The sequence below is a fragment of the Paraburkholderia sp. BGA-UO-ETr-F12 genome (assembly GCF_059567945.1).
Genome location: NZ_JCAQOZ010000029.1, coordinates 1 through 115,343 on the forward strand (window position 1 = coordinate 1; position 115,343 = coordinate 115,343).

The 115,343-nt window shown below is 61.1% G+C and carries 90 protein-coding genes, 8 pseudogenes and 1 other annotated feature; of the genes and pseudogenes, 19 read left to right on the forward strand and 79 right to left on the reverse strand.

What is annotated here, in order from left to right; genetic code table 11:
• Positions 1 to 223 precede the first annotated feature (223 nt).
• Complete coding sequence (locus AC57B6_RS12715; protein ID WP_496421459.1) at positions 224 to 514, forward strand: hypothetical protein; 291 nt, start codon at positions 224 to 226, stop codon at positions 512 to 514.
• Between the two features lie 737 nt (positions 515 to 1,251).
• Here the strand turns inward: AC57B6_RS12715 and AC57B6_RS12720 are convergent.
• From AC57B6_RS12720 to AC57B6_RS12755, 8 genes and pseudogenes are all read right to left on the reverse strand, one after another.
• A complete protein-coding gene (locus AC57B6_RS12720; RefSeq protein ID WP_496421460.1) occupies positions 1,252 to 2,439 on the reverse strand; it encodes a DUF4382 domain-containing protein in 1,188 nt (395 codons plus the stop codon).
• 94 nt (positions 2,440 to 2,533) lie between these two features.
• Complete coding sequence (locus tag AC57B6_RS12725; RefSeq protein ID WP_496421461.1) at positions 2,534 to 3,826, reverse strand: DUF3443 domain-containing protein; 1,293 nt, start codon at positions 3,824 to 3,826, stop codon at positions 2,534 to 2,536.
• Entirely contained in the window at positions 3,823 to 4,284 is a 462-nt protein-coding gene (locus AC57B6_RS12730; RefSeq protein ID WP_496421462.1) for a DUF2844 domain-containing protein, read from the reverse strand. Before AC57B6_RS12730 ends, AC57B6_RS12725 begins: the two co-directional genes overlap by 4 nt.
• A gap of 277 nt (positions 4,285 to 4,561) precedes the next feature.
• The gene (locus AC57B6_RS12735; RefSeq protein WP_496421463.1) at positions 4,562 to 6,523 is read right to left on the reverse strand and encodes a putative bifunctional diguanylate cyclase/phosphodiesterase; all 1,962 of its coding nucleotides are present in this window, start codon (positions 6,521 to 6,523) and stop codon (positions 4,562 to 4,564) included.
• A gap of 7 nt (positions 6,524 to 6,530) precedes the next feature.
• Positions 6,531 to 7,088: a YfiR family protein gene (locus tag AC57B6_RS12740; RefSeq protein ID WP_496421464.1), complete on the reverse strand. Its 558-nt coding sequence runs from the start codon at positions 7,086 to 7,088 to the stop codon at positions 6,531 to 6,533.
• Positions 7,088 to 9,193: a TonB-dependent receptor plug domain-containing protein gene (locus AC57B6_RS12745; protein WP_496421465.1), complete on the reverse strand. Its 2,106-nt coding sequence runs from the start codon at positions 9,191 to 9,193 to the stop codon at positions 7,088 to 7,090. Before AC57B6_RS12745 ends, AC57B6_RS12740 begins: the two co-directional genes overlap by 1 nt.
• Positions 9,194 to 9,707: 514 nt before the next feature.
• Positions 9,708 to 9,923 (reverse strand): annotated as a pseudogene (locus AC57B6_RS12750) (IS3 family transposase); the annotation flags it as partial.
• A 60-nt stretch (positions 9,924 to 9,983) separates the two neighbouring features.
• Positions 9,984 to 10,463, reverse strand: a pseudogene (locus AC57B6_RS12755) (GGDEF domain-containing protein).
• A 285-nt stretch (positions 10,464 to 10,748) separates the two neighbouring features.
• Between AC57B6_RS12755 and AC57B6_RS12760 the strand changes: the two are divergent.
• Complete coding sequence (locus tag AC57B6_RS12760) at positions 10,749 to 11,045, forward strand: hypothetical protein (RefSeq protein ID WP_496421466.1); 297 nt, start codon at positions 10,749 to 10,751, stop codon at positions 11,043 to 11,045.
• Positions 11,046 to 11,172: 127 nt separating this feature from the next.
• On the opposite strand, the gene AC57B6_RS12765 is transcribed toward AC57B6_RS12760, so the two are convergent.
• Positions 11,173 to 11,508 carry a PDC sensor domain-containing protein gene (locus AC57B6_RS12765; protein ID WP_496421467.1) on the reverse strand — a complete coding sequence of 112 codons (336 nt, stop codon included), beginning with the start codon at positions 11,506 to 11,508 and terminating at the stop codon, positions 11,173 to 11,175.
• A 606-nt stretch (positions 11,509 to 12,114) separates the two neighbouring features.
• Here AC57B6_RS12765 and AC57B6_RS12770 point away from each other — a divergent pair.
• The 4 genes from AC57B6_RS12770 (at position 12,115) to AC57B6_RS12785 (ending at position 18,777) form a co-directional block, all read left to right on the forward strand.
• Entirely contained in the window at positions 12,115 to 15,789 is a 3,675-nt protein-coding gene (locus AC57B6_RS12770) for a PAS domain S-box protein (protein ID WP_496421468.1), read from the forward strand.
• 124 nt (positions 15,790 to 15,913) lie between these two features.
• Entirely contained in the window at positions 15,914 to 17,086 is a 1,173-nt protein-coding gene (locus AC57B6_RS12775) for a response regulator (protein WP_496421469.1), read from the forward strand.
• Between the two features lie 22 nt (positions 17,087 to 17,108).
• Positions 17,109 to 18,362, forward strand: a complete 1,254-nt coding sequence (locus tag AC57B6_RS12780) for an EAL domain-containing response regulator (protein WP_496421470.1) — start codon at positions 17,109 to 17,111, stop codon at positions 18,360 to 18,362.
• Positions 18,363 to 18,600: 238 nt separating this feature from the next.
• A complete protein-coding gene (locus tag AC57B6_RS12785; protein ID WP_496421471.1) occupies positions 18,601 to 18,777 on the forward strand; it encodes a hypothetical protein in 177 nt (58 codons plus the stop codon).
• Positions 18,778 to 18,923: 146 nt separating this feature from the next.
• On the opposite strand, the gene AC57B6_RS12790 is transcribed toward AC57B6_RS12785, so the two are convergent.
• The 9 genes from AC57B6_RS12790 to AC57B6_RS12830 form a co-directional block, all read right to left on the reverse strand.
• Positions 18,924 to 19,106 carry a transposase gene (locus tag AC57B6_RS12790; RefSeq protein ID WP_496421472.1) on the reverse strand — a complete coding sequence of 61 codons (183 nt, stop codon included), beginning with the start codon at positions 19,104 to 19,106 and terminating at the stop codon, positions 18,924 to 18,926.
• Between the two features lie 105 nt (positions 19,107 to 19,211).
• The gene (locus AC57B6_RS12795) at positions 19,212 to 20,642 is read right to left on the reverse strand and encodes a mannose-1-phosphate guanylyltransferase/mannose-6-phosphate isomerase (RefSeq protein WP_496421473.1); all 1,431 of its coding nucleotides are present in this window, start codon (positions 20,640 to 20,642) and stop codon (positions 19,212 to 19,214) included.
• 157 nt (positions 20,643 to 20,799) lie between these two features.
• Positions 20,800 to 21,483, reverse strand: a complete 684-nt coding sequence (locus AC57B6_RS12800) for a GNAT family N-acetyltransferase (protein ID WP_496421474.1) — start codon at positions 21,481 to 21,483, stop codon at positions 20,800 to 20,802.
• 16 nt (positions 21,484 to 21,499) lie between these two features.
• Positions 21,500 to 22,837, reverse strand: a complete 1,338-nt coding sequence (locus AC57B6_RS12805; protein WP_496421475.1) for an aminotransferase class I/II-fold pyridoxal phosphate-dependent enzyme — start codon at positions 22,835 to 22,837, stop codon at positions 21,500 to 21,502.
• 31 nt (positions 22,838 to 22,868) lie between these two features.
• Entirely contained in the window at positions 22,869 to 23,795 is a 927-nt protein-coding gene (locus tag AC57B6_RS12810; RefSeq protein ID WP_496421476.1) for a UDP-3-O-acyl N-acetylglycosamine deacetylase, read from the reverse strand.
• A complete protein-coding gene (locus tag AC57B6_RS12815; protein WP_496421477.1) occupies positions 23,795 to 31,456 on the reverse strand; it encodes an SDR family NAD(P)-dependent oxidoreductase in 7,662 nt (2,553 codons plus the stop codon). The genes AC57B6_RS12810 and AC57B6_RS12815 overlap by 1 nt, the downstream gene beginning before the upstream one ends.
• A complete protein-coding gene (locus AC57B6_RS12820) occupies positions 31,453 to 32,988 on the reverse strand; it encodes an LTA synthase family protein (RefSeq protein ID WP_496421478.1) in 1,536 nt (511 codons plus the stop codon). The genes AC57B6_RS12815 and AC57B6_RS12820 overlap by 4 nt, the downstream gene beginning before the upstream one ends.
• On the reverse strand, positions 32,989 to 33,774 hold the full coding sequence (locus AC57B6_RS12825) for an SDR family NAD(P)-dependent oxidoreductase (RefSeq protein ID WP_496421479.1): 786 nt from the start codon (positions 33,772 to 33,774) through the stop codon (positions 32,989 to 32,991).
• The gene (locus tag AC57B6_RS12830; RefSeq protein WP_496421547.1) at positions 33,767 to 34,975 is read right to left on the reverse strand and encodes a capsule polysaccharide biogenesis protein; all 1,209 of its coding nucleotides are present in this window, start codon (positions 34,973 to 34,975) and stop codon (positions 33,767 to 33,769) included. Before AC57B6_RS12830 ends, AC57B6_RS12825 begins: the two co-directional genes overlap by 8 nt.
• 458 nt (positions 34,976 to 35,433) lie before the next feature.
• Between AC57B6_RS12830 and AC57B6_RS12835 the strand changes: the two genes are divergently transcribed.
• From AC57B6_RS12835 to AC57B6_RS12850, 4 genes are all read left to right on the forward strand, one after another.
• Positions 35,434 to 36,588: a KpsE/RkpR family capsule polysaccharide export protein gene (locus AC57B6_RS12835; protein ID WP_496421548.1), complete on the forward strand. Its 1,155-nt coding sequence runs from the start codon at positions 35,434 to 35,436 to the stop codon at positions 36,586 to 36,588.
• Positions 36,589 to 36,642: 54 nt separating this feature from the next.
• The gene (locus AC57B6_RS12840; RefSeq protein WP_496421549.1) at positions 36,643 to 37,392 is read left to right on the forward strand and encodes an ABC transporter permease; all 750 of its coding nucleotides are present in this window, start codon (positions 36,643 to 36,645) and stop codon (positions 37,390 to 37,392) included.
• The gene (locus tag AC57B6_RS12845; RefSeq protein ID WP_496421480.1) at positions 37,389 to 38,042 is read left to right on the forward strand and encodes an ABC transporter ATP-binding protein; all 654 of its coding nucleotides are present in this window, start codon (positions 37,389 to 37,391) and stop codon (positions 38,040 to 38,042) included. Before AC57B6_RS12840 ends, AC57B6_RS12845 begins: the two co-directional genes overlap by 4 nt.
• A gap of 118 nt (positions 38,043 to 38,160) precedes the next feature.
• A complete protein-coding gene (locus tag AC57B6_RS12850; protein ID WP_496421481.1) occupies positions 38,161 to 39,354 on the forward strand; it encodes a glycosyltransferase family 4 protein in 1,194 nt (397 codons plus the stop codon).
• 1 nt (position 39,355) lies between these two features.
• Here AC57B6_RS12850 and AC57B6_RS12855 read toward each other — a convergent pair whose 3' ends face one another.
• From AC57B6_RS12855 to AC57B6_RS12885, 7 genes are all read right to left on the reverse strand, one after another.
• A complete protein-coding gene (locus AC57B6_RS12855; protein WP_496421550.1) occupies positions 39,356 to 40,477 on the reverse strand; it encodes a glycosyltransferase family 4 protein in 1,122 nt (373 codons plus the stop codon).
• A gap of 529 nt (positions 40,478 to 41,006) precedes the next feature.
• Complete coding sequence (gmd, locus tag AC57B6_RS12860) at positions 41,007 to 42,041, reverse strand: GDP-mannose 4,6-dehydratase (protein WP_496421482.1); 1,035 nt, start codon at positions 42,039 to 42,041, stop codon at positions 41,007 to 41,009.
• A gap of 143 nt (positions 42,042 to 42,184) precedes the next feature.
• Positions 42,185 to 43,483: a Wzt carbohydrate-binding domain-containing protein gene (locus AC57B6_RS12865; RefSeq protein ID WP_496421483.1), complete on the reverse strand. Its 1,299-nt coding sequence runs from the start codon at positions 43,481 to 43,483 to the stop codon at positions 42,185 to 42,187.
• Positions 43,455 to 47,633, reverse strand: coding sequence for a glycosyltransferase (locus tag AC57B6_RS12870; protein WP_496421484.1), 4,179 nt, complete (start codon positions 47,631 to 47,633; stop codon positions 43,455 to 43,457). Before AC57B6_RS12870 ends, AC57B6_RS12865 begins: the two co-directional genes overlap by 29 nt.
• Positions 47,621 to 50,449 (reverse strand): FkbM family methyltransferase, encoded by a 2,829-nt coding sequence (locus tag AC57B6_RS12875; protein ID WP_496421485.1) that lies wholly within the window; start codon positions 50,447 to 50,449, stop codon positions 47,621 to 47,623. The genes AC57B6_RS12870 and AC57B6_RS12875 overlap by 13 nt, the downstream gene beginning before the upstream one ends.
• A 127-nt stretch (positions 50,450 to 50,576) precedes the next feature.
• Entirely contained in the window at positions 50,577 to 51,743 is a 1,167-nt protein-coding gene (locus AC57B6_RS12880; RefSeq protein WP_496421486.1) for a polysaccharide biosynthesis/export family protein, read from the reverse strand.
• Positions 51,744 to 52,217: 474 nt separating this feature from the next.
• A complete protein-coding gene (locus AC57B6_RS12885; RefSeq protein ID WP_496421487.1) occupies positions 52,218 to 52,607 on the reverse strand; it encodes an adenylyl-sulfate kinase in 390 nt (129 codons plus the stop codon).
• On the opposite strand from AC57B6_RS12885, the gene AC57B6_RS12890 reads away from it, so the two are divergent.
• Positions 52,546 to 53,744, forward strand: a protein-coding gene (locus AC57B6_RS12890) for an IS3 family transposase (protein ID WP_085952698.1) whose coding sequence is annotated in 2 segments (ribosomal slippage) — positions 52,546 to 52,861 and positions 52,861 to 53,744 — 1,200 coding nt in all. Because the reading frame shifts where the segments join, the coding sequence is not laid out codon by codon here. The genes AC57B6_RS12885 and AC57B6_RS12890 overlap by 62 nt on opposite strands.
• An 18-nt stretch (positions 53,745 to 53,762) precedes the next feature.
• Here the strand turns inward: AC57B6_RS12890 and AC57B6_RS12895 are convergent.
• Positions 53,763 to 54,014, reverse strand: a pseudogene (locus AC57B6_RS12895) (adenylyl-sulfate kinase); the annotation flags it as partial.
• Between the two features lie 573 nt (positions 54,015 to 54,587).
• Between AC57B6_RS12895 and AC57B6_RS12900 the strand changes: the two are divergent.
• From AC57B6_RS12900 to AC57B6_RS12910, 3 genes and pseudogenes are all read left to right on the forward strand, one after another.
• Positions 54,588 to 55,739 (forward strand): glycosyltransferase family 4 protein, encoded by a 1,152-nt coding sequence (locus AC57B6_RS12900; RefSeq protein WP_496421488.1) that lies wholly within the window; start codon positions 54,588 to 54,590, stop codon positions 55,737 to 55,739.
• Complete coding sequence (locus tag AC57B6_RS12905) at positions 55,740 to 57,788, forward strand: capsular polysaccharide export protein, LipB/KpsS family (protein WP_496421489.1); 2,049 nt, start codon at positions 55,740 to 55,742, stop codon at positions 57,786 to 57,788. It begins immediately after the preceding gene.
• Between the two features lie 95 nt (positions 57,789 to 57,883).
• A pseudogene (locus AC57B6_RS12910) lies at positions 57,884 to 58,136 on the forward strand (HAD family hydrolase); the annotation flags it as partial.
• Between the two features lie 519 nt (positions 58,137 to 58,655).
• Here AC57B6_RS12910 and AC57B6_RS12915 read toward each other — a convergent pair.
• The 18 genes from AC57B6_RS12915 to AC57B6_RS13000 form a co-directional block, all read right to left on the reverse strand.
• Complete coding sequence (locus AC57B6_RS12915) at positions 58,656 to 58,961, reverse strand: IS66 family transposase zinc-finger binding domain-containing protein (RefSeq protein WP_496421490.1); 306 nt, start codon at positions 58,959 to 58,961, stop codon at positions 58,656 to 58,658.
• A gap of 35 nt (positions 58,962 to 58,996) precedes the next feature.
• Positions 58,997 to 59,308 (reverse strand): hypothetical protein, encoded by a 312-nt coding sequence (locus AC57B6_RS12920; protein ID WP_496421491.1) that lies wholly within the window; start codon positions 59,306 to 59,308, stop codon positions 58,997 to 58,999.
• Between the two features lie 57 nt (positions 59,309 to 59,365).
• Positions 59,366 to 60,100 (reverse strand): IS66 family insertion sequence element accessory protein TnpB, encoded by a 735-nt coding sequence (gene tnpB / locus AC57B6_RS12925; RefSeq protein ID WP_496421492.1) that lies wholly within the window; start codon positions 60,098 to 60,100, stop codon positions 59,366 to 59,368.
• Between the two features lie 67 nt (positions 60,101 to 60,167).
• Positions 60,168 to 60,971 (reverse strand): phytanoyl-CoA dioxygenase family protein, encoded by an 804-nt coding sequence (locus AC57B6_RS12930; protein WP_496421493.1) that lies wholly within the window; start codon positions 60,969 to 60,971, stop codon positions 60,168 to 60,170.
• A gap of 8 nt (positions 60,972 to 60,979) precedes the next feature.
• Positions 60,980 to 61,558: a class I SAM-dependent methyltransferase gene (locus tag AC57B6_RS12935; RefSeq protein WP_496421494.1), complete on the reverse strand. Its 579-nt coding sequence runs from the start codon at positions 61,556 to 61,558 to the stop codon at positions 60,980 to 60,982.
• A 27-nt stretch (positions 61,559 to 61,585) separates the two neighbouring features.
• Positions 61,586 to 62,677: an aromatic ring-hydroxylating oxygenase subunit alpha gene (locus tag AC57B6_RS12940; RefSeq protein WP_496421495.1), complete on the reverse strand. Its 1,092-nt coding sequence runs from the start codon at positions 62,675 to 62,677 to the stop codon at positions 61,586 to 61,588.
• Position 62,678: 1 nt separating this feature from the next.
• Positions 62,679 to 63,311 carry an acetyltransferase gene (locus tag AC57B6_RS12945; protein ID WP_496421551.1) on the reverse strand — a complete coding sequence of 211 codons (633 nt, stop codon included), beginning with the start codon at positions 63,309 to 63,311 and terminating at the stop codon, positions 62,679 to 62,681.
• 41 nt (positions 63,312 to 63,352) lie between these two features.
• Entirely contained in the window at positions 63,353 to 64,117 is a 765-nt protein-coding gene (locus tag AC57B6_RS12950) for an SDR family NAD(P)-dependent oxidoreductase (RefSeq protein WP_496421496.1), read from the reverse strand.
• On the reverse strand, positions 64,114 to 65,178 hold the full coding sequence (locus AC57B6_RS12955; protein ID WP_496421497.1) for a ketoacyl-ACP synthase III: 1,065 nt from the start codon (positions 65,176 to 65,178) through the stop codon (positions 64,114 to 64,116). The genes AC57B6_RS12950 and AC57B6_RS12955 overlap by 4 nt, the downstream gene beginning before the upstream one ends.
• Before the next feature lie 10 nt (positions 65,179 to 65,188).
• The gene (locus AC57B6_RS12960; protein WP_496421498.1) at positions 65,189 to 65,416 is read right to left on the reverse strand and encodes an acyl carrier protein; all 228 of its coding nucleotides are present in this window, start codon (positions 65,414 to 65,416) and stop codon (positions 65,189 to 65,191) included.
• A gap of 15 nt (positions 65,417 to 65,431) precedes the next feature.
• Positions 65,432 to 66,475 carry a ketoacyl-ACP synthase III gene (locus AC57B6_RS12965; protein WP_496421499.1) on the reverse strand — a complete coding sequence of 348 codons (1,044 nt, stop codon included), beginning with the start codon at positions 66,473 to 66,475 and terminating at the stop codon, positions 65,432 to 65,434.
• Positions 66,476 to 66,477: 2 nt separating this feature from the next.
• Positions 66,478 to 67,623, reverse strand: coding sequence for a DegT/DnrJ/EryC1/StrS family aminotransferase (locus AC57B6_RS12970; protein ID WP_496421500.1), 1,146 nt, complete (start codon positions 67,621 to 67,623; stop codon positions 66,478 to 66,480).
• Positions 67,620 to 69,992: a tetratricopeptide repeat protein gene (locus tag AC57B6_RS12975; RefSeq protein WP_496421501.1), complete on the reverse strand. Its 2,373-nt coding sequence runs from the start codon at positions 69,990 to 69,992 to the stop codon at positions 67,620 to 67,622. The genes AC57B6_RS12970 and AC57B6_RS12975 overlap by 4 nt, the downstream gene beginning before the upstream one ends.
• Before the next feature lie 279 nt (positions 69,993 to 70,271).
• Positions 70,272 to 70,571, reverse strand: coding sequence for a flagellar protein FliT (gene fliT / locus AC57B6_RS12980; RefSeq protein ID WP_496421502.1), 300 nt, complete (start codon positions 70,569 to 70,571; stop codon positions 70,272 to 70,274).
• An 18-nt stretch (positions 70,572 to 70,589) separates the two neighbouring features.
• On the reverse strand, positions 70,590 to 72,095 hold the full coding sequence (gene fliD, locus AC57B6_RS12985; protein ID WP_496421503.1) for a flagellar filament capping protein FliD: 1,506 nt from the start codon (positions 72,093 to 72,095) through the stop codon (positions 70,590 to 70,592).
• Positions 72,096 to 72,252: 157 nt separating this feature from the next.
• Positions 72,253 to 73,398, reverse strand: a complete 1,146-nt coding sequence (locus tag AC57B6_RS12990) for a flagellin (protein WP_496421504.1) — start codon at positions 73,396 to 73,398, stop codon at positions 72,253 to 72,255.
• Positions 73,399 to 74,600: 1,202 nt separating this feature from the next.
• Positions 74,601 to 75,878: an RNA-guided endonuclease IscB gene (gene iscB / locus AC57B6_RS12995; protein ID WP_496421505.1), complete on the reverse strand. Its 1,278-nt coding sequence runs from the start codon at positions 75,876 to 75,878 to the stop codon at positions 74,601 to 74,603.
• Positions 75,879 to 76,290: 412 nt separating this feature from the next.
• On the reverse strand, positions 76,291 to 76,611 hold the full coding sequence (locus tag AC57B6_RS13000) for a transposase (protein ID WP_496421506.1): 321 nt from the start codon (positions 76,609 to 76,611) through the stop codon (positions 76,291 to 76,293).
• 377 nt (positions 76,612 to 76,988) lie between these two features.
• On the opposite strand from AC57B6_RS13000, the pseudogene AC57B6_RS13005 reads away from it, so the two are divergent.
• Positions 76,989 to 77,543 (forward strand): annotated as a pseudogene (locus AC57B6_RS13005) (cache domain-containing protein); the annotation flags it as partial.
• A 402-nt stretch (positions 77,544 to 77,945) separates the two neighbouring features.
• Here the strand turns inward: AC57B6_RS13005 and AC57B6_RS13010 are convergent.
• The 27 genes and pseudogenes from AC57B6_RS13010 to AC57B6_RS13140 form a co-directional block, all read right to left on the reverse strand.
• Positions 77,946 to 78,266 (reverse strand): annotated as a pseudogene (locus AC57B6_RS13010) (IS21 family transposase); the annotation flags it as partial.
• Between the two features lie 2 nt (positions 78,267 to 78,268).
• Positions 78,269 to 78,622, reverse strand: a complete 354-nt coding sequence (locus AC57B6_RS13015; protein WP_496421553.1) for a hypothetical protein — start codon at positions 78,620 to 78,622, stop codon at positions 78,269 to 78,271.
• 7 nt (positions 78,623 to 78,629) lie between these two features.
• Positions 78,630 to 80,000: an IS30 family transposase gene (locus AC57B6_RS13020; protein WP_315696626.1), complete on the reverse strand. Its 1,371-nt coding sequence runs from the start codon at positions 79,998 to 80,000 to the stop codon at positions 78,630 to 78,632.
• 46 nt (positions 80,001 to 80,046) lie between these two features.
• Positions 80,047 to 80,987, reverse strand: a pseudogene (locus AC57B6_RS13025) (IS3 family transposase); the annotation flags it as partial.
• Positions 80,581 to 80,697: a sequence feature (AL1L pseudoknot), on the reverse strand. Its footprint overlaps the pseudogene before it by 117 nt.
• Before the next feature lie 347 nt (positions 80,988 to 81,334).
• Positions 81,335 to 82,348 carry an IS110 family RNA-guided transposase gene (locus tag AC57B6_RS13030; protein ID WP_315696627.1) on the reverse strand — a complete coding sequence of 338 codons (1,014 nt, stop codon included), beginning with the start codon at positions 82,346 to 82,348 and terminating at the stop codon, positions 81,335 to 81,337.
• A 251-nt stretch (positions 82,349 to 82,599) separates the two neighbouring features.
• Positions 82,600 to 83,637, reverse strand: coding sequence for an IS110 family RNA-guided transposase (locus AC57B6_RS13035; protein WP_315696628.1), 1,038 nt, complete (start codon positions 83,635 to 83,637; stop codon positions 82,600 to 82,602).
• A gap of 157 nt (positions 83,638 to 83,794) precedes the next feature.
• Positions 83,795 to 84,453, reverse strand: a pseudogene (locus tag AC57B6_RS13040) (DNA adenine methylase); the annotation flags it as partial.
• A gap of 15 nt (positions 84,454 to 84,468) precedes the next feature.
• Entirely contained in the window at positions 84,469 to 85,518 is a 1,050-nt protein-coding gene (locus AC57B6_RS13045; protein WP_315696629.1) for a relaxase/mobilization nuclease domain-containing protein, read from the reverse strand.
• 1 nt (position 85,519) lies between these two features.
• Complete coding sequence (locus AC57B6_RS13050; RefSeq protein ID WP_315696630.1) at positions 85,520 to 86,041, reverse strand: plasmid stabilization protein; 522 nt, start codon at positions 86,039 to 86,041, stop codon at positions 85,520 to 85,522.
• Positions 86,042 to 86,051: 10 nt separating this feature from the next.
• The gene (locus tag AC57B6_RS13055; RefSeq protein WP_315696631.1) at positions 86,052 to 87,611 is read right to left on the reverse strand and encodes an LPD7 domain-containing protein; all 1,560 of its coding nucleotides are present in this window, start codon (positions 87,609 to 87,611) and stop codon (positions 86,052 to 86,054) included.
• Positions 87,612 to 87,656: 45 nt separating this feature from the next.
• Positions 87,657 to 89,570 (reverse strand): PriCT-2 domain-containing protein, encoded by a 1,914-nt coding sequence (locus AC57B6_RS13060; RefSeq protein ID WP_315696632.1) that lies wholly within the window; start codon positions 89,568 to 89,570, stop codon positions 87,657 to 87,659.
• Positions 89,567 to 91,348, reverse strand: a complete 1,782-nt coding sequence (locus AC57B6_RS13065; protein WP_315696633.1) for a type IV secretory system conjugative DNA transfer family protein — start codon at positions 91,346 to 91,348, stop codon at positions 89,567 to 89,569. Before AC57B6_RS13065 ends, AC57B6_RS13060 begins: the two co-directional genes overlap by 4 nt.
• Positions 91,345 to 91,746 carry a hypothetical protein gene (locus AC57B6_RS13070; RefSeq protein ID WP_315696634.1) on the reverse strand — a complete coding sequence of 134 codons (402 nt, stop codon included), beginning with the start codon at positions 91,744 to 91,746 and terminating at the stop codon, positions 91,345 to 91,347. Before AC57B6_RS13070 ends, AC57B6_RS13065 begins: the two co-directional genes overlap by 4 nt.
• 14 nt (positions 91,747 to 91,760) lie before the next feature.
• Positions 91,761 to 92,888 (reverse strand): P-type DNA transfer ATPase VirB11, encoded by a 1,128-nt coding sequence (gene virB11 / locus AC57B6_RS13075; protein WP_315696635.1) that lies wholly within the window; start codon positions 92,886 to 92,888, stop codon positions 91,761 to 91,763.
• Positions 92,885 to 94,087: a type IV secretion system protein VirB10 gene (gene virB10 / locus AC57B6_RS13080; protein WP_496421507.1), complete on the reverse strand. Its 1,203-nt coding sequence runs from the start codon at positions 94,085 to 94,087 to the stop codon at positions 92,885 to 92,887. Before virB10 ends, virB11 begins: the two co-directional genes overlap by 4 nt.
• Positions 94,080 to 94,916 (reverse strand): TrbG/VirB9 family P-type conjugative transfer protein, encoded by an 837-nt coding sequence (locus AC57B6_RS13085; protein WP_315696637.1) that lies wholly within the window; start codon positions 94,914 to 94,916, stop codon positions 94,080 to 94,082. Before AC57B6_RS13085 ends, virB10 begins: the two co-directional genes overlap by 8 nt.
• Positions 94,913 to 95,659, reverse strand: a complete 747-nt coding sequence (locus AC57B6_RS13090; RefSeq protein WP_315696638.1) for a VirB8 family type IV secretion system protein — start codon at positions 95,657 to 95,659, stop codon at positions 94,913 to 94,915. Before AC57B6_RS13090 ends, AC57B6_RS13085 begins: the two co-directional genes overlap by 4 nt.
• Before the next feature lie 177 nt (positions 95,660 to 95,836).
• Positions 95,837 to 96,481, reverse strand: coding sequence for a TrbJ/VirB5 family protein (locus AC57B6_RS13095; RefSeq protein WP_390953798.1), 645 nt, complete (start codon positions 96,479 to 96,481; stop codon positions 95,837 to 95,839).
• A gap of 62 nt (positions 96,482 to 96,543) precedes the next feature.
• Positions 96,544 to 97,701 carry a TrbL/VirB6 family protein gene (locus AC57B6_RS13100; protein ID WP_315696640.1) on the reverse strand — a complete coding sequence of 386 codons (1,158 nt, stop codon included), beginning with the start codon at positions 97,699 to 97,701 and terminating at the stop codon, positions 96,544 to 96,546.
• Positions 97,698 to 100,169: a VirB4 family type IV secretion/conjugal transfer ATPase gene (locus tag AC57B6_RS13105; RefSeq protein WP_315696641.1), complete on the reverse strand. Its 2,472-nt coding sequence runs from the start codon at positions 100,167 to 100,169 to the stop codon at positions 97,698 to 97,700. Before AC57B6_RS13105 ends, AC57B6_RS13100 begins: the two co-directional genes overlap by 4 nt.
• Position 100,170: 1 nt before the next feature.
• Positions 100,171 to 100,503, reverse strand: a complete 333-nt coding sequence (locus AC57B6_RS13110; RefSeq protein WP_025496129.1) for a VirB3 family type IV secretion system protein — start codon at positions 100,501 to 100,503, stop codon at positions 100,171 to 100,173.
• A 13-nt stretch (positions 100,504 to 100,516) separates the two neighbouring features.
• Positions 100,517 to 100,858, reverse strand: a complete 342-nt coding sequence (locus AC57B6_RS13115; protein ID WP_025496128.1) for a TrbC/VirB2 family protein — start codon at positions 100,856 to 100,858, stop codon at positions 100,517 to 100,519.
• 35 nt (positions 100,859 to 100,893) lie between these two features.
• The gene (locus AC57B6_RS13120; protein WP_315696642.1) at positions 100,894 to 101,565 is read right to left on the reverse strand and encodes a lytic transglycosylase domain-containing protein; all 672 of its coding nucleotides are present in this window, start codon (positions 101,563 to 101,565) and stop codon (positions 100,894 to 100,896) included.
• Positions 101,562 to 102,140 carry a hypothetical protein gene (locus tag AC57B6_RS13125; protein ID WP_025496126.1) on the reverse strand — a complete coding sequence of 193 codons (579 nt, stop codon included), beginning with the start codon at positions 102,138 to 102,140 and terminating at the stop codon, positions 101,562 to 101,564. The genes AC57B6_RS13120 and AC57B6_RS13125 overlap by 4 nt, the downstream gene beginning before the upstream one ends.
• Positions 102,133 to 102,981: a ParA family protein gene (locus AC57B6_RS13130; protein WP_315696643.1), complete on the reverse strand. Its 849-nt coding sequence runs from the start codon at positions 102,979 to 102,981 to the stop codon at positions 102,133 to 102,135. The genes AC57B6_RS13125 and AC57B6_RS13130 overlap by 8 nt, the downstream gene beginning before the upstream one ends.
• A 457-nt stretch (positions 102,982 to 103,438) precedes the next feature.
• Positions 103,439 to 103,750 carry a hypothetical protein gene (locus tag AC57B6_RS13135; protein ID WP_025496123.1) on the reverse strand — a complete coding sequence of 104 codons (312 nt, stop codon included), beginning with the start codon at positions 103,748 to 103,750 and terminating at the stop codon, positions 103,439 to 103,441.
• Positions 103,747 to 103,977: a helix-turn-helix transcriptional regulator gene (locus AC57B6_RS13140; protein ID WP_025496122.1), complete on the reverse strand. Its 231-nt coding sequence runs from the start codon at positions 103,975 to 103,977 to the stop codon at positions 103,747 to 103,749. The genes AC57B6_RS13135 and AC57B6_RS13140 overlap by 4 nt, the downstream gene beginning before the upstream one ends.
• A 275-nt stretch (positions 103,978 to 104,252) precedes the next feature.
• Here AC57B6_RS13140 and AC57B6_RS13145 point away from each other — a divergent pair, with 275 nt between their 5' ends.
• Positions 104,253 to 104,471, forward strand: coding sequence for a hypothetical protein (locus AC57B6_RS13145; RefSeq protein WP_025496121.1), 219 nt, complete (start codon positions 104,253 to 104,255; stop codon positions 104,469 to 104,471).
• Positions 104,472 to 104,859: 388 nt separating this feature from the next.
• On the opposite strand, the gene AC57B6_RS13150 is transcribed toward AC57B6_RS13145, so the two are convergent.
• From AC57B6_RS13150 to urtB, 8 genes are all read right to left on the reverse strand, one after another.
• The gene (locus AC57B6_RS13150; protein WP_025496120.1) at positions 104,860 to 105,894 is read right to left on the reverse strand and encodes a porin; all 1,035 of its coding nucleotides are present in this window, start codon (positions 105,892 to 105,894) and stop codon (positions 104,860 to 104,862) included.
• 81 nt (positions 105,895 to 105,975) lie between these two features.
• Positions 105,976 to 106,521 (reverse strand): amino acid synthesis family protein, encoded by a 546-nt coding sequence (locus AC57B6_RS13155; RefSeq protein ID WP_315696644.1) that lies wholly within the window; start codon positions 106,519 to 106,521, stop codon positions 105,976 to 105,978.
• On the reverse strand, positions 106,518 to 107,933 hold the full coding sequence (locus AC57B6_RS13160; protein WP_025496118.1) for an amidase family protein: 1,416 nt from the start codon (positions 107,931 to 107,933) through the stop codon (positions 106,518 to 106,520). The genes AC57B6_RS13155 and AC57B6_RS13160 overlap by 4 nt, the downstream gene beginning before the upstream one ends.
• Before the next feature lie 54 nt (positions 107,934 to 107,987).
• Positions 107,988 to 109,166 carry an ABC transporter substrate-binding protein gene (locus tag AC57B6_RS13165; RefSeq protein WP_315696645.1) on the reverse strand — a complete coding sequence of 393 codons (1,179 nt, stop codon included), beginning with the start codon at positions 109,164 to 109,166 and terminating at the stop codon, positions 107,988 to 107,990.
• A 28-nt stretch (positions 109,167 to 109,194) separates the two neighbouring features.
• Positions 109,195 to 109,938, reverse strand: coding sequence for an ABC transporter ATP-binding protein (locus tag AC57B6_RS13170; protein WP_315696646.1), 744 nt, complete (start codon positions 109,936 to 109,938; stop codon positions 109,195 to 109,197).
• Positions 109,925 to 110,659, reverse strand: coding sequence for an ABC transporter ATP-binding protein (locus AC57B6_RS13175; RefSeq protein WP_315696647.1), 735 nt, complete (start codon positions 110,657 to 110,659; stop codon positions 109,925 to 109,927). The genes AC57B6_RS13170 and AC57B6_RS13175 overlap by 14 nt, the downstream gene beginning before the upstream one ends.
• The gene (locus tag AC57B6_RS13180; protein ID WP_315696648.1) at positions 110,659 to 111,732 is read right to left on the reverse strand and encodes a branched-chain amino acid ABC transporter permease; all 1,074 of its coding nucleotides are present in this window, start codon (positions 111,730 to 111,732) and stop codon (positions 110,659 to 110,661) included. Before AC57B6_RS13180 ends, AC57B6_RS13175 begins: the two co-directional genes overlap by 1 nt.
• 5 nt (positions 111,733 to 111,737) lie before the next feature.
• Complete coding sequence (gene urtB, locus AC57B6_RS13185; RefSeq protein ID WP_315696649.1) at positions 111,738 to 112,613, reverse strand: urea ABC transporter permease subunit UrtB; 876 nt, start codon at positions 112,611 to 112,613, stop codon at positions 111,738 to 111,740.
• Between the two features lie 165 nt (positions 112,614 to 112,778).
• Between urtB and AC57B6_RS13190 the strand changes: the two genes are divergently transcribed.
• The 3 genes from AC57B6_RS13190 (at position 112,779) to AC57B6_RS13200 (ending at position 115,292) form a co-directional block, all read left to right on the forward strand.
• The gene (locus tag AC57B6_RS13190; RefSeq protein WP_315696650.1) at positions 112,779 to 113,138 is read left to right on the forward strand and encodes a helix-turn-helix transcriptional regulator; all 360 of its coding nucleotides are present in this window, start codon (positions 112,779 to 112,781) and stop codon (positions 113,136 to 113,138) included.
• Between the two features lie 57 nt (positions 113,139 to 113,195).
• The gene (locus AC57B6_RS13195; RefSeq protein ID WP_025496111.1) at positions 113,196 to 113,525 is read left to right on the forward strand and encodes a helix-turn-helix domain-containing protein; all 330 of its coding nucleotides are present in this window, start codon (positions 113,196 to 113,198) and stop codon (positions 113,523 to 113,525) included.
• 342 nt (positions 113,526 to 113,867) lie between these two features.
• Positions 113,868 to 115,292 (forward strand): amidase family protein, encoded by a 1,425-nt coding sequence (locus AC57B6_RS13200; RefSeq protein ID WP_315696651.1) that lies wholly within the window; start codon positions 113,868 to 113,870, stop codon positions 115,290 to 115,292.
• Positions 115,293 to 115,343: the final 51 nt, after the last annotated feature.

Here is a 115,343-nt window from a genome sequence, read left to right on the forward strand (position 1 = left end):
GCCACCTATAACCTGGCGGCAAGCAGTCAATCAGTTCGCCATCCTGTTCGGCGAGCGATTCACCGCCGCCATCAGCTGAGATTTTTAACCGACCTCAGCACACGAAATTCCTGACACCTCCTCGGGGCCTGCAACACAGCGGACTGCACCAAGGCTCAAATGTAGAGCGGCAGCCCATTCCGTTCGTCGCGCCCCTGAAAACCTCGCGAAAGAGGCCTTTTTTATGTCTCGTCACTTGAAACCGTTCGGCATGCTGGTGTTCCTGATGTTCGTATCAGCTTCCCATGGCACGCCCCTGGAAACTGCTGTCATCCGTGTCAGTCTGGTAGTCCAGGAAACTTGTGTGATCCAGTCCGCCCCAGATTCAGCATTGACCACGGGTGCTGACGTGTTGTGTCTGCATGGCGCGCCCTACAGTGTCACGCTCGCATCTCGCGATCCTGAGCAGCCGGTCCCCGCGCCGCGGGTCGCCACTCCCGCCGCTCAGCCGTTGGTCTGGACCGTGACATTCTGAGGTCCGGCTGTCATCCGTTAGCATAAACGACGCAGAAAACGTCACCGTGTCGACAGCCATTGGGTCACCCCTTGAAGAAGGGTGCGCTAAAACCTTCGGTCAGCAAACTTCGTCGACTTGAAAGGGGAACTGTTGGTGATGGCGACGATGTGCAGCGTCCCGGTTTGCGTGCCGCTGCCGCCTCCACTCGCAACCTGAGAGCGCGACTGGTACGAATAAGGCGCAGATGGAAGCCTTCCAGAAGGTGTTCATGGCATCCACCTTGATATTTTGGCATGCGAGGCACAACGACGGCGGGAGTAAATCTATTTTTGGCTCGAAACAAAGCGTAACGCGGCGCGAGCCTCAAAGGCCTAAGCGTACGAGAACGGTATGGAATAGATACTGTGAGAGTTATAATACGTTTTTTCTTGAACCACCGCATCGGGTTGGTCCAATTTCAACCGACTTTTATCAGCGTTTTGCACAACGCAAAAATATTGCATAGGCAGCGAGGCTGTTATTAGCTTTGTGTAAACGGTCAGTTGGCAGGAAACTGCCAGTGGGAGATCGTCGACGCGGCCGTGGCCGTCGGCACCGACGCGGCGACTGGCGACTGGCGACTGGCGCCTGCATCTCACCATCGTCATGGCGGACGTCGCGTCACCATATCGCCCCCCTGCCAATAATATCTCCGTAAGCCCCTCCGCCCCCGCACCGTCAGCCGATAACCGTCAGTACCGGCTGACACGCAACTATCAGAACGAAAAGTTGACGTTGACCGCGCTGCTTGCGCTTACGTCCACCTGCGACGATTTCGGCGAGCCAAGCTCCGGATCGGCCTCAATTGCGTACTTGCCAGCACTGGAACTCACTGCAGCGAGGACAATGGGAAGCGTGCTGCTATACACGCCGTCGTACGCCGGGCTAGACGCAAGCGTCGTTGAATACGCCCCGGAGTCGCCGTTGGCATTCACGGATGTGACTTCGAAGGTGCCGCCGCCCAGCGTCAGCAACGCGCGGATGGTGGCATTGGCCGTCGCGGGTGTCACCGTGCCGCTGACAGTCTGGTCTGCGGAAGCGGGTAGGGAAATCGGTGCAGACGAGTTGGAGATGGCGGTGACCGCGTTTGCGCTGACGGGAACCGACTGGATGACCCCGGTCGCAAAGCCATTTTGTGCAATTACGATGTCATAGTTGCTGCCGGCGCTGCTCTGCGGGAGTGGCGTCAGCGTGAAATTGCCTTTCGAGTCCGCGACGGTGCCGCGAACGACCACCCCGTTCTGCTCTGCCAGCACGGTGGCGCCCGCCTCGGTGGGCGCCACAACACCCGAAATGGACCCGCTTGTCACGGTCGGCGTTGCCGTCACGACCGGCTTGAGGCTATACGTGCCGTTACCGCGTTGAACGATCGATCTGCATGCATTGAAGTCGAGTACCACGTCGGCCAGCGTCGACGGCTGGATAGCGAACTGACCGACCACCTTGTATCCGCTTTGCGTCGCGCTTGGCGTTGAAAGCGCGGTTTCGACGCCGCCGGTCGGAACAACCGAATTCGCCAGTTGTGTACCCGAATTTGCCGCGAGCATCAGACGGATCTGCTGGTAACTGCCTGCAGCCAGCGTCGTCTGTCCCAACTGCTGCAGCGCGCCGTTCGTCAACGACAGCAGGTCGATTTTCTGCGGCGACGCCAGCGTGATGGTGCTCCATCCGGCGTCGCTATCGGCCGCCTGGGCACTTGCGTTGATCCGGACGGCATCGACAGTGACATAGACGTGATCGAAGCCGCATGCGGGGGCATCGGTCATGGTCATGTTGACCGTTCCGCTCGAACTGGTGCTGCCACTGCTTGTGCTGCTGGTGCCACTACCGCCGCCTCCTCCGCAAGCTGCAAGTAGTGCGAGCGCGGGTAAGACTGCCGCTAGGGGTTTCTGCAATCTGATCATTGGAAGCTCCTCCTTGATGTACTAAAAATGCGCGGCAGCTGCGGTCACGTCCTGCTGCCCAGCTCACCGCCCTCGCGGTCACGAACAGAGGGGGTTAGAAGGCGAAATAGGGACCCGGTCCGGCCGGCGTCGCCTTTCCCACGATCGCGGTGTAGACGTTACGTCCATAGAAGAACGGCAGCCCGAGGTCAAACGTGCTCGCCTGCTGCGCGGCGTAGTCGTTCATCGCACTCGCACCAGATCCGACCAGGGCGCCCGCATTGCCGACCTGAAATCCCACCGACGCGCTGGTGCCGTTAAGTCCTTGCACGACCGCCGACAATGAAAGCGCGGTGGCCGGGCAGAAAAACAACGATCCGCCGGAGCATTGTGTGATCGATGTATCGTCAAAAAACAGCGCGTTCGAACCGCTATCGATGAACGCGTAGCTGTATGTCGTTCCCTTGTACTGCGCGGAAAACGTGTTCTGGGTCGGGTCAGTGGTATAGACGGCGGCAGTGCCTAATCCGTTGTTATTCTGTGTGCCGATGCCGAAGACGAGCGAGCCCGCCGTGCTGGCGAGACCACTGGCCGGAACGGCTGGCAACTGCACGATCACGCCGTTGTTATCGGTAGCGAAGTTGCTGACAGGATTGGTCACCTGGGCGCTCAAGGGGGCTTTCGCGGCGCTGCAGCCAGAAGTCGAACAGGCATAGTAGACGTTGTACGCGTGGGTTACGCACGCCGGACAGTCCGCAGACTGCAGGCCAACGCCCAGAATGCCATTCGCGCCTAGGACTGACGGTGAGTTGAGACTCTGGAAACCCTGGCTGGAGCATGACGTAGGCACGCTCGGGTAGGCCGGATCAGAGATGAGCTGGATCGATGTGCCCGGCGCGACTTCGCCAGCCAGCCTGATATCGGCTGTCCTGACCGTGCCCCATGTTGTCCCGGAACCGAACGCGGCACACGTGGCCAGGGCGCTCGTTCCGGAGGCGACCTGCGGCAACGGAATGGAAAGCGCCGACGCGAACAGCCGCAAACCATAGGAGCCGGTGTCGACCAGGACGTTATCTACCGTCTGACAGGCGGTTGAGCCTGGCACACAGACGGTGACGCTTGCCGTCAGCAGGTTAGCAAAACCGTAGGCGTTCGCGCCGACCGAGATCGCCTGCACGTTCTCAACGGCAGACACCGTGGCGGGTGGCGAGGAAGTCGTCGGGGTTGTGGACGTGGATGTGGATGTCGTCGCCGAGCCTCCTGCAGCAGGCGCAGAGGCGGGCGCCGGCGAACTGGTGGTGCCAGTATTTGTGCTACTCCCACCACCCCCGCCGCAGCCGGCGAGGACCAAAGCTGCGACGACCGCTACAAACAGGATGACCTGATTGATACCGTCTTTGCGCGTCATTTAATGTCCTTCAAGTTAACACCAGACGGCACGGCGCCCGGGACGTAAGCGCGACCGGTGTAAGCCCCCATATGTCCTCCGGACTGAACCACAAGAGCAGATGAGGCGACGCCTACCGGTCCGGTACCGCCGTGTGCAGCTCTGAATGCTGCGGTGCCATCTGCCGCGGTTTGCGCATAGTTGCCGAGTAGCGCCTGAACATCCGGCATCAAGGGTCCTTGCCAGGAAACTGCAAAGACGGTCCCGGCTACTGACATGTATTCTCTTACGACCGTGCCGGTGTCGAGCACCATTTGCTGAACCGTATAGTTCCCGCGGGACGACACGCCCCGGCTCGCCATCATCCTCGCCTGGTCCATCTGCACCGATGAAACGCCACCTCCAAGTGCAGCGTGCGCAAGTATGGGCGAGACAAGGGCGGCCGCAATGACCACCCTGCCTGTCCTGAATTCTTTCATATCAATCCCACAAACGATGCCAGATAAAACACATGCTGGCAGGTCAAAGTTGCCGGCGTGCTAACAGCCATCGATATCGCCCGGACGCTGATGAAGGCGCCGACTCGACGCTTTGCGTGTATATCGTCAAATGTTACGGGGACTTTAGAGCCGCCGGGAAGCGACGGACATCTCCCTGCCGCCTGCTGGCTTGACGGATCAGATCGCTGCGCGGGACGACTGGATCCGGTATTTTTTTGGCAAATGAAAGCTGCCGCAGGCCTGCCTGCGCGGGCGCCTACCGTGTAGATACGGGCGCGTGCCGGTGCACATTCTCCGGTCCCTCCGCGATTGCACCAGCGGATGTCAGCAACCCGGTGGCCTGTTCAGCATCTAGAGGACGACTGAACCAGAAGCCTTGCGCCAGGTCGCATCCCGTGCGCATCAGGAACGCCGCCTGGCCGGCGGTCTCGATTCCTTCAGCCACGACCCGCAGGCACAGCGTATGGCCCATGGCGACAATCGCGGACGCAAGCGGTTCGCCATTACCGGGTATCCCCTGCATGAAGCTCCGGTCGATCTTCAGATAGTCGACCGGAAGATTTTTTAGATAAGACAGCGAGGAATAGCCGGTTCCGAAGTCGTCGATGGCAACGTGTACGCCTGCGTGTCGCAGCGTCGCCAGTTGTTGCACAGCGGGGGAAGACGGCTCCATCAACAGCGACTCCGTTACCTCGATTGTCAGCATTGAAGCGGGAACCCCGCACGTAGCAAGCAGCGCGAGCACATCGTCTGTGAATGACAGATCGCGCAACTGACGTGCGGAGACGTTGACCGCGATTTTCAGATCCAGGTAGCCGAGCTCGCGCCATGTCTGGGCCTGACGGACCGCTTTGCGTAACACCACCTTACCGAGCTGCACGATCAGGCCGGTGTCCTCGGCAATGGGGATGAATTCAAGTGGCGGCACCGCGCCGCGCGCGCCATCATGCCAGCGCGCGAGCGCCTCGAATCCGGTAATCAGGCCGCTCGATGGAATAACGAGCGGCTGGTAATGAACGGACAGTTCGTCCCGCTCAAGCGCGCTACGCAAATTCCTCTCAAGAGCATGCCGTGCCAGTGCTCCCCGGTTCATCAACCGGTCGAACACGGCGACCGTATTCTTGCCCTCGCTCTTGGCGTGGTACATGGCAGTATCAGCATGACGCATAAGCTCTGCAGCCGAAGCACCGTCTTCTGGCCATACGCTCACGCCAATGCTCGGCGTGGCGTAGAGTTCCTGGCCGCCGGCGGAGAACGGCGCGTCGAACGCTGACAGAAGTCGCCGTGAGGCCGTCCGCGCATCACGCTGGCCATTCAGTCTCAGGATGATGGCGAACTCGTCGCCGCCAAGCCGGCATACAACGTCATCCGCTTCAGCCACGTGCAACAGGCGGCCTGCGACCTGCGCGAGGAGTTCATCGCCAACGCCATGTCCGAAAGTATCGTTGATCCGCTTGAAGTCGTCGATATCGAGCAGCGCAAGGCCGATTGGGCGATGTCGGGCCAGTCTGCCGCCCAGCGCGAGAGCGAAGCGCTCGTTAAACGCGTGGCGGTTGGGCAACCCGGTTACGGGATCGGTATGCGCCAGGTAATCGAGGCGCGATTCGGCCTCTGCAGCGCGAGCGGCAGTTTTCCTCAGCAGGGGGATCGCCAGGGACAAAGCCGCCAGCGCGACCAGTAACGTCGTAACCGCGTACGTCGCGATGCCGTTAAATACCGAGCCGAGTGTTGCCAGGATCACCACGGTGCCTAGAACGGCCCCCCTGTATTCAACCGGCTGGATCACCTCGATACCCGACATGTCAACGCGATAACTGCTGCTTGTGATTCCGGGGGCGATCCCGACAGGCGGGATCGTGCGCAACCCGCGCCGGCCGGCGCCCTCGTAGGCGCCGACGCGTCGCCCCCTCAGATCGTAAAGCCCTGCTGCGGTTAGCGATGGCGACGACGCCAATGCGTCCAGAACATGGTTGGCTTCATTGATGTCCCCGAATGCGAGCGCGGCCGACGAATTGGCGGCAATAATTCTTGCCTGTACCTCGACGCTGCTGACGAGGCCGCCCAGAAGGAATATCGCCTGTGCCGCAATCAGGGCTACCGCGAAGAATCCAAGAACTACGCCTGCGACAGTATAGGTGGCCCGGGTGGCGTAGCGTGAGCGCCGATCACTGCTGCGCGGTTCAGGAAGTAGCCCGTTCGATTCCGGTTGATTGTCCATGACTGCCTCACTTGTAACGTCTGGCAAGATGCAATAACTGCGAACTGAGGGACAGCCGCGCGCGTCTGATCGCATCCGCGTCGACATCGAAGCGCATCGTGTCGTTGTCCAGCGCGAGCGTGATCTCCGCACCCTCAGCCAGGTGGTCGTCGCCATCGGCGACCACCAGCACTGGCGCGTCGCTAACCGACATCAGCTGTAGGCGCCGACGTCCAGGGTCAGTCGCGTCGATAACCAGCACATCGCACCCGGCTGTTGTCGCAGCAGCATCGAGCCCGCGCACGTGAGCGCGATTCTGGTGGTCGAGTCTGCTTTTGACCGCGAGAAACGGACCACGAATCGGACTGCCCGCGTCGAAACATACGCGTACACTGCCGGACGCCGCAGGACTGTCGGGCGGCCACGTTGTAAAAAGGATGAAGTTGTAGATGAACGCGGCCTTCAGATCCTCCGGGCGCGCCTGCGCAGGTAGCAGTTGCGCATGCAACGTCCCGCCCAGAAAGGACGCGACGACCAGGCATTGCAATGCCCGGCGAACGCCTGCGCAGACCTGACGCACGGCCATCAGTATTGAACCGTCAACCTCAACAGGAACGCGCGACCGTCCTGCTGCAGCGCGTTCTGCACAAATTCGGGACCAGCCGGATCCGCATAGCGCTTGTTGAAAATGTTGTACGCACTCCCCGACAGTGCGGTGTGCGGGGCGACGCGCGGAAGCGCGACCGTCAGGTTCGCAATGCAGAAGCCTCCGACGGATCCGCCCGAGGCTTTCCGCGAACTGGTGCATAGCGCCTCGGTACCAACCCGCACCGCATCGTGAATCAGGGGTTGAAACCAGTTGAGCTTCACCAGATGGCGCGGGGAGTCCTGAAGCGTCAACCCCGTGTCCCTGTCGCGCGCGAGCTGCCACGAGTAACTTGCTCGCAACGTCGCGCCGCTCGCGAATGCCTGCTCGTAAGCCAGCTCGACTCCGCGCGACTCCACGCGGTCGAGGTTTTGGAATACGAGCAGTTGAGAGGCCGGATCAACAGTCTGGGTAATCAGGTTGTCAATATTCGACCGGAATACTGTTACCGTCGCACGCGCATCGTTCGACAGCCGCTGCTCAAGTGCGAACTGCAGCGTATGAATTTTTTCGGATTTCAGCCGGGGATTAGCTTCCTGGCCGCCGGGGCCGGCCTCCTGGTAGTAAAGTTCGTAAGCATTCGGCGCACGAAAGGCGGACCCAAATGAAAGTTTCGCGGTCGCGGCGTCCGTTGCCTTCCAGATCAGCGTAGTTCGCGGGCTGAGCGCCCCGCCTGACGGCGTCACGAAGTCATACCGCAGGCCTACGTTGAGCAGCCACCTCGGCGTAATCGAGAATTCGTCTTCACCATAGAGCCCGGTACGATTGCCGGTCCGGTGATCGTTGAGATACGGGACGAACGGCTCAATGTCGTAGTTCCACTGGTCACGGTGCGCATCACGTGTGAAGTCCGCACCGATCACCATCTTGTGACCGGCAATCGCCTGCGTCACAATCTGCGTATCGACGCCGTACCACTCGGCGTAGCTACCATCGCGATTGACGACGACAGGCGGATAGTCGTACACATAGGACCCCGAGTAATCATAACGCCCCCAGAATACATGGCCGCCGATTTTGGTGGCGCCGGTGATCCAGTGGTCGAAGCCAAGGGTCGCGTAACTCTGCGCGTCGGTAGTCTGCGAGCGAGGGTCGCTGAACACCTGGGCGAATGACGCAGTGGGAATGCCCTTGGTGCGATTCGAATGCGCGAGTGAGACCGTGAAGTCTTCGTAGGAGAATTTGCCGAAGAACTTCTGCGCGTGATCAAAGTCCAGTCCGTCGGCAACGCCGTCATTCTGGTCTGGTGTGTCGAACTCGGGGAAATGGAGATTTTGTCCGGGACTGTCGAGCGCGCTTGCCGCTACAAACAGTTGCGCGCCCTGGTCCCCCTTCCAGCCATAGGTTGCACTTGCGCGCTTTTCACCGAAAGAGCCCGTCTCAACGGTCGCACGCGCGCCCGACGCATCGCGCCCGCTTTTGGTGATCACGTTGATCACGCCAAGGAATGCGTTTGAGCCATAGACCGATGACCCAGCCCCCGGCATATATTCGATCCGAGCAATCGTATCGATATCAAGCAGAAACTCGCTGCCAATCGCGGCCTCGCCGTACACTGCATCGTTGGTCCGGTAACCGTCGATCAGCAGCAGGAAACGCGTATCGTAGTTTCCGGGCCGCAGGATCCCGCGTGCACCCAGATAGGCATAGTTGCGGTCGTACCCGACATAGAGGCCCGGCAACGTGCGCAACGCGTCGGCCAGCGTGCGCCAGCCAAACCGCGCGAAGTCCTTGCCGCTTAATACATAGACGGTCGACGGCGCGTCAGCCAGCGGCTGGTCGAACCGCGAAGCAGTCGTTACATGAACGTCGAGCAACTGCTCAAGTGGCAGCGCGGCCAGGTCGCCCGGTTTCAATGTCGGGCGCTCGGCGTCGTCCGGGGCGTCCGACCCAGGTTCGGGGGCCGTCTCGTCAGCGACACGTTGTAGTGCCGCTAACGAGGCCATCGTCCCATCACCGGCAAAGGCGCGGGCGTGAAAGGCGAGCAGCGCAATGAAACAAAGTGTGGGGCCAGCGTACCGACCGCCAACCCCAGAGACCGTCATGGCATGTCCAGTGTTCGTTCAGGTTTGCATCAGACGGTTCCATCGATAAGGTTCGACGTGAAATACCGGTCTCTGATACGCGTTATGAACTTTAACGGCATACAGAAAGATTTCTTTAGTCATTACCTCGTGCTGCATAAACACATGTAAAGGCAACGGCAGCTTCCGGTAACGCCGACGCTCCAACACTGCGTGCTCGGTATTGCGAGGCCCATAATGTTGGATCTGATCGCAACGTTGTCGGGCAACTGGGGCGGCCGTTCAAGTGCTTCAGGTTCCGGGACCGGGAGTATTGACCGAATTATGAGGACGTTGCGATCCCATTCAGACGGCGTTATCGCTTTTGTGCCCGGGTTCGTTGGGAATGAGGTCGTTTCCGTTACTTCGACGCGGCATCGGGGAGTGAGGCGCCCACGGCTTTGAAAGTCATGCCCTGGATCAAGATACCCTCGACGTCTGCTGGATTGTGAGACGGAGCGCTTGAGGTCGGTCAGAACGCGTGGACGCCAACGGGTTAAGCAGCGACCTGATTCAGATAATATCGCTGCGTGAATGCTACAGGTGACAGGTAATCAAGACGAGCCCGCGTGCGTTGCCGGTTATAGAACGCCTCGATGTATTCGCTGATGGCTCGCCTAGCCTCTTCGCGTGTGGCGAAGCGTCGATGATAGACCAGCTCGCTTTTCAGCGTACCCCAAAACGATTCAATCGGCGCGTTGTCAAAGCAGTCAGGCGCCTGGAGGTAACGCTGACCTTGAAAAGGCTTCGATTACCAGTCCTCAGGCGCTCGTCACTGTTTATCCATCGCCAGCAGTTCACGGCCTGGTTCGCACCCAAAGGACAATAGGAATGAGGTGGTGTCGACCTCGTCGAAGCATACGACCTGGTTTCGCTCGCCACCTTTGGCCTGATATAGCGCAGCATCGACTGCGGCGAAAAGATCCCTGAAATCGCCACGATCGGGCGCGCCCGAAGCGGCAACGCCAATGCTGATGGTCAGCACGCCGAGCGGAGCTGACATCTGCGGAACGGCGAGTTCCAGCACCGCCCCACGGATGTCTTCCACGATCAGAGCTGCGCTTTTCCCGTCGGTGTCGGGCAAGAGGACCACAAACTCCTCACCACCGTAGCGCGCAGCGCTATCGCCTGGCGACCGGATCGTCGACTTAATGCAGCGCGCAACGACCGCCAGCGCTTCGTCGCCCGCAGCGTGGCCCTACAGATCGTTGAATTCCTTGAAATGGTCGATATCGATTAACAGAACGGACAATGGCTGGCCGAGCTGTTTTGCCCACCGCCATTCGGGTTGCGCAACTCGTCAAATCCGCGCCGGTTAGCGATCCCGGTCAGACCGTCCGTTCTGGCCAATGCGCCAAGTTCCTGTTCCGCAGCGAGCCGGCGCTTCAACTGGTGAGAGAACATTAATGTCAGCCCCAAGGAACATCAACGCGAGTGCACTCATCGTCGAGCCGATGACCCATGCGCGTTGTCGCCTGTCAGCATCGATGTTTTCCATAGCCGGAGCGATGTCAAGAATCAAAGGAAATTGGCCGATATGCCTGAAACTGTACCTGCGCTCGATGCCATCGATCGCGGCGGTCCCCCGGAATTGTCCGGCCGGCGACTGCGCGAAGCGGGTATAGTTGGTGGTACCGGTCAGGCTTCTGCCGATGATTTCTTAGTCGTAGGGGTACCGCGTGAGCATCGTGCCGTCGGCCAGCATCAGGGCCATCGTATCGCCGGAACGAAGACTCATTCCGCTGAGCAGGCACCAGGAGTAATCCAGCGGCAGGGTCCCGACGACGACACCGTCAAAACCGCCGTGCTGATCCGTCAGCCTGCGGCTAAGTAGTGTAGGCTCCGTTCGAGAGTTGCGAGCGGTATGGATGGCTGATATAAAGGCCCACGCTCGTCGAGCGCAGATGGACCAGGAAATAGTCCCTGTCAGCGAATTTACCGTGCCGGGGAGGCGTTCCCATTCAATCGAGCACGACATTGCCCTCCCGATCGAGCACGAGGAACGAACCGATTCCCGCCGCCATGGCAGTCCGGCCGAGCAGCAGAGTCTGCTGAATCTGCGGCGCAAGCTTTCTGACCTCTGGGTATTGCAGGGCCTCGATGAGGCTTTTCAGGACAAAGTCGTATGTTTCCAGATGGTGGAAAGTTTCGCGCGCAATGAGCAGCGCAACGTTTTGGGACGCGTCGAGCGCACGATCGGCGGCATCGCGCCGGGACTGCACCAGAAACACCGCGCAGATTACGAACGTCGCGCATACCAGGCAGATATCAGGGCCGATCAGAGCCGGTCGTCGCATGAGAACTGCCCTTGCTCTCGCAGGCCGCGTATTCCGCATCAAAGACCCCAAGGTTCTGTTACAGCCCGCTCGCGGGCTTCGGCTGTCCTCTTCCATCATGCGCGCCCGGTTGCGCCACCGGTACCTTCAGTTAACGGAGGATCGTTGGCGCACTTTAGCGCATCCGGAAAATAAATTCCGTCCGCTCGCAACGACGCTGTCGTAGCACCGCAGCGCCACAGAACCCGTCAGCGTTGCACGCTGCGCGGCGGAAGTTCCCGGCGGCGCTTCCGTCTTGCGGGGCGCAGTCAGGCGTCTCGGCGCCAGCGGGCCGTCGTACATATCCTGATGGCAAAAAGATACCGTCTGTCGGCGGCCCGATTTCATCGCGCCGACGCAACGCGTCATCATTGCTGGCTAACGTTTGCGGTTTTATTGCCGTAATAAAGAGAAGAGCATCGCGTCGGTTTCATTTGCTCAATCTTCCCGCCTGATTCTCAACCGACGCAATGGTTCAGGACTGCGATATGCCTGCATTCGAAGAGCCCATCCAACCGGCATGTGTCAAAGATCACGAGCGGCGGGGATAACAATCGTCGCTTCAGCGCAAACCGAGAGCTTACAGTAATGTTTTTCACTTTACGCCAGTCACTTTCTCTCACGCCGGAACAGCGGGCAAAACCCCTGCCAATTCTGTCGATTCATGGTCTCGTGCTTGTGCTCGCCCTTTGGACTGCGCTGGGCTGCGCCATCGTGTGGGACAGCAAGACCGAAATGGCTGCGGCGCGCGATCAGAGCGCCGCGCTGGCCGACGCCCTGGCGGCCCACTCCGAGCGCATTCTGCGCGAAGCAGACCAGATCGCTTCTTTCGTGGCCTGGGAAGTGCAAAACAAGGGCGTGCGGCTTCCGCTGGGTCAGTATGTGCAGGCGGGAGTCCTGAAGCTCGACGGATATCTTCAGGTTGCCGTGATCGATAGGACAGGCATGCTGCGCTCCTCGACAGTAGAAGGGTTCAAGGAAATCGATCTATCGGATCGGCAACATTTCAAGGTCCATCTCACGGACGCATCCAACACGCTCTTCGTGGCGACGCCACTAGTCGGACGGGCCAGCGCGAAAACTTCCATCCAGCTGTCCCGGCGAATCACCGGAAACGATGGAAAATTCATGGGCGTCGTCGTCGTTTCCATGGACCCGGCCGCGCTCACCGACCTCTTCGACCAGCTCCGCATCGGCAACCAGGCGCTGGTGCTCGTTTTCGGTACACAGGATTTCGTTATCCGCGCGAGGCGGTCAGGGAACAAAGACATCCCAGGGGCGACACTAGCTGCCGACAGTCCTTTCCGTAACGCGCTAAAGCAAAAATCTGTCGGCGGGTTCGAGGCTGTCATGCCGATCGACGGTATAAAGCGAACAGTCAGCTATCGCCTGTTGCGAGATTATCCGCTGGCGGTGGCCGTCGGTTTCTCGCAAGCCGACTACCTGGCCGCGTTCACGTCACGCCGTAATCTACTGATGATCGCAGGTCTCCTGCTAACGGCACTCCTCTGTTTCGTGGACTACATGAAAGCGCAACTGTTCCGACAGCTCCATGCGTCGGTGAACGACGCCCGATCGGCCAGAGAACGCTACCGTCTTCTGGTCGAACTCTCACCGAACGCGGTCCTCGTGTACCGCGAGGATCGCCTTTCTTTTGTCAATTCCGCAGGCGTTCGGATGCTTGGCGCAAAATCCGAAAACGAGCTGCTTGGCCGAGCCGCACTAGCCTTCATTCACGAGAAGAGTCGCGAAATCGTTAAAGAGCGTATCCGCAAGGTGCGCGAAGAGGGTGCGAGGACGCCGCCACTCGAACAGACGTGGCTCAGGGTGGACGGCTCGTCTTTCCAGGGCGAAGCATCAGCCGTGCCGTATGAAGACGATGGCCATCCTGCCTCCCTCGTCCTGCTGCAGGATGTCACTGCTCGAAGGAAAGCAGAAGCTGAGCGAGACCGTTTTTTTGATCTTTCGCTCGATCTTCTGTGCATCGGATCCGCAGATGGCTACTTCAGGAACGTCAACCCCGCGTTCCGCAACACATTGGGGTGGAGCGAAGAGGAATTACTTTCCCGGCCTTTCCTGAACTTTGTCCATCCTGCTGACCGGGTTGCGACCCTGACCGAAATTTCCAGACTGGCAACTGGCACGGCCACTGAGAACTTTGCAAATCGCTACCTGTGCAAGGACGGTTCGTCGCGGTGGCTCGCCTGGAAAGCTGTAACGACGTCGGAGGGGTTGATGTATGCCGCGGCGCGCGACGTGACCGAAGCTCTTGCGGCAACTGAGCTGCTGGAGCATGCGAAGACAGAGGCAGAAGCCGCCTCTCGCGCGAAAAGCGCCTTCCTTGCCACCATGAGCCATGAAATCCGCACGCCGATGAATGGAGTCATTGGCATGGTAGAGGTCCTTGCGCGCACCTCGTTATCGGGAGACCAGCTGGACATGACGCGCACCATCCGCGAATCGGCGGGTGCATTGTTGTCGATCATCGACGACATCCTCGATTTTTCCAAAATCGAGGCGGGCAAATTGGAACTTGAGCAAGAACCGGTTGCACTGGCCGAGATGGTTGAAGGATTGTGCAGTTCGTTGGTTGCGGTAGCCACACGGAAAAAAGTGCAACTGAATACCTTCATCTCGCCCTCCATTCCCCAACGCGTGCTATCCGACGACACCCGCTTGCGGCAATTGCTCTATAACCTGGTTGGCAACGCGATCAAGTTTTCGGGGGGGCGGCCGGATCAGACGGGCCGGGTATGTGTGAGTGTCGAGCTAGCCATGACCGAGCCGTTGAAGGTTGCGTTTAAAGTAGTCGACAACGGCATTGGGATGACAGCCGGGACAATCGCAAGCCTGTTCGTTCCTTTCAATCAGGCCGAAATCTCGACAACCCGCCGCTTTGGCGGGACGGGCCTTGGTCTGACGATCTGCCGCCGGTTGGTCGCCTTGATGCAAGGCGATATTTCCGTTTCAAGCGAACCGGGCCGTGGCTCAACCTTCACGGTTGAAATTCCGTTCGTGGCGGCATCGCCAGACCCGGTAGCCTCGTCTCATGATCTCACCGGGATTGAATGCATCGTGATCGACGCTTCGACTTTCAAGGCGGAGTACCTGCGGTTGTACCTCGAACACGCAGGCGCTGGTGTGCGCGTCGCGTCTGCAGACGCGCCAGCGTCGGGCGCAAGCTTGGCCTGCGCCGCTACAACCGTCGTTATCCACGATGGTAGTCGCCCGCTTGAGTTTATAACCCGATTGAGCCCGGGCCATCAAAACGGCGCGGTACGGGAACTGGTAATCCTGTCGGGACAGCACGGCACGGCTCGCATCGAATCTGCGGATCGCGTCGTGCTCGGTGGCGACGGCCTGCGCCGGCAGACGCTGCTGCATGGCGTCGCCGTCGCGGCGGGCCGCGCATCGCCGCGAAGCTGGCGCGAAGAGCCGTCGGAAATCGGCGTAAACGCTCACGCGACGCCGCCTGCGATCGCCGAAGCCCGCGTTCGGGGTCGCCTCATTCTCGTTGCAGAGGACGACGAGATCAATCAGAAAGTCATCCTGCGGCAACTGGGTCTGCTCGGCTACGCAGCAGAAATCGCGGCCGACGGCAAGGAGGCGCTGCGCCTGTGGCATGACAACCACTACACCCTATTGCTGACCGATTTGCACATGCCGGAGATGGACGGCTACGAGTTGTCCACATCAATCCGCAGCGCGGAGAAAGGACGGCCCCGCATGCCGATCGTTGCGCTTACAGCGAACGCGTTGCAGGGCGAAGCCAACCGGGCGAAAGCGGCGGGAATGGATGGGTATCTAACCAAGCCCCTCCGACTGGATGCGCTGAAGGCGGCGCTTGACAAATGGCTGGACCAGCCTCAGGCGGCCGAGGCGTTTCCGCAGGCGGCGGAAAAGGCACCGGACATCGCACCCGGGTCCGCGGTCGACCTTTCCGTACTCACCGCGTTGATCGGCGACGATAGCGCGGTCATGTGCGAATTGCTATCGGACTACCTGGCCTCGGTGCGTCGTCTGTCCCGGGAATTGCGCTCGCATTCCGTAAATGGTGAGGCCAGGCATGTTGGCGCGATCGCGCACAAGCTCAAATCCTCGTCGCGTTCAGTCGGCGCGCTTGCTTTCGGCGACCTGTGTAACGAGCTCGAAAACGCGGGCCGCGCTGAAGACAGAGCGGGCATAACGCACTGGATGGCGCGCTTCGAGCAAGCGTTGCCCGGAATTGAAGGCGAGATCGAGACCTTTCTGAACGGGCAATGAATACTGATTTTTCAAAAACAGACCACGTGACTCCACCATCGCCAGCTTCCGTTGCCAGGCGGAGCCTTTATGATCATGCGGGCCGTGTACGGTGCCCGGCCAACACCGACCGACGGGAACATAGATGACTGCGACAACGCCAATCCTCGTGGCGAGCGACGCTCTCGCCGATGCGCAACTGGTAAAAAAGCTGCTGGACGAAGAATTCGACAACGTCGAAATTTCGACGAAACCGGAATCGGCCGTCCAGGACTTCGAAAAGCATCGTCCCGCGGTGCTGATCCTGGCTTTCGACAGCCTGGAACAGGCGGAAAGATACTATCTTGGCCTGTATCGTTTGAGCACGGCAGTGCATGCGCTGTCGCACCACACTTTGATTCTTTGCAACAAAAACGACCTCTGGCGGGTGTACGATTTGTGCAAGAAGCAGCACTTCGACGATTACGTGCTGTTCTGGCCCGTGACAAACGACGCGCCCAGACTGCGGATGGCGGTCCACCACGCGTTACGGCAGCGACAGGGTACAGGGCTCAATGCTGTGACCAGCAGCCAGATGGCTGTGCAGGCGCGCGCGCTAGGCGAGCTGGAAAAGAATTTGAGCGGTTACGCAGCGGTGAGCGAGCAGCGAGCCGGAGCCGCCGGAGCCTCACTCGTTCAGGCTCAGCAGGCAATTAATCGTGCGCTGGACGCCTTCTCGGCAAAGCTGCCATCCGGCGCGTCTCCCGACGCAGCGGCAGCCCCGGATCCAGAAGTTCTTCGCCAGGAGATCGAGCGCCTGAAGATCGACGAAATTGAAAAGCACTTCCAGACTATTGCCTCGGCTGTGGACACCATGCGGCAGTGGGCCGGCAACCTCACGATGGGCCTAGCCCCCGAACTGGAGTCAGTCCGCGCCTTGCAGTCGTTAGCCGCGCAGATCCGGCCGATGGTCCTCGTGGTCGACGACGACGAGTTCCAGCACACTCTTCTCAGAAAACTGCTCCTGCCGGCAGACGTCGATCTCCTTTTCGCGGCCTCCGGCGCCGAGGCGCTTGCACTGTTGCGCCGGCATCGCCCCGACCTGATTCTGATGGACGTCGATCTGCCCGACGTAACCGGCGTCGATGTGACGCGTCGCGTCAAGGCGCTCAGGCATCTGTCGGACATCCCGGTCATCATGGTTACCGGCCACAGCGAGAAGGCTATCGTCGTCGAGAGCCTGAACGCCGGTGCTTCAGACTTTGTGGTCAAGCCGTTCGAGAGAACCGCGCTGCTTGCGAAAGTCGGCAGGTTTCTGGACGCCTCCAAAAAACAGTGATGCGACTCAGGGCCGTCCCAGCATGGGCGATGCCCTCCTCTACCGGGAAACGACGATGGATATTACTCAAAGACAAATGAAGGCGCTGGTCGTCGACGACGAGCCGTTTGTACTGAAACTGCTGGTACGCCAGCTTGAGCGCCTCGGCCTGGGTGAAATCGCCTCATTCGAACGCGCCCGGGATGCGCTGGCCCTGCTCGAAACCGATGCGGCGTCTGTCGACATAATTTTTAGTGATCTCCAGATGCCCGAAATGGACGGCGTGGAATTCGTTCGTCAGATAGTCAACACGGGCTACGCCGGTCGGCTGGTTATCGTGAGCGGCGAAGATCAGAGGGTGCTTGACGGAGCTGCCCGGCTCGCGAGGGTGCAGGGCCTGCATGTGCTTGGCGCTCTGCATAAGCCCGCCTCCTCCGAACAATTGAGGGAAAGGCTCGATGACGGAGTCGCCGGGCCCGCGCGGCCGGTCCCTCTACCTCGCAAGATATACGGAAGAGACGAGCTCGCCGGGGCAATCAGCAACGGGCAGCTCCTCAACTATTACCAGCCAAAGGTGTCGACTTCGACAGGAGCCTTCGTTGGGGTCGAAGCGCTGGTTCGGTGGCAGCACCCGAAGGACGGCCTGATCCTTCCCGATCAGTTCATCGGGACCGCCGAGCAACACGGTCTGGTCGACGACCTTACGCGTGTCGTTCTGTCCGCTGCGTTGCAACAGACGCGTTTGTGGCTGGATGCGGGCATCAATCTTCAGGTTGCGGTCAATGTTTCAATGAGCAACCTGAACGCTCTCGATTTCCCGGATTCCGTGGAGGCCGCCGCCATGCGGGCGGGCGTCTCGTTGTCGAGTCTGGTCCTCGAAGTGACCGAAAGCCGCCTGATGAGCGATTCCGTCGCACCTCTTGACGTATTGACGCGCCTGCGCCTAAGGCGCGTAGGTCTCGCGATCGACGACTTCGGGACCGGACATTCGTCTCTGGCTCAACTGCGCGATCTTCCCTTTGACGAGCTCAAAATAGACGGCAGTTTCGTCCGGGGTGCGTCCCATGACGCGTCAGCAAAAGCGATCGTCGAAGCAAGCGTGCAGATGGCGCGACGATTGGGAATGAAAACGGTCGCGGAAGGGGTCGAAGGCCTGAACGACTGGAATCTGCTTCGCGACTGCGGCTGCGATGTAGCGCAGGGTTATTTTATCGGCCGGCCGATGATGCCCGCAGACATGCCCAGCTGGCTTGCGGGGTGGGAAAGCCACCGCGCCACCCTTCTCGGGCCAATCTGATGCCCGGCTTGACGATGCCCTGTCTCGCGCTTGTTTCTTCCTCGGACGATCGGCCACGAACGCCGGCCCACGCCCACGACTCAAGCCAGCTGGTCATTATGGCTTTTTCGCTCAGAACAGGCATGGCGTCTGCACGCGTCGCGGAACAATACCGGTGACTTTCGGATATACGCTTTCGCCAGGAAGGTCCCCCATGCACAGATATTTTATGTCCCGACGGGCTGCCATCAAGTACCTCATGGAAATCAGACGCGATACTGCCGATCCGCATCTGACAGTAACCATCGATACGCATTTGCATGAAGGTATGGGTGGCGGCGCCGAACGCGCCCTCTTCGATGTGAGGGCGGGCCGGGTTTCGTATTTCGTGGAGGCAGGCCTGGCGGCTGAGGCGCGAATCGTCTTTATTACTTGACCAACCAGGTTCGCCGGTTCAGTTTCTGCAGAACTGGATCAAAGCTCAGCAGACCAAGGATGCTGCTGCATAACTCGGGACCCGTGGAAGGCGAAAAACCGAGGGAAGCTCAGTCACTCACCCAGGCCTGGTTCGGCGTGCTCATGTCAAAATTGCGTTCCAGCAAATTCGGTGCGACTGGCAAATCGTGCAACCCAAGCGCCCAGCGTTTTTACCGACAAAGATAATCGGCCCGCCGCTTCCCGCTGCGATAGCCCATCAACAAGAACCAGCTTCACCGCCTGCTCGCGAAACTCCTTCGTGTAGCTGCCCTTCGGTACTCGATTCATCTGATCTCCGTTTCGCTCATTCTACGAAACATTGATCTCCACTTTCTTCAGCCTATCTCAATCGCGAGACGGCAGGACGAACCTTGCCGTCTCGCTGGGCCAGCGTTATGCCTTTGCCACGCGACCATAGGTGTCTTCGAAGCGAACAATGTCGTCCTCGCCCAAGTAGGCGCCGGATTGTACTTCGATCAGTTCGAGCGGGATCTTGCCAGGGTTCATCAGTCGATGCGTGACGCCGAGTGGAATGTACGTCGACTGATTCTCGGTCAGGATGGTTTCCTTGTCGCCGTTTGTCACCACCGCAGTGCCCTTGACGACAATCCAGTGTTCCGCGCGGTGATGGTGCATCTGCAAACTCAACTGGGCGCCCGGGCTCACGATAATGCGCTTGACCTGGAAGCGGTCGCCGCTGTCGATGCCTTCGTATGATCCCCACGGCCGCACCACGCGGCGGTGCGTCACCGATTCGTGCCGTCCCATCGCATTCAGTTGCGCAACGATCTTCTTGACGTCCTGCGCCTGGTCGCGATGCGCTACCAGCACAGCATCAGCCGTCTCCACGATGACGATGTTATCCAGACCAATGGCGGCCACGAGGCGGTGCTCGGCGCGAATGTACGAATTGGTCATGGCGTCGGTGAGCACGTCGCCGAGCAGCGCGTTGCCCTGCGTATCGCGTTCGGCGATGTCCGCAAGCGCGGTCCAGGAGCCGATGTCGTTCCAGCCCAGATCCGATACGGCAATCACCGCGGCACGCTTGGTTTTTTCCATCACGGCATGGTCGACCGAGATGTTTGGGCTCGCTGAGAACGCTTGCGCGTCCAGACGCACGAAGTCGTTGTCGTGTTGCGCGCTCTTCAGCGCCAGCTCCGCCTGCAGCGCGACTTCCGGCTCGTAGCGGCGCAGTTCTTCCATGTAGGTCGAAGCCTTCAGCATGAACATGCCGCTGTTCCAGTAGTAACCGCCCTCGGCCAGGAATCGCTCCGCCGTGGCCGCGTCCGGCTTCTCGACGAACCTGTCGACGGCGAAGGACTGCGTGTCGTCCACCAACTGCGCGCCTGCCCGGATGTAGCCGTAGCCGGTGTGAGGCTCGGTCGGCGTAATGCCGAAGGTGACCAGGTAGCCGTCCCCGGCAATGTGCGCGGCGGCTTCGGCCGCCTTAATAAAAGCCGCTTCGCCGGTGATCACGTGGTCAGACGGCAGAACGAGAAGCAACGCCTCAGGGGATTCGCGCATCGCCAGCAGCGCGGCTGCCGCGATAGCCGGGGCCGTATTGCGGCTGGCAGGTTCGAGCACGATCGACGACGACACCGTATCGACCTGGCGCAACTGTTCAGCTACCAGAAAACGCTGCTCATTATTCGTGACGACGATCGGCGACGCGATGCCGGCAATGCCGCGCAAACGCAGCGCCGTTTGTTGAATCAGCGTGTTATCACCGGTCAACTTCAGATATTGCTTGGGATAGCCCCCGCGCGACATCGGCCACAGCCGGGTGCCGCTTCCGCCGCAAAGGATCACTGGATGAATCTGCATGGCTTAATTCCTCTCTACGTTTTCTTGTGATTGAATATCTTCTACATAGCGTGTGGGTATTGATCGCCCCACTCCGGAACTCAACTGCGCGGCAATAGCGACAAGATAGTCATTCTTCCGGTGGCGCTACGCGCGCCGAGCGGTATTTCTTGATCCACTAAACGTGACGCATCAGTTGCATCCGAACCGATTCCAGTTCGTGCGGCAAACGCCGCGAAATCGGGCCCCTGCGTGGCAACTCCACAAATCCCAAGCGTCTATACAACTCATACGCACGTGTATTGCTGACCAGCACGTCCAGCACGATTTGACGGTCGCCGTCGTCATGCGCCAAAGCGGCGCGCATCGCGTCCATGAACAGTGCGGTAAACACACCCGTACCGCGCATACGCTCATGCGTCGCGCAATGCGCAATCAACGTCTGCGAAGACTTCGGCGCGGGCAATTCGCTTTCGAGCACGAGTCCGCGCCACAGCATGCCAACTGTACGGCGCACGCCGAAGAACAACAGCAACATCAACACCACATGCGGATCGTCGAACCAGGTCGTGCGACCGTCTTGCACAGCGAGCACGGCAACCACCGTGTCGTCGGCGGTCACGGCAACGCGGTGGCGTCGGTACGAGAAACGGCCGTGTTCGGACATGAACGCGAATTGCAGGAACTCGATACACGTAGCGGCGGAGTCGCCGAGAAAGAACCCGAACTCACGCACGCCCGACGCGAACATCAGCGGCGCGCAAGCCTGTGCGTCACCCGCCTGCGCCGCACGAAAACGCAGGGATGCCGGATCGTGTGCCTGATGCAGTGCGTGAGCGCGATCGGGTTGAACGACGTACATGGTCGAGTCTTCCTCTTTAGCGAGGCAGGCGCTTCAGCGCCGCTATGGTTCGGCTGATCTGCTCCGGCTCGTGCGTCGAGCAAATAAAAAACCGCAAACGTGCAGCTTTTTCTTCGACAGCCGGATAGAAGATCGGCTGCACGTTGATGCCGTCGGCGAACAGCGTATTGGCCCATTGCGCGGCTTTCAGCGTGCTGCCGGTGATGATCGGCACGACTGCATAGCCCGCACTTTTGCCGGTGTCGAGGCCTGCTGCACGCGCTTCGTCAAGAAACTGCTTGCCGCGCGCGCGTAGCAATGCGACCCGTTCGGGCTCGGCGATCAGGCGTTCGAGCGCGGCCAGCGACGCCGCCGCCAACGCGGGCGCAAGACCGACGCTGTACAGAAAGCCCGGCGCGAGGTGCCGCAGGATGTCGATCAACGCCTGCGATCCGGCGATAAAGCCGCCGCAGCCCGCCAGCGTCTTGCTGAGCGTGCCCATCCATATATCGACGTCGCCGCTCGCCATGCCGCACTGCTCGCGAATGCCCTTCCCGTTCGCGCCGAGCACGCCCAGCGAGTGCGCCTCGTCGACCATCAGGAACGCCGCATGCCGGCGCTTGATGTCGACGAATTGCGCCAGGTCGGGAAGGTCCCCGTCCATGCTGTACAAGCCTTCGATCGCGATCAGCACGCGCCGGTAGTCGTGCCGCACGCGTGCGAGCAGCGCGTCGAGCGCTTGCCAGTCGTTATGCGGAAAGCTCAGGCGTTTGGCGCCGCTCAGTTGCGCGCCCTGCACGATGCTGTTGTGCGCGAGCGAATCGTGCACGACCAGATCGCCTGGACCGAACAGCGAGCCGATCACCGTCACATTGGTCGCGTGGCCGCTCACGAATACAACGCAGTCGTCCACTTCGTAAAACGACGCGAGCGCAGTTTCCAGTTCGCGCTGCACCGGGCGTTCGCCCGCCACCATCCGGCTCGCCGATGCCGATGTGCCGTAGCGGTCGATCGCCTCCTTCGCGCGAGCGGAAACCTGCTCGTCGCCGGCGAGGCCGAGGTAGTTGTAGTTCGCGTAGTTCAGATATTCGACGCCGCCGATCTGCGTAGTCGCGCCGGCAATGCCTTCGTGCACCCGGAAGAACGGCGACTGCACCTGGAGCTTCTCGCCCATCTGCCGCAGAATTTCGACCTGCTGATAACCCGGCATCGCCTCGAAGCTGCATAACGCGGCGCGCGACGCGTCCTGCGCCGCGCGCGTACCGCCCGCGGGCAGCGGCGCGCCAGGCGTCTGCGCCTCTTCGGAGACGCGCTCCAGTTGCCGCATCAGCGCTTTCGCAGCGAGTTGCTGGCGGATGTGATCACCCAATCCCATGTTGTTCTTGTTACCCCGTGACGTACCGCTCTTAAACTAACGATTCAGCCGGAAATTCGGCCCACTCCCACGCGTCGCGCGTGGCGAGCAATTTGGCAATAAGCCGGTAGTTCATTTCATGACTTGGCCGCAACGCAGTGACGCGGCCGAGCAACGGCGCGCCCGCCATCGCCATGTCGCCGACCAGGTCGAGTACGCGGTGCCGCACGAATTCGTCGGGCACGCGCATGCCGCCAAGCACGCGGTTGCCGACGATCGCCGCGGTGCACGACAGGCGCGCGCCACGCAGAATCGGCATGCCGCGCACGTAGCCGGCGACGATCGCGGGGATCGCCCATTTGACGCGTCCGTAGGATCGTGACGGCGCGATCTCCGCCGCAAAACTAGCGGGCGTCACGGCGCCGTCCCAGCGCAATTCGCCAAAGCCCTTCAAGTCGTTGCGTACCGCCATTTCGTATGCGGGCGACGGTTCGATCGAGATGCGGCGCTCGTCACGCGCGCCCTCGGCGTCCACGATCGTCACCGGGTGCAGCACGCGAATGAAGCGCTTCGCGTCCGGCAACTCGATCCGGCCGCACGCGCGGATCGCATCGATCCACGGCTGCGCGCTGCCGTCGAGGATCGGCACCTCCTCGGCGTCGAGCTCGACCGTCGCGCGATCGATCTCGCAGGTCAGCAGCGACGCCAGCAGATGCTCGACGGTGCGGACCCGGACGCCATCGCCGGCTTCGAGCATCGTGCAAAGCGGCTGGCCGCGCCGCAACGCCGGACTCACCGCCAGCTCGGCCAGCACGCGGCCGCCTTGCATGCGACGGAACACGATGCCGCGCGGGCCGTCGGCATCGCCCGGGATGATTCGTACATTGACGGGCCGGCCCGTGTGCAGGCCGTGCCCGCTCAGTTCCAGCGGACGCGCCAGCGTGCCTTCGCGCATGCTCCAGCCTGCGGGCGCGCTCATCAGACAAGCTCCGTTGCAGTGGATTGCATTGGCGTCTGCGCTTCCGTTTGCGCTGACAGCGCATCGGCGACATCGGCCAGTGCGTTCGCGCCGACATCGAGCGCGTGTTGCGCGGCGACCGCCGCGACTTGCGCCGCGACACCGTTCGATTCCGCCGCGTCATCCTTCGTCTGAATCGACTCGACGATCCGTTGCGCGAGCGAATGCACCGTTGCGCCTTCGGCCATCGTCATGATCGACAGCTTGACCTGGAAGCTCTCTTCGACCGCCATCCCGAGTTCCATGCCCATCAGCGAATCCATCCCCATGTCGAGGATCGAACGGCCGGTTTCGATTTTTTCCGGCGACATATGCAGGATGCGCGCGATCTGCGCCTGCAAGGTCTCTTCGACGAGGCGCAACGCGTCCTCGAACAGCAGGCCGAGAATCTGGTCGCGCATCTGCGCACCGCCCTGACGCGCCGGTTCGTGGGTGCCGCGCGCATGCATTTCCGCGTAGCGGCGCGCGCGCGCCGCCGGCATGCCGAGCGACAGCGCCTGCCAGTCGAGCCGCACCACGGCCTCGCCCGCATTCATCTCGACGATCGCACGCTCCAGCGCCGTGAGCGCTTCGGCCGACGTGATCGACAGCCCGCCGATGCGCGCTTGCAGCGCTTCGCGCGTTTCGGCGTTGCGGGCGAGGAAGCCGACGTCGTCCAGCGGGCCCCATGCCATGTATGTGCCCGGCAAGCCGGCGGCACGACGCTGACCGACCAGCGCCTCGAGGAAGCTGTTCGCCGCCACGTAGCTCGACTGGCCCGGATTGCCGAGGAAGGTCGTCGCCGACGAATAGACCACGAAGAAGTCGAGTTTCGCGCTGCGCGTGGCGCGGTCCAGATTCCATGCGCCGGCCAGTTTCGGCGCGAGCACGGCGGCGAAACGCGCGTCGTCGAGATTGCGCACGAGGCCGTCGTCGATCACCATCGCCGAATGCAGGACGCCCTTGAGCGGCGTGCCGCGTGCGGCGACCGTTGCCAGCAGCATGTCGAGCGCGGTTGCATCGGTGACGTCGCATGCCGCGGTGTGCACCTGCACGCCGTGCTGTACGCGCCAACGCGCGGCTTCTTCGGCGAGTTCCGGCGCGAGCGTGCCCGAACGGCTCGCGAGCGTCAGATGACGGGCGCCACGCGACATCATCCAGCGCGCGGTCGCGAAGCCGAGCCCACCCGTGCCGCCGACGATCAGATACGCCGCCGCCGGATCGAGTTGCAGCGTTGCGGCGGCAGCCGTCGCGCGTGCCGGACTCGGCGTGCCGGCCGGATACGTCACGAGGATCTTGCCGATCTGGCGCGCCTGCTGCATATGACGGAACGCTTCCTCGACCCGCTCGGCCGGGAACGCGCGATACGGCAGCGGATGAAGCACGCCGCCCGCGAACAGTTGCATGACCTCTTCGAAAAGACGCGCCGTCAAGTCCGGCAGCGCGCTCATCAATTGATCGGCATCGATGCCGAAATAGCTGATGTTGTTCCGGAACGGGCGCAACCCGATGCGGCTGTTTTCGTAGAAGTCGCGTTTGCCGAGTTCGAGGAACCGGCCGAACGGACGCAGCGTGTCGATGCTGCGCACCATCGCCTCACCAGACAGCGAGTTGAGCACGATGTCGACGCCCGCGCCCTGGGTGCGCTCCAGGATTTCATCGGCGAACGCGAGGCTGCGCGAATCGAACACGTGGTCGGCGCCGAGCAGGCGCACAAATTCGCGTTTCTCGCGGCTACCGGCCGTCGCGAAGACTTCGGCGCCCAGGTGGCGCGCGAGCTGGATCGCCGCGATCCCGACGCCGCCGGCCGCGCCGTGCACCAGCACCCGCTCGCCGCGACGCAGACGCGCCAGCTCGCACAGCGCGTAGTACGCGGTAAAGAATGTGGTCGGCACGGTGGCCGCTTCTTCGAACGTGAGACGTTCGGGCTTATGAGCGATCGCCTCCGCATGGGTGCGCACATGGCTCGCGAACGACGCCGGCGCGAAACCGAGCACCGCATCGCCGGGCGCAAAACGCTGCACGTCGCGACCCACGCGCGTCACGCGCCCGGACAGTTCCATGCCGATCGTCGCGCCAGCAAAGCCGTTTTCGACGGCTTCATCCGACAGCAAGCCCATCGCGTACATCACGTCGCGGAAATTCAGGCCGGTCGCGACCGGCTCGATTTCCACTTCGTCAGAAGCGAGCTCACGCTGCGGCAGCGCGAACCATTCGAGGTTGCGCAACGAACCCGGCGACGCAAAACCGAGCACCGCGGCTTCGTTCTGCGCACGTACCGGAGAAGCCGGTGCGCTGCGCAATGCTGCGCTCGCCGCGGGCAACATGCGCGGCACGTAGCGGCCGTGCGGCGTGAGCAATACTTCTTCCTCGCTATCGGCGGCGAGCAGTTCGCGCGCCAGCACAGCGCTCGCGTCGCGGCAAGCCGGCGATACATCGATCAGACGGCACGACAGTTCGGGATGCTCGTTAGCCAGCACGCGGCCAAGCCCCCACATCGCGGCTTGTTCCGGACGCAATGCGGCGGCATCGGCAAACGGTGTGACGAACGGCGCGCCACCGCGCGTGACGATCCACAACCGCGGCTGCATCACGCCGGCCGCCGCCGCGAGATCGCGCACGAGTTGCGCGAGTGCAAGCGTGGTCTGCTGCTGGGCGCTCATGACATCCGCGCCGGTTGCGTCGACGGGCAAGGCCTGATCCGGCGCGATGAAAACCACGTGATGCGGGCGCCCCGCCGGTGCGGCCAACTTGCTCATGTCGTGACGCAACGCCTGGAGCGCGTTGCTCGACGTGGTGTGACCAGCCGCTTGCAGTGCGGCGGCCAAGGTGTCGTCGGCAGTTGCAGCGGACTGTGCCGCATACAGCAACGACCAATGCATCAACGGGGTCCGCGCTTCAGCCTCATCCATGATCGTCGCAAGCTCATACGGCTCACGCGCGACGATCAGCGTCGGTGCGCCTTCGAGATCGAGCCCCTGCTCGGTATGCCGCGTGACGTTTTCGAACCCGGCTTCTTCGAGATGTTTCGTCAGCGCCGTCGGCGACAGCCACGCAACGCGGCGCGCATTTGCATGAACGGCATCGGCGTCGAGATCGAACACGATGTCCGCAAAGCGGCTATGACGCGGCTCGGCGTTCACGACGAGCGCGCCCGGCGCTAGCCAATCGCGCAGCGCGGCGAGCAGCGCGCGCGGATCGCTCTGCGCGGCCAGCACGTGACTTGCCACCACGATGTCATAGCGCTCGCCCGCCTCGATACCGGACAGGCGCGGCGTATCGCCGAACTCGATGTTCGCGGTGCGGATGGCGGGATGCTCGCTCGCATCGAAACCGCTCAACTGTTCATGCGTGCCGGCAATCGTGTAGTCGCAACGCGACACCGGCACATGGATCGCGAGCGGTTGCAGCACGTCGCTCAACGGCGAATCGATTTCGAGCACGCGCAGGCGGCGCGGCTCGCTCCATGCTTCGATCACGCGATGCAGACATGCGCCGGTCAACGCATTGACGTGCGCCCACGTCGGCGATGCTTCAAAGAAGTGCTCAACCAGACTGCTCCGCGACGGCGGCAGGATCTGCGCACCGCTCACTTCGCCGCGCAGCACAGCAGGCAGCGCCGCGCCGCAATGCGCAAGCAGCGTCAGTTCGGCTACGTGCGCGGGCGACTGCGAGAGCAGATCACGCCACAAGTCGTCGATGCCCGGCAGATTTTCGCAGGCTGCGGCGTCGCGCACGAGACGTGTGCCGTCGCGCCGTGCGAGACCGTCTTCGACCGCGATCTGCGCGAGGCGCGCGAGCAACGCGGGATGTGCGCAGTCCGGCAGCGACGGTTGCGCGAAGACGTTCAACGCGTCGAGTGCATGCAGCGCGTAGGCGCTGGCGAGCACGTCGAGCAGCGGCAACATTTCCGTCAGATGCGACTGTCTGCGCGGCATGTCTTCTCGCGTCATCAGCGTCGAGACGGCGTCTTCCAGCAACGCGCCCGGTTCCGGCAACGTGCGAGCGTCGAGTTCGCCGGCAAGCGGCTTCGCTTCGACGATATACGCGTAACGTGCCGGCGCATGCTGACGCCGACCCATCAGGTCGACACGGCGGAAGCGGCACGCGCCGAGACGCGCGACGATCGCGCCGTGCGCGTCGGCGAATTCGAACGATGCGACGACCGAATGCGGGCTGCGCCGTTCGATCCGCGCGACCACATAGCGAATCGCGTCACCGCGCAGATAGTCGATCCGGCCGAGTTGCACGGGCACGTAGGCGGCGTGTTCGATTTCAGCCGGATCTTCAGCCTGGCCGGGCGCGGCGAGCAACGCGAAGAGCGGATGGAAGCCGCTGTCCATCAACGCCGGATGAAACGCATACGCGTTCAGCGCGGCGTCGGATTGCGCGAGCACGCTCGGCACTTCTACTTCGGCCAGCGCGATGTCCGCAGCGGCGTCGACATGCACCGAACGCACCCACTGGAACGCCGGGCCGTAGCTCAAGCCAATCGCGGTGGTGTTCGCATACAGCGTGTCGCCCGGCATGGCCGGTTGCGCGAGCAGGCCTGCGAGCGTCGCGGCGGGCACCATGCTTGAACCGGCCTGCGCTGCCAGCGCACAACCGCTTGCCAGCAGACGGCCGGTGACGTTGAGCGACCACGCTTCGTCGGACATGCGGTCGCGCGTTTCAATCGTGAAACTTGCTGTGCGCACATCGACCGTGAAGCGGAACAGCTTCGAATGCTGCGGCTGGAACACGACCGGCAGACGAATTTCGAGGTTCTCCACCGCACAGCTATCGGTGCCGAAATGCACGCGCGCCGCGGCGAGCGCCATCTCGACATAGCCCGCGCCGGGGAACGCCACGCCGCCATCGACGACGTGATCCGCCAGCATCGGCAACCCGGCCGGGTCCAGCTGATTTTCCCAGGCCAGCGCGTGTTCGCGCAGACGGTAGCCGAGCAGCGGATGTTCGCGGCGGCGATTGACGAGGTTGTACGCCTCGGGGGTCGGGCCGAGCCAATAGTGTTCGTGCTGCCACGGATAGGACGGCAGCGTCACACGTGCGCCGGCCGGTGCAAAGCGTTCGGCATCGACGCGCGCGCCGTTCGCGAGCGCCGCATAGATCGCGTGATGCAGCATCTGCGCGCTATCGTGATTGCGCTTGAGCGTCGCCAGCGAACGGCCGCTTATGTGGGCCTCGTCGAGCCTTTGCGTGACGTAGCTGCGCAGGATCGAATGCGGACCGACTTCGAGGAACAGACGCACGCCGGACTGGGCGACCTGCGCGATGGCGTCGCCGAAACGCACCGGCTCGCGAATATTGCGCCACCAGTAGTGCGCATCGAGCGCGGTGCCCGCGAGTTCCGCGCCGATGACCGTCGAGACGAAGCAGCGCGCTCCGGCGTTCGGTACGAGATCGGCGAGGCCGTGAAGCACGCTCGGCTCGATCGGATCCATCTGACGGCTGTGGAACGCGTAGTCGAGTTCCAGCATCTGGAAGAAACGGCCGCTTTCCTTCACCGCTGCTTCGAGAACCTGCAACGCGGCAAGCGGGCCGGCCAGCGTGACCGCCTGCGGACTGTTCACGCCCGCGATTTCCACCGTGCCGTCCACGCCGACTTGCGCCATCAGCGCACGCATCGCGGCTTCGCCGAGACCGGCGGCGGCCATCCGGCCCATGCCGCGCGTGCTTGCCTGAGCGCGGCTGCGAATCTTGATGACGTGTACGGCCTGCTTCAGCGTCAACGCGCCAGCAGCCCATGCCGCGGCAACCTCGCCGACGCTGTGGCCGAGGCACACGTCATAGCCGACGCCGCGTGCTTCGATGACCCGCACCACGCCGACCTGAAGCGCGAACAGCAATGGCTGCGCATGCTCGGTAGCTTCCAGCCATTCAGCGCTCACCCCGTCGCGCAACACCTCCATCAACGACGGACTGCCATCGGCGCGCCACAGCGCGTCGAGTTCGTCGAGCGCGGCACGGAACTCCGGTTCTTGCGCGAACAATTGCTTGCCCATCCCGGCCCACTGCGAACCGTTGCCGGAAAACACCAGCGCGAGACGCGTATCGTCGCCCGGGGCGTCGCCTTGCACGAGTGCCGGTTCCGTTTGATCCAGCGTCGGCGTGGCAAGCGCGGCGAGTGCCGCGCGCGCTTCGGTTTCCGTCGACGGTGCGACGATCGCGCGGTGCTTCAGCCACTGACGGCGATGCGCCGCGTTCGATGCGAGCGTGCTCCACGGCGTGCCGTTGTCCAGCATCGACAGATAGCGTGCCGCCAGCGCGGGCAACGCGGCTGCTGTGCGGGTCGACAGCACCAGCGGCGGCAGTTCGGCGTCGTTTTCGACTTGTGCGGTAACGACGGCCGCAGGCGCTTCACGCAACACGACGTGCGCATTCGTCCCGCCAAAGCCGAACGAATTCACGCCGATCACCAGCGGCTCCGCACCGCTGTCGAGCGGCGTCAGACGATCCACGACCCGCAGTCGTCCACCGACAAAATCGATCGCCGGGTTGGGCGTTTCGAAGTGCAGTGTCTTCGGCACGGCGCGATGCTTCAGGCACAGAATCGCCTTCATCAGCCCAGCCATGCCGGAAGCGGTTTCGAGGTGGCCCACGTTGGTTTTCACTGAGCCGATCAACAACGGCCGATCGAGCGGCCGGCCCGCGGACGCGACTTCCATCAACGCGCGCGCTTCGATCGGATCGCCGACCGCCGTGCCCGTGCCGTGCGCCTCGACATATGCGAGCGAGCGCGGATCGACACCCGCGCGCTCATAGACGGTGCGCAGCAACGCCGCTTGCGTGGCCGCGCCCGGCACGCTGATGCCGCCCTGCGAATAGCCGTCCGAGTTGACGCCGGAACCGGCGATCACCGCGTGGATCGTGTCGCCGTCGGCCAACGCACGCTCGAGCGTTTTAAGCATCACCAGCGCGCCGCCTTCCGAACGGACATAGCCGTCGCCGGTGGCGTCAAACGCGCGGCAGCGTCCGCGTGGCGACAGCATCGACGCTTTCGAGAACGTCACGAAGCCGAACGGATGCAGCAGCAGATTGACGCCGCCCGCAAGCGCCATCTCGGCGTCGCCGGATTGCAGTGCCTGACACGCCTGATGCAAAGCCACCAGCGACGACGAACACGCGGTATCCACCGAAACGCTCGGTCCGCGCAAGTCGAACAGATACGACAGGCGGTTCGACGCGATGCTGAGCGTGTTGCCGGTTGCCGAATATGGATCGACCGCGTTCAGGTCGTCGACGAAACGATTGCCGTAATCCGGACTCGCGACGCCCACATAGACTGCGCAATTGCTGCCTTCCATGTCGCGCGGACGCACGCCCGCGTCTTCGAAGGTCTCCCATGCGAGTTCGAGCAACAGACGTTGCTGCGGGTCCATCTGCTGCGCTTCGCGCGGCGAAATGCCGAAGAAAGCCGCGTCGAAACCGGCTACGTTGTCGAGCACGCCGGCTGAGAACGTGTAGCTCTTGCCCGCTTCGCGCTTGGACGGGTGCTGATAAAACTCCGTGCCGAAGCGTTCAGCCGGTACTTGCGTCACCGCATCTTTTTCGTCGCGCAGCAGCGCCCAGAAATCGTCGGGGCTCTCAACATGGCCGGGGAAGCGGCAGGCCATCCCCACAATTGCAATCTGTTTGGTCATCGTTCTGTGATTGGGTGCAGCGTGTGTACAGCCTTATCACGCGGCGTGGCTGGTTCAAGAGTTCGAACGAGGGCCACGCCGATCTGTTCGGCACACAGATCTTTTCGGATAGCAGGCGCGTCGCCGTAATTGCGCCAGATAAAGTAGTCACTGCGAGCCGGTTCGTAACCGAGATCGACGAACACGTGCGGTAGCGCCGGCACGTGATCGCCATAAAAGCAGAGCACCGTATCGCGGCGCCGCGCGCGCAATGCTGCGAGCAGGCGGCCGAGCATTGCATCGGCGTTGGCGAGGTGGCGCAGATAGACAGTCAGATCGCGCCAGCGTGCATCGTCGCCGAGCGCGTGGAAGGCGGTACCCTCGCCTGCCTCGACCGGCTCCAGATGCAAGGGACCGTGGTTTTCCATCGTCATCGAGAAGATGAAGGCCGGCTTGTCGCGCGGTTCGTCGAGCGCCTTGATGATCGAATCGGCCACCGCCAGATCGGACACGTATGGACCCGCGCGCGGCGCGTCGGCGAACGCGGCGATGTCGATGAAGCGGTCGATCTGCAAATGTTTGAAGGCGCGCTTTCGGCCGAAGAAATCCGCATAGTACGGATGGATCGCCAGCGTTTGATAATCGCCGCGCTTGAACCACGACGCCAGTGAGTTGCACGCTCGCCGCACGAACGCGTACGGATAGAAACGCGCATAGCCGAGTTGCGTCTGATCGATGCCGGTCAGCACGGCAAACTCGGTGCGCATCGTATTGGCGCCCCATGCGGGCACCGTCAGTTCGCCGTGCTGGACCGACTCGTGGCGCGCGGTGTCGAAGTTGCGCAGGATCGCGCGATCGATCGACGCATCAAGACGCCGCGCGTCGAAGAACGACTCGCTCTGGATCAGGATCACATCGGGCGCGGTTTGCGGCGCGCCGCTCGCGAACGGACCGGCCGCCAAGGCTTCGCACAATTGACGCGCGGTGGCAGGCTTCATACCGTTCAGCAGGTAGGCGACGAACACTGAGAAGAAGCCGTGACGCTTCTGATCGTCGACGGGGTTCAGCGTGAGCGGCAAGCGCGCGGCAAACACGTAGGCTGCGGCGAGGCAGGCACCGGCAGCGATCACGAGCTCTCCAACAGGCCTTTGAGCAAGGGACTTGTCCGTGACAAAACCGACGATCACCACCGCGATGCCAATGACGATCGCCACCACCGTGCCGATGCTAAGAAACGGCAAGTAAAGCCGCGGATGCGCGAAAAGCTGGCTGAAAAGACTCAGATCGGTGAAGACGAACGGTTCTTGCAGCGATGCGTGCTTGGCGTTGCTCACGCCAGCCAGCAGCGCCACCAGCGCGATCGCGACAAAGGCGGAAAACCTGACGCGCCCCGTGAGCAGCAGCACGCACACACAGATGAACACGATAGCGGCGACGTGCAACGCCAAGGCGAGCGGCGAGCGGCGCAACCACGCGCGCGGCAGCGCAAGCGCTTCAGGCAGGAGCGCGAGGCCGGCTGCGGCCAGGAAGCTGAGTGCGAACGTCGCCTCCACTCAGCGCTCCTCACGCGGCAGATAGGACAGACCATCGAGAATCGCATCCGCCAAAGTCGCAGGCAGCAACGGCAACAGGCGCATGCCGAAAGCGAGCAAGTTTGGGAAAGCGATTTCCGCGCGGCCCGCTTTCAGTTTGCGCTGGATGTGCTGCGCCGCTTTATCCGCCGACCATAGAAAGGGCTTGTCGCCCGGGAAGACGTCGCTCATGGCCGTCTTGACGAAACCCGGCAACACGATCGACATCCGCACGCCGTCGCGCGATAGAACCGGACGTACCGAGTCGCCGTAGGCTTTGATCGCCGCCTTGCTTGCGCAGTAGGCCGGCGAAATCGCCATGCCGCGTAATGCGGCGAGCGAACTGACCAAAGCGATTTGCCCGCTCCGGCGTGGACGCATGCGCGCGACTACCGGCAGCACCGCGTGCATTGCGCCGTAGAAATTGGTGTCGACGATGGCCGCCGTGCGTTCCAGCTCTTCCCAGTCGTGCGCGGATGCGAGCGTGCTGGCTGCGCCGGCGTTGGCGATCAGCAGGTCGATTGGGTGAACGTCGTCGAATTGGTGCAGCCAGGATTGCATGGCTGAGGCGTCGCGCACGTCGATTTGTGCGGTTTCTACCTTTGCGCCTTTCGCACGACAGGCTTGCGCTGAAGATTCGAGGCGTTCGACATCGCGGCCGATGAGGCCGAGTACTACGCCGGGTGCCGCATACGCCAGCGCAAGCGCGCGGCCGAGGCCCGCGCTGGCGCCGGTGATGACGATGTGGCGCGGCGCGGCGTTAGGCATGCGTGGCCGCCTCGAGACGCTGCACCGCGCCGGCTGTCGCCATCGCGATGCCGGTGCGGGTGTAGAAGTCGCCGTTGATCTGGGTGTGGTGGACGACGTAGTCGAGGAAGGCCTGATAGAGCTCCATGTCCGGCTGCTCGCCGTGCCGCCAGAAATCGTCGAGCGTGCCTTGCCACGTCAACCCCGGCATGCTGTAGATCGCCGTGCCGAGCGCGATCAGCGGACGACGGTGATGCAGCGCCGACAAGCCGACCGTGCTGTTGACCACCACTGCGCCGCGCGCGTGATCGAGGAGCGTCGGCAGGTGGCCGGCGTCGATGAAACGCAGACGTTCAGCGATGCCGAGCTCGCGCGCTAGTTGCTCCGCGTGACGACGATAGTCGATCAGGCCGGTGTCGAGGGGATGGTTTTTGATGACGAGCCAGGTCCCGGCAGGCGCATGGCGTGCGAATGAGGTCAGCACCTTGGCGATCGCTTCACGCACGCTGTCGAACGGCGAATGGACGACGATCTGCGCATCCGAATTCAGCTGCAGCGGAAAGATGTAATACGCATGACCGGCATCGAGCAGATCGCGGGTGACCTTGTCGGCATCGCGATGGTGCTGGCGCTGACGCAAGGCGCGGGCAGCCAGGCCTGAGTATTCGAAGAAGCCGTTTCTCGGACGATGGCTGCGGTAGTGCGGAAAGCGAGAGGCGAAAAGCGTGTTGGCGCTGCGATAGCGGATGTCGTGAAACGCGCGTTCGTAGAGGTTATAACCAGTGGGCTGCCCTGCTGGGCTTGCTGGCGTAAAACGGCGCTGATCGATATACCAGGCGGGGTCCCGCGGTAATTGCGAGCGTCCATTTACGCCGTGCTTTTCCAGCGTCAGCCAATGCGGGCGGACGTAACCTTCTTCGAAAACGTGGACGCGCAAGCCATTAGTTTCCGCAACCGGATGCATATGACGGTGAATTTCGCGGCAGTCGCCGAACATTATTACGTCGGTAAAACCGCCAGCTTTCATTCGATTGACATACCAATCTGTTAATTCGCTTGACTGATCGCGGAAATTCCACGAATCGCCACTACCCGCGTAGGCCAGATCGCCACCGCAGTAATTAACTCGACGTACAGCATGGCCGCGCTCGCGCAGTGCGATGGCAAGGCGGCTAAAGAACGGTGAAGCCGTGCCTTGCAGGGCGAGAAAGGAGCGGTGCATGTAAGAACGTCGTATAGCGGCCAGAGGTTCACCGACGGGACACGTACAGATGCGTCCCTTCCCCGCTGACCTCGGTATCGTTTGAATAGCTGTTGCTGGTCCTTCGCAAGGATCGAAGAATACAACATTACGAGAGTAAAAATAAGAAACTGTTGGAAAAATTAGGAAATGTTGCGAAAGCCCTCCATGCTGGATGGCGCTATACATATCGGGTGGCTATAATCAGCCGCCGCCATACTCTGCTTGACCGCCCCTCTTGGGTAAGTTCCGCAAGGAGAATGCAATGCCCAGTTGTTGCATTCCTTCCAGGCAAAGCGATTGCGTAAGGACTCGTATCGGCACACGTAAAACGTTTGCGCCGACCTTGGCCACCAGATTCTGCGGGCATTTCCGCACTTCCCTTTGATGCGCGTGCGGCATCAAGGGAATCGAAAGAATTATTCAGTTTGGATAAGACGTTGGAAACTGTATCTAGCAACAACGCGGCACTGCCGCCGTCGGGGAACAAGAAAGGTCTGGTCGAGCGCATCAAGGGAGTCAATCGGCTCTTTGCGTTGACTGTCGTGGTGCCGACCGCGATCGCCGTGGCGTATTTCGGGCTGATTGCGTCGGATGTGTATGTTTCCGAGTCACGCTTCGTGGTGCGCAGTGCGCAACGGCAGAGCCAGACCAGCGTGGTGGGCGCACTACTCCAGGGCACCGGGTTCTCGCGCGCGCAAGACGATACATATCCCGTGATCGATTACATTCAGTCGCGGGATGCGCTCAAGGAATTGAACCAGGGCGACTATATTGCCGACGCATACGGCAATCATGGCGACTTCTTGAGCCACTTTTCACGGAGTTTCGACAACAGTTTCGAAGCACTTTGGAAGTACTACGGTAAGCACGTCGTTTCGGTCGATTTCGATTCGACCTCTGCGATTACCACGCTCCAGGTTCGCGGCTATACCGCCAACGACGCAGAAAAAATCAACGAAACGCTGCTCGAGATGAGCGAGCGACTGGTCAACCGGATGAACGCAAGGGCAGCGGCAGACACGGTTCAGTTCGCGCAGAGCCAGGTGGATGTGGCGGCCGGCAAAGCCAAGGACGCCGCCGCGGCATTGGCCACCTACCGTAATTCGTACACGGTATTCGATCCCGATCGACAGTCCGCCATGCAGTTGCAGCAAGTCACTGCGCTGCAAACGCAGTTGTTCGCAGCCCAAACCCAATTGATCCAGTTGCAGTCGATTTCGCCCCAAAACCCGCAAATCCCGGTCTTGAAGATGAGTATTGCCACTCTGGAAAAGCAGATCGAAGGGACTGCCGGCGGCGTGACGGGCGGAAAAAATTCCCTGTCGAATAAGGCGGCCGCGTACGCGCGTCTGCAACTTGATTCGCAGTTTGCCGACAAGCAGTTGGCTTCGGCAATGGCTGCGCTTGAGAGCGCCCGCGCTGAAGCGCAGCGCAAGCAGCTTTATCTGGAGCGTCTCGTGCAGCCGAATACGCCGGATGTGGCGATTGAGCCGAAGCGGATCAAGTCCATTTTCGAAGTTTTCGCGCTGGGGATGATTGTTTGGGGCGTGTTGAGTCTGCTGCTTGCGGGCGTGCGTGAACACCACGACTAAGGATCGGAAACTGTGCATCACGACACACCCCTCCTGAGATCACTGCAAATTCAAATGCGCGTCGTCGGCGCGCTTTTGATGCGGGAAATCTTGACTCGATATGGGCGGCACAACGTCGGCTTCTTGTGGATTTTCTTCGAGCCGATGATGTTCACGCTTGGGGTTCTTGGTCTCTGGACTGCCTCCAAAGCGACGCACGGTTCCACGCTTCCGATCACCTCCTTCGCAGTCACTGGGTATTCCTCGGTGCTCCTATGGCGCAACTGTGCCAACCGGTGCGCGCTTGCCATTCTGCCGAACCAGGCTTTGCTTTATCACCGCAATGTGCGCGTGATCGATTTGTTCATGGCACGGGTGTTGCTGGAAATCGCGGGGGCAACGATGTCCTTCGTTTTCTTGACAGTTCTCTTCGTGATCATCGGGCTGATGCAACCGCCCCAAGACATCATGCTGATTATCGGCGGATGGATCTATCTGGCGGTTTTCGGCAGTTCGCTCGGGTTCGCTATTGGTGCGTTGAGCGAGCGAAGCGAAACTGTGGAGCGCGTTTGGCATACCGCAGCGTACTTGCTGTTCCCGCTTTCCGGCGCCCTCTTCATGGTCGATTGGTTGCCAGCCAATTTCCAGAAAGTCGTCTTGCTTCTGCCAATGGTCCACGGCACAGAGATGTTGCGCGGCGGCTATTTCGGATCACTGGTTAAGCCGCACTATGATGTCGGCTACATGATTACGTGCGACTTGGTCCTCATGTTTGTGGGCCTGTTTCTCGTAATGGATGCTAGCAAGCGAGTCGAACCCGAATGATCGATCTAAAGGAAGTCTGCAAGGACTATCACACGCGGCAAGGCCGCCGGCGCGTTCTCGACGGAATCAATCTGCGCGTCAACGCGGGCGAGAAGATCGGCATCCTCGGACGCAATGGCGCTGGTAAATCGACGATGATCCGCATGATCAGCGGAGCCGAATTGCCGACCTCCGGTAAGATCCGCCGCAATATGAGCGTGTCCTGGCCTCTCGCATTCGGTGGCGCATTTCAGGGCAGCCTGACCGGGATGGACAACCTCCGGTTCATCTGCCGCGTGTACGGTGCTGACGCAAAGGCCGCGGAACCGTTTGTTCAGGAGTTCTCCGAGCTCGGCTACTATCTGCGCGAACCGGTTAAAAGTTACTCCGCCGGGATGCGCGCACGGCTCGCCTTTGCCATCTCGATGGCAGTCGAATTCGATTGCTTCCTGATCGATGAAATCGTCGCTGTCGGTGACAGCCGTTTTCACGCGAAGTGTCACCACGAGCTTTTCGAGCGTCGCCAAGACCGTTCACTGATCATCGTGAGTCACGACGCCGGATACATCCGCGAACATTGCGACCGCGCTGCAGTACTTGTGCAAGGAAAACTGCACTCGTTCGATCAAGTCCAGGATGCCTACACGTTTTACCAGGAAAGCGTGAGTTGAAGGCGCTTACGCGCTATAACAAGTGCCCCGCCTGATTAAGACCCTCAAGGCAGCAGCGCTACAGTTCGCCGCGATCTGGTGGCTGCCATGCAGGGTGAAAACGGCCAGGCGTGCGGTCATGGCGCTTCAGCCAACTGACGGCATTGGCGCGCAACCACGTCGGCAACTACTCGTTGATGTGTCGATCATCGCCTCGCATGATGCAGGTACGGGCATCCAACGCGTTGTCCGGTCCTTACTGTTGCAACTTCTGGACGCACCGCCGCCCGGCTTCGAAATCCGGCCGGTGCGGGCGACAAGAAAGCAGCCATATCGCTATGCCAATAGCTACCTCGCGGCATTGACCTCATCCACGTTGGCACAGGAAGACGAGGATGTTCGAGTATTAAACGGTGACATTTTCCTTGGACTTGATTTAGCCAGTCGGATTGCTCCACGGCGCCAGCTCGACTTGCTCAGATGGCGAGCAAAGGGTGTGCGCTGCGCATTCGTCGTTTACGATTTACTGCCCTTGCTTCACCCTCATTGGTTCACGCCTCGCGCGTATCGGTCGTTCCGTCATTGGCTATCCACGCTGGCAGTACATGCGGACGCCCTGCTTTGTATTTCCAACTCCGTCTCAACCGAGGTACGCAGTTGCATGAAGCATCGCTTCAATCTGACTGGGAACGAGTTTGCGACCAGATGGTTTCATCTCGGAGCGGACCTCCCATCCAGCCACGCTAAGGCGGCGACCGATGCGTCGCGTCTGGCGTGCGTGAACCACCTGCCCGCGCACCGGACTGTTCTTATGGTAGGCACGATCGAACCGCGCAAAGGCCACGCACAGGTCCTCGACGCATTCGACCTGTTATGGCGCAGCGGTGCTCAACAAACGTTGATCATTGCAGGCAGGCAAGGCTGGCATGTCGAATCGTTCATCGAGCGCCTAGAAAATCATCCCGAGGCCGGCAAGCGCTTGCTTTGGCTTCCAGATATCAACGATGCCCAACTGGCTCAGTTATACGCTGAACTCGACGGGCTCGTGATGGCGTCTGAGGCCGAGGGTTTCGGCCTGCCGTTGATAGAAGCTGCGCAATATGGAATGCCTGTGTTTGTCCGTGACCTTGCCGTGTTCCGTGAGGTGGCAGGGGAACACGCAGCCTATTTCACGGCACAAAGTGGTGCCGAACTCGCGCCTCAATTGGCGGCATGGCTTGACAGGCTCGACAGTTGCACGGCACCCGCCAGCCATGCCATGAAGTCGTTGACGTGGTCCGCGAGTGCCGAACAACTAAAAGCGTTGATAGCGGAACTCGACTGCCCGCGGTAACTCAGGCGAAACGCCGGTACACGTCGAGGGTCCGTTTCGCGCATCGCTCCCAGGTCAACGTGCTAGCGACCTGCAAGCCACGCATAGTTGCGGCCTCACGCCACGAGTCATCGCACAGTACGTGCTCTATCCCGTCGCGCAGCAAATCGTGATCGTCAGGCTCCACGAGCCACGCTGCCCCGCCCGCAACTTCCGGTAGCGACGAAGAGTTTGAGGTCAAGGTCGGCACACCGCTAGCCATCGCTTCTAGCACCGGAAGGCCGAATCCTTCGTAGATCGACGGAAACAAAAATGCCCGCGCCCCTGAATAGAGCAACGGTAGCAATGTTTCTTCGACAAACCCTAGGTATCGCAGCCACCCCTCCCGTTCGCCTTGCTCGATTTGTTCGCGCAGGGCATCGCTCAACCAACCCGCGCTACCGGCCAAAACCAACGGATAGCGAATACGCAAGGACGGCGGCAAATCAAGGTATGCAGCAAGCAGACGATCGATCCGCTTGCGCGGTTCGAGTGTAGAAACGCATAGCGAATAACCGCCGTGAACGAGGCCATATCCACTCAACGCAGTTGCAACCTCCGATGCGTCGCGACGGCGAAATTCCGGCTGCGCGCCGAGGGCGATGGCCGTAATGCGTTCGGGGGACCACCCGAAATAGTCGATGACTTCGGCGCGCGTCGCTTCGGAATCGGTAATCAGATGAGCCGCGCGCGCTAGCGTCGACGCAAAGCCGCTCTCAAAGTGCTTGATGCGTGCAGCGGGATGCGCTTCGGGATACTTGAAAACGGAGAGGTCGTGCACCGTCACGATTCCGCTGCCAACCGACTCTGGCAAGAAATAGTTTGGCGAGTGGAACACGTGCCCGCGCATTTCGCGCCGCAGACGCCATTGGCGCCAGCTTTTCGGAGAACGCAAGAGCCGGCGCTTACGCTTGGGTGCAAGCGCTCCGACACCGGGCGGCTGCAAGAGATCCGCTGGATCACCGACCCACCGCCCCGCGAAGAAAAAGCGCATTGAATCAAGATCGTCGCGCAACGCTTGGTAGTGACTCGCGAGTTCCCAAGCGTATCGGCCGATACCGGTTAGCGGCGGAACAAGTGCATCTACAGCCAAGATCAATTTCACGCGGGGCTCTCCAATATCCAAACTCAGTGTGTCGTACAACGGCGCCACAGGGCAGAAAGGGCTAATGGATTCCCGAAACTTTGCCGTGGGGCCGATGAGTTTGTGCGGCTCATGTCAGCTTGCCAACCGCATAATCATGCGGCCGTGACGCGGAAATTGCCTCGTCGATCGTGTTGCAATCCGCATTGCCGAGACATTAGCGGTGCACTGTGAGCAGCACTAATCCCGCCCGCAATCAAATGTCGACACGGCGTCGAGTAGAGTACGCGTGCCAGCCACATTCGCTTGCAAACCGCTTTAACAGCGCCATGCAGACCAAATGAATTAACCACAGATGGACTGACCGTTCCTGCGCAACCGCCTCAGCTAGGGTCTCCAAGGCAAAGATGCCGCCTACGCACTCACGCGAGAAAAGAAAGCGCAGGCGCGCATCCGACGCCACGCATCGTGACCATACCTCTCTAATGCGCGGGCGCGACGGCAAGTAGTGAGACCACCAATCCCAGCAACGAGAGCCTTCGCTCCTGGATCAGAAGGAAAACCCTGCTTCATTTCGACGGATGTCGGCTTCGACCATCATTTGGCAAAGCTGCTCCAGCGTGGTATTCGGTTGCCAACCGAGTTCCTTCCGCGCTTTCGCCGGATCGCCGATCAGGAGTTCGACTTCCGCGGGCCGATAGAACTTGGGGTTAATTTTCACAACGGTCCTGCCCGATGCAGCATTTACTCCAATCTCGTTTTCACCTTGGCCTTCCCACGCGATTTGGAAACCAGCCGCTTTGCCTGCCATGCTAACGAAATCGCGAACCGTTTCCGTGCGGTTAGTCGCGAGCACATATGTATCCGGCTTGTCCGCCTGAAGCATTCGCCACATTCCTTCAACGTACTCTTTTGCGAAACCCCAGTCACGTTTAGCGTCGAGGTTGCCGAGCTCAAGGACGTCGAGCTTGCCATGGCGGATCTTTGCGACGCTATCGGTAATCTTGCGCGTAACGAACTCACGACCACGCAACGGGGATTCGTGGTTGAAGAGAATCCCGCTGCAACCGAAGATGTTATAGCTCTCGCGGTAGTTCAATGTGATCCAGTGCGCATATAGCTTTGCGACACCATACGGGCTACGCGGATAGAAGGGGGTGCTCTCGACCTGAGGGACTGCCTGCACCTTGCCAAACATTTCCGACGTACTTGCTTGATAGAAACGGATCTCCGGATTTACGATACGGATCGCTTCGAGCAGATGCAGAGGTCCAATGCCAGTGATCTCAGCAGTCGTTACCGGCTGGTCGAACGAGACGCCGACGAAACTTTGCGCTGCCAGATTGTAGACTTCTGTGGCCTTCGTGTTTTGCAGTAGACGAATACTTGAACTCAAATCCGTCAGATCGTATTCCACGAGGTGAAGGTCAGGATGGCGTGCGACACCGACTTCCTCTAGCCGCCAGAAATTCACCGAGCTCGTGCGACGGTAGGTACCGTACACGGTGTAGCCTTTATCAAGCAGGAGTTTTGCAAGATAAGCACCATCTTGCCCTGTAATTCCGGTGACTACTGCGATACGCATAAGTGTCCTTTCTAACAAATCAAACAATGATTGTGGTTAAGTGGCCGCGATTTAAGCTAATAATCTCACAGATAGCCACGTCAACTTGCGTTGCTCGCAGCTGCCGCGGTCATTCCGGTGCAGACAATTCAAATTCCAGACGATCAAATCGGTATTTCACTTAGCGTGATAGCGGCCGGCAAGTGCGCGTACCCCGCCGATACGTCGTCCCTGTGTTTAAGGACACGAAATTCACATAGCTTGTTGTGCCACGCAAGCTCCGCCTCTTCTTCCGCACCCTTTGCGCCAAATGCGAAACCCGCCGTGTAAGCGCCCGCTGGAAGCTTTGCAAGTAACAGATAGGCTGCGCGATAGCGGCCAGATCCAAGATTTGTTTGAGCCATCTTAAGCAGGGTGGTGTTTGTTCCAAACGCCCAGCGTCGATTCTCATCCAAGATATGAATACCCATCTCGAGCTCGTTCACCGGTTGGTTCAACGTGAAGTCGACCTCAAAGGTGATCGGATCACCGTGCAAGACAGTATCGCCTTCGCGAATTTCTACGCCGTGCACGTCGAGCGCTGACGTGGTCACGCATTGCTCGTCAATTTGCAGATCAAACTTTTCCCATCTGGAACGCCTCGGAATATCCTTCGCCAGCGCGGACGCCCACTGGTCTCGTTTCCAGTTTGCCACTTCCGCATAAAAGGCAAGGTCGAGGCTGTTCAACTCCTTGATGCGCGCAAATAACGCACGCGAGACATGTTCCTTCGCCAATCGCGTACTGCTGCTATTGACTCGCGCAATCGAGTCCGGCACGGGCAAGCACAGCAGCTCGGCACATTCGACCAGGAAATGCGACATCTGATCATATAGTCCGACGACGTTATACTCCTTGATAACGTCAAGTGCTGCCGCGAGCTTTTCTTCGCCCGTAAGGTTCCCCGTCCACGGTCTCACATGGCCGAAATGTTGGACGTAGGGGTTGCTAATTGAAGCAAGAAATTCGGGCGTAGTATCGAGCCCATCACTTGCCAAAAAACGCTTGGCCCCTTCAATCATCGCGACAGTTTCGCGCACGGTGCCCACGTCATGTAGGAGGTACGACAGCCAAGACAGAGCACGGTCCAGAGGCTCACGCAGTAGCGTTATGTATTGGTAACGGGGATCGAGATTTTCCCCTTCGAACCTCATATGCCCGCTGACCACAGGGAAAAGACCACCGTATTGGCGGATCAGCGCCCGGTGGTCGCCCACGAGGTTACTCGATACGCTTCCGCTACCCAGTTGTGCAGCCAACCAAACGGTCACCGCCTGTCCGGCAGTTTTTGGTTGGTGGTCGAAGATCACGCGCCCTGAGAAGAATCTTCCCTGATTCATTTCTTGAGTGCCATCCGCTAATTTCCCTTTTTTTAGCGTCGTTGCGGTTGCAACCTTAAACTGCTGTTGCTTCAGAAACCGCATGCTCCTCGTTGACTTCTGAAATAGCTATGCGCGAGACGGTGATTTCTGACTTGTCGCTGACCCAAAGGCGAACCTCCAGGTCGTCGCACGCATACTTAAGCGCAAACTTGAGCGTTGCTATTAGAGAAGAAGCGTCGCCCGCAGAGTGCCCAGCTTCTCGCAATGGTTCTGCCGCGACGAGTTGCCCACCGCGGTTAACTGCGATGTCAATACGCGCGTTGCCTACGCGTCCCGCAGTGATGCTCCCAAATACCTGTAGTTCGTACGTCCCCGCAGCTAACGGGATGTAAGGTCCGAAAAACAAAAAACCCTCTTCCCCCTTCGTCGTGACTTGCCCGCGCAACTTCGTTCCGCATTGGGTATGCAGAAAATGATGCGAACCACGATAATGCTGCGAACCATCCGGCAGCCACACGTATTGCCACCGGCCGTCCAACAAATTGCCAATCAACTGTGCGGTCGCCTCACTCCAAGTTTGCCATGGCATAGCATCGGACCTCGGCACATTGTCCGCGATATGTGCGTCAAGCCATTTACCCAACGATCTTGCCAGGGCGGACGCGTCACCGGAAAAATAACGTGCATGATTGCCCGCAACTTCGCGGAACACGGGGATATCGCGCGCGATGATTGGCAACTTGTGCCGTGCCGCCTCGACCAGCGGCAAGCCGAATCCTTCGCCGAACGAGGCGGCGAGCAACGCGGACGACGCTGCATAGATCTTCGTTAGGTACTCGTCGCTTGCGCCACTGATCCAGAAAAGGCGCACACCGAGTTCAGGATGCGTCTTAATTCGAGCCAACAAGTCATCAACCATCCAACCAGGATTACCTACAATTGCCAGGTTTGCCTCGCTGCCTGCGCGCCATAGGAGCTCCATCGCGTCAAGTGCTTGACTGTGCCCCTTGCGTGGTTCTAGCGTACCGACCATCAGAAAGGTCGGTCGTGAAGCAAAGTGCTCAAGCATTTCGTCCGACTTGCCCGGCATTCCACGAGTGGTAATCGACTTCTTCGTGTCTGCACCGAGATGGAACCAACCGATGCCCAGTTCGCGCCGGCGGGTCACAGTGATAGTCTGAAGCCACGCATAAACTTCATCGGCAACAGATTTCGATATGCACATGAGACCATCAGCGACAGACGAAATTGCCATAATCCAATCGTTGAAGCCTTCAAATGCTCCCGGAACGAAATATTCTGGATGCAAAACTGGAAGTAGGTCATACACGACGAAATGGATCTTGACGCCGCGGGCGCGCCATCGGTCGTAGAAGCCGCTCTGAATCAAGCCCAAGGCGGAGCCCTGATTCAGGTCCAATTCCAGCAGGATGTCGCCGGGCTGTGGTTCGACAACATCGTCTATAACCGAGGCGTCCGCGTGCCCAATCATTCCAAGGGCATATTGCCGGGCATAGCAGAACCCAGTCCAATCACCATCGGTGTCGATATATACAGGCTCAACGCGCAAATCATCGGGAGGGTAACGCAACAACTCGTCTAACACCGAGCGCACCACGCGTTGAATACCGGACTGCGCACCGTGCTGATGCAACTCCGAAATGTTTACGAGTAACTGCGCACGCCTCGGTTGCTTGGAGTTAGTAACGATATGCTTTGCAACCGCCGCCAATTCATGCGCCAGAAGCGGCTGAGACGTAGACGCCTGAATTGAGCGGATCAAACGCTTTCTGCGCAGGCGTACCGTTTGCGCCGAGAAGAATTCGATAGCCGAATAGTAATCGCGTCCCACCTTCTCCGGTGCGTTGTGATCACGCATATAAGCAATCGCCCGTTTTCCGATCTCAAGACGCGCCGTATTGCTCGCATAAAAATGCTCCATAGCCGCGACAAGCTCACGATCCTCAAACTGATCGCGCATCTTGTACACCACAGCTTCGGGCAACTCCGCCATCGTGCCGTGTGCATTGACAATGGTCGCAATCCCGTGACCGAGGCAATCGAGCACCGCCGCCGACGTTTCGCCTCTGGAAAGCGAGCGAAGTTGAACAGCCGAATCTACAGCAGCAAGATAGTTTTTGTATAGCTCAGCCGAGGCAAATCCCGTAATCTTTATACGGCTTTCGAGCCCATGGTCTTTAATTTTCTTGGTGAGATTCTGGCCATATATTCCTCCATCATTTTCACCGACAAAAATCAATTGGCATTTCGGATCGTCCACCAACTTAGATGCCAAAAAGGCGTCTAGAAGTCGTTCGTTAAGCTTGGTTCGGCTCAAGAGACCAAATGATCCAATGACGTAGTCTCCTGAACCCAAGCCGAGTGCCTTGCGCGCCGTATCGCGATCAAATACGGGCGGAACTCGCAGAAGAGACGTAACGCGTAATTCATCTGCGACTTCCTCGCCGTAGTGCACTTTTGCCATTTCGGCCGAATAGTGTGAATGAACAATCACACCTGCGGCATGTTCGAAGACCGCCCGATTTGTCGGATAGCGCCAAATTGCGGTATCCCAATCACCTTCCAGATGATCAAGAAGCGCGCGATAGCCGTGGTCCAAGAGCAGGCTACGTGAGAAGTTCTGACGCACTCCATGATGATGCTCTCGCCAGTACTGCACTCCGCTCAAGAAAAAATCGTGCAGGACAACCGTACCCGGATGTCGCACAAGCAAGTCGAACATATGCGTGTGGAAATCCGAATTACCGAACTGATACAGGATTCGGTCATATTCGTCGGCATGTGCTTCGAACCAGCTCAGATCTCTGATTGAGAAATTGCTACAAACCCACGGATTGTCGACATGGGGATGATTAACGATGACATCGATCTGATAAAAGCGCGAAAGCTCCGGAAGCAACTCTGCACTGTAGTCCGCGATACCTGTTTTTTCAGGAGGAAGCGGTGAAATGAAGGCGAGGCGCGGCCGAACTCCAGGCTGCGCAACCAAAACCCTTGACTCCGACCGTCGCTTATCAAAAGCGACTTCCATAGCCGTCAACGCTCGGTCAGCACTAGCATCCCATGAAAACCGAGCAGATTGCTTTAGCCCGTGTTCGCGCAAATCTCGGAGGCGCTCTCTACTCCGAAGCACCTCAAAAATTTTTTGCGTAATTGACTCGTGCGACCTCGCATCGAATAGTGCGTCGCTTCGCCCAATGACCTCTGGAATGCTGCTGTTGTTTGCACCGATGGTTGGTGCGCCGCACGCCATCGCTTCAAGCGCCGGTAGCCCGAAACCTTCGTGCAGCGACGGGAAAACGAACAGGGTGCAGAGGTTATACAGCACCAACAGATCGGTCTCCGGCACATACCCCGTAAATACAATTTCCTCAGATCGCAAACCGCAGCTCGATGCAAGATGCCCCAAACGCTGCCGGTCTTCGTCGCGAATGGAGCAAACGATGGCAAGCTGGTGTTCGCTCCGCACGCTCTTTGGCAGAGCTGCGTAGGCGGCGATGAGGCCTTCGATGTTCTTCCGGTGATCGATCCCTCCGGTGTACATTACGAAGCGATCTCTCAAACCGTACCGGCGTCGCACTAAACCTTCATATTCGTCCCGAATCTCGATCGGCCGAAAAATGGGATCAATTGCGCTCGAAATATTGATGACCCGCTCAGAAGGCAGGCTCAACCCCTCAAGCCCCTCTCGCCGGCTCGATTCCGATATGGCCAACAACAAATCGGCACGTTTTGCCGATTGAAGCTTTCGATAGTACCAGTCGCGAACAGCAGGGTTCTCAAGATATGGGACTGGATTCAGCAACGGAATCAAATCGTATAAAGTTATCGCATGAATCGCTCTTTGCTCGAATAGACCGATGGATGTCACTGCATCGTCACTGAAGCCTTCGAAATGGCTGCTTGTGTGAACAACGTCAGGCCGCAAATCTTCGAGGAAAACTTCGCGCATGCGTTCTGACACATTGCGTCGCGCGTGATTCCCGGCTTGGGCCTCTGCCACTGCGCCTGCGACATCGAATACGCGAATGTGATCTTGCGGGATCAGATCGTCGAACTCTGAGCGTACGGTCTCAATGGCATCCAAAAACCGGCCGTTCAGCGCTAGCCAGAGCTCATGTCCTCGGCCGCTCCTGGCCATAGCCTTTGCAAGCGCCATCGAATAGCGGCCAATTCCGCGATTTTTGCTGCCAGGAGTTTGGCAGGCTTGAAGGTCGATTACGATGCGCACGGGACCGATTCCGGTGAATGAAGTAGTTGTTCAAAAAGCCGGCGGGCTTCCGGTGTCAGCCGGCGTGCCTCAATTTCTTCCGACGACGGCCCCGTGGGACCACCGTCCGTCACGACTTGCGAAACGGAAGCCATCGTATCCGTACGGACAACTTGAAGACTCGCGACAAGTTGATGCAACCGGTCCGTGACCGTTGTCAGTTGATCGTCAATGTCATTGAAACGTCGCGTGGCACGCTGATCCAGTAGGTACACTGCGTTTTCGATACGACGAATTCGACGTCGATTCTCGTTGTCGGCCTCAACGTCAAGCAGCGCAATAAATCTGCCGACAAGCGGAAGGCGAGACCATTTGACAAACTTCACGCGCTCCATTCCTCGGACTTCCGTGTTGGCGCTCCGAGCTTCAGCCGATCGTTTGAGCTGGTCAAGAATGCCTAATTTCGAGTAACCAAGGCGCAACCGGCCTAGGTAGTATTGCAACCCGCTCGCATCAGGAACCCTGTTGAGGATCGCACGATAAGCGTGTTCTATAAATTCAATATCATTCAGTCGAACTAGATCTTCGACGTGATATATGCCGTCGCGCAATATCGGGCTCGATTCAAAGTGATCTGCAGGCATTCTAAAATCATTAGATACGGTAACACCGGACTTGTCATCCGGCACAAATGAGCCGACGCGGACGTGCGGTTCTGGCACAATCGTCGACGCATCGCTATGTGGCGAAGGTTCCCGCGGCATCAACGAGTGAGTGATTGCTTTCTGGCGCCTGTGCTTTCCCCCCAAAATACGCAGAGGCTTAGTGATACGCCAGGAAAATGTTTGACGCATTTCATCGAGCTCGTCCTTGATGATGCGAAACGAATAATCAGCGAGAACCCTATTTTCCCCTGCCAATTGCGTGGAAAGCGCCAGATACTGTTCTGGGTTCGAGCAAGCAGCAGTCAAAGCCTGAAACCCGATTACTGAATCAACGAGCGCGTCCTGATACGAGGATTCGCCAAGTTCAATCGAACGAGCCAGCGCATCCCGTGTCTGACTTAACTCCGCGATGAGGTGCTTTGCAGCGGCAATTTGAGCATGCGCGTCCTGCTCGAATTTCATGCAATTCGACTCTAGATCGCGGACCCTGCATTCTTGCGTATCCAGTCGCAATGCATGCTCTTCCTCCCGCTTCTCAAAACTTGATTTAAGATCGCGCAACTGCGACTCATACGCCTGAATGATAGCGACCCGCTGCTCGCTCAGCTCAGCGAAACGACCAGACACCTCGCGCTCTGTTCGCGCGCGCTCTAGCAAAAGCGCGTTGATTTCCGCTCGCGCCTCTCTGACATCTTGCTCGCGAGTCGCGACGCTCGACTCTAGATCAAGTAGCCGCCTCTGCTGATTGGCAAGTTGCCCTTCTTGGATCTGTACGAGAACGAGTCGCTCGGTGTTAAATTTTGCGAGTTGAGCGGCCAGCTGGTGCTCCCGGTTCGCCCGCTCCCGCAGTTGGGTCTCTAGATCCCTACGAATTTTGTTGGCTTCGTCTGCGAACTGACGAGCCCGCAATGTCTGTTCGTGGCGCAGAGATGCCAGTTCGCGTTGCGCTCGCTCCAGTTCACGGGACAGCTGCAACTGAGCTTCGTGATGTCGCTCCGCTATGAGGGACGCATTGTTGCGCTCCTCAGCGTGCAAATCGGCGAAGAGAGCCTCTCGTTTGGCAATATGCTCAGAAGCCTGCTGAAGCTGGCGAACAAGGTCTGCTTCTCGCTGACTGCGGACCGCTTCCGTACTGGCCCGCGATGCCTGCTCCTGAACGACAAGGCGCAGGATCTCGGCTTGTTCGATTTGTTGTTGCGTCTTCAGTTCCGCGTACTCGATCTCCATTCGCGTGAACGCCTTCCGCAGCTCGCTCAATTCACTTGCGTGACGGCCCGCTGCTTGTCGCCTCTCTTCGCTTAGCACATTCAGCTCTGCGGCATGACTGGAAACAAGATCTTGCAGCTGCTGCTCCCTGCGCGCGATCTCGGCACGAATCTTTTCCTGCGCTACCTCATGCTCGCGGGCAATCGCAGCACGCTCATCGGCTCGCACTTTAATTTGATGTTCGACCTCGTTCGTTAGCCGCAGTGCGAATGAAGCACTGGACGTGCCACTGAGGACGAAGCCGTCAAATACGTTTGGCGGTGCGTTGAATCGCTCAGCCAAACGTTCGTGACTCTCGTGCACGTAAAAACGATTTAGCCCATCAAACCAAGCGAAGCGATAACCCTTGCCTAATAAAAGCGGTTCCCAGTCCGCATACGTCTCTTGATTAGTAAGCGGCTGCGTGCTTTCCAGCACCACAATCCACGGGCGAGCGGGAGAATTTCGCCAGCCAAGCAACACGTTTCTCTCGTGCCCTTCGACGTCGATCTTTAGCCAATGCACGTCATGGCCAACGCACAGTCCCAAGACATCATCTAGCAACACACAGGGGGTAGTTGTTTCACGTACGTGAAAACCGCGCTCTATATGATGAGTGATGATCTCGGCATCAAGACTCGACAGTCCAGTATCAGGAATTTCATAGAAGCAAAGGATGCTCGCTTCATCGCTGACGGCGGCCTGTATTACTTGATCTTCCGGACGATCATTGCGGAGTAAGTCGGCATAAGTGATGGAAGGTTCGACGTTAATCCCGCGCCAGCCATGCTCGTAGAAGACTTTACTAACCGAATCGTTTAAGGGATGCTGGGCGCCAATATCGATGTAGAAGCCGCGCTCCACGTCGTGCAGAGCACGCCAGAGCATGACGTCTTCAAAGTTCTGCGCGTAGGAAACAATCGTCATGATCGAAATTAAAGTGACTGCTCAAAGAAGGGCGGGAGCGAGGCGAATGCAGCGTCGACACATCGACACGGGCAACCACATCAACTTTAAGCAGACGTGCCCAACGCCCTGCGCTCCCAGGCACACCCTACCTAAACGTCTGAACCCCTGTAATAATCGGATACACCACCGAGAACACCACATTCAAGAACTTCTGCACCTCGGCAATCGGCGCATTCGACACGTACAGCAGATCCTTGTTATCCATCATGAAGCTCTGCGCGACGAAGAACGAGTTCGGATCGCGAAGGTTCACGCGATACACCACAGGCACTTTCCCATCAGCTGTAGTACGTACAGGAGACGTCGGCCATTGCAAAGCCTTGGCGTCTTCAAGCCGGAAAATGAACACCCCTTGCGCATCCGAGCGGGAATCCTGCAGGCCACCGGCACGTGCCAACGCTTGAGCAAGCGTGATCCCTTGCGCCTCGAAATTGATTTCTTCGTTTTTACCCGTCGCCCCAAGCGACGTGAAGCTGAATGGCTGGAACAACGCCGTCACCACATCGCCGGCATGCAACGGCACGTTCTGGCGAGGGTCGCGGATCACAGTTTGCAGCGGCAGCGACGCCACCGTATCACCACGTGTCACCTGAATCGTGATCTTGTCGACCGGCTGCTTAACGCCGCCTGCAGACGCTAGTGCATCGAGCAAACGCTCGCCGCGCGCGCTCAGCGGCATCCTGTTGCTACTCGCTACGTCGCCCACAACAGTGACGTACGAGGTCGCATTGCGCGAGAGCTTCACGAGAACTTGCGGATCGTGGGCAATATTCTTTAGGCGCGCGGTGATGTCGCGCTGCAATTCGGACGGCGTGCGGCCGACTGCTTTCAATTCACCTGCAAACGGTACGTTGATTTTGCCGCTGCCATCGATCGTCTGGTCCGGCAGTACGGTCACACGCGCGTTACTCGTGCCGCCCTTCGAGTCCATTTGCGCGGCGCCAAACAGCGTAGCGGGCGGCGCCTCCCAAATCGACACTTCTATCGTGTCGCCCACGCCGAGTTGCTGCTGGAAAGACGTGCCATTGCCCAAGGTCGCCGAAAAATCGCCGACACTGCGCTCTGCAAAGAGCTTGCGCGCGACGTCATCGGTCACATCCACAATCTGGATGCCCGTTGGATTGGCAGCGGCCGCGACTTTGTTAATCTGCGAACTACTTGGCCCCGAAGTCGGAATACTCGAGCAACCGCCAAGCGAAATCGCACCGAAGGCGACTGCGGTGAAAACTGTACGACGAGACAGACGCGACATTTATTGCAAGATTTGGTAATTAAAGTTCGGCACGAATTGTCTCATGCTGTCGGGCCGAATGGCGCGATGTGAAAAAAAATCCACACGTAAAACTCAAAAAATATTACATGAGTAAGCCGAATTGCAGGGTCAGGCGCCGCCTTCGCCGCTACAGCTGCCGCAGCGACGGCAAAAAAGATTGTCAAGCGTCACATGCGCGTAACGGAAACGCACGCCTGCCTCACGCGGAAACAGGGCATTTTAGAAGGAGCGCATCAACGCCAAACGTTTGCATAACCGGCATAGCCCGTCTGCATAAATAATGTCGCAGGGGTTTAGCGCGCGGTTGGCAACAAATTCCCATTAAACGCGGCTTTATGCCAACCCCAAGTCTTCCGACCTGGCGCGCATGCACCTAGTTGGTACTGCCCCTCAGCATTCCAATTGCCAGGAGTATCTGCCGCAGCGCATCTTGAGGAGTGAGTTCAGCCGTATTCAAACGCAACTCAGGAGCAACCGGGGCTCGTAGGGCGAATCGATGCCAGTGAGCTTCCGCAGCATGCCGTCTCGAGCCATTTTATAGAGCCCCTTGACATCCCTCGCCTCGACGACTTCAAACGGCGCATCAACATGCACCTCAAAGAATTGACCACTCTCGAACAAAGCTCTGGCCGCATCCCTATCCGCCCGTAACGGCGAAATGAATGAAGCAATCACGATCAAGCCCGCTGGAGTAGCCCCTTGATTCTCAGGACACGAGACACCCCTTAAAATAAGAGGGAGTCTTGTGACTAGTTTCAAGCCTAGGCAAATCGTGGAAAGCATTGAAGTTCTGACTGAGCCGGAGCGCCGTCGTCGGCGTTCGGTCCAGGAAAAAGTAGCCATCGTGCAGGAAACCCTGGAGCCGGGAGCAACGGTTTCAGCAGTTGCCCGTAGACACGGAGTGAACCCAAACCAGGTGTTTGCGTGGCGCAAGCAATACGAGGAAGGCAGCCTGGCAGCGGTGAAAGCTGGAGAAGCCGTGGTGCCTGCTTCGCAGTTGGCCACGGCGATGAAGGAAATCAGGGAACTGCAGCGTCTGCTTGGCAAGAAGACGCAGGAGGCGGAAATCCTGAAGGAAGCAGTCGAGTACGGCCGCTCAAAAAACTGGATTGCGCGCTCGCCCTTACTGCCCGGGGACGACCAATGAAAACGGTCTGCGATGTTCTCGGCGTGGCGCGCTCTGCTTTGGCAGTCAGAAAAGCCCGCTCTCCAGACTGGCAGGACGGGCGCCGCGCCCGACAGACCGACGACACGGAGCTGGTCGCTGCAATCCACGAGCATGTAGCGGGCTTGCCGACTTATGGATACCGACGAGTCTGGGCATTGCTGCGACGTAGTCACGAATTGACCGGTGCGCCGTGCGTGAACGCCAAGCGGGTCTATCGCGTCATGCGTGACCATCAGTTGCTGCTCCGGCGCCTTGGCCAGCGACGCGATACCCGCCGACATGATGGACGCATTGCCGTTGACCAGAGTAACGTCCGCTGGTGCTCGGACGGCTTCGAGTTCCGTTGTGACGATGGCTCGCCGTTGCGCGTGACGTTCGCGCTGGACTGCCATGACCGGGAAGCTATTAGTTGGGCAGCGACTACTGGCGGCCATAGCGGGGACGTCGTGCGCGATGTGATGCTCGCAGCGGTCGAGCAACGCTTCGGCACGCCGCAGGCAGGCGCACCCATCGAATGGCTGTCGGACAACGGCTCTGCCTACATCGACCACCGTACGCGCAGCTTTGCCCGCGAGTTGGGCCTGGAGCCGTTGACGACGCCTGTTCGTTCGCCGCAGAGTAACGGTATGGCCGAGTCGTTCGTGAAGACAATCAAGCACGATTACATTGCCTTTATGCATAAGCCTGATGTGCCAACAGCGCTCTCACATCTGGCTGGCGCCTTTGAGCATTACAACGAACGCCACCCGCATAAGGCACTGAAGTACCGTTCCCCCCGGGAGTTCCGGCGAACCGCTGCATCATCAACTTAACGGTGTCTGCGTGTCCTGATTTACAGGGGCAACTCCACCCGCGTCGACCATCAATCGCGCGACTTCAGCGGCTCGCCGGATACTTTCATGCCGGCTGGCATCGGAGAAGTCCAGATCGTTGTTCAACCCAAGACGCAGATTGTCGCCATCGAGAAGGAACGTGTGAAAACCGCGGGTGTGTAACTCTTTATCGAGCAAGCACGCCAGCGTCGACTTTCCAGCGCCGGACATGCCAGTAAACCAGACGACCATCGGGCGTTGCTGCTTGATCGACGCCCGACTGGCCCCTGCAATCATGGATTCGGTCGGAACCACGGGGCCGGCATAACTTGTTTCCATCACTCTCAGATATATCTATATGCAGTAAACGACATCCGACGCGCATATCGCCTGAACGGCACATGATCCGTTCAGCACGGACACAAACGCGACATAATCTTCGCGCACAGGCGTTGCATCGGCAATCCAATATTTGAGCAGCCAACGCTGCCTGCGTTTGTCCTACCGAGATCGCCATTCGTCGGTTGACCGACTCTTTGTCACCGAGTTAGTTAGCACGTGCCCGCCGCAGGTCTCGCCCATACGAAGATGCCGGCACATCTCAAGAGAAACCATTCGCGCTCGACGCTGAATACCGCATGGAAGATCAAGAATGCCGAGTAGTTTCGGCGCTTCGTAAGCAACCCAGTGCGCAGCTAGCAAACAATTGTCATACCAATAGATTACAAAATAGTCATCGCGAATTGTCGCACGCACTCGGGTAGAATGGTGCGCTGTAATAAAAAAGCTACATCCGAAAGACCATAAAGTCTGCACGCCAGCTAACAAACCGCACTGCACCCTGTGTCAACGATCTTTCTGGACGTCACGCGTCTCCTCACGCGCCTTTACGACGGGCTTTTGCCTACTGGCGTAGATCGCGTCGGTCTCGCATACATTCAAAAGTACGGTTCCAAAGCACGCGCAATCCTCAGCGAACGAGGCTTTTCAACGGTTTTAACCGAGCGAGATTCACAGCAAACGTTTGCATGGCTTCTCTCGTCCAGCCGTAATCGCAACGCAATCCGTGCTTTAGTCGTGCGCGCGTGCCTTAATCGCATTCGAGAAGCAAGATTTCAAAATGGCATGTTGTTGCACACAAGTCACAACGGCATGGAATTCAGGCGTTATTACAGCGCAATGACAAAGCGCGAAATTCACCCCGTATTCATGGTGCATGACTTAATCCCGTTGACGCATGCCGAATACTGCCGTCCGGGCGTCGATTCGATTCACCGGCACCGCATGCATACCGCGCTCAAGCACGCGAGTGGCCTGATAGCCAATTCGCAAGCCACGCTCGACTCGCTCGCCGCCGAAGCGCGCCACGCGAATCTGCCGCTGCCGCCTAGCGTAGTCGCTCGCCTGGCGTCAGGCGTCACACAGCGCCCCCTCGCCCCCCGCCCGCTGCCCTCGCCCTACTTCGTCATGCTCGGCACCATCGAGCCGCGCAAGAACCACTGGTTCATCCTGCATGTCTGGCGGCGTCTCGTCGAACAGCTCGGCGCGGCTGCGCCCAAGCTCGTCGTCATCGGCCGGCGCGGCTGGGAATGCGAAAACGTCGTGGATATGCTGGAGCGCTGCGAAAGCCTTAAAGGCGTCGTGATCGAAGAAGCGCACTGCTCCGACGAGCAGCTTCACGCTTATCTGCAACACGCTCAGGCGCTGCTGTTCCCATCGTTCGTCGAGGGCTACGGCATGCCGCTCGCCGAAGCCTTCGCGCTCAAAGTACCGGTGCTCGCCAGCGATCTCGACGTGTTTCACGAAATCGCCGAAGACATCCCAGACTATCTGGATCCGCTCGACGGCCCCGGCTGGCTCGCCCGCATCCAGGCCTACGCGTGCACGGACAGCCCTGCGCGCGGCGCTCAATTAAAGCGCATTGAACGGTTTCGCGAGCCGACATGGGCTGAGCATTTCGAACACGTCGACCGCTTTCTCGAGACGCTGCGCTAAATGGAGCAACCAGTCTTCGGGCAACCGGCTCCGGCGAGCGCGGCAGTCGATCTGCGCAGCATCACGCGTGGCTGGCGCTCGCTGAACTGGCTCGCCGGCCGCTCGGCGCATCCGTGGATCGACCGCTGGCTCGGACGTCTGGCGCTGGGCGTCGCACGCATCTGCGGCAAGCATGTTAGTGCCGCGTGGCCGGGGCCGGTCTGGTCACAGGGTCCGTCCAGTGCACCCTTGTTGTCATGGTTCGTCGTGCCGGTGGTCAATGCCGGCGCCGATGCGTTCGCGGTCGCGCTCAACGCGGCACTGAATTCGACGCTCGAGCACGATCCGAACGCCGGCGCCTCGCTCGAGCTCGCGCGGCTGATGCAACGCGTACTGCGCAGTCATGCCACCACGATGCGTAGACCGCAGCACGACTGCCCCGTCGCTTTACTCGAAACCAACCGCGCGACCCGCGTCATGCTGATCGACGAGCGCGCGCGTTCGAATGGGCTCGGCGCGGTGGCAGTCAGCAACTCGCGACAAGCCTTCACGCGAATGCTGATGGCAGCGCGCGCCGCGCATCCACATGCCGAATTCTGGATCGCGCGTTCGGATGACAAAGGCTCAGGGCGCTGGCTCTCGTCGTCGGTCGATGCCGCGCCACCGGGCATCCGGCATCTCACCGGCCATGAATCGCTGTGCGCTGCGTTGCCTCATGTCGATCACGTCTATACGCTCGGCGCGTCGGAGGGCATGCACGCGCTGCTGGCCGGCGTGCCCGTGCACGTATTCGGTGCGCCCTATTACGCAGGCTGGGGATTGACCGACGACGACCTGCGCTTGCCGAACCGCACCGCGCGGCCCTCGCTCGCCGTGTTGTTCGAGGTCGTCTTCCTGCGCTTTACGCGCTACCTGAATGCAATCACACACGCGCCCGGCACGCTCGACGATCTGCTCGACAGTATCGAGTTGCAGCAATCGGTTCAGCGACGTTTCGCGGATCTGCAGCAAGTAGCGGGGATTCGTTTCCAGTGGTGGAAGCGGCCGTTCGCTACGCCATTCGTGACTGCCGGTGGCGCGGCGTTGCGCTGGACGCGCGAGCCGCAGTCGCTGCAGGCGGATGAATGCGCGGTGCTGTGGGGCGCGCGTAGCGCGGACGGTCTTCCGCCTGAGATTCGCCGCGTCAGAATCGAAGATGGCTTCTTTCATTCGACGGGTCTCGGCTCCGACATGATCGCGCCGTGCAGTCAGGTAATCGACCGCTGCGGCCTCTACTTCGACGCCAGCCAACCCAGCGACCTCAGCGTGCTGCTGAACGAAGCCGAGTTCAGCAAAGCCGAACTGGCGCGCGCGGCCGCGCTGCGCGATCGGGTCGTCAAGCTTGGCGTCACCAAATACAATCTCGGCCGGCGTCGCCCGGCATGGACTGCGCCTGCGGACAAACAGGTCGTACTGGTGCCGGGCCAGGTCGCCGACGATGCATCGATTCGCCTCGGCACGCGCGCTATCGCCACCGCCGACGCGCTACTGCGCGAAGTGCGCCAACAGCGCCCCGATGCATTCGTGGTCTACAAGCCGCATCCGGACGTGCTGTCGGGTAATCGCAATGGATTGATCGACGCGCGGCAACTCGCGGACGTCGTGGATACGGAAGCGGACTTGCTGTCGCTCGTCGATGTGGCGGACGAGGTTCATACGCTGTCGTCGCTCGCGGGTTTCGACGCGTTGTTGCGCGGCAAAGCCGTCTTCACTTACGGCCTGCCTTTCTACGCCGGCTGGGGATTGACGCACGATGCGCTCGCGCCGGTGCCTTGGCGGCATCGCACGCTGACATTGGACATGTTGAGCGCGGGCGTACTGCTGCGTTATCCGCTCTACTGGGACTGGCGCACGCGTCTTTTCACGACCCCGGAAGCCGTGGTCGAACAACTCGCGCCACAGGCCGCGCGACCGCTGGAACAGGTACGCGGCAACCGGATGCGCCCGTTTCTGAAAGCAATCCGCTGGACCCGCAACGCAATCCGCCATGCGTCATGGCGTTATCGGCAAAGCCTCACGCCCCGCCCTTAGTCTGACCTACTTCTAGTTCGATCGCGCGCTCGCACTTCGCCTGTCCGCGCGAACCGGTGCGGTACGCTTCTAGACTCGACAAACCTTCCCCCCAGATGGCCGATTTCGCTTTCGACGCCGTAATCTTTGACTGCGACGGCGTGCTCGTCGACTCCGAACCCATCACCAACCGCGTGCTGCCCGAGATACTCGGCGAGCCAGGCCGGCAGTTGAGCGTCGAGGAGACGATGCGCATTCTCGTCGGCAAGGCCGTCAGGGATGAAGCACCGCTGATCGTAGCACGCACCGGCGTCGCGATTACGTCAGAATGGCTCATGCAATTTCGCGTGCCGCAACGCAGCGCTTGATCGCTTGAAGGACATGGCGCAGAAGCGTTAAAGGGCGCTGGCGGCACTCTCCAGAAAACGCAGTATGTGCTCTTTGAAACGCATTCGAAGCAGGAAATTTCCAAAGCCTCTGATATTCTTCAGGAGGCTGGTTTCCGGATCATTGCGATGCGTAACAGAACCCTGATCTACGAGCGCAAATAGGCGCCAGTGAACGGCAACTGACCTGCCGGAAGAAGCCAGTCCACCACCCGGCCGTCAGTTGCCTCAACCGTGCGGCCGGCGCAGCACCGGGAAACATCACAGCCAGAACTTTCATGAAGATACAGAACTTTTTGATGATTACGCTACCGGCAGCGCTGTTGATTGCCGCTGTGTGGATCGCGCGCGTCTTCGGTCTAGACAGAATATCCGACCGTCAAGGATGATGGACGCTGAGCCCATAGATCTCCCAGGCTGGAAATCTATCACGTCCGAATTCTGCTTAACGAAGAGGTCGTCGTCGAGGGGCATGGCGACTTCGGTTATCTGCGCGCTTTCGTCAAAAGATGCGACAGCCGTCGACGAATTTGGCCGTCATGACTATGGCGGTCACGTTCGCACTCGCGTTGCTGCCCGGCAGCGGCTGGGCCGGCATCTTCGCCCTCACGGTCGGCGTACTGTCGCCGCGGCGCTGGCCGTGGAGGCAGCCGTATTTGAGGCGTGCGTGCTGCAATACCCGGACCTTCGCGGCAACCAGGTCCATCTGCTCGCTCAACTCTTCGCCCATGCGGCGTAGCGCCGCCTGGCAGCACGAGCAGACCTTCTCATCTTCACTCAGATCGTATTCGATGCGCTTGCGTGGCAAGTGCGCCGGCAGCGGCCGACGACCGTGCTTCTTGCCTACGGGGGACCGCGTTGCGACAAATCCGTGTCGGGCAGCGTCACGGTGCCATCGTCGTAGTCGGGCTCGCTTAGCGCGAGTTGTTCGGCTTCGTCGAACACGCGGTCCTTGAACTTCTCGCTGCTAGGAGCCAAACGCTTGAGTTGCGCCAGACGGAAGAGTTCTTCCAGTTGGACAACGCTTGCCAACAGTTCGGCGATACGAGCTTCGTCCTTCTTGATGCGAGCAGCGTCTTGAGCGGCTCGCGCCTCGAGTTGGAGGATATAGGCCTGAGCGTTGCGCGTGAGGTGTTTGAGATCGTTGGCGTCCATTGCCGTACGATATCCAAGTGTACCATCCGGTGGGTTTACGTATTTTCAGAATTCGCCTCAGCGAACCTCACGCGCAGACATCGCCCGATGCGCAATCGTCGTCTGCCAGTTCACCCCGTCGAGCAACCAGCGCAGCTCGCGCGCCGCGATTTCCAGTGCCGCCGTATCCCTCGCGTCGCGCGGCCAGAGAAATCGACCTTCCTCAAGGCGAAGATAGTGAAGCCAGAAACCGTTCGTCTGCCAGTGAAGAATCTTAGAGAACCAAGGGTGAACCAGTGAGGACTCACCGGATCGAGTTCGAGCGTCTGGGCCACCATCAGCGATAGGCCGTTGATAGAGCGACGCATGTCGGTGGCGCCTTGCGCCAAATAGACCTTGCCTTGCGGACCATCCCACATCACAACGTCGCCAGCAGAGGCGCAGCCAGTCGAGCTGCGCGCGCGAACTCAGCCGAATCACAAAACCGGCGGGCGTTTGGATTTCCAGCGGTACGTTCCGCGCTTCAGACGTGTCAGGGCAATTCTCATCGTCCAATGGCATCTCACGATCAACGCCCCGGTTCATCGGCACGGCAATCAAGTTCGGCTTGCCGACCCGCTCGCCTCGAGCAAGCGGTGGCGGTTCCTGTAAAAACCAGATCCATTCACCCCTTGGCCTTTGCACCACGCCTGCACGCTTACTTAGACCAGAGTTCTTCTGGTCCTCAAATCGCTTGGTCCACACCTGTCTGCGCTCATCATACCGATTCGCCATCTGCCCGACCCCGTCATTAACCGAGCCGTCATTGTTCAACTCGAAAACTTCAACGTGCACTTAAATTGGCGCTCACCCGCGTAGTTCGATGATGTGATTGCTTCGCTTACGCCTGTTCCGCCGCGTGCTCTTTCTCGTACTTGATGAGTTTCAACACACGCGAATTCACGAAGTAGCGAACGTAGTTGGTCGGCGAATAGAAAATATCCGTTTGCCATTCGCCGCACAGCAGGTCCTTTCCGGTCGGATCGTCCGCTGGTTGCACGATCGTGTCGGCCATGATCCGGTCGATGCCCGACACGTTCGGGCCGGACTCGTGCCATAGCGCACTGTTCATGATCACGAAGTCGCCCGGATTCAGTTCCGGCGTGACTTTCGGCCACCTGAAATCGAAGCTGTCCGGATTGATCTCGCCCGCATCGCCGAGCACCCCCAGTTTGTGCGAACCCGCATGGAACGTCATGCCACCGTTGTCCGCGTTCACGATGCCAAGCGGCACGAACATGCTGCACTTGTTCAGGTTGCCGAGGTGATAGCAGCTGTCCTGATGCAGAAACACTTTGTTCGAACTGAACTTGTCCTTGATCACGAAGCGGTGGTTGTACAGCGCGACGTGCTCGCCGAAGATCTGCCGGAACGTATCGGCGAATACGGGCTCCCTGTACATCGAGGCCAACGTGGGCGGCAATTGCTCCGTCAGCGAAACCGGGTTCGCCTTGTTGACGTCGCGGCCGTCGCGCAACTGTGCATCGTAGAACGCCTGCCATTCCTGCTGCCACTCCTGTACCACGGGCTGCGGAATCGCGTTACGCATCACGAATACACCGGTCTCTTCGAAGACGTCCGGATTGAAAGTCTGAGAGGCGATCTGATCGACAGCTGCCTCAACGGATGCGAGAGTAGTTTTCATGTCGAAGACTAGATGAATCGGAACGTCAGTTCGCTGTCTTGAGTGTTCTTGTACTTGTTGCATTTCGCGAGCATGTTGTACTTCAACGGAAACAGCTCGCGCTCCGGCGACTCCAGAATGTCGATCTCGACGATGTCGAAGTTGCGCAGCAGCACGTTCCAGCCGTGCTCGGTGATGCGCCAGCAATCCGGCGACGGTCCGTGAATGCGCCAGTTCAGCGGTGCGGAGATCATCAGATGGCCTTCGTGCTTGAGGATGCGGCGGATTTCCTTGACTGTGTCGAACGGGTTCAGCGTATGTTCGATCACGTCCATGCACACCACCACGTCGTAGGCGCTGTCCGGAATCACCGCGTTGACCTTGGTGATGTCGCCGACGATCGTCGGCTTGTAGGTGTCTACCACGTCGAACGTATCGACGCTGAAGTTCGCGAAACTCTGCCGGACCAGCGAGCGGTCCTGCGGCCCTACTTCGAGCAGCTTGCCGGTGTGTTCCGCGAGGCGGCCGGCGGTGCGCCAAACGAAGGCGTCCATATGGTCCCGCGTGAGCGGGAAGGTGTCGTTATCGAATTTTGATGGCGTCGCCATGGTGCAATTCTCGCTGGGGTGTTGGCTTCAGTCAATGGTGCCCGCCGCATACAGCGGAGCGGATTCGTCGATCGACGTCTGGATCTGCTGCAGCACTGTCAGGCTCGTTTCGCCGACCGCGCGGCAAGATTGCCTGAAATGGTCGATCTTCACTTCCGCATCTGACGGAAATCGGAGCGCGTCGGTTGACCAGCTTTCTTTGGGAAGCAGCTTGCAGACTTTGTGGTCCTCTTCGAACACCTGGCGGTTCATCCGCACAGTGGCTTCGAAGAACGAGTCGAGCACGCGTGCTGCATTGTCATTCGCCGTGTTCGCCACATACAGGCGGCTGGTGAAGCGCGTACGTCTCTCTCCGTGCGCCGCGGGAAAATAGTTTTGCAGCGAATACGAGTAGCCGTAGGTCGACGAAATCATCGTGAACGGAAAGAGATATAGGCTCATATAGCCCTCGTACTGGTAGTCGATGTTGAACAGTTTGCGCAGCCGCGACAACTGATTACCGAGCCGTGCATTGCCAAGCGGTGCGTACCAGATCGAGTTCGCACCGTCGAACACGTCCTCGCCGTCGCGAAGCTGCAGTGTCGCGAGCGTCTCCGCGTGGACCGCGGAGATGTGATAGGGCTCGAGCGCGTTTTCGACCGCCAGCGGCCAGTAGCATTCGTAGTCGTAGCGGTTCAGATCGAGCCGCCGGTCGACGTTGAATGATATATTTTCGAGAATCTCCGCCGTCTTGCCCAACTGCTCGTACAAACCCCTCTGAGGTTTGAGCGCGAAAAACACGAAATCGCCGCACCAGTCGATCCGGAAGGTATTGAAGCGTGCCTTCGCGATGTCGCACGACTCGAAGCGTTCTTTCTCGGGCACGATGATCATGCCGTTCCTGTAGGTCCAGCCGTGATAGCCGCAGGTCGCCGACCGGTTGCCGTGCGGGTCGGTGTACAGGCGGGCGCCGCGATGTGGGCACTTGTTGTCGAACGCGACGATCTCGCCGCCATCGTTGAACAGCACGATCTCGCCGACCACGCTGTCGAACTTGACGAAGTCACCGTCGTCGGACAGTTCGCGCCGATGGCAAGCAAGGTGCCAGTGCCGCTCGAACAGGATCTGGTCGAGGTTCATGTCAGAGTTTCTTGGCGGGCGTGGTATAGAGCACCGCATCTTCCGCAACCGAGCGCATCACAGTCGCACCGGCGCCGATCTTCGCGCCCGAGCCGATTGTGAGCTTCGGTAGCACTTTCGCGCCGCTGCCGAAGAACACGCCTTCGCCGGTTTGCACGAAGCCGGTCAGATCGACGTGTGAGCTCAATGTCGAAAATGCGCCAAGCTTGACGTCATGTCCGACGCTCGATAGGACGTTGATCGCGACGAAGTCGCCGACATGGGCGTCTGCTGACACCACCGCCTGAGGACACACCACCACGCCTTCGCCGAGCACGGCCGAGCGCGCAATCACCGCAGTCGGATGCACGAGCGTCGCGAACAATGCGCCGCGCGCACGCAGACGCGAAACCACCGCGCGTTTGGCTGCGGGATTGCCGATCGCGACGATCACCGCTTCGCCATCCAGCGGGCGATAGTCGTCGATGTCGCCGCGCCACTCGAGCTGGTAAGGATACCCGTCCAGCGCGGCCGGACTGGTATCGAGAAAACCGGTAAAACGCTCGCTGCGGCCCGCATCGGCCGCGTCTTCCGCCCAATTGATCAGCTCGCGCGCGAAGGCGCCGCAGCCGGCGACGATCAGTCGTTTCTCCATCATCGAACCTTGTTTCTCCATCATCGAACCTTGTTTCTCCATCATCGAACCTTGTATCCGCCGTCGACGACCAGCGTCGTGCCGGTAATCCAGCGGCTCGCACCGCTCAACAGGAACAGCGCGGACTGCGCGACATCGTCGGTTTCGCCGAAGCCGAGCAGGTGGCTCTTTTCGTATGCCGCCAGGACTTCGTCGGGGCTACCGCTCGTCAGCCTGTCATGCATGGCGGTGTGAACCGCACCCGCCGCAATCGAGTTGACTCGGATCTTGCGCGGGGCCATTTCGCAGGCAAGCGAACGGATCAAGCCGTCGATAGCGGCCTTCGCGGCGGAATACGCGGTCATGCCAAGCTGGCCCGTCGAACCGGCCACCGACGACATGAAGACAAGCGAACCGCCGTCCGCAATCACATTCTTCTTACTGCTGGCGCGCGCAATGCCGAACGCCGCATAGAGACTGCTGCCGAACACCTGATTAAGTTGTTCCTGTTTGGTCAGCTTCGCGGGACGGATCAACTCAACGCCGGCGGCATGAAACACACCGGCGAACGTGCCATGCGTCTCAGCGAGATGGCTTACCCATTCGGCAGTTTGATCGGCGTCGGCAAGCGACGCGACGGCGGCGGCATGGCCGCCGCCGTGAAACCCGGCGAGCGTTGCCTGAAGGCGAGCTTCGTCCCGCCCTGCGGCAACCACACGGCCTCCCAGGCTGGCGATCAGTTTTGCGCTTGCCTGGCCGATGCCCGACGACGCGCCGGTCACGAGATAGAGACCGCCGGCGAGGCAGTTGTCAGCAAATAGTGTCATGTCTCGATCGTGTCCACGATGTTGAGCGGCCCGACCGCAAGCGCCGCCGAGGCCCACGAATAGCCGACGCCGAAACCGAACATGCCCAGTTGCAGCGTGTTTTCCTTCAGGCGGTCTTTCAACTCGGTCGTCATCAGGAGCGGGATCGATGCGCAGCTCGTGTTGCCGAAGTCGCCGATATTGGTCGGCACGCGTTCCGGCGGCAGACCGGCCTTCTTGGCCAGATGCTTCAGCATGAACAGGTTTGCCTGGTGGAACAGAAAGGCGTCGTAGGTGTCCTTGCCGTGGCCGGCGAGTTCGAGCGTGCGCGATACCAGCTTCGGCACCGCGTTGAGCGTGAAGTTGAAAATCTCGCCGCCGTCCATGAACAGGCATTCCGGCGATTTGCCGGCCATGCGCGCGTCGGCGGCGGTGTCGTATTGCTTGAACGCGCCCGAGGGCACGATCAGATTGCGCGTGCCTTTGCCGTCCGCGCCGATGATGAAATGCGACGCGGCATCGCTTTGCGTTGCTTCGAGTGCCGTCATCGTGCCCGCGTCGCCGAACAGCAGCGTGGTCGAGCGGTCGTTCGGGTCGATCATCTTGCTGATCGTATCGCCCACCGCCAGCAGCACGCGCTTTGCCGCGCCGCTTTGAATCAGGTTCATGCCGAGCCACAGCGCTTGCGGATAACCGGAGCAGCCGAGGTTGATATCGAACGCGAGGCACGAGGTCGGCAGGCCAAGGCCGGCTTGCAGCACGAACGCGGTGCCGGGCAACCGGTAATCGGGCGTTTGCGACACGAAGATCAGCGCATCGATCGAGTCCAGCTGCCAGCCGAGCCCCGCCAACAGCTTCTCACCGGCCTTGCGGCACAGATCGCCGGTGCTGGTGTTTTCGTCCGCCCAGCGGCGCCGGTTGACGCCGATCATCTTGATCACATCGCGGACGGCAGACTGATCGAATCTCTCGGCGAAATACTCGTTATCCACCTGTTTCGAAGGCACGCACGACACCACGCCCGCGATGCGGGCGCCTTGCGTGCGTAACTCGCGTCCCGCGATGAAGTCCGGCGAACTCATGGCTGACTCCTTATGCTGCTTTCTTCGGCGTGCTGATCAGGGCTTCGATGTCGGCGATCGTATTGCAGTTGTTCAATTCCTGGCCGCTCAACATCACGTTGAAGCAGTCGTCGACCAGCGCGATCGTCGACACGACGGCGAGCGAGTCCCAGTTGTGTTCCTGCAGATCGAGTTCCGGCGTAATCAGGCTCGCGTCGATCTCGAAGATTTCGGCCATTCCTTCGTAAAACTTTTCCATTTTCACTCACTCCCGCTAGTAATTCAGAAGACAACCGGCCCACGAGTAGCCGACGCCAAAGCCCAACAACATCAACCGGCTGCCGTGCGTGAGCAGCCCGTCGTCCTTCATCTGCTTCAAGGCAAGCGGCACTGTTGATGAGACGGTGTTGCCGCAGTGTTCCATCAGGATCGGAAACTTGGCTTCCGGCACCTTCATCTTCTTGCGCAGCGCTTCGAGCATGAAACGGTTCGCCTGATGCAGCACGAAGAAGTCGACTTCCTCGCGGTCCAGGCCAGCCTTTTCCAGCAGCGACGTGGCTGCCTTGGGCACTTCGGCGAGCGAGAACGCCATCACCTCGGCGCCGTTCATGTACAGGTGTTCGTCAGTGCGCACGTTGCCGGACGCGTCCTGCCGTTCGACCGAAGTCGCCGCGCGCTTCGGCTCGCGAAACAAGCCGGCTTTGACGATCAGGTTCTGCGCACCGCGGCCGTCCGTGCCGAACACGAACGGGCCGATCGACGCGGTGCCGCCGGCCGCGCCGGTGATCGCGGTTGCGGTGGCGCCGTCGCCAAACAGCGTGCGTACGCTCTTGTCGAGCGGGTGCACATATTTCGAATAGGTGTCGGCCGTCAGCAGCAGCACACAGCGCGCGGCGCCGGTTTCGACCAGACCCTTGGCGAGCGAGAGTCCGTACACGTAGCCCGAGCAACCGAGATTCACGTCGAAAGCGCCTGCGTGCGTCGGAATGCCCAGACGGTCTTGCAACACGCAGGCCGAAGCCGGCAGCACATAGTCGGGCGCCTGCGTACAGAGAATCACGAAGTCGACGTCCCGCGCGCTCACGGCGCCTTGCGCAAAGAGGCGCTGGGCCGCTTCATAAGCGAGATCGGAGGCAGTCTGTTCCGCCGACGCGATATGCCGTTCCTGGATGCCGGTCTTTGCCAGAATCTTGTCGGCCGGCCACTCGGGATAGAGCTCCGCTAGCTGCTCGTTCGTCAGGACCTGTTCCGGCAGGAACCCGGCGATGTCGAGAAGGCGTGCTTGCACGCGCGGATCGGATCGGACAGAGGACGTCATGGTCAGCAATCCGCGATGAGTCCGATGATTCGATCGAGCATGCCGTCGGTCAGTGCCGGAAAAATCGGAAGACACAGCACCTGTTGCGCGGCGGCGTGCGCAACCGGCAGATTTTCACGGCGTGCGGACGGCAAACCCCGATAGATCGGGAAGTCGGAAATCAGCGGGTAGAAGTAGCGGCGCGCGTAGATGTCGTGGGCGCGGAATTTTTCGTACAACGCGTCGCGGCTAATCGCAAATTCCGGGCCGACCAGGATTGGGAAGTACGAGTGATTCGCCACTTTCTCGCCGGCTTTCTGCAAGCAGCGAATGCCGGGAATGTCGCGCAACCGTTCGCGATAGATCGCGTCGATCTGCGCACGCCGGGCCAATGCTTGGCCGATGTGCTGCAGTTGCAGCAGACCGAACGCGGCATTGATTTCGCTCATTTTGCCGTTGATGCCGGAGGCCACCACCGTCACTTCATCGACAAAACCGAAGTTCTTCAGACGGTCGATGCGCTGCTTGGTCTTCGCGTCCTGACAAATGATCGCGCCGCCCTCGAAGGTGTTGAGCACCTTGGTGGCGTGGAAGCTCAGCACTGCGAGATCGCCATGTTCAAGCACGCTGCCGGTGTCGGTCTGAACGCCGAACGCGTGCGCGGCGTCGTAGATCACTTTCAGGTTGTAGTTGTCGGCGATCTTCTGGATGGCTTCGACATTGCACGGCTTGCCATAACAATGCACCGGCATGATCGCGGTGGTCTGCGCCGTGATGGCCGCTTCGATCTTCGCGGGATCGAGATTCAGCGTGTCCGGATCGACGTCGACGAACACCGGCTTGATGCCGTTCCACACCAACGAGTGGGCGGTCGCGACGAATGAATAGGGCGTGGTGATGACTTCGCCCGTCACGCGCAGCGCCTGTAACGCGGTAAGCAACGCCAGCGTGCCGTTCGTGAATAGCGCAAGATGGCGCACGCCGAGATACTTGCACAACGCCTGTTCGAATTGCTGATGAAACGGGCCGCCGTTGGTCAGCACCTTGCTGTCCCAAATCTGCTGCAGATAGGGGATGAACTCTTCGAGCGGCGCGAGGTGCGGCTGGGTGACGTAGATACGCTCGTCGATCGGCGACTCGATAGCGCGAAGCGGCAAAGCTGCGTTCACTTTGGTTCCCCTTTATCGGACAGCGCGGGCGCTGTGCTGGCGGCGCCGGTTATCTCTTCCATCGAAACTTCGAAGGCGGCGGCCGGTTCGCCGTTGCACCAGCGTTGCCACATGATCCGCAGCGCGCGCGAGACGCCGGCCGCGACCACGTCTGGACGGAATGTCGCGGAAGCGGCGCAGCGCTCGCGCAGGCCGGTACGGATCGCGGCCAGCGCCGGGACGTCCGAAGACAATGCGACACCTCGCGCGACGAATTCTTCCTTGCTCGCGACAACGAAATCTTCAAGGCCGACGTGCGACATCCAGGTCGTGCCGGCTCGACTCGCGAGTGTGTTGCCGGCGATCGTCAGGGTCGGCACGCCCATCCAGAGCGAGTTCAGCACCGTGGTAGAACCGGTGTAGGGGAACGTGTCGAGACATATGTCGACATGAAAATGCTGCTGCAGGTACACCGGAATGCTTGAACGTCGCCGGAACGTCAGGCGCTCGTGCTCGATGCCTTCGGCGGCGAACCAGTCGATCATGAGTTGCTCGTCTTCGTCAGTCGCGACCGCGCCCAGCAGCATTTTTGCGCTCGGCTGCGCGCGCAGCAGTTCGGCCCACAGCGCGATCACGTCGCGGCGCAGTTTGTTCAGGCGGTTGAAGCTGCCAAACGTAACGTAGCCATTATGCATGGCTGGCAGAATATTGACCGGCGGAGCACTGACTTCGGGCAGGAAGGTCGCGCTTGAGGGCAGATGGACGATCTTTTCGGTGAACATCCGCTCGGCCGGCCCAAACGGCACGCCAAACTTGTCCACCAGGCAGTAGTCCATCGCGCTCAGGCCGGTCGTGCCCGGATAACCCATCCACGTCACCTGAACCGGTGCTGGCTTGCGGGCAAACGTCAGCAGCCGGTTGCGGCCAGTGTGGCCGGACAGGTCGAACAGAATGTCGATGCGCTCGTCGCGGATCTTGTTGGCCAACTGGGCGTCCGGCATGCCGGTGATCTGGTGCCACCCGTCGGCGCAATCGCGCAGCAACTGTGTGTAGTCGTCTTCCGCGATATGGTTGTTGTACACGTGCAAGGAGAGATTCGAATCCTTGGCCAGGTGCTCCATGACCGGCAGCAGGTACGACGCAACCGCGTGACGGAACAGGTCGCCCGAGACGAGGCCGATCTTCAGTTTGCGATCCGGCGCCCGTTTGTTCACGTGGCGTGGCCATTGCGCGCGCACAGGATCTTCATGCCGGCGCGCGAAGTTTGTGTGCTCGGCGAACAGCGTATCGTGGTCGATCTCCGGGTTGTGCGACAGCGCGAACAGGAAGTTGTTGGCCGCGATGTGGTCTTTTGGATCATGTTCCAGTGCGGCGCGGAAGGCCTGCTCTGCTTCGGCCACGAAACCCAAGTCAAGGAGTAGCACTCCCAGCGTGCTATGCGCGGAGGAGTTGCCGGGCGCGAGCTCGATCGCGCGCCGCGCGGCGGCGAGACCGTCGGCGACGCGGCCCTGATGGACCAGCGACATGCCGAAAATTCGCTGCGCTTCGGCGTAGTCCGGATTGATCGCAAGGATCGCGCGGCATTCCTTTTCGGCGTCCGCCTGCAACCCTTTGAGACGCAGCGTATCCGCCAGCACAGTGCGGCTTTCGAGTTCGTCCGGAATCAGTTCGGCAGCTTTGCGCAGCGGCGCGAGCGCTTCGTTGTAACGGCCCAGACGGTGCAGCGCGATGCCGAGCCAGCGCCACGAGTTGCCGTCGCCGGGGAAGCGCTCGCTAAGCGAGCGGGCGAGTTTCACCGCTTCGAGAACCTTGCCTTTGTTGTATAGCGATGTGTAACGGTTGGTTTCCTGCTGGCTGATCCGGCGGCCCGAGGCGATGGCCGTGCGGGCTTTTTTTGTGGCTGGCGGCGTGTTCGCTCCGGTTGCAGGGTGTGACACCGGGTTTTTGGCCGAAACAGGGAAGGTCTGTATGACTTTGCCGGGGTTGGCCATCCGCACGATCAGGCCGTCCACCGCCGGCCCTTTCAGCCCTTGCTGCTGGCCCATCTCGAGTGCAAGCCACGCTGCAGCGGTTTCGCCGGCATCGATCAGCGCGCTGATATAAGCCGCCCAATATTGGCCGTTCCGTGGCTGCAGACCCAGGCTCTCCTCGAACAGTGGCAATGCGTCTGCCGATCTGTCAATCTGGCCGAGCAGCACGCCGAGGTTGTACAGCACATCGGTGTGGTCGGGTTTCGCGTCGAGAATCGCGCGGTACAGCGCTTCGGCGTCGTCGAACTCACCCTTGTGGTGGTGCTCCAGTGCGGCCCCCAACACAAGCGCAATGTCATGCTCGAGCTGTTGTTCGGACGTCAAGGGTTCAGCGGTCGGCTGCTCGGTCAGGAGAGTCATGGTCTCTGCGCGGAATGGTCTATGTGGGAAATTGTGCGACGAAGAGGGTGTTTCCGATGCGCGGAAATGACGGTGAAAAAGCCGCCTGTTTAGCGTATGGAGAGGGGGGTGGAAGGCCGAACGCCAAGAAAAAAGCCCGGAGGAGGCGGGCTGAGGGAACGAGCGCACCTCGCTTCGGCACGTAGCTCTTTATTGTTGGGTCATGCGGTTCGGGCGGCTCGGTCCCGCGTTTCGGTCGATCTTTTGCGGTCGAGGGCGGCCTCCGGACTTCGAGCCCGCTTACAGCCGGGCCACCCGCTGATATTCGCCGACAGCCTTGGCGCGCCCGATCGCCGCTTTGAACTCGATGTGAAGTTCGTTCTGGGTGGTTTCTGCGTCCAAGAGCAGCGCCCCGTCGATGGCCTGGATCTGGCGGATCACCTCCAGCGCGGCTGGTTCCTGATCCGGGGTCAGCGACATCAGCAGCGGCGAGCGCGCTTCGGTCAGGCGAGCCGCCTCCGGCCAGTCTGCAAGCGAGGCCGCCTGCTCGATTTCCCGAGTGATCGACAGCAGGCGCTCAACCAACACCGTCTGGTTCATTTCGGTCGGATCCGTGGTTTATCCCTTGTTCGTCGCCAGCGCGCCGGCGCTGTTGGTGCCGCCGAACAGGGCGGTCAGGTATTGCGAATTGTTGTTCATCGTCGCCATCAAGGTATTCAGGGCGGTGAACTGCGCCTGATACTGGTTCGTCAACTGTGTCGTGTAGTCGGCGAGCGCGGTTTGTTGCGTGGTGATGCTCTTCAGGTCGGCATTGAGCGCGATATTGCGCGTGTCGATGATGCCGCCGGTCTGAGTGAACGTGGTGATGCTGGAGTTCAATTGCTCGGCAATGCCGTTGGTCGAGTTGAAGAGCGATGCGACCGTGGCCGGACTGCTCGTCAGCGCGGTGCTCAGCTTGTTGCTATCGAGCACCAGCGTGCCGTCTGCCGGGGTGCTCTTCAGCGTAATGCCAATCGAGGCTAGGGTGGTGCCCGAACTGCCCGAGCCGACCGAGCCACCGATGATCGTCGCGAGCCTGTTCCTGATTGTCTGCAGTGTCGAATCGCCCAGCAATGGGCCTTGCGAGCTGGACCCAGCGTTGTACGAGGTCAGCGAGGCCATCGTCGTGACGACGGTGTTGTAGAGGCTCACGAAATTGGTGATCGCGGTCTTCTGCGATGCGGTGTCCTGCGAAACGGTCAGCGTCTGGGTGGTGCCCACCGAAGCCGCCGCCAGATTCATTGTGACGCCGGCAACGGCTGTGGTCACGGCATTGCTCGAGCTGCTGGCGGCGATCCCGCCGACCGTGAATTGCGCATCTTGAGCCGACGCGCTCTGAGTCCAGGCATTGGCCGAGTTCGCCGAGGTGATTGTCGATGCGCCGCCGGTGGTGCTCGCGGTCGACGTCACACCGAGGCTCGTCAGGCCGTTATCAGTGGTGACGTTGCTGGTCGAAACGTTGATGACGTTGGCCGCGCCTGTGCTCGCCGAGCGCAGCACAAGGTGGGCGCCGGTCGTGCCGGTCACTATGGTCGCCGTCACACCGGGATTGCCGCTGCCGGCGTTGATCGCGGAGGCGATGCCGGCGAGCGTGTTATTGGTGCTGTCGACGCTGATATTCATCGACTTGCCGCCCAGCGAGATCGTCAGCGTGCCGGTGCCCAGTTGCGTAGTGGCGCCGAATGCCGCAGACGACAAGGCTTGCGAGCTAGCAATCTGTGTCACCGCGACCGAGTAGCTACCGGCAACGGCGCCCGCGCCCGCCGTTGCCGTCAGGCCGGTGCCGCTAGCGGTGGCCGCGAACGTCGACAGCGTAGTGCCGTTGGCGAGATTCGTGATGCCCGACTGCAGTGCGCTCAGCGCGGAGCTCAGTGCACCGTAGGCGGACAGCGTGGTGTTGTCGGTGGTTTGTCGTGCCGCCAGAGCCGCGGTTTGCCCTGCGATCTTTGCGTTCACGAGCGCCGTAACGAGCGTCGACACGTCCATCGACGAATTGCCCGTCGAGCCGCTGATGATCGATTGAGCGGCCGACTGCAGCGCAGCATTGGCGCTTGCTGTAGAAGACGAGGTTGAGATCGAGGACATGCAGAGGCTCCGGGCGTTTAGGAATCTGTATTGGGTGGCGCGCGATACTACATCACTGCGTGATCGAAATACACAGCGGGAGGCATGCCTCCCGTCGTTTGAAACCCGGCGATGCGCCCCGCTTGCGCGCGGCGCATCGCCGTTACTGCGTCAGCTCTTACTGCAGGAGCTTCAGAACTTGCTGCGGGTTCGAGTTAGCTTGCGCCAACACCGAGATACCAGCTTGCTGCAGGACTTGTGCCTTGCTCAGGTTGGCCGTTTCTTGTGCGAAGTTGGCGTCCGTGATTTGCGATTGTGCCGACGACAGGTCAGTCGATTCAGCTTGCTGCGACGTTGCGATTGCGGTGAAGCGGTTTTGCGCGGCACCCAGTGCAGCTTGTAACGTGTTGACGGTCTGCAGTGCGTTGTCGATCGAGACCATTGCCTGATTCGCGCCCGTGACCGTGCTGATGTCGAGGCCCGAAACCGTCGGCGGGCTGTTGATCGCATTGATCTGATTGACCATGGCAATCGCTGCTGATGAGGCTGCGCCAGTGGTCGGCAGCGCAGCGGTGCTGATTGCCAGGTTAGTGATCGCGGTACCGGTGCCCGCGGCCGTCCCTGCCGTGAAGACTGCCGAAACGGTGCCTGACGTGAGCGCCGTGTTATTTTGGTCGGTGAAGGTGTAGCCACCCTTGCCGTCGGACAGGACGTTGATCGACGTGATCGTCGCGCCGGTGCTCGTGTACGCGCCACTTGCCGACAGGCTGACCGCGATGGTGCCGACCGTCGCGCCCGTTTGTACCAGGCCACCACCGATCTTCGCCGCCGACATAGACTGGCTCAAATCGAGGCTAACCGTCTGACCAACGTTCGCGCCGACCTGGAACGACACGCTGCCTGCAGAGCCGTCCAGAATGTTCGTGCCGTTGAACGTGGTTTGCGAAGAGATACGGTTCACTTCAGCAATCTGCGCAGAAACCTCCTTCTGGAGTGCTGCCTGGTCGCTCGACGAAAGGCCGCCGGTGGAAGCTTGCACGGCCAGCTGGCGGATACGTTGCAGGCTGGAGGTCAGGGAGGACAGTGCGCTCGATGCAGTTTGAATCATCGATACCCCGTTGTTCGCATTCGACACGCCCTGGTTCAGGCCGTTGATCTGCGATTGCATACGCGTCGAGATTGCCAGGCCTGCTGCATCGTCAGCCGCGCTGTTGATGCGCTTGCCCGACGACAGACGGGTGATGGCTTGCGAGAGCGCGCTTTGCGAGCCACTAAGGTTTTGCTGTGCAACCAACGAGTTGATGTTGCTATTGATTCCGAGCATAAAAATCTCCTGATAGAAAGGTTACCCACTACACGCCGCATCGGCTCGGCGGGACGTCCGATCATTGTTACCCGCCTCAGGAGATGATATCGGCCTCACTCTAAAAAACTTTACACCCGTGGATGGAACCGAGGAAATCCAGGCGAGAACACAAGGTCGATGGACGAATTTCCAGCCGAAAAATCCAGAGTTGCGGCGTAAATCGCAAATCCGGCTGCGGCGTCTCATGCGGGCGCTTGACGAAGTGCTTATCGGATACAATTTGCGCACGTGTTCAGGGTTGACGGGACCAAGTGCTTGTGAACCTGCGCGGTGCGCAGGGCGTGTTTGGGATGGAGGACACTTCGTCCCCGAGGCAGCCTCGACTAGACGAGGTACTAGCCCGATTGCGCCACTGCAGCCTTTTGATCAAAAGTACGTTGATGGACGTGCCGAACAGCAAATGCAGCGGAACCAACTATCCTCTTGGTCGAGGGCGTCGTTCCCTTCATCCCAATCGTCGATCGCCAATACGGCAGTGCAGTCATGCCGTCGCAGCGGCACACCCAATAACAGACGCTTACGATAATCAGCGAGTGTCTTCGATCTTTCAGTCTCGATGATGGGCTGCTACTGCCGGTTCGTCGGCGGCGTTGTGCGCTCAATCAGTTTAGCGAATTGATCGGAAAGTGTTTTGCCACCCACTGAACCGTGGGGACGGCGCCAGTTGTATTAGAACTTTCACTCCGTGATGCTCTGCTCGACCGATGGCTCGCCGGGCGCATGTCGCAACAAGAACCCGTCCGGGTCAATAAGTTGGAGGCGTTCAGGTGTGTTGAAGGTTCCGAGATCGGACGGTTTTTGATGCACTCAGCCATAAGGCGCCGTTGCAATATTTCGGCAAGGAACTGGCCGCATCGGCCCCGGGAAGGATGTGTTGGATCGCATAAGACACATTCTCGATTATCGGTCAAGAAAAAGCAGGGTATCCTCAGCGCTTCGGCGAGGGTAGACGACCGGTACGCGAAATCGTGAACGGCCATCGACGTCTATGCACCGATGGCTTGTGAGACTTTCATCTTCTTCACCTGACCGCAGACACCTGGAACCGAACGCTTCTATTGATCGGATTGCGCGGCACGTCCGGGCGAAACCAACGGCTTCACCACCTTTGCGCACAACAGGTGGCATCGCTCCATTCTGGTTGAAACCATGTCTGCGGATCACGCGACGGAATAATCGTAGCCGTCGGCTCGTTGCAAGATAACGCAGTGGCGATAGCTAACTCCCTGAACCACCCCTTGCGGCGTCTGCACATTGAAACTGCCGCTCGCGCGAACAGCAACGCGGCCAACATGGTTGCCAGCTTTTTTCCCCGCGGGCACGTTCGCTTGCACGCGATCTCCAGTTTGAAAGCCCCGCACGCGTTTACCAGGCATTAAGTATCCGCGAGGGAATCCCTGCGCGGTCACGCGAGTTCGTTGATAACTGCCGCGTCCCTTACATTTAATTTGGAGCGTCGGCCTCTGCCATCCTGACACGGATCCAATTGTGCCGACACAAACTGCAGCAAGTGCCTGAGATTTCGGGAGCTCTAATCGTGCCCGATTCCATTTGGTACGTCCACCGCTCGAGAGCTCCACAGAAATACCGGTATCCTTTAGTCGGGCTGCGAGCGCCCCGCGCGAGCCAGCAACAGCGGCTACATCGGCCTGCGGATCTCTCACCGTACGCGCCATCCGGGCATGCGTCGCTTCGCCGGCGTCGAGTTCATGCATGTCCTGAGCGGCCGCACAGGTAGAGCAGGATAACGTCAGATTCGACGATACATCTAGGCCGCCTCGCGCTTGCGACACGATGTGCCTGATTTGCAGAGGCAGGCCTTCCGCACCACAGTAGCCGCACTGACGCTGCCATTTTTCGAGCAGATACTCCCGGAGCTCGTGTGTAATCAGTTGGTCCTGCTGATGCCTACTTCCGGTTATTTCCGCTTTCTGAAGCGCCTCCGAGTCAAACCGCACCAGCTCGGTCGCCAGCCGCGATATCGGTGTCCAGCGGATTAACCGTATCACCCATGACATTGTAGAGTCGACTCGATGCTTCACGCTGGGGGGCAACCAACCGTCCTGCCGGATGACGTTGTGAAAACGTGGTGCGCGATACCGCAGATTAGCGCTCCGCCGGCGACGACGAAAATTACGGCGCGTTGCGAGCGTCTCGCTGATCTGTCGCCCCCTATGCATCAGTTCAAACAGGTTGAGAACGGCCGTACCTACGCCCCCTTCCCTGACTAGAGCAAGGCCGGTTACTTTGCTACCGGGCTCAATTTTGACGACCAACGGTTGAAACTCGCTATTGCTGGTCAAGCGGTCAGTCAATCGGATGACAAACGGCAAGATGCGATGCACCCTCGCACGTCCGCGCTCCAGCAGCAGCCGAGCACGTTTCTCCGAGCACGGCATCAACGGCCTGCCGCGTTTATCGAGCACAAATACTGACATAGATTCTCTTCCGTCCTTTACGGGACCTTGTTACGGGAACCTTGCGGCTCCGCTCCCCTCGCCAATGTTGCACAGCAGCGCGCCCTCGCGACTCGTTTCGTGCTTGCCCGAAGCTTGTCTGCAGTCGGCGGTTCCAGAGTCCGGAACTGAGGAAGCATTCCGGAGTGGGTCTTGAACTTCTGTACAACGTAGCCCATGCAGGGCTTAGGCTGGTCAAACACAGGCCTTCTCGAAGCCTTGGCCTTACGGCCCGGGCGATTGACTGCTGGCCGCCTCAGTAGGGATATCGGCCGAGATGGCAGGAAACTTTAGGCTGGTGCTGGAAAAGATCAGCGCCTCGCAGGGCATTGTCTGGGTAAGTGGATGTGCTGGTAGAGTGAGACGGTGAAGAACTCGAAGCCGATCTAAGTGTTCACAAGAAATTGACTTGAAATCTGGTGCCGTATCCGCCGAGCGGCTCAGCGAGTTCAGCGTCGATGGTTTCCCTGGTCCACGCGACGAAGCGTCGCCAGTGGTATTTGAAGTGCTTCCAGACGATCTCGATCAGATTCAGCCCGGGACTGTACGGCGGCAGATAGAACAGGAGTGCCTTGTGTTCGACGAACAAGCGGTCCAGCGTGTCGTGGTCGATGCGGTGATGGATGCTCGCGTTGTCGAGCACGATCACAGTCGGACGGCCATCGCCCTTCCGGATCAGCGAGTCGAGAAATTCGACGACATCAGGGCCTTTCACCGTTCTGGCGCTCGCGGCATAGATGTCCAGAGACCACGCAGGGCGTCGACCAGTGCTTTTTGCGGGATCCGTTCGAAATCCCTGTAACGGACAAGTTAGACCGACAGCGTCGACAAGAGCACACCGGCCGGTACGATTCTTCCTGGTCGGTTTGCTATGGCACTCGCCCGCGCGACGAAAAAAAACCGACAGGTCGTGTCGGCCGAAGGGTTTTGGCCATTCTGAGGGCCATGCCAAAACCTGAGAGGCGCAAATTATTGCATCACTTGACGTTCAAACCGGCAGCCGGCCAGCATGGTGTTTACCCCTATGAAAATATGGGAGAGATACGTCGTTATACTTGGTTACTTTATCCATAGCGTGGCGACGGGTCGGATATGAAAGATCTAACGTTTGCGCAGAAACTGTGGCTGCCCCTGTTCCTGAGCGTTGCCTGTTTGACCGCGATCACGGGATTCGACGGATGTTCGTTGCGTGAGGTGCGGATCGAAGAGCGCGAGAACGATCTGGCCAACAACGCCGAAAACGTGGTCAGCCTCGTGAGCGAATACGCCGATCTTGGCCAACGCGGGGTGCTGACGCCTGAGGCAGCGCAGAAGGAAGCCATCGAGCGCATCAAGGGCATGCGCTTCGGCAAGGATGGCTACTCGACAGTCTGACCGCCGAACCGCGGACCGAGGATGCTGATGCACCCGTTCAAACCCGAGCTGGTGGGTCGGACGCTCGGCGATTTCAAGGACGCCAACGGCACGCTCCTCTATCGGGATGCTGTCAACGTCGCGAAGGCGAATGGCGCGGGTTTCATTCACTATGTCTGGCCACGCCCTGGTGAAGACCGACCGGTGCCCAAGCTCACCCGCGTCGTGAGCTTCAGGCCGTGGGGCTGGATTTTTCTCAATGGTGTCTATACAGACGACATCGATACTGCCTTCCACCATTCGTTGATCCGGTCCGGCACCATTCTCGTCGCAGCCGCACTGATGCTGTCGGTCGTGATCATCCTCCTCAATCGCGCACTGCGGCGCGCACTCGGTGGCGAGCCGGACTATGCGGCAGAAGTTGCACGGCGCATTGCGGGTGGCGATCTGAACGTGCCGGTCAATACCCACGGCACCAGTGAATGCAGCGTACTGTATGCGATGGAAGAGATGCGCGCGCAGCTCGCCCGCGCCGTCGCTGCAATCAAAGCTTCAACCGAGTCGATCACGTCAGCCACCCGGGAGATCGCAGTCGGCAATAGCGATCTCTCCCAGCGCACCGAAGAGCAAGCGGTGTCCCTTCAGGAAACCGCGTCGAGCATGGAGCAGATGACATCAATGGTGACGAACAATGCCGACGTACTCCTCCCACAGCAGTTGCAGCGTGACGCCTTTACGGCGCAGTTCCCGATGAATGACGCTGCAATCCGGTTCGATCCGCTTCGATGGATCGGGCGACGACGCCGGCGACAGCACACGCCGTTCAAGCTCATCCTCTTCCAGTGGCTCAATTGCCACCCAGTCGAGTCCTGCTGCTGCGGCAAGCTGAAGATACTGGGTGATCGTCGCAAGGCCGACGCCGAGAGCGCCCCGCACCTGACGGTGTGTGAGATTGCAAGCCAGCTTCAGGCGAAGCACTTCCTTGATTCTGCGCATGGTTGTCCGGTGAGCCGGCATCGTCAATATCTCCCAAAGGGAGCTACCTTAATGCCGACGGATTGATCCATACGCAGCACCGCCAACCTGAAACTGACGATCCGCTTCGCTTTGCCGAACGCTGGTTTCGGGAATCCGAACAGGCATTTCGGCAAACCGAACAGCCGTTTCGGAACACCAGCGTTCTCGTTCGGCTTCAACCGAAAACCCTGTTCGGCTTCGCCGAAATACGCATACAGACCGTTAATCGTTTCAGCCAGCGCATTGTAGTAGGAGTCACCCACGCTGCCCACCGAGGGCTCGATACCTGCTTCGGCCAGCCGATCGGTGTAGCGGATCGAAACGTACTGCTTAGGTTCAACGGGTCGTTGCAACACCTAATGTTTATGACGCAAGTAGTAGATCTCTTAGTGCTTCTGCTGGTGATTTCCATCCAAGGCTTTTACGCGGTCTGCAATTTAGTGCGTCTGCGACGGCATCAAGTTCGCGCTGCGTGTACCGGCTGATGTCGGTGCCTTTCGGAAAGTATTGACGCAACAGACCATTCGTATTCTCGTTGGTCCCGCGTTGCCAAGGGCTTTGAGGATCGCAGAAATAGATCTCCAGACCCGTATCGATTCGAAGTTGCACGTGCTGGGCCATCTCTGCGCCTTGATCCCATGTGAGCGATCGCCGCAAGTGCTCAGGCAATAACACGATCTTCGCAGCTATGGCATTGCGGACGGCCTCCGCTCCATGACCCGCCAAGGGTGGCCCATTCTTGGCCCGCACGCCAGTGCCATGTCCCTCCATAGGTGGGAGATGGAGCAACATTGTGTAGCGGGTAGTCCGCTCGACCAGCGTACCCACTGCGGATCGATTAAGGCCGATGATCAGGTCACCTTCCCAGTGACCCGGAACGGCACGATCATCAGTCTCAGCCGGACGTTCACTGATCATGACCTCCGGAGTAATGAAATGCTTTCCTCGCTGTTGCGTCCTGGCTCGAGGCACACGAAGTGCACGGCCCGTACGCAAACAGGCAGTAAGCTCCTTCCGCAGAGCGCCACGGCCCTGAATGTAAAGCGCCTGATAGATGGCTTCGTGAGAGATTCTCATGGATTGGTCTTCTGGATAGTCGGCCTGCAATCGTCGACTGATCTGTTCGGGACTCCAGCAGGTGCCCCAACGACGGTCCGCGCGGCGCCCTTGCCGTCGTCCTTTCCATGGTACGTTGGGTCCGGCAATCGGCCTGCCTTCTGAATCGATGACCGCTCCCGCCAATCGACTCTGCACATAATTCTTTAATCTATCGTTCCTGGTCAGTCTGGAAGCTTTCGGACGTTCCGCGGCCCGCTCAGCTTTCCATTGAGCAACTGTCGCCCTGTATATCAATGTGCCGCTACGGGTTGCAGCATTACGGCGCAACTCGCGCGAGATGGTCGAAGGTGAGCGCTGCAGTCTTCGCGCGATCTCACGGATCCCGCAATCCTGCGCCCGTAGCAGCGCAATTTCCTCGCGTTCAGAAAAAGACAGATAAGGCGCAGTGCCCGGCGTCAGCTCGATCGGCGGCATTCCGCCTGCATCACGAAACCATCTTGGCCCCAAAGGTTGGGACACGCCACACGCGCGCGCCGCAGCCTCGCTCTCCATGCCTTGCGCGACACAAGTCCAGAACGCTCGCTTTGTCTCTCGCTGATTGACACCTGGCCTGCCGGGCGATTGCATTATTGGTCTTCCTGTCTGTTCCGAACCCCAACCCTGTGGTCGTCCCATTTGACACCTCCTTTAGGAGATGTTGCAACGACCAGTTGAATCCGCCCTGCACGCCGCGGTCGCTGTGATGAGTCAGCCCGTCCTTCTGCGCCGGCTGCCGTTCGTACAGGGCCTGCTCCAGCGCATCCAGCACGAAGTCCGTATGCGCCGGCGCCGACACACGCCATCCAACAATGCGCCGGGCAAACACGTCGATAATGAACGCGACATGGACGAATCCCTGCCAGCTCGATACATAGGTAAAATCTGACACCCACAGCGCATTGGGTCGTTCGGCCTTGAACTGCCGCTGCACGCGGTCCAGCGGGCAAGGTCTCGAGCTGTCGCTAACGGTCGTCCTGATGAATCTTCCGCGCCGCACACGCCGCAGGCCCAGCTTCTTCATCAACCGCTCTACCGTGCAGGGGGCCACCTGGATGCCTTCGCGTGCGAGTTGCAGCCAGACCTTGCGGACCCCGTACACCTGGAAGTTCTCCTCCCACACGCGCCGGATTTCCCCGCACAGCATCGCGTCACGCTGGGCCCGCGCAGGCAGACGTGCCGGATCGGCCCGCCGGGCCACATGCTGGCAATACGTCGACGGGGCGATCGGCAGCACCCTGCAGCTCGGCTCGACCCCATAGACCTGCCGGTGATCATCGATGAACGTGATCATCACTTCGGTGGGCAGTCGAACTCCGCCTGTGCGAAATACGCCGATGCCTTGCGCAGGATCTCATTGACCTGACGCAACTCGCGAACCTCCCGCTCCAGCGCTTTCAGCCGCTCCTGATCCGGGCTATTACCATCAGCCCGCAAGCCACGATTGCGTTCGTCCTGACGAACCCAGCTGCGCAGCGTTTCGCCGGAGCAGCCCATCTTGGCGGCTATCGACGCGATCACCTTCCACTGCGACTCATGCTCGCCACGGTGCTCGTGAACCATCCGAACCGCCCGTTCACGGACTTCCGGCGAATACCTCGGTGACTTCTTCTTGACGTTTTCCATGGCTCCATTATATGGACGCCCCCCCGTTTGCAAGGGATTTCGAGTTTCGACGTGACAGGAACGATTCGCAGCTTTATATCCGTACATGGACTCCCGCCTATGAACAAGAGTGGTTTGCATTTTTTCGAAGGTCACGACTGCGTCCGTACATTCGGCTTTTGATGTGCTTGCTTTCGGCACGAGCCATCATGGATGTTTGCGCGCTTGCACCTCATCGGCCTGCTGGCTTCGTACTGCAGCCGCCGGATATATCAGGATCTGCAAGCGCCGGTCCGACCGGTTCGCCATGCTTGCCGCTTCTTGCGCAATCGCGGAAGAAATGAAAGTGATTGAGAAGTTACAGGCTGCTACGCCATCTTGAAGCTGTCATTGCTCACCAATATTGCCCAAGCGATTCGCGCCGTCTTGTTCGCCAGAGCGATCGCCGCGACACTCACGTGGCGGCGTTGCATCACAGCTTTGATCCAGCGGCTATGCCGATCATCGTGGCGATGCACGAAGCGCATTACTGCACGCGCGCCCTGCACAAGCAGGGTTCGCAGATAGGTATCACCGTGTTTTGTGATGCCACCCAACTTCGTCTTGCCACCGCTTGATCGTTGCTTCGGCGTCAGCCCTAGCCACGCCGCGAACTGTCGCCCGTTTTTGAACTGCAACGGATCCCCAACGCTGCTGAACAACGCAGTCGCCACGACTGGCCCGATGCCCGGAACCGTCGCAAGCCGCTGGCAACCTTCGTTGCGTTTAAATATTTCGGCAATCTCGGCGGCAAGTTCATCGACCCATTGCTGCAAGGCCGCCAATTGTTCGAGGTACATCGAACCCAGCCGCCGCAGCAGGGGTGTGATCCGGGCATCGGTATCCTTGACGAGCGCAACAATACCCTGCCTTAACAGGGGAAGACCCACCGGGAAGACGAACCCCTCCTCAGCAAACATGCTCCGGATCTGGTTCGATTTCGCTGTTCGCTCATGGATAAGCCGCTCGCGCATGCGATGAACGGACTGCAGCGACTGCTGTTCGGCGCTCTTGATCGGCACGGGGTGAATGTCGGGCCGGGAAACCGCAGAGCAGATGGCCGCCGCATCATTTGCGTCGTTCTTTCCGCCCACCAGAAACGGCTTTACATACTGCGTGGGCAACAAGCGTACCGTGTGACCTAGCGAGGTCAATTCGCGCGCCCAGAAGTGCGAGCCGTGACAGGCCTCGATCCCAACCAGACTCGGCTCCAGCTTTGAGAAGAACTTCAATACTTCAGCTCGACGGAGCTTGCGCTGTATGACCGTTTTACCGCTACGGTCAACGCCGTGAAGCTGGAAGACGTGTTTCGCAATATCAAGACCGATGATCAGCGCAGGCATGTCGAATCTCCCGAAAGTGGTTCGGAAAGTGTGCGCCCCGAAGGGGGCGGGAGTCCATGCCATCAGCCTTGTTGCAGCTCGTTCTTCTGCTGCGGGCCACTATGGAATCCGCTGATCCACGCCTCATTTCTCTCTCGAGCTCGCAGCTCTTGGAGCCATTCAGGTTTCGCAGATCACGGTCCGACCTGTGTTGCCATCACTCTCAATTCCCAACGCAACCTTCAACGTTCCTCTTTCACAGAGCCAATCTCTCACGAGACGCTTGCCGTGCCGGCAGGCCTCACGCTCACGTACCCCTTCTGGTATGGGCGATCATGAGCAAGCACCGCCCAAATTGTCCGCGCGATCCTGTTTGCCAGCGCGACAATGACCACGTTCGGATGCCGTCGCTTCTTCAACTGCTCGATCCACGGACCGGGCTCGTTCGCATGGATCAAGACACTGCGCGCACCGTGAATCAGTAGTGTGCGCAGATAGGTGTCACCGCGCTTGCTGATGCCATGAAGATTCACCTTGCCACCCGAGCCAGTTTGCCTCGGCACCAGTCCCGCCCACGCGGCAAATTCGCGCCCGGATCGGAACGCCTTTGCGTCGCCCATCATTGCAACTGCCGCAGTCGCGGTCAGCAATCCCACGCCGGGAATCTCGCTGATCGCTTTCACGGCACGGTCGTCTTTCTTCCATTCACGCATCCGGCGTTCGATCGCCGCGATCTGTTCATCAAGCTTCGCCAGTCCGGCCCACTGCTCACGCAATGTGTCGATGAGCACTGCAGGCAAACGCTCCGCAACCCGCGCAAGAATTCCGGGTATTGCCTTGTCAAGCGAAGCTCGCCCTTTGGCCGACACTTCGCCGTACTCGGCTAACAATCCGCGCAAGCTGTTGATCTGCATTGTCCGGAACTTCACGAGTTGCTCTCGCGCTCGATGCAGCGCCAGCATTGCTTGCTGCATTTCGGTCTTTACCGCGACCGCCTTGCCGGGCTGTTGCACAGCAAGCCAGATCGCTCGGGCATCCGCTGCGTCGTTCTTGTTGCGAATGTTGAACGCCTTCACGAATTCCCCCGGCATCAGCTTGACCTGATGCCCCATCTCCACCAGCTTGCGTGCCCAGTGATGCGCTCCGCCGCACGCTTCCATTCCGATAAGGCAAGGAGCCCGGTTCGCGAAATGCTCGAGAAACGCAGCGCGTTTTATTGGCTTGTTCACGACCTCGCCCGTGTCCTGATTTATGTAATGCACCTGGAAAACAGTCTTTGCAATGTCGATTCCAACTGGTGTCAGATTCATCGCTAGCCTCCGCTTCGCCGTGAAGATTCATGTGATCTTGCGCTATGAGCGCGCTCACGTCGAAGGCCTGTGCCTCGCGATGCGGGAGGGAGGCGTCCATACCATTTCTCTCAGGAGTCGGAGTCTCCGGAAAACCCGGGGCGCTTCAGTCTCTGTCAAAGCCTGCGAACAGATCGTGAAATGCTGCGTGATCCTTAGCGTAAGGATCGCACGCCCCTGCAGCCCCCTCGACGCGGCTGCCATTCGTTCATACTGTCCGAATTCGAAGGGCACACTGCCAGTATGGCGGGCCGAGATAGAAGAATGTGTGCGGCCGATCGTACCGGGTCACGCATGTCTGCCAGTCCAGTTTTTCGATGTAGGCGCCCGACAGTCGAAGATGTGCCGCAGATAGCGTCTCTTCGAGACGCAGAAGATTGAGCCCGGGTGGCGAGGTCGTCGCCGTGCCAAACGTGCGCCCTTCCACGCGTCCGCCGAAGCAGTTGTGCTGCAGGTAGTAAAACCGCGCGGCACGCTGGATGTCTGTGAGCGTATGCGGTGGCGTATCGCTCAGCTACCGGAACACCTCCCGGCTGCTCAACACCCACTTGAATTGCCTCACGAACTCCTCCAGATGATGCTGCACGACGCGGTACAAGTTAATCAGACCATCATTAATATCATTTGGGACTTCTACCTTGGCGGGCGGCCGCATGAAACCAATGCGGCCGCACCGGCAAACACCTCCACGTAACAAGTATGCGGCGGAAAGCGCTGAATGAGCACGTCCGCGAGCCGCCGCTTGCCACCTATCCACGGAATGATCGGCATCGCCATCACGGCCTCCTCTGCCTAGCGCTCCACCCCGGCATCCGGCTCATCCGGAAACAGTTCCCGTTGCCCTTCACTACGGCCTGCGTGACGCAACCCCTGCGCGTGAACTGGTTTGCGACGCCGTCGCTGTTCGTGTCGCCCGTTACGCTCCACCGATGGCCCTTCGTGCTGCACTGGCATCGTCTGAACGAAGTCCATGACCACTGCCGCCAGGCCGCGATCGTCCGAACTCTGCGAGCCAGCCATTGCATGCGCCACGCCCTGCCACGCTTCGAGCGCACCGGCGTGCGCGTCCCACAAGGCAAGGCGTGCGTAGTCGTCGAGCTCCGGCCGCCAGTAAAGTGGTGCATCACCACGTGCAGCCATGTGTACGACGGCCTGTTTCGGATGGCGGCGCGTCTCGCCCCTGGCTAGTCGGTGCGTCGCATTGGCTTCGACACCGTGCTCGCGCAACTGCCTTGCAAACCGCTCGCGCCAGCGCTGCAGATCCTGCTTTCGCGGATTGAGCCGCTTTCCGTCCGATCCGCGTACCTGGACCGTCAGATGCACATGTGGATGCGCCTCGTCATCGTGCGCGGCAAAGACGTACCGCCTGCCGTCGCCGAATTCCTCCGCCGCGAACGCGCGCGCGGCGTTGCGTACCGCCTGCCGGTCTGTGCCGGGCGGCATCGAGAGCAGCACGTTGAACACTTCCCGCCTGCGGCTTTCTTCCGGGATACCCCAGCCACCGAGGTGCCATGCATCCGTCAGATCGTCCAGTGCCTCACGGCCGAGCATGGTCGTCCCGTCCTGATCCTCGAGCTCGACCCTCCCGTTACGCGAGACGTAGCGCAGATGACGGCGCACTGCGCCCATGCCCTGTGCGCCGGACGCCTTGTTCGTGATCTTGACCATCACCTCCGGGGTACGCCTGAGCGTGCGGGCAAGCTGCTCGCGCATGCGTCGTACATCGCGTTGCAGTTCGCCGCGTGACATGCGCGGTGCACGCACATGCCGTAGCGGATCATGAAAGAGCCGGTCTCCCCAGTTCAGCAGCATCTGGTCGACCCAGGTTTTCGGGAACGACATGCTAGCGGCTCCAGCGATCGAGGTTGGCGCGCAGCACCTGCATGACCGTGCGCAGGTGCGTATCAATCACGGCACGCGTGTCCTCAAGCACGCGCCCCGCCTCGCGCGCGCCACCGTGCGCCTGCAACCGTCCGAGCAGCGTCACGATCGTGGCCAGATGCTGGTTCGAGTCTGCAAGCAGTCGCATCTCGCGCTCGCCCAGTTGCGGCTCATGCACGAGCTGCGCGCGGATCACCGCAACTATCCAGCGATTGACATTCATTCCACCAGTCAATGCACGTCGTCTGGCCACTTCGAGTTCTTCCTGGGTGAGACGGATCTCGATGCGTTCGCGATGCCCGTCGACCGGAAGGCGAAGATGCCCGGACACAGGCACCCCGTCTTGCGACTCGCCCTGGCTCAGCACACCGTGGACCAGTTGCCGGACAGCGTCGGCCGCCGTTACGCCATGAAGCGCACACCATGCCTCCCAACGTGATTTCGCTCGCCCAAGATCCACACACAGTCGCGCACGTGTGGGCATGCCTGTGCTCCTACAGAGACGGTGGCGCGGGTTCTGTCGGGCCACGCTCTACCTCACGGCTCGGGACGCGCTCCGTAGCCGTGCGGGTCCGGCGGCTGCGCGCAGAGGGCGCCTCGGGATCGAATACGTGCGGTCGTGGAACCGTGACACCCTCGGACTCGAGCGCGCTCAGCAGCCGTTGCGCGCGCTGCTGCACGCGTGCAATGGATCGCTCGCTGAAACCTTGCTGCCGCATCGCGGCGGTCAGCACCGCCATCTGCACGACGCGCTCCCCGGGAGACGCGATGGAAGGCTCGCGCCGACGGGCGGTCTGCGCCTCTTCGGGCGTCGCCGGCACAGCAGCTTCACTTCTTCCGGCTTCGCCCTGTCTCTCTGTCGCCCTAGGGCGCGACGGTGTCCGCTCCTGTCCCACGACATCGACCTGCCAAGTATTGCGATAGACCTCACTTTCCTCTTCGCCGATCACGTTTCCCGTCGCGTCGAGAACCGGGACCTTCACTGTCACGAGACGCCGGCCAAGGTTTTCGAGCATGACCTGCTGTCCGGCGAGCACGCCGGAGTCCGCCACGGCCCGTTCCAGATCCACACCCCAGACAACATGGTCCGCACCACCAGTATCGCGATAGACGACGTAATACGAATCGCTGCGCGCAGGATTGTGCTGATACGGCGCACCGCCATGCTCGACCAGTTCGCCCATATAGCGCTGCCGCTCCTGTCCCTCGGACTCGGCAACGCGCGGCCCCGTTTCGGAGGCTGGAGCGGTTCGGGGCGGCTCCGCCGGCGCGGGCGGAGCCGGCGCACGAGCCTCTGGCTGCCGGGGAGCATCGCGCCTCGCCGATTGCGCCGCCTGTGATTCGGTGGGGCCAGGCGCCACCTCGGGCGCTTCTGGTCGATTCGCAGGATCCTGCGCGGCCGCGGTCGTTTCCATCACGTCGATGCGGTTCGTCATCCGGTCACGGCGGCCTTCGGCCAGACGGGCGAAGTCGACTGCCTTCGGCTCGTATCCGCTCACCTCGATGCCGAGCAGCGTTGCCTGTACCCACACCTCTCGCCGGAACTGCTCGTGACCCGACACCCGGATCCGCCCCCAGGCCTTCGCACGGGCCATGTCGACCATCGACTCGACGACATCGGGCCGGTTGTGCTCTGTGACCAGATACCGGCCGATGTCCTCGAACGCGAGCTGATGCGGCGCATCCTTCAGGAAATACTGGTTGCCCGCCCGCAGGTAGCGCTTGCGCACCGTCTCCGGCGGACTGCCCAGCGGTGCCCAGCGCGTTGCGGATGCGTCGTCGGTGCCACGGGACGCCGCCTGAGACGCCGGTTGCCGTACAGTGGCCTGCGACGGGGCGTCCGCCTGGATGGCCTGATCGCGCAGCCGCGCCCGCGCTGCATCGAACTCGCGGCGCCGGCGCGCGGCCAGTGCGTCGGCCGCGGTCTGATCGAAACGCCTCGCGCCCGCGGCCCCGCCCTGCGGATCCGGGATGGGTGGCGGGTCCGGCTCGATCACGTTGATGACAGGTTCGTCGGCATGCGGGCCGGAAGAAGTTGCGGTTTCATCCATCATGGATCTCCCTCTGATCACTGCACTGGCGGGCAGAGCGTCGCACGCTCAGCGTTGCTGCCCCTGTCCCTGCTCCTGCTCGCGGCCGGTGCGCTCCTTCGACTGCGCGAGTGCCGCAGCCCGTGCTTCCCTCACCCGGGTCCACGACGTGGCCTGCAGCTGGTCAAGAGTTGCGTCGAGGTCGTTTCCGAAACCCACCTCGCGGGCAGACTTCTTCAGCGATGCCACCGTGCGCTCGAGCTGGTCGCGCGCACGGTCCCACGGATACACTTTCGCCCGTGCGCCGTCGTAGCCGACCTGCACCTCCGCCCCATTGAGGCGCTGGTTCTCGTCCATCCACCGCAGCCGGTCCGAGACGAACTCCATGTCCGACTTCTCATGGAACACAACGCTACGCGTGGACACCTCCTGGATCAGATAGTGCTCCGTGTTGAACACCTCACCGCGGTACGGGCCACCGTTCTCGCGGGGCGTCGCCATACGGATCTGCGCGCCGAAGCGGTGCTGCGCGAGTGCCCTGATCTCGCCTGGTACCTCGTCCAGTCCGTACAGTGGTTCGCCCACCTGCCGGCGCGCCGACGCGTCCACGCCGCGCTCCGGTGCGGGAGCTGGCTTCGACGCATCCACTTCCCGCCGGTCCGGGTCCGGCGGCTGCGACTGTGCCTGGGCAGTTGCCGGCTCTGGTGCCGATGCCGTGCTCTCCTGCCGCGTCGGTTCCAGCGCATCCTGATGGCCGGCCCGACGACGCGAAGTACGGTGCCGACCGGAAACCTCTCCATCTCCCACGAGTTTCTCTTTCACATTGCCCATTGCATGGTCCTCCTTCAGTGCATGATCTTCCTTCAGTGCGCCGTCCGATCCCTGTGCAACCACGGCCTGTCCGTCGGCTACATCCCGTTGCGGTGCTCCGTACAGCGACTCCCGTAAAATCTCACCAACGACACCGGGCCCGGAGAGCACCGCCATGTCGTCGAAATCAGTCGGCACCTCGCCGGCAATCCGTGCCTGCGACGCGAAGCGTGGCTCGGCCAGCAGCGATGACGTGCCGAGCGCGGCCTGCTTCGCATGCTCATACCCGGCACCGAGATCGGCGAGCACCAGCATCTCCGCTTCCGGGTACCGGCCGCGCCACATCGCCGCCACCGGCCTCAGGTTGCCGCTCGACAGTGCGGCGACGCTGAACCAGCCGGTCGACTGCCATGCTGCCAGCGCCGTTGCCACGCCTTCGGCGATCAGGATGGGCGTCACGGCGCCATCACGGAACCGGTCTGGTTCCACCACCCAGTAGCCGCCCGACTTCGCGCCACCTGCGAGAGCCGACTTGCGCCCTTCGGCATCGATCAGTTCCAGCGTCGAGAGGGTGTCGCCGATGCGGACCGGCACGACCAACACGCGGCCCGTGAGCAGCTCTTCGGCACTACGCGGCGCGTATCCGAGCAGCGCGTGCAACTCTTCGGCCTCCAGCTCGCGCAGCGTCGGAACTGCCCTCACCTGCTTGCGTCCGAGATACGGATGTCCGGGGCTCACCGGCCGCGCCCACTTCCAGATTGCCAGCGCCTCCCGCGCGACCGCAGCCTGTCGCGCGCGCACGCGAGCCTCGACCCTGCCGTCCTGCCCCGCCCCGTCCACGGATTGACGGGGCGGCGACACGCGCAGCCGCTCCGCAGGATCCATCGCTGCGCGCGAGCCCCTGACATCGAAACCGTGCTGCTGTGCGAGCCAGAAGAGAGAGGCAAGCGTCTTGCCGCCTGACTCGCCAGCCGAGCGCCACGTCACCCGCGCCGCACGCTCGCTGTAGTTGTGGGCGGTTCGGCTCCACTCGTCCCAGATGTCGAAGCCCGCTTCGCCAAATCCCTGCTTGAGCGCGAACGCCATATCGACCCACGTCATGTAGTCCCCGGCAGGGATCATGGCGAGTGCCGCACGGGCGCGTTCTTCTTCGCTCAGGTATTGGGCATTCATCGGCGTTCTCCGTGAAGCGGCACGACGTTCGAGCCGTCAGCCGTGCGCGATGCCGCTCGCCCACGTGGCGTACGCGGTGCGCCGGAGGCGCGCCTGGTCTTGCGCCCAGGCGCCCTTTCAGTGGGTCGCAACTCCGCGACGTCGAGATCGGTCGGCGACAGCCGCCGCGCCGCCATGGCAACGCGCGTAGCTGGCACACCCAGCAGCATGAAATGTCGCTCGACGTAGGCGGCCGCCTCTTCGTCACTCACGTCGTTGAGATCCCGCGGCAGGTCGCGCGGATCCCAGGCCTGCAGAACTTCCAGATACTCAGGGGGAATGTGCATCACACCGGCTTCGTCCACGTCGTCCGGTTGCACATCCCTCACCCGCCGCTCGACCTGGGTGATGAAACGCACGAGATCCATCGCTGGAATTGCTGGCGCAGCCACCAGGCGTGACGTGAAAACGGGATCACGCCAGTAGCAGATCCGCTCCGCCAGGATCGGCTTCGTGTTTTCGAGCAGAATGATTTCGCTGTCCCGCCCGAGCTCCTTGAGTTCCTGTGGCAGCAGCAGCGGCCGGCGCTGCTCGGAGAAACTCTCGCTCGACCCGCCGCGACCGCCGAAGATCGCGTTCGATCGGCTCACGCTGCGCGAGCGGTCTGTGAAGGTACCGAGCATCTCCGAGTATTCGTTCGCGTCCTTCTGCTCACGCGGCGCGTAGATGATCTGCATCGCGTGATTGGTGACGAACGTCCTGGCATCCGCCCGGCCATAGACCGACTCAAGCTGCGACACCGACTGCACGATCGAGAGCAGCCTCAGGTTGTATCCCGCCATATAGGCGACAGCGCGGGCGATGATGTGGATCTTGCCGACCGACGTGAGTTCGTCCATCAAAAGCAGGCACTGGTACTTCAGCTCCGGGTTGTCCTGCGGCAGTTCCTTCGTGTTCAGGTTGACAACCTGCGAGAACACGAGGTTCACCAGGAGCGCGGCCTCCGTCAGATGGTCCGGTGTAATGCCAATATAGACCGACATGCGGCGCTTCCGGACGTTACGTGGGTCGAAGTCGCTGGCACTCGTCGCGGCGTCGACAATCGGATTGGCCCAGATCGTGAGCGGCGCATTGAACGTCGCGAGGATGCTGGCGAGCACCTTGTCGTCATTCGCGAGAAAGCGGTTGAGCGCATCGACGCACGCGCCACTGAGCAGCCGCCGGTTCTGCAGCAGCGCCTGCTGCAGGTATGCCTTGACCGGCATGCCGTTGCCCGATGACTGCCGCAGGACCTCACCCATCGTCACCGGGTAGTCGGGCACATCGGTGTTGCCGGTGCGACGCACATCGCGCCACTCGCACAGCAGCAGCACGATACCGAGAAAGAGGTTGCGTGCCTGGTCCTTCCAGAAGTCGTCGTGACCGCCGACCGGATACAGCGCGTAGCCAATCGCCAGGATGTCGCCAACGCGGAATACGCTGTCCGGGATCGCCGACAGCGGGTTATACCGGTGCGTACGGCCGTCCTCCGCAAACGGGTTGAACAGGTACACATCGTGCCCGTGCGCACGTCGGAATCCCGCAGTGAGATTGAAGTTCTCCTGCTTGATATCGAGCACAATCACCGAATCCGGGTAGCTGAGCAGATTGGGCACCACAATGCCCACGCCCTTGCCCGAACGGGCCGGTGCCGCGAGCAGCACGAACTGCTGGCCGGTGAACCGCAGATAGCGGCCACGCCAGACCCCTACGACCAGGGGAGGTCCACCGTATCCGCCTGAATGCGTCGCCGCGCTCATAGTAGTCCTGCCCGGCGGATGTCCGCCTCGTTTGCGAACCGTGCGCTGCCATAGAGACGCCGGCGCCCGGACTGTTCCAGAAGCGTATAGACGCCGAGTGCTGGAGCGCCAAAAGCGAGCACCACGCCGAACAGCGCAGCACCCGCAAGCCGTCTTCCCTGCTTCGGCAGATGGCCGTCATGCCAGGCCAGCGCCGCATCCGGCCACGCATGGAACCCGGCATGAAGCGGGTTGAGGTGCTGGCTCGCGACGAAGAAAAACGAAGCCAGCCAGAGGGCAAGCGCCAGCCCGGCTGCGGCGGTGCCCATGATCCCAAGCGTGACCAGCAACATGCGGACGTGCAAGCGGATGCCGCTGCCCGACTGATGCCCCGTTCCCGCTGTCTTTGCGATGTCCATGGCCCGTCCTCCTTTCACCGGAAGTCCGCGTGATGGCGGCGCAGCGGATCGAACCAGACCTCCGTCATCGACCAGCGCCGGCCGATCTGTGTCCCGGTCTCATCGAAGAGCGCGGTGGCCTCCATGTGCGCTACCACGTCGATCGTCATGAAGAGCAGCCGGCGCAGCGCCACGTCGTCCCATGTGGCGGCTTCGGGGTGTTCCTTCGCCATCAGCGCGAACCGCTCGATGGCAACCGATGCGCTCGACGCGTGATAGCTCGTGATCGAACCGGCGTGCCCGGTCGTCAACAGCTTCAGGAAGTCGTACGCTTCGCTGCCCCGCAGTTCGGCGAGCAGCACACGGTCAGGGCGCATGCGCATCGAGCTTGCGATCAGATCTGCAGGCGTCACCTGTGCCTGGCCGTGACCACCCTTGCTGTAGATCAGGTGGACGCAGTTCTCGATGTGACGGATGAAGAGCTCGCGCACATCCTCGATCGTCACGATGCGTTCGGTGGCCGGGATGTACCGGCACAGCGTCTTCATGAAGCTCGTCTTGCCCGAGCCCGTGCTGCCCACGATCACGAGGTTCAGCCGGCCGCGCACCGCCAGCTCGAAGAACGCCGGGAACTCGCGCGCGTCGAGGCACCTCGCGAGATCACGATCCAGGGGGCGCAGTGCCGGCATCGCCTCATCGAGTCCCGCCGGGTGGTGCCACACAGTCTGCGCGAACAGGCCCTCGCTTCCATAGGCGTCGAGTGTCTTCTCGCGCGACGACGGACGGCGGATCGTCACCGACACGGTACGCGGGGGCACCACCGGCGGGATCACGATCTGGACACGCGCATCACCGGGCAGCAGCGCGGAGAGCACCGGATGCAGCGCCGAGACCTCCTGGTTCGTAAGCGTGGCGATCGCCACCGCGAACGACATCAGGCGCTCGAAGTCGAGGTCCGCACAGTCGTGTGCCTGCCATCCGAGATGGGATTCGGTCAGCACGCGCTGCGGCCGGTTGATCACCAGCTCCGTGAGAGCCGGGTCTTCGAGCAGCCCCGCGAGCGGGCGCATCAGCTCCCGCACCGAAGCATCCTCTGCCAGCCTCGGCAGCAGGCCGTCGGCCGGTACCGGCGCTTCACTCAGGATATGGGCCGACGCGTTCATCGCGTACCCCCTGGCTCCAGCGCATAGACCGGACTGAAGTCCAGATCCCTGGCGACGATAATCGTGAACTCGGCCCCCTGGTTCTGCGTCAGCGTGGGCGGAATGTTGATCGTGCTGTCGAGCACGCGCGAGGCCATGTCATTGCCCTGCTGCTGCGTGTTCTCGAATACGACCGAGCCGTTGCTGTTGCCGCCACGCGTCGCGAGATACCCGATCGCATCCTGCGTCATGCCAAGCAGCATGGCCGCGCCGATACGCTCGCCCCAGTGGTTGTTCACGTAGCCGCTCACGCCGATGCGCCCCAGCGCATCAGCCGCAGGAGAATCGATCCCGACCGTCACACCTTCGGGGGTTTTGATACGTGCCGACAGGATGAACACCCGCTTCTGTCCGGGTGCGAGGTTCGCGCGGTACTCGCTGTTGATCTGCGAGCCACGCTCGATCAGCACAACATGGCCGTCATCCGAATAGACGTTCTTCGTCACCGTGCAGGTCGAGACACCCGCCTGGGTCGAATCAAATGCCGTATCGCCGGCGCAGTCGATCTTGGCGCCTTCGGCGAGAATCAGGCTGCGGTTGCCCAGAAAGCCCGCACGTACCCGTGGCGTCACGGTGGGCGTCAGAGCCTGACCAAGCGCACTGCTGCCCTGGGACTGGCTGCCGGATACGACAGTCGCTCCTGGCGAAACGCCTGGCGCAGATGCCGCCGGGCCTGCGCCTTCGTCGGCAGGGCCATTGCCTGCGCCCGTACCTCCGGTGGCGAGTAGCGGTGCGTCGTAGTAGCTGCGAGCTGGTGCAGTGTGTACGGGTGCCTGCCGCGTCGATACCGCAGCGGGAGCCGACGCAACGGCGGCTGCTCCCGCCGGGCTGCTTGCGGCGGCAGCAGCCGATGCCGGTGGGTTCCCGTCGCCGAACACCCGTCCCTGGGACGGCTGACCCTGTACGGCATCCCGTCTGGCCTTCTCCGCCGCATCGTGCCTCACAAGAAACCCGTGGATCGTCCAGGCCGCTCCACCGATCACGAGAGCCACGATGACCAGCGGCGCAAGCCACCAGGCACGGGCTCGGCCACCCTGCTGCCCCAGCTCCGGCATGCCGCGATCGATCGGCTGGTTCGCAAGGTCACCGTTTATGGTATCGGTGACCTTCGCCGGGTCAGTATCAGGCGCAATAACATTGCGCGACGTTTCTTCATTCATGACCGTCGCTCCGCAAGACACGCTTCACACCGCTGACCGTCGTACCATCCGCCGGTGGCACGCCGTCCACATCGAACGCGTCGTTCCACAGACCGACTACCTCGTCACCGAGGCGCAGGACGAAGTGCCGGGCCACCTCGTGCACGACGATCACGTCGTCTTCCATGTGCCGGTCAACCACGCTTTCGCTGCTGTCATCGGCGACGCGGAAGATCGCCGGAATGCGGCGGTTGTTCGGAATGCGGATGTAGGTGAAGCGCCCGTCATCCCATGCCGCCGTCGGCGCGATATCCTCCGAGTGCGGCATCACCTGCATCGAGTAAGCCGTGTTGCGCACCGCCGGCGCCTGGTCGAGACGCTGGCGCACGAGGGCGGCGTCGTCTGCGGCCTTTGTCTTCGCCGCCTGTGTGTCCGGATAGACGAACGTGATGCGGTACATCTCGTCGTCGTTGCCGAAACGGGCCTTCAGCGGCAGTGCGACCAGGTCGAAGCTGTAGCTGTGCCGGTCCGTCCGGATTTCGAGGTTCGTGTCGTGCGCAGCACGCTGCGGCTTGAGGTAGACGTCGTGGTCGCCGCGGTTTGCGACCACCTGCCATCCGTCCCGGTCGCCCGGGGCTACGACGAGGATGTGCTCGGACGGATCCAGCGCAATGTGCGTGGCGAAGCCGCGTTGCGCGATGACCCGCACCACCTCGTCCTGCCGGTACACGACCTGCCGTACGCGCGAGTCACCCGACCAGCCAGGCACGTCGTAGGCAAAGGCGCCGGCGCATCCCCCTGCCAGCCCGGTCACCAGCGCGGCGGCCCTCACCAGTGTGTTCAGTCTCATGGCGCACCTCCCGCAGCAGGTGACAATGTCGGCGACGACGCGGGCGACGCCGCCGCAGGGGTGTATTCGGGATCGCGGCTATACGCCGTCACCCTGAAGCCGAAGGGATTCTCGATGGCCGTGCGCTCCCGCGTGAAGACGGACGGCCGGTATGTGAAAGCGAGCGTGATGACGAAGCGCTGCGGCGGCTCCGCGTTATCGATGCCGTTCTTCCAGGTCGTGCGTTCGATATGCACGACAGCACGGCCGGGTTCGTCCGGCACGAGCGTCGTCGAGAGGATGCGGATGCGCCGCTGCGTGTTCGCCCCGAGCTGCCGGTCCAGCGCGTCGGGGCCGCTGTAGATCGACCGGTAGTCGCGCGCGACCCGGTCGTCGCTCATGTCGAGCACGCGGTCGTAGTCCATCTGCAGCAGGCCCCAGTCGTAGCGCTCGCGCGAGCGCACGTAGACTTCCACCCAGTGCTTGTCCTCGATGTCCCGCATGTGCATCTGCTTCGCGTCGAGCACGTCGATCACCTGTGCTTCACCGGTCAGACGGTCGACCTCGATCGGCAGCGGCACCACCCGGTAGAACGGGACCATCACGGCCAGTGCGACAGCACACAGGATCGCGACCACAACGGAGCCCATGGCCACGTGCCACGCACGACGCTCCGAGCGCTCCTGCAGGTGCGTGACCGACACCTCGAAATCGAGTGCGCGGTGATAGTCATGTGATTCACGGGAGTCACGCTCACTGCTCATGACCGCCTCCATCGGACGGGGGAACCGGTGCTACGCGGTTCACTGGAACACGGTGCAAGCCGTCTGGTAGGACAGGTTTGGGCGGACTTCCCGAGCAGCCATTCATCAGTATAACTAATTGAATGGTAATGATGGCCACAACAGAACGGATCATGTCAGCCTCCCCAGTTTCCGAACTCAGTTACCAAAGGCCGCAGGCACCATCTGGTCCTGCAGCCGTGCGGTATTGCCGGCGCGCTTGAGCACAAGCTCCTGCTGCTGCTCGGCAATCAGCCGGTCCTCGGAATCTGCGAGCATCCTGAAAAGCTGCAGCTTCGTCATTTCATTGCCAACCGCCGTGCTCTCAATCTGGATGCGCGCCTGCAGTTCCCCGATGCCTTTCTGGTCCTGGGTCACATCGATCTGCTGCATCAGGCCCTGGATCTGGTCGAGTTCCTGGAGCTCCGTCTGATACGCCTGCGTGCCGAAGGCCTTGTCCTGAAACGGCTTGTTCAGCGCGCGCTGGCAGACCTGCTGGTCAATGCCGCGCTGGCCCTCGCAGTTGTAAATTTCGCTCGCCGAGCGCAGCGTCTGCGCGCTGCCCGTCAGACCCGCATATCCACCGTTCTGGATCGCCGTGTAGACTGACTGCCAGTTCGACGGCAGCGAGTTCGACAGGACCGGATTGCTCATCAGTGCGCCGAAGCCGCGCGTACCGCTGAGGGACTGGTACAGCTGGAGTTCCTGCTGCACTTCCTGTTTCAGTTGCCCGACCGTCGCAATGGCCTGAACGACGTTTTGCGCGTCGTAGACCGGAATGCCCTGCGCACGGGCCAGCGGCATCGTTGCGACGGTCAGCACCGCCGCTGCAACGGGGACAAGACCGGTTTGCATCAGTAACCTGATCATGATGGTGACCCTCCTGAGTTGTCCTGGTCGCCGAGGTGCTCGCGGGCGACACGCTGGTAGGCGGGTATCGAGCGATCTCTCGCGCCGCCGTCCGAAATCTTTCCGCCGGGCCGACTCGGACCGTGCCCAAGACTCACGAGCGAGCCCAGGCCCCGAACCGCACCGCGTGACGCAAATCCGGCGACGAAGGCACCAAACCCGGACAGCGTGGCACCGCCAGCGAGCCCCGAGGCGACAGCCGGCAACTGCCAGCCGATGGTTGCCAGCAGCAGGGACGTGATAAACAGACCGAATGCAGCCCCCCACGGCGCAGTGGCGGTCAGTACAGCCTGGCCCGCTGCTGATAGCGCCGAAGCGTTCGCGTCTGGCGATGAAGTGGTGACGTTGAACGGCACGAGGTCGGCTGAGAACGCCGTGAGTGCCATGCCAAGAAATGCTGCGATGAGGATCTGCAGCAGCGCATAGTTGGCAATCTTCGCGGTCCACGCCTCGAAGAATCGGGCGGTTGGGCCGAATGCGCCACAGGCAATGAACAGAGGTCCAAGACCGAGCACCAGATCCAGCAGCATCCTCGCCATCGTGACCTCGAAGGCCAGGACCATCAGGAAAATGGCTCCCCCCAGCCCTACGAGGAACCCGCCGACCAGATCACCGATGCCGGCAACAAAGCCACTGATACTCAGGCCTTCGTGCGTCGCCTTGTCGAAGTAGGCATCCATCACGATGTCGATCTGCCGGTCGTAGCAGTCAAGGGTCTGGTAAATGGCGGATGCACTCGTGCCTGTCACGCTGGTGCCACTCACCGTTCCGCAGCCCGCGTTGCCTGCACCGGCATTGGCCGCCGCCGTCTGGATCGTCTGGGCGAGGCCCGTCGTTGCGCCTTCGACTACCGTGACGACCTGGGACTGGTAAATACCCGCGCCGAGCGCAAAGGCAAGCATGATGGCCACCTTCAGGCCACGCCACGCGAATGCAGGTACCGACTCATGGGCCTCGCCGCGTACTACGGCGAACCCGTACGTGAGGATCCAGATCGACAGGGCCGTCGTGACAACAGGTACCAGCGCGCTGGACAGGGCTGAGGACACGCTCGTGACATACGTTGACATGCCGTTCTCGAGCGTGCCGCCGACTGCAGCGAAAAGGCCGCTCATCGTGCTGCCCTCCTCGACACACGCGGGGTCGGTGCATTCAGGGCGCCCCCGGTCGCACGACGCTTCGCCAGCCGCTCATGAAACACGGGGAGCCACACGCCGGGATCGTCGCCCACCTCGGCACGGATCCCGTCGAGCAGTTCGACGTTGTCCGTCGTCCCCGACAGGATGTCGAGCACGTCGCCGAGCCCGGCGAGATCCAGCCTGCCGATGGCCGAACGGTGGCCCTGCTTCACAAGGAACAGGCGGCTGTTCTCGCCGAGTGAGCGGACGATGTTGAATTCGGCCTCGGTCAGCTTGAAACCATGCACGTAGTCGTCGTAATCGGCGCGCGGATTCGGCAAGAAGAAGAACGTCGCGGTCTGCTCGACCAGCGCCCGCGCGATGTCGCTACGCAGCACATCGGCCGGGGACTGCGTATCGAAAATACCCAGACCATTCTGCTTGCGGATCGTCTTCTGCTTGTCCTTTGCGAAATCCGTGAAGACCGGATCGCCCAGGCGCTTCCAGAATTCGGTCATCACATAGACAAAGCGGCGCCCGTCGATCAGGCTTTCGGTCAGCTGCAGCAGGTACATCGTGACCGGTGTCGACACCTCCGGGTCGTCGAGTAGCTCCGTATCGTCGAAGCCGAATAGCTGGTTGTGGCTGAAATCCAGCAGGTCCGACGGATTGTCCAGTACCCACCCGAGCCGCCCGCCCGCGCACCACTTCGTGAGGCGTGCATGCAGGCTGTTTTCGCCCACGGCCGGGAGCAGTTGCCGGACCATCGACAGGCGCCGCAGCGGGCGCTCCATGCGGGAGACTTCTCGGACCGCCCGTGATATGTCGAGTTCGTCCTTCGCCGACAGCAGCGTGCCTGTGTCGACCAGACGGCGCACCAGCCGCTCCCAGAAGTCCAGCACCGCCTCGTCCGGATCGAGCTGAAACGGATTGAGTCCCGTCGGGACACCCCGTCGAAACACCGTGTAACGACCTCCCATCGCCCGGATCGCGATCTCGGTGCCCCGGTCCTTGTCGTAGACGACGCCGGTGAGGCCATACTTCATCGCCATCGCCAGCAGGAACAGCTCCAGAACCGTCTTGCCGGCACCGGCCTGCCCGATGATCTGCGTGTTGGCGAGTGCCTTCTCGTCAGCAGACTCCTTCTTTTCCGGCGTCGCATGGAAGTTCAGGTACAGGGGCTGGCCACTCGGCGTCTTCACGATCGTGATCGCCTCGCCCCACGGATTGCCGTCGCGCTTGCCGGTCGCGAAGTTGTGCAGGCTCGCCAGCCCGCAGAAGTTGCGCGAGGTGAGCTTCGCCTCGCGCGGCCGGTAACGCCAGTTACCGGGCAACTGGGCGAACCATGCCGCGTCCGCCACCAGATCGACCAGTGCTGTCTGGAAGCCGACATCCGCGAGCTGTGTGCGCGCCTTCGCCACGTGCCGCGCGACCTCGTCCGGCCGGTCGCCGAACACGGCGAGCGAATAGTGATATTCACCGAGGACGAAATCACCGTTGATCAGGTCGTCGAGCGCCTGATCCATTGCATTGACCTGCGACACCGCCACGTCCTCGCCCGCAATCATCTGGTTGCGCTGACGCTCGAGCGCCTCCTTCGCTGTGGGACGGTCGAGGATCGTGAAGCTCTGCGTCTCGATGTACTCGAAGTCGCCGTACAGGAGTCCATCAAGCATCCCGGGCTCGGTTTCTTCCGGGTAGTCCTTCAGGTCCAGCAACGCCGCATAACGCGTCGCCCCCGGCATCCGAATCTCAACCTTCTCGTTGCGGAAGAAAAGCCGCGACGTCGGCAATGCCTCGGCAATGCGGCCAGATGGCACTGGCACGGGCTCCCATGCGGCGTTAATGAGATAGCCCAGGAACTCCAGCGCCGCGGAGAACCGGACAGGACGCCGCGTGTAGCGGACCTGCTTCCTGTAGACGCCAAGCGCCGCCGGATCCCACGGCTTAAGGCCGGATTCGACCTGCGCGGCAAGCTCCGCCATCACCTTCAGGGCCTCATGCTGGTCCCGCCGGATATCATCGGAGGTACGCCGCGCCGCCTGGCTGAAAAGACGTCCCAGGCGCGTGCGGCGCGGCCGGTATACGAGCGTCAGGTAGAGTTCGTTGGCCATCATCCGGTAGCCGGCAAAGCTCGCGTAGTAGCGCGTCGCGAGTTCCTGGCAGAACCGGTTGCCGTACGGCGTGGCGAAGTGGTCGGTCACGCGCCGGCGGATCCTGTGCGACCACAGCCCGACGTGCCCGCCTGGCAGGCTGCGCACGAGCTGGTTGAATCCTTCGTGACGCACGAGGATGTCGCCCGGATCAGCAGCCTCGAAGGCAATGCCGGCGATCTTCCAGACACGCAGATAGTCCCCTTCGCGCGTGCGGATCACGTAATCATTCACGTGCGACGAAAACGGCACGAAGTCCGCGAGCATCACCTCACGTTCGGCCACGTCGATGAATTGCGGCTGCGCGCTCATGTCAGCCCCTCCTCTTGACGCGAACCGGCACGTAGGCGTGCGCGCCCCAGAAACGACGGTTGCGCTGGCGGACTGCCATGCGAGCGCACAGGGCACACTGCGCCAGACGCTGGTCGTCATGGCGCGTGATCGAGCGCATCGTCACGAAGACGGGGATGAGGAGCAGCACGATGCCGACACCCACCGGCGGACTCGCAAGCAGCGCCCAGATCGCGGGGATCAGGATGCCGCCGCCGACCATGAGGAATGGCACGAGCGGCACACCCCAGAGCATCGCGGGTCGCGTGCAGCCCTTGAAAACTGGATCCCTGAGTGGATTCACGCGCGGATTCATGTGCGCCTCCGCATCAGCTCGTCGGAATCAGCATCGCCGCGATCACCGTGGCGCAGCCCACGAACAGGCCGCCGATGAACACGTTGGCAATGTCGCCAAAGCGCGCGTGCTGGAACATCATCTTGAAGCCCGCCCAGATGATCGAGATCGAGCACACCACCGCGCCCACGCTAAGGAGCGTGGTCTGGATCGTCGTGAGCAACGTGTTGACCTGCGAGAGCTGCGCGTAGGCCGGTGTCACCGTCAGCATCACCATGGGCACAATCGCGAGGCTGCGCCAGGCATGTCGCGCCGATCCACGTGTCCGAAACTGCGGTGAAATCCGTCTGTATTTGATATGTAGTCCTGATTTCATGGATTGCTCCTGTCACACACGTTGTCCCTGCTTTCTCAGAACACCACAGCGCTTTCCTGTGTCATGTCGTCTGCCTGTCCGGCCTTCTGGTCCGTCCTGCCGCCCGTGGGGGACCCGAGGCCAGCGCGACCACGGGACGGGTCAGATCGCGCCGCCTCCGGTCGGGAGGGAATGACGGGAATGGGCGAAACATCGGTGGCAATCGCCGGAACCACCGGATCGGGCCGTGCAGCCTGAGCGACGACCCGCTGCACATAGCCCGTACGGAACCCGCTGGAAAAGTCGCCGCTCGCGTAGCACGAGAGCCCCGCGCGCAACGCGTCTTGCGCCTGGGCGTGGGTCCGCGCATTTGCCCGCGTTTGTGCCTGTTTCGCGCGCTCGAAGCACTCCAGGAGGATCGCTGCGCCGGCGGCGAGATTCCGGCATGGATCGAAGACCGTCTCCGGGGTCAGGCCGAAACGGATCCAGTTCGACCGGTTCACCTGTGCGAGACCCGCGCTGTAATTCCACCCGGCGGCATCCAGCTCGCGTGCTGTCGCTACGGCTTCACCAAGGTTCACTGGTTGCCGCTCGAGACGGCCATGCACCACCCCGATCGCGTACGGGTTGAAGCCTGACTCGACCGGCACGACTGCGGCCATCGTGGCGGGCGCCACGGCAGGCGCGCACTGCTGAGCCAGGACTAGGAATGCGGCGAGCGGAATCATTCGCCACCTCCCTGACCGCCCGAGCTTTCGTACTCGCGCTCCAGAAAGAGGCGGGCCGACTGTGTCGGGTCGTAGGACGCCTGTGTGCCATCTGCCCCGTAGAACTCCGTGATCGTACGGTCTGCACCTCTCGCGTCCCACCACACACGTGTGTACAGCGAGCCGTCGATCTCGACGCTGATTGCACCGCGCGCATTGCACAACAGCTCACTCTGCTCGGAGCCGCCCCAGTACAGCAGGTCCTCGCGGCAGTACCCCGCACTGGCAAACATGTTCACGGCCGAAGTCCCCTGCGAGCCACCCGCTCCGAAATCGCACGTCGGAAAAGGATCACCGTGCCGCAAAGCGGCCCACAGCTTCTCGATCGGCGGGACACACTCGCCGTACTGTTCAGGGCCGCCGGGACTGGAAAGGCACAGGATCACCTGGCAGCCCCAGTCGTCGGCATGGGCTGTGCCGGGCACCAGGATCGATGTGCCGAGGAATGCGGCAAAGACGACCGACCAGCGGCGCAGCGCCCGCAGCAGCCCTCGACCGGCGACGGCAATGTCCGTTGCGACGGCAGCGTTATGCATCGCACACCTCAGCGTGGTGGGCGGCAGGCGTGGCGACGTCCCGGATCGCATCGAGCCGGTGCGTGAGCGCATCGAGACACGCGGCCTGCGCCCGGCTGTTTTCAGGCACATCTCCATCCTGTGCTGGAGACTGGCCACGCGCCAGGGCGGGATGCTCGACACGCCAGACGGACGTCAGGTGCGGCAGATACACGTATCCGTGAGGAGATGCCGGGTCCGCGATCAACCACTCACGCAGCGTCGTCTCCATCACCCTCGCCCACGCCTCGTCCAGTGACGCAGGAGCGGCCACGACTGGCATAAGCCCGACAAAGTGCAGCGCCGGATTCAGTCGCGCCCGGACGTTCCGAACCCCGTACTTGCCGTTGATGACCTCCGAGGCGCAGCCGATGCATCCGGGCGACACGGCTACGGGGCTCACCACTGCGTCCACGAGAGCCTCGGCACAGACGGCACGCAGGTCAGGCAAGACGGGAGCGTCGATCAGACAGACATCGAACCACGGTGTCACCACGGACAGCAGCTGACGCAGGTTGGCGTAATAGCGCGTACGGGCGGGATCGTCGGGCGACTGCAGACCGTCGATGGCGTCGGCGTTGAGCACGTGTATGCGGCCACCCGATGAGGATCGGGGGCCCTCCTGCGGCGCGGGCGCCCGGTTGCCGGACACGATCGCGTCGGAGCGGCAGCGCGCGAGCAGGTGCGCGCAGCGCGGCGGCTCGGCCAGGTCCAGTACCAGCACCCGCCAGTGACAGGTGCACTGCAGGTGGCGGGCGAACAGACAGGTGAGGGTCGTCCTGCCCGAACTGCCCTTCGCCGAAATGATCAGAAGCGATTTCATGGTTCATCGTCCTCAGCCGCACCCGCTGTCGATGAACCTGCGAAGAAAAAAGGAACCCGCGGCGCCGAAGAGGCTGACCGCGGGCTTAACGGGGGATCATTGCATCAGCACCAGAAAACGGAAAAGCCTGCAGATGCAGGCTTTTTGCGAATGCGTCACGGCACACCACGTCGTCGCACAGACATCGAAACTGCGGGGCCGCTAACGCGTACTCGGTCGTGCGTGGCACGTTGACCGGATCAGATTGTTGGCTTCAATCTAGGCGAGTACGCGGCACAATGCAAGAGCCCTCGGGCGCTCCGCTACCGCTCCATTTACTCACGTGTTCCCAGGTGTTCCCACGAGTTCCCAAAAAAATTCAGATAGCGATGTTCAGCTGCAAGCTGTCTGTAGCGGCCGCACTGCTCACGCACTGCGGAACAGCACCACATGAACTACAGCCGAACGAAGGCGCGAACTATTGTTCGTCCTCCCGGAGGGGATGGCCACAATCCCCGGCGAGGGCACGTGCCAGCGCTGCGCGTGCGGCCGCAAGTTCCAGGTCAAAGCATTGCGCCGGGCGCCGCGGAATACACAGCCGCCGGCAGACCACTTCCCGACGCGCATGCCAGAGATAGACCATGCGCAGCATGTCGCGATGTCGGAGATGGAGCGTGCGCCAGGCCTTCGTAATCCGCGCCGCATCGACCGGATCGAAGGCACCGCGCGATGCGTTACCCCAGTTCTCCAGCCGCCGGGCAAGTGGTGCCGAAGCGAGATCGCGACTCATGGCGCGCCCCCCACGTCGTCGTCGCGCTCTCGTGCAGGCGCCCGGTAACGCGCCGGACTCTCCAGAAACTGTTCAATGTCCCCCGCACGCCACCCCACCAGGCGGCCGCCCAGCGGTATGGCCGGGGGAAATGTTCCCGCCTGCATGCGGCGGTAAATCGTTGAGCGCGACAGCCCCGTTCTCTCTTCGACCTGCCGGCGGCGCAGGATCCTGTGCGCATCACTCATGGCCTTCCCCCAGAAAAGATGCCGGCCTGGCGTTGCCGGTACATTGGGGCATTCAAGCAGCGGTCGAGTCCGACTTCCAAACCCGTCTTATCGACGGGAAGCTCCCGTCGGAACAGGCCGAACGACATACGGGCGAGGCGAAACACATCAGCTATTGACGACGGTGATCATCGCAATCAATCACACGAATGTGGAGCATAGAATGGTCAACACCAGACGTACGGTGGTAATCTCGGCAAGCGTAGTACCAGTCGCGTCAACCAGGAGAGACGGTCATGCGGTCTTCCGATGAATGGCGAAGGCATACCGTTGAAGATGGCGTTGTGCTCTGTCCGGGCTGCGACTCGTTGCACGTAACGATGGGGGCTTGTGCTGTCGGCGCGTACACCGTCTACCAGGAATACGTGTGCGAAGACTACGGGCACGAATTTCAGGCAATGTTTGGCCTGATAGGGTACATGCCCGGAAGCCACATCGAGGACGACGACATCTGATGCATTGTTCCGCCAGCAGGCGAGTGAGCACACCGGCATGGAATCCGTCACACGGCTATATGAGGCCCTGCGTCGCAGACCCGCGGAGCCGTTGAAGCGAGTTCGTCCGAGGTAATTCAGGGGCGCCACGGAGGAAAATGCCAGCGACGCACTTCACGCCCTGGTTTCCGACATGTTCGCGGCAGGGCGTGAGCTTCAGTTCGTCACGCTCCGACTGCCGTCGCGGCACGAGCGCGACGCGGCGCAACGCGCGCTAACGGAAACCGCGGCGTCATCTGCCGCATGCTGAAGGGATTCCGATACGCCGACTTGCCAGTTGTCCTCACCGGCATACGACCTTGCGGCAAGCTAGGGCTTCGGAGCATGCAAGCATGCTGGACAGGGTCGACTAGAACTTCATCCTGATGCCCGCGCCCACGCTGTTACCTGACGACACGCTGCTCATCGTGTCGTAACGCCATGCTACGTACACGTCTGTGCGCTTCGAAAGCGGATAGTCGTAGCCGAGTGCTGCCGTCGACCACCGTATATCGCTACCCTGTGCCGGACGCCGGCGCGTGCATGCCCACGACACCAGCACGCTACCGACGCCCACCCGGACACTCGCGCCCACCTGCACCGTGTCGTCGGTCAGCTCGTTGTTGTTATCTACCCATTCGTACTGGAAATAGAGCTTGACCGCCTGAAGCCGATACGCCCCACCAACGAGCCATGCCGTCTGCTCCGTCGCACCGTTCAGGAAAAGCGACGCCGTGTGAAGGCTCTGGACCGCCGCCGTCGCCGAAAAGGGCCCGGCAAAGTACAGCACGTTTGCACTGTAGTTCGCCTGGCCGGCATGTCCCGCAATGCCCGCATTGCTGTACAGCAGACCTCCCGTCAGACCGCCAACCTCCGGCGTCTGATAGACAATCGAGTCGTCAATCGCCGTATCGCTTTGCACCGACGCAGCGCCCATCGCGGAACCCAGAAATGTGTGGACCACCATGGGGGAGAAGACGAACGAGTTGCCGAACGGGTTGAACAGCAGCGTGGAGACGAACAGCAGTGAATCATTACGCCCCAGCGTCAGTTGACCAAATTGCCCGCTCAAGCCGACGAACGCCCTGCGCCCAAAGAATGACTGCCCGTCGTATGCTCCTGACTGCCCACCGTTCATCCGGTAGAAGCTTTCGAGCGTGAAAATCGCCTTCATCCCACCGCCCAGATCTTCGGTGCCCGACATGCCCCAATACGATGTCGAGAGTCCTCCCGAGCCCACCTGCCAGGCGTTGCCCGCCGAGCCGGGCGTACGCACCACCCCGGCAAATGCATCGGCCAGGCCGTAGAGGGACACTGACGACTGCGCGTGCGCCGCGCCCACTGTGACGCACAACGACAGCGCTGCCAGACCCTTGCTCCATCTTCCCCGCACATCCCTGCACATGTTTTTCTCCTTCATCACTTATGAGTGTTCGTTTGCTCGCTTGAAGCGCGACTCACTGACGGCACGGTTTGTCGCCACGCGTCACCCCGGCCTGACGCGTGCGAGCGGCCTTCCGCGCTCGGCCAGCGCAATGGCGATCAGCAGTTCATCCGGTTCCGGCGAGTCGGGTATGCAGAGCGACACCGTGTCGAAGTGGTCGAAGCTCCACATGTCTGTGACGCTGTGCAGGGGGATGTCGACGCAGGCTCCCGCAGGCCCGCGCTTCGTAACGGACGGCATGATCGAAGACGCGCCAGGCAGGCAGTCGCGCACCGCCTTGCCGAGTCGCGGATGGAGCAGCGCCGCTCCCCATTCGAGTGGTACACCAGTGCCTACGAGCGCGGCCTTGCCGTAACCCTGGATGTCTTCCCCCGCACAATCGAGCGCAAGCAGCGCCCGTCCGGTGAGCATCCGGCCGAGGTCAGCGCCCGTCGCGTAGAGCGACTCAAGCTCGCAGGCAACATCCAGGTCGGTCGGCTTCAGCACCGCAGCGGCCACTACCTGACGGTGCGGTGGGGTCACCAGCGTGCCGAACTCCGCGCACCGTTCAACGAGATGGATCACGATCCGCGCGATCTGGACGTTCATGGCGCGAACTCCGTGTCGCCCGGGAGTTGCAGTTCCGATCCCGGTGCCGGAAACTCCCCTCTCGCCAGTTCGTACGCGCGCGCTGCCCGCAGCACCAGGGCATCGCTGCCCCGACGCCCGATAATCTGCAGACCGGTAGGCAGATCCCCTGCGAACCCACACGGCACGGATATCGCGGGCAATCCGACCTGGTTGCACCACGCCGTCAAAACGGGCGCCTGACGCAGATGGGCAGGCAGACCGGGAACCGGAGGCGGCCCGCAATGAAACGTCGGTGTGAGGAGCAGGTCGTGATGCTGAAAGAACGTTTCCATTGACGCCCTGAGCGCGTGACGGGCAAACAGCGCATCGGCGAATGTCGCGATGTCTATCCGTGCCCCTGCATCCGAAAGTGCCGTCAGATCAGGATCAAGCAGCGTCCTGTCGGCTGCCTCCATATGCCGCACGCGCTGAGCGAAGAACACGGACCACTGGATCGAATGCATGCGGCCATTGCCGTAGTAGTCCGCGATCGGCGCGACGTCGGTCTGGATGACCGTCGCGCCGAGCGCCCCGAATGTCTCCACTGCCCTCTCGACACACTCCGCAATGTCCGGCGCCACCGACACACTGTCCGGAGCGGCGCACCAGGCGATCCGCAAACCCGCGACGCCATCGTCCAGCGCGGCGGAATAGCCAGACGGACCCCCTGCTGCCGAAGGTCCGTCGTTGTTCGCGCAGGTCATCGCATCAAGCATCAACGCTGCGTCGCGCACGGTTCGCGCGATCGGGCCGAGCGTGGACAGTGCAGTCCACGACGCCGCACTGCCTGCCGGCACCAGCGCGAACGTAGGCTTGAACCCGACCACACCGCTCCAGCAGGCCGGAATCCGGATGGACCCGCCCCCATCGGTGGCAAGCGACAGCGGACCCATGCCCAGCGCAACCGCGACCGCCGATCCGCCGCTGCTACCTCCCGGCGAGAGCCGCGTATCCCACGGGTTGCGCGTCGCGCCTGTCAACGGACAGTCGGTGACGATCTTGTTGCCGAATTCGGAGGTCGTGGTCTTGCCAAACGGTATGGCGCCCGCACGCCGCAGGCGCGCCACGGCCGGCGCATCGACGTTTTCGCGGTCCGGCGAGACGGTCCATGATCCATGCCGTGTCGGAAAACTGGCCACGGCGACGAGATCCTTGACCGATACCGGTACGCCATCAAGCGGACCGCACGGCTCGCCCCGCATCCACCGGCGCTCGGCCTCGCCGGCGGCCGACATCGCCCCTTCCTCGTCGAGAGCGCAGAAGGCGTTGACCACCGGATCGAGCTTCGTGACCCGGTCCAGTACCGCGCACATGACCTCCACAGGCGAGAGGCTGCGCTGCCGGAAGCCGGCAACCAGCTGAGCTGCATTCAGCATGACAATTTCACTCATTTTGTAGTCCTTATCTCTTGGTGCATATGATTCCAAAGCGTGGCGGGGACACGTCTATCCTTCACAGACCGGCGTCACCGGGCCCGTGGCTTCCAGGATCGAAAAGCTGTTATCGGCGAGCGCCTGGCCGATCCGTGTCTGGCAAAGCACGTGGCCCCCGTCATGGCTCACACCGGTTTTGCCACGCGGCAGCGCAATGGAGACGGCGGGCAGCGCAGCCCTCACGCGCGCGGCGTCGACACTTCCCGCCGACCGGACGGCCTCGGCGAAGAGACGAATGCCTGCATAGGTGTTCTCGCCGTGCGGCAGTACCACGGCAAAGCCGCCGAGACGGGGATCGCGTGCATCGGCGTAACGGACCGCATAACGCGTGAGGAACGCCTGGTTTTCCGGGTTGTCGATGCTCATGAAGTACGACGACACGCCGATCGTTCCGGTCGATGCACCTGTGGTTGCAATCGACAGGGATTCGTGTGCGATGTCCGTCACCAGTTGCGGTTTCATCGCGAACGATCGGTACTGCTTCACGAACGTCACCGGGTCGTCTCCGATGCTGTGCCATACGATCTGCGGCCTGGCGCTCGCGACCTGTTGCAGTACGGCCCCGTAGTCGCGCGTGCCGAAGGGTAACCAGTAGACGTCGAGGAACTTGCCGCCGTGGCGCGCCACCGCCGCCTGCAACTGCGGGATCAGCACCTTCCGGTTGCTGCCGATGTCCGAGACGACTGCGCAGACGGACTGTCCACCACCGCGCATGAGCCACGCAATGAGTGGCTCGATCCGCTGGCTCGTGGCGAGGCCTGTCGTGAGCAGTTGCGGGTCGCACCGCCCCTCGTCGAAGTTCGGATAGACGATGAGCTTTCTCGCTGCCCTTGCGGCCTGAAGGGCCGCCTCGCGCTCAGACGGCAGCGCCATGCCCGTGATCATTGCCACGTCATCACGCATGAAAAGCTGCCGCGCCTTCTCCAGCGTAACGGCCGTCGACATCTGCGTGTCCTCGACGCTCAGTTGCAGCGGGCGGCCAAGCAGCCCACCCACCGCGTTGATCTCATCCACCGCCAGCGCGGCACAGCTACGGTTGGTCTGCCCCACGCGCGTCAGGGGACCGCTGAGTGGCGCGAGCAGGCCGATCTTCAACGGCTCGGCGCCACGCGCGAACGGAGAGACCGCCGATGTGGCGAGGGAAGCAGTTGCGCCAAGCACTACGGCTCGGGAAAATTCACGTCGGTTCATGCGTTTTCTCACTAGGTATCACTGGATTTCACTGGATGTTTTCAGGGCGGAAGTCCGGCGCGCCGTCAGTGGCCGGAGACAGGTAGCGCGCGAGCGGGTGTTCTCCCGTTTCACTACGTCGCGGCTCAACGGCGCCGGCATGCACGAGGCGTCCGTTGCTGAGCACAATGCAGCGGCGCGCGCTCTGGAGGACGAGGTCGAGGTTCTGTTCGACCAGGAGCACGGCCAGCTTCGAGCGGCGGCAGAGCTCGGGAATCACCTCGCCGATCCGCTCGACCAGGTTGGGCTGCACACCGTCGGAAGGCTCGTCCAGCAGGAGCAGCTTCGGACGGCCGCACAGCGCGCGCGAAATGGCGAGGACCTGCTGCTCGCCACCCGAGAGCGTGCCGCCCTGCTGCAAAAGGCGCGACTTCAGCACCGGAAAGTAATCAAATACCTCGTCGAGGATGTCGGCTCCGCCGGCGGCCTGCGTGCCCATCAGCAGGTTCTCCCGCACGGTCAGTTTCTGGAAGATCCACCGCCCTTGCGGCACCAGACCGATCCCGCGCCGCGCGATCTCGTGCGTGCGCAGCCCCGTCACCGGCTGCCCGAGGAAAGCGACCTGCCCGCTCACGCGAGGCAGCAGCCCCATGACCGCCTTCACCAGCGTGGACTTGCCGGCGCCGTTGCAGCCGAGGACACCGACCACCTCGTTCGGCAGCACGTCCAGCGTGAGGTCGTGAACCACATCCACGTCGCCGTATCCGGCGCACAGGTTTTCAATGTGCAGCATGTGTCGCCCCCCGCCCCAGATAGATGCGGCGGATCTCCTCGTCGTCCGCGATCTCCGCATACGATCCCCGTCGAACCACCTCTCCCCGGTGCATCACCCACGTCTCACACTCAAGGGACTGCACGAAGCCCAGGTCGTGTTCGATGGCGAGTACCGCGCACCGCTCCCGTAGCCGGTGGATGAGGCGTACCAGCCGCTGCGCGTCCTTCGTGGACAGACCGGCTGCAGGTTCGTCGAGCAGCAGCAATGCGGGCTGGCACATGATGGCCATGCCGATCTCGAGCCACTGCCGCTCACCGTGCGGCAAATGCGAGGCGATTTCGCCCGCCTGCCCGGCCAGACCCACCTCCGCCAGTACTGCGTCGGGATCCGGCATCGGCGTCGACCGGTAAGCCGCGACGCCAAGGCCCGCTACCACCAGGTTGTCGCGCACCGTCATCGTGAGGAAGGTGTTGGTCCCCTGAAACTTGCGCACCACACCGCGTCGGCAGAACGCGTGCATCGGGCGGCCGGTCATCCGCTCGCCGTCGAGATACAGTTCGCCGGAACCGGGGGCAATTGCGCCTGAGAGCAGCCCGACAAGCGTGCTCTTGCCCGCGCCGTTCGGGCCAATCACGCACAGCAGATCGCGTGGCGCGATGTTGATGTCGACGCCCGCCACGGCGTTGATTCCCCCGAACGCGCGCGACAGGTTGGTGCCCTGCAGAAACTGGCCGTCCATTACCGTTCCTCCCGGGCGTGTCCCGCGCGGTGAACCGGCGGCCTGCTCCATACCGCTCGAGCAGTCCGACGCGCAGCCTCCACCAATTCATGAAGTCGCAGTCCGTTGGGCATGAACAGCACGCAGGCGAGAAACAGACCGCCGAGGATCAGGGGCCAGCCGTCCGTGCTGTAGCTGGAGACGGTCTGCCTGAGCAGTGTCAGAACGACCGCGGCGACGACAGGTCCACCAATTCTTCCCCTGCCGCCGATAGCCACCCAGAGGATCACTTCGGTCGCAAGGAGCGGCGAGAACACGTCCGGTGCCACCACCCCCGAGCAGGCCGCCATCAGCGCGCCGGCGATTGCGGCAAGCGCCGCCGAGGCGACGAAGACGAGCAGCAGGTGAAACGACGTGTGATAGCCGCACGCCTTTGCGCGCCACTCGTTGGTCGCGATCGCATCGAGCACGTTGCCGTAGCGACTGCGGCAGACGAGCCATATCAGGCCAGTCGCGGCAAGCAGTACAGCGGCGACCGTGTACCAGGAAGCGCGAGGACTGCTCATGTCGAACGTGTGGCTGCCCACGCCAAATGACAGTCCCGGGATGCCAAGGATGCCCGTGTCGCCCCCGGTAATCGACTGCCAACTGACGGCGAGCTGCTGGGCGACGATCAGCACGGCCAGGCTGATGATGGCGAAGAAGTGGAGCCTTACCCCCGCAAAGAGCAGAAAATAGCCAATCACGGCGGCGACAGCCACAGCGCAGAAAACACCCGCCGCCAACCCGGTCACGGATGCCTGTCCGAACTGCACGGTCGTGATGGCAAATCCGTAGGCACCGAGACCCAGGAACGTGGTGTGCCCGAGCGTGGGCACCCCGGCCCGTCCCCAGAGCAGGTCATAGCTCAATGCGAGGATCCCCATGACCAGTGCATCGCGCACCGTCGACAGCAGCCAGGGACCGGCAAAAAAAGGCACGAGCGCCGCGGCGGCCACCGCCACGCTCCACATCAACAGCGGCGAAACATCCCTGGGACCGAGGCCGGGCTGCGAGAACCAGAGCCGAAGACAGCCCGCGTGTTTTCCACACATACGTTTTATCCTTTACCGAGAAGCTGATGGGCTGCGCTGAATCCTGGGATCAGCCCTTGCGGTCTGAACCGGATCACCACAATGGAGAGGACCAGCACCACCGCCGATGCGAGAGAGGGATCGACGCGATAGCTCAGTAACGTCTCGGCGGTACCGATGACTGCGCTGCCCAGGATGCTGCCCGCGATCGATCCGATACCGCCCAGCACGATCACGAAGAACGCCTTGGCGAGGTAGGAGACGCCCAGATGCGACTCCACCGAAACCATGGGGGCGACGAGCACGCCAGCAAGCGAGGCGAGCGCCGCACCACCGCAGAAGGCAATGCGATTCAGACGCCGGGTGTCGATGCCAGTAGCCTCGGCCATCGCCGGGTGCTGGATCACGGCACGCAGCTGGGTACCAAAACGCGTACGGGCGAACAGCAGCCAGCACCCCGCCGTCACGGTCAGCGCAACGGCGATCACGAAGATCCGGTAGGCCGGATAGCTTCCGCCCGGGACCGGGACCGCCCCGCTGAAAGGGGCGTACACGAGCATCGGCTGGGTGCCGAAGACGAGTTCCAGTGCCTTCTGCAGGATCAGGCTGACCGCATAGGTCGCGAGAAGCGTGTCCAGTGGCCGGTCATAGAGCAGCCGGATGATGAAACGCTCGAGGCACCATCCGAGGGCGGCCCCGACAGCGGGCGCCACGAGCAAGGCAAGCCAGAAAGCCTCCTTCCCGCCAACCGCCTGGGCAACGGCTAACGCGTATGCGCCGATCGTGACCCACTCGGCATGTGCGAGGTTCACGATGTCCATCATGCCGAAGACAACCGCGAGCCCAAGCGCCACCAGCATCAGAATGCTCACGTACCCCAGAATGTTAAGAATCGTCGTCATATGAATCAGTCCCGGTCTTCATGTCTGCGGAGCTGTTGCCCCGTGCGTGTAATCGGCAGACGAGCCGCATTGCGGCACCTCCATCCCTCACAGCCAAGAATTTCTTAGGCAGAAAACTAAGAAACTCTTAGTAAAAACGGCAAGCAATTCCCTGAGACTCGGAGGATGCCGGTTAAGCACACGACATCCTCCGTTTTTGCCAAACGCCTGAAAGAGGCACGGGTACGCTCGGGCCTGACCCAGGAGCAGCTCGGCATTAATGCGGGAATCGACGAATTCTCCGCCAGTGCCCGCATCAACCAGTACGAAAGAGGCAAGCACCTGCCTCACCTGATGATGGGGCAACGTCTGGCCAGGGCGCTGCACGTCCCGACGTCTTTCCTCTACGAGGAGGACGATCTGCTCGCAGCTCTTCTCGTAACTGCGGCCCGGCTCACGCGGGGAAAAAAGAAAATCCTCCTCGCGAATGCCGAGACGCTGAGACAATCAGCGTCCTCCAGGACTACAAAACCAAGTAATGTTTAGTCTTTCAACTAAGAATTGCTTAGTAAAATCCCCGAGCGAATCCGGGAAACTCGCCGGATGTCGCGCGATACACCCACTTCTGATGCCGTCTTCCCTCGACGCCTGAAACAGGCGCGACTGCGCTCGGGCTTGACCCAGGAGCAGCTTGGCATCCAGGCGGGTATCGACGAATTCTCAGCCAGCACCCGCGTCAACCAGTACGAAAAGGGCAAACACGCCCCTGCCATACAGACCAGCCAGCGTCTGGCGCGGGCACTCCTTGTCCCCACGGGCTTCCTCTACGAGGACGACGACCTCTTGGCGAACCTGCTGGCAATCGCCGGTAGGCTCAGCAAGGAAAAGAAGAGAGCCCTCCTTGCCAGCGCAGAGAAACTGGCTCAGGAATAAACTAAGATTTCCTGAGTCTCCGGGTCGACCGCAGACGATGCCATAACTGACGCCCTCGCCGGACCGCAGCATTAGCCTCGGTTGACCAACAAGCCGTGCGAACTGCTTCGTGCCGCCAAACTACGACGCCCTTCAAACTTGCGTCACGTATCAAGCCGACACTACCGGTCACCGGCAGCAGCCTCGTTTGGCGATTTATGATCATTAAATTACGTCCACAGAATTTGGATGTCAACACTACTGAATCGCTCGTTTACCCTGATTTTTCAGCAGTTCAAGATCACTTGACATGAGCGAGCCTCACATCTATGGTCTATTTATGATGATTAATTTGGAGACAACATGGGCAATGACAGCTGCGATCTGACAGCACAGGAGCTTCATGCGCTTTATAAAACGGGCAGCACCTCCCCCGTGGAGGTCATGCAGGCCGTGCTCCTACGCGTAGAACAGCTCGATCCCGCCGTGAATGCCTTCTGCCAGATAGCAGCGGATGCACTCGACATGGCGCGTGAATCCGAGAAACGTTGGCAACGCAAGCGCCCGCTTGGGCCGCTGGATGGCGTCCCGGTCAGCGTCAAGGACAACGTTGCTGTCGCCGGGCTTGCTACACGATATGGCTCGCGCGTCACGGACGAAACGCCATCACCCCACGACAGCCCGTGCGTCGCGAGGCTTCGCGAGTCTGGCGCCATCTGCTTCGCCAAGACCACCCTGCCTGATTTCGCCCACAAGATCGTCACCGATAGTCCGCTTACCGGAGTCACGCGCAATCCCTGGGATACGGACCGTACCCCAGGCGGCAGCAGCGGCGGAGCCGCCGCGGCGGTCGCGCTTGGCATGGCGCCCGCGGCAATCGGCACCGACGGCGGTGGATCGATCCGGATTCCAGCCGCGTTCACTGGTACGTTTGGTTTCAAGCCGAGCTTCGGACGCGTTCCGCATGCGCCACGCGGGCCGTTCGGGCTGTTGAGCCACGTTGGCCCCATGACACGCTGCGTGGGGGATGCCGCACGCATCCTGACCGTCATCAGCCGCCCTGACAGCCGCGACTGGTACGCCTTACCGTTCGACGCCAGCGACTATGAACTTGGTCTTAAGTGCAAGCCAACACCAGGCGGTGTCCGCATAGCGTACAGTCCCTCCCTGGGCCTCGCTGTCACGCCCGAAACCGCCGTCCACGACGCGCTCATGCGTACAGTCGACACCTTCCGTGACCTTGGCGCCAGGGTTCAGCCGGAAGATCCGCCGGGTATCGCTCGCTGTAACGCGATCCACGCCACCATCTGGCCTGCCTGCTGTCGCCAGCTCACCGAAGGCCTGGCTGACGGCGGCGACGCGCTCGATCCGTCGTTACAGGCCTACTCTGAGGCAGGCGCGACAATATCGCGCCAGACGTTGCTTGGCGCGCTCATCGAGAGAGGCGAACTTGGCGCCACCGTCAACGCATTCTTCGAACGGTACGACCTTGTTATCTGCCCGGTGTATCCCCGCGTGGCCATGCCGCTTGCGGAACTCCCAGCCAGCAAGGAACTGTTTCCCCACTTCACCGCATGGTGCAACCAGCTCGGGCTTCCTGCAGCAAGTGTTTATGCGGGCAGCACTTCAGACGGTCTACCGGTCGGGATACAGATCATTGGCGGCCGTCACGCCGATGCGCTCGTGCTCTGGGCAAGCCACATCCTGGAACTCGCGCTCGGACGCGCTCCGCTAGCTGAGCTGGCGCGCATGCTTTCCTCATCCATTAGTGGCCGCAAAACGCGCTGACACTGCACGCCGCCACGGATATCCGGGCCGGCGTCCGCTGAGCCGAACGCC

Coding starts and splice junctions, on each gene's coding strand:
- AC57B6_RS12715 (WP_496421459.1), top strand. CDS start 224: ATGTCTCGTCACTTGAAACCGTTCGGCATGCTGGTGTTCCTGATGTTC.
- AC57B6_RS12720 (WP_496421460.1), bottom strand. CDS start 2,439: ATGATCAGATTGCAGAAACCCCTAGCGGCAGTCTTACCCGCGCTCGCA.
- AC57B6_RS12725 (WP_496421461.1), bottom strand. CDS start 3,826: ATGACGCGCAAAGACGGTATCAATCAGGTCATCCTGTTTGTAGCGGTC.
- AC57B6_RS12730 (WP_496421462.1), bottom strand. CDS start 4,284: ATGAAAGAATTCAGGACAGGCAGGGTGGTCATTGCGGCCGCCCTTGTC.
- AC57B6_RS12735 (WP_496421463.1), bottom strand. CDS start 6,523: ATGGACAATCAACCGGAATCGAACGGGCTACTTCCTGAACCGCGCAGC.
- AC57B6_RS12740 (WP_496421464.1), bottom strand. CDS start 7,088: ATGGCCGTGCGTCAGGTCTGCGCAGGCGTTCGCCGGGCATTGCAATGC.
- AC57B6_RS12745 (WP_496421465.1), bottom strand. CDS start 9,193: ATGACGGTCTCTGGGGTTGGCGGTCGGTACGCTGGCCCCACACTTTGT.
- AC57B6_RS12760 (WP_496421466.1), top strand. CDS start 10,749: ATGCCTGAAACTGTACCTGCGCTCGATGCCATCGATCGCGGCGGTCCC.
- AC57B6_RS12765 (WP_496421467.1), bottom strand. CDS start 11,508: ATGCGACGACCGGCTCTGATCGGCCCTGATATCTGCCTGGTATGCGCG.
- AC57B6_RS12770 (WP_496421468.1), top strand. CDS start 12,115: ATGTTTTTCACTTTACGCCAGTCACTTTCTCTCACGCCGGAACAGCGG.
- AC57B6_RS12775 (WP_496421469.1), top strand. CDS start 15,914: ATGACTGCGACAACGCCAATCCTCGTGGCGAGCGACGCTCTCGCCGAT.
- AC57B6_RS12780 (WP_496421470.1), top strand. CDS start 17,109: ATGGGCGATGCCCTCCTCTACCGGGAAACGACGATGGATATTACTCAA.
- AC57B6_RS12785 (WP_496421471.1), top strand. CDS start 18,601: ATGGAAATCAGACGCGATACTGCCGATCCGCATCTGACAGTAACCATC.
- AC57B6_RS12790 (WP_496421472.1), bottom strand. CDS start 19,106: ATGAATCGAGTACCGAAGGGCAGCTACACGAAGGAGTTTCGCGAGCAG.
- AC57B6_RS12795 (WP_496421473.1), bottom strand. CDS start 20,642: ATGCAGATTCATCCAGTGATCCTTTGCGGCGGAAGCGGCACCCGGCTG.
- AC57B6_RS12800 (WP_496421474.1), bottom strand. CDS start 21,483: ATGTACGTCGTTCAACCCGATCGCGCTCACGCACTGCATCAGGCACAC.
- AC57B6_RS12805 (WP_496421475.1), bottom strand. CDS start 22,837: ATGGGATTGGGTGATCACATCCGCCAGCAACTCGCTGCGAAAGCGCTG.
- AC57B6_RS12810 (WP_496421476.1), bottom strand. CDS start 23,795: ATGAGCGCGCCCGCAGGCTGGAGCATGCGCGAAGGCACGCTGGCGCGT.
- AC57B6_RS12815 (WP_496421477.1), bottom strand. CDS start 31,456: ATGACCAAACAGATTGCAATTGTGGGGATGGCCTGCCGCTTCCCCGGC.
- AC57B6_RS12825 (WP_496421479.1), bottom strand. CDS start 33,774: ATGCCTAACGCCGCGCCGCGCCACATCGTCATCACCGGCGCCAGCGCG.
- AC57B6_RS12830 (WP_496421547.1), bottom strand. CDS start 34,975: ATGCACCGCTCCTTTCTCGCCCTGCAAGGCACGGCTTCACCGTTCTTT.
- AC57B6_RS12840 (WP_496421549.1), top strand. CDS start 36,643: ATGCGCGTCGTCGGCGCGCTTTTGATGCGGGAAATCTTGACTCGATAT.
- AC57B6_RS12845 (WP_496421480.1), top strand. CDS start 37,389: ATGATCGATCTAAAGGAAGTCTGCAAGGACTATCACACGCGGCAAGGC.
- AC57B6_RS12850 (WP_496421481.1), top strand. CDS start 38,161: ATGGCGCTTCAGCCAACTGACGGCATTGGCGCGCAACCACGTCGGCAA.
- gmd (WP_496421482.1), bottom strand. CDS start 42,041: ATGCGTATCGCAGTAGTCACCGGAATTACAGGGCAAGATGGTGCTTAT.
- AC57B6_RS12865 (WP_496421483.1), bottom strand. CDS start 43,483: ATGCGGTTTCTGAAGCAACAGCAGTTTAAGGTTGCAACCGCAACGACG.
- AC57B6_RS12875 (WP_496421485.1), bottom strand. CDS start 50,449: ATGACGATTGTTTCCTACGCGCAGAACTTTGAAGACGTCATGCTCTGG.
- AC57B6_RS12880 (WP_496421486.1), bottom strand. CDS start 51,743: ATGTCGCGTCTGTCTCGTCGTACAGTTTTCACCGCAGTCGCCTTCGGT.
- AC57B6_RS12885 (WP_496421487.1), bottom strand. CDS start 52,607: ATGGCTACTTTTTCCTGGACCGAACGCCGACGACGGCGCTCCGGCTCA.
- AC57B6_RS12905 (WP_496421489.1), top strand. CDS start 55,740: ATGGAGCAACCAGTCTTCGGGCAACCGGCTCCGGCGAGCGCGGCAGTC.
- AC57B6_RS12920 (WP_496421491.1), bottom strand. CDS start 59,308: ATGGACGCCAACGATCTCAAACACCTCACGCGCAACGCTCAGGCCTAT.
- AC57B6_RS12930 (WP_496421493.1), bottom strand. CDS start 60,971: ATGAAAACTACTCTCGCATCCGTTGAGGCAGCTGTCGATCAGATCGCC.
- AC57B6_RS12935 (WP_496421494.1), bottom strand. CDS start 61,558: ATGGCGACGCCATCAAAATTCGATAACGACACCTTCCCGCTCACGCGG.
- AC57B6_RS12940 (WP_496421495.1), bottom strand. CDS start 62,677: ATGAACCTCGACCAGATCCTGTTCGAGCGGCACTGGCACCTTGCTTGC.
- AC57B6_RS12945 (WP_496421551.1), bottom strand. CDS start 63,311: ATGGAGAAACGACTGATCGTCGCCGGCTGCGGCGCCTTCGCGCGCGAG.
- AC57B6_RS12950 (WP_496421496.1), bottom strand. CDS start 64,117: ATGACACTATTTGCTGACAACTGCCTCGCCGGCGGTCTCTATCTCGTG.
- AC57B6_RS12955 (WP_496421497.1), bottom strand. CDS start 65,178: ATGAGTTCGCCGGACTTCATCGCGGGACGCGAGTTACGCACGCAAGGC.
- AC57B6_RS12960 (WP_496421498.1), bottom strand. CDS start 65,416: ATGGAAAAGTTTTACGAAGGAATGGCCGAAATCTTCGAGATCGACGCG.
- AC57B6_RS12965 (WP_496421499.1), bottom strand. CDS start 66,475: ATGACGTCCTCTGTCCGATCCGATCCGCGCGTGCAAGCACGCCTTCTC.
- AC57B6_RS12975 (WP_496421501.1), bottom strand. CDS start 69,992: ATGACTCTCCTGACCGAGCAGCCGACCGCTGAACCCTTGACGTCCGAA.
- fliT (WP_496421502.1), bottom strand. CDS start 70,571: ATGAACCAGACGGTGTTGGTTGAGCGCCTGCTGTCGATCACTCGGGAA.
- fliD (WP_496421503.1), bottom strand. CDS start 72,095: ATGTCCTCGATCTCAACCTCGTCTTCTACAGCAAGCGCCAATGCTGCG.
- AC57B6_RS12990 (WP_496421504.1), bottom strand. CDS start 73,398: ATGCTCGGAATCAATAGCAACATCAACTCGTTGGTTGCACAGCAAAAC.
- iscB (WP_496421505.1), bottom strand. CDS start 75,878: ATGTCAGTATTTGTGCTCGATAAACGCGGCAGGCCGTTGATGCCGTGC.
- AC57B6_RS13020 (WP_315696626.1), bottom strand. CDS start 80,000: ATGGGACGACCACAGGGTTGGGGTTCGGAACAGACAGGAAGACCAATA.
- AC57B6_RS13030 (WP_315696627.1), bottom strand. CDS start 82,348: ATGCCTGCGCTGATCATCGGTCTTGATATTGCGAAACACGTCTTCCAG.
- AC57B6_RS13035 (WP_315696628.1), bottom strand. CDS start 83,637: ATGAATCTGACACCAGTTGGAATCGACATTGCAAAGACTGTTTTCCAG.
- AC57B6_RS13045 (WP_315696629.1), bottom strand. CDS start 85,518: ATGTCGTTCCCGAAAACCTGGGTCGACCAGATGCTGCTGAACTGGGGA.
- AC57B6_RS13050 (WP_315696630.1), bottom strand. CDS start 86,041: ATGCCCACACGTGCGCGACTGTGTGTGGATCTTGGGCGAGCGAAATCA.
- AC57B6_RS13055 (WP_315696631.1), bottom strand. CDS start 87,611: ATGATGGATGAAACCGCAACTTCTTCCGGCCCGCATGCCGACGAACCT.
- AC57B6_RS13060 (WP_315696632.1), bottom strand. CDS start 89,570: ATGAATGCCCAATACCTGAGCGAAGAAGAACGCGCCCGTGCGGCACTC.
- AC57B6_RS13065 (WP_315696633.1), bottom strand. CDS start 91,348: ATGAGCGCGGCGACGCATTCAGGCGGATACGGTGGACCTCCCCTGGTC.
- AC57B6_RS13070 (WP_315696634.1), bottom strand. CDS start 91,746: ATGGACATCGCAAAGACAGCGGGAACGGGGCATCAGTCGGGCAGCGGC.
- virB11 (WP_315696635.1), bottom strand. CDS start 92,888: ATGAACGCGTCGGCCCATATCCTGAGTGAAGCGCCGGTACCGGCCGAC.
- virB10 (WP_496421507.1), bottom strand. CDS start 94,087: ATGAATGAAGAAACGTCGCGCAATGTTATTGCGCCTGATACTGACCCG.
- AC57B6_RS13085 (WP_315696637.1), bottom strand. CDS start 94,916: ATGAGACTGAACACACTGGTGAGGGCCGCCGCGCTGGTGACCGGGCTG.
- AC57B6_RS13090 (WP_315696638.1), bottom strand. CDS start 95,659: ATGAGCAGTGAGCGTGACTCCCGTGAATCACATGACTATCACCGCGCA.
- AC57B6_RS13095 (WP_390953798.1), bottom strand. CDS start 96,481: ATGCCGCTGGCCCGTGCGCAGGGCATTCCGGTCTACGACGCGCAAAAC.
- AC57B6_RS13100 (WP_315696640.1), bottom strand. CDS start 97,701: ATGAGCGGCCTTTTCGCTGCAGTCGGCGGCACGCTCGAGAACGGCATG.
- AC57B6_RS13105 (WP_315696641.1), bottom strand. CDS start 100,169: ATGAGCGCGCAGCCGCAATTCATCGACGTGGCCGAACGTGAGGTGATG.
- AC57B6_RS13110 (WP_025496129.1), bottom strand. CDS start 100,503: ATGAATCCGCGCGTGAATCCACTCAGGGATCCAGTTTTCAAGGGCTGC.
- AC57B6_RS13115 (WP_025496128.1), bottom strand. CDS start 100,858: ATGAAATCAGGACTACATATCAAATACAGACGGATTTCACCGCAGTTT.
- AC57B6_RS13120 (WP_315696642.1), bottom strand. CDS start 101,565: ATGATTCCGCTCGCCGCATTCCTAGTCCTGGCTCAGCAGTGCGCGCCT.
- AC57B6_RS13125 (WP_025496126.1), bottom strand. CDS start 102,140: ATGCATAACGCTGCCGTCGCAACGGACATTGCCGTCGCCGGTCGAGGG.
- AC57B6_RS13130 (WP_315696643.1), bottom strand. CDS start 102,981: ATGAAATCGCTTCTGATCATTTCGGCGAAGGGCAGTTCGGGCAGGACG.
- AC57B6_RS13135 (WP_025496123.1), bottom strand. CDS start 103,750: ATGAGTCGCGATCTCGCTTCGGCACCACTTGCCCGGCGGCTGGAGAAC.
- AC57B6_RS13140 (WP_025496122.1), bottom strand. CDS start 103,977: ATGAGTGATGCGCACAGGATCCTGCGCCGCCGGCAGGTCGAAGAGAGA.
- AC57B6_RS13145 (WP_025496121.1), top strand. CDS start 104,253: ATGCGGTCTTCCGATGAATGGCGAAGGCATACCGTTGAAGATGGCGTT.
- AC57B6_RS13150 (WP_025496120.1), bottom strand. CDS start 105,894: ATGTGCAGGGATGTGCGGGGAAGATGGAGCAAGGGTCTGGCAGCGCTG.
- AC57B6_RS13155 (WP_315696644.1), bottom strand. CDS start 106,521: ATGAACGTCCAGATCGCGCGGATCGTGATCCATCTCGTTGAACGGTGC.
- AC57B6_RS13160 (WP_025496118.1), bottom strand. CDS start 107,933: ATGAGTGAAATTGTCATGCTGAATGCAGCTCAGCTGGTTGCCGGCTTC.
- AC57B6_RS13165 (WP_315696645.1), bottom strand. CDS start 109,166: ATGAACCGACGTGAATTTTCCCGAGCCGTAGTGCTTGGCGCAACTGCT.
- AC57B6_RS13170 (WP_315696646.1), bottom strand. CDS start 109,938: ATGCTGCACATTGAAAACCTGTGCGCCGGATACGGCGACGTGGATGTG.
- AC57B6_RS13175 (WP_315696647.1), bottom strand. CDS start 110,659: ATGGACGGCCAGTTTCTGCAGGGCACCAACCTGTCGCGCGCGTTCGGG.
- AC57B6_RS13180 (WP_315696648.1), bottom strand. CDS start 111,732: ATGTGTGGAAAACACGCGGGCTGTCTTCGGCTCTGGTTCTCGCAGCCC.
- urtB (WP_315696649.1), bottom strand. CDS start 112,613: ATGACGACGATTCTTAACATTCTGGGGTACGTGAGCATTCTGATGCTG.
- AC57B6_RS13190 (WP_315696650.1), top strand. CDS start 112,779: ATGCCGGTTAAGCACACGACATCCTCCGTTTTTGCCAAACGCCTGAAA.
- AC57B6_RS13195 (WP_025496111.1), top strand. CDS start 113,196: ATGTCGCGCGATACACCCACTTCTGATGCCGTCTTCCCTCGACGCCTG.
- AC57B6_RS13200 (WP_315696651.1), top strand. CDS start 113,868: ATGGGCAATGACAGCTGCGATCTGACAGCACAGGAGCTTCATGCGCTT.